Genomic DNA, 113,022 nt, shown 5'->3' with positions numbered 1-113,022 from the left:
CGCGTGCCAGGTCACGGTGTAAAAGTAGATATTGGTGAAGTCCAGCCCCTCCGGGCTGCCGTAGGCAATGCCTTCCCGCGCCAGGTAACCGTGCAGATTCATCTGCCCCAGGCCGATGGCGTGGGAGGCCGCGTTGCCGGCCGCCACGGAAGGGACCGACTGAATGTGGCTCATGTCGGACACGGCGGTCAGGGCGCGCACCGCGGTGGCGATTGTGCGGCCGAAATCCGGCGAGTCCATGGTATGGGCGATATTCAGCGAGCCGAGGTTGCAGGAGATATCTTCCCCGATATGGGCATAGCTGAGGTCTTCATTATAGGCGGACGGCGTACTGACCTGCAGGATCTCGGAACACAGATTGCTCATGGTGACCCGCCCGGCCACTGGACTGGCGCGGTTCACGGTGTCTTCAAACATGATGTACGGGTAGCCGGATTCAAACTGGATCTCCGCCAGGCGCTGGAACAGGTCGCGGGCGCGGATCCAGCGTTTGCCCACCCGCTCGTCGGCCACCAGCTGCGGATAGAGGTCGCCGATGGCGCAGTCGGCGAAGGGTTTGCCGTACAGCCGTTCGACATCATACGGCGAGAACAGCGCCATCTGCGCGTCTTCTTTCGCCAGCTGGAAAGTGATATCAGGGATCACCACCCCCAGCGACAAGGTTTTGATGCGGATTTTCTCATCGGCATTTTCACGCCGGGTATCAAGGAAGCGCAAAATATCCGGATGGTGCGCGTGCAGCCAGACCGCCCCCGCCCCCTGGCGGGCACCGAGCTGGTTGGCATAGGAGAAGGCATCCTCCAGCATCTTCATCACCGGCACCACGCCGGAGGACTGGTTTTCGATGCGCTTGATCGGCGCCCCGGCCTCGCGCAGGTTAGAGAGTAAAAAGGCCACGCCGCCGCCGCGCTTCGACAGCTGCAGCGCCGAGTTCACCGCCCGGCCGATGGACTCCATATTATCCTCAATGCGCAGCAGGAAGCAGGAGATCAGCTCCCCGCGCTGCTGTTTGCCGGCGTTGAGGAAGGTGGGGGTAGCCGGCTGGAAGCGGCCGCTGAGTATCTCCTCCGTCAGCTGCCGCGCCTGCTGTTCATCGCCCCGGGCCAGCGTCAGGGCCACCATTACGCTGCGTTCGGCGAAATCCTCGAGGTAATGTTTGCCATCAAAGCTCTTCAGCGCGTAGCTGGTGTAGAACTTCCAGGCCCCGAGGAAGGTCTGGAAGCGAAACGCGGCGCGCCGGGCATGGTCGAACAACGCCAACACAAACCCGCGGTCATAGCCGGCCAGCACCTGCGGATCGTAATAGCCCTCGCGGACGAGCCAGCTGAGTTTATCCTCCTGGCTGGCAAAGGCGAGGGTGTTGGGCTGAACCTGGGTCGCCATAAAGGCCTCAACCGCCTGGCGATCTTTCTCAAACGGGATGCGGCCCTCGCTGTCGTACAAATTCAGCATCGCATTGAGGGCGTGAAAATCCACGGCGGCGGTTATACGTTCTGCGGTTGTCGTTGCCAAAATTCGCTGACTCCTTTACGCACGTTATCGATATCGTCGGGGGTTCCCATCAGCTCGAAGCGGTAGAGATAGGGCACGGCGCACTTCTGCGCGATGACATCCCCGGCGCGCCCCCAGGCGTCGCCAAAGTTGCGATTGCCGGCGGCAATCACCCCGCGGATCAGTCGACGGTTATGTACGTCGTTTAAAAAGCGGATCGCCTGACGCGGCACGGCGCCGGCGGTGCCGCCGCCGCCATAGCTGGGAACGATGAGAATGTAGGGCTCGTCTACCTGCAGATGTTCACGCTCGTTCAGCGGGATGCGCACCGCCGGCAGCCCCAGGCGCTGCACAAAGCGATGGGTGTTCTCCGAACGGCTGGAGAAGTAGACGATGAGGCTCATGCGCTGGCCGCCGCGACGGAGGGACGCAGGCGATTGATCATATCCGGGCGGAAGCCGCTCCAGCGCAGGTCGCCGGCGATCACCACCGGCAGCTGGCGAAATCCCTGCTCGCGCAGGATGTCGGCGGCATCCGGCTGTTGGTCGACGTTGACCATTTCAAAGGCCAGTCCCCGGCTCTCCATGGCTCGCCGGGTGGCATGGCACTGCACGCAGTCATTTCGAGTGTAAATAATAATGCGCATGATTCGTATTTCCATTTAAGATAACAGCACGGCGCTAAACGTAGCGTCGAACGTTGTGGGCCATTCAATAAGGAAATACTAGATGTAGTTATTTAAAACTTCAACCACTCAATATATAGCGTTTTTAGCAAAGGATTCCCCCTCCGGGATGGCCAGGCGGAGGAGGGGGAAGGTTGCGCGAAACTACAGACGCATGGCGACGGCGAGGCGGTTAAAGGCGTTCATCAGGCTGATAGCGAAGGTGAGATCGCTTATCTGACGCGGGGTAAAATGTTCGCGCAGCGGCAGGTAAACCTCATCTTCCGCATGGCTGGCGGCGATGTCGGTGACCGACTCGGCCCACGCCAGTGCCGCGCGTTCGGCAGGGGTAAAATGGTCGCTCACCCGCCAGCCGGCCAGGGCATCCAGTTTGCTCTGCGCCATGCCGCCCTTGCGCAGCGCCTGGCTGTGCTTCTCAAGGCAGAAGGCGCAGCCGTTGATCTGCGACACGCGTAAATAGACCAGCTCCACCAGGGCGCTGCCCAGTTCGCTTTTCTCCAGCGCGAGGCTGGCCTGCACCAGCCCTTTATAGACTTCCGGGCTTAGTTCACTGAATGGCTGACGTAATTGGCTCATGGTGTTCTCCTCTCTAAGACGGCAGCCAAAATAGCACTATAATGGACTGTAAAAGATAGCCATATTGTGATGAAAAAAGCAGACCATAATGGAAGCCAGCCACCTCCCTCTCTATCAGCGTATTGCCCGCCAGCTGAAATCCGCCATTGAACGGGGCGAACTGGCTCCTGGCAGCCGTCTGCCCGCCAGCCGGGTGTTTGCCCAGGAGCAGGGCGTCTCCCGGGCAACCATCGAAAACGCCTGGGGCGAACTGGTCGCTCAGGGCTGGCTCGAGCGACGCGGGCAGGCGGGAACCTTTGTCAGCGAACGGCTCAGTCCGCGCCAGCTGGCGCCGGTAATGCCAGCGCAACCTGCCGCGCCGGCGGAGCCGTTGCCGTTTCAGATGGGGCTCCCGGCGCTGGATCTCTTTCCGCGCGGGCTGTGGGCGCGGGTGATGGGGCGCCGGCTGCGCACGCAGTCGCGGTTCGATCTGGCGCCCGGCGATCCCGGCGGCGACCCGCTTCTGCGTCAGGCGATCGTCGACTATCTGCGCCTGTCGCGCAGTATCGACTGTCAGCCGGAGCAGGTGCTGATCGCCGGCAACTATGCCACCGCTATGAACCTGATCCTGCGTACTCTGGCACAGCCGGGGCAGCATATGTGGATGGAAGATCCGGGATATCCCTTTATCCGCCCGGTGGTCGAGGCCGGGCAACTGGTGGTGGATGCGATCCCGGTGGACGACGAGGGGATGGATATCGCCTGGGGCCAGCGCCATCATCCGCAGGCGCGGTTTGCCCTGCTCACCCCGGCGCATCAGAGTCCGCTGGGCGTGGCGCTGTCGCTGCCCCGGCGTCGCCAGCTGTTGGCATGGGCCGCGGAGCGTGACGCATGGATCATTGAGGACGATTACGATAGCGAGTTTCGCTATCGCGGCAAACCGTTGCCGCCGCTGAAAAGCCTTGATGCGCCACAGCGGGTCATCTACGCGGGCACCTTCAGCAAGTCGATGTTTCCGGCGCTGCGCACCGCCTGGCTGGTGGTGCCGAGCGCGCTGGCGGCGCGCTTTCAGCAGACCGTGGAGCGCCAGCCCTGTACGGTTCCCACCCTGTGGCAGCAGACGCTGGCGGATTTTATCCAGCAGGGCCATTTCTGGCGTCATCTGAAAAAAATGCGCGCCAGCTACAGCCAGCGCAGGCAGTGGCTGGAGTCTGCTCTGCAGGCGCAGGGCTTTCAGGTTACGCCGCAGCAAGGGGGGATTCAGCTGGTCATGCCGGTTAGCGGCGACGATCGCCTGTTGGCCCAACGGGCGGTGGCGGCCGGGCTGGCGGTACAGGCGTTGAGCGACTGGCGGATGCGCCATACCGGCGAGGGGGGATTACTGATGAGTTTTACCAATCTTCGCTCGCCGGCAATGGCTGGCGCGCTGGCCCGGCGGCTGGGGGAGGCGATCAGCGTCGGCGTCACACCCGATGGTGCGTAAAAAACCCCTGCGGCCAGAGGCGCGCAGGGGCTGACGCGTATTTGTTATCTTCATTGCTTTCCGTGAAGCTGGCGGGCTTCCGCACGCTGATCGCGCGGCGGCAGCAAACGCTATAGCTATTATCGACGTAAATTGAGCAATACGCCAATAAATACCCCGACGGCGGCGGCGGCGCCCACGCTGTGCCACGGTTTATTGCGCACGTAGGTATCGGCGCAGCCCAGCGCATCACATGCTGCCTGGCGCGCATCCAGCGCCGCCTGCTGCACCCGGTTGTGGCCATTAATGCGGGCGCGGGTCTCTTTTAACAGCGACTGCGCTTTGGCACGCGCCGCTTCCGCTTCCTCTTTCGCGTCACTGCCCCACGATTTCAGCACCTCTTCCAGCGTGTCCGCTAATTGGCTGACATCGTTATGAATATCTTCGGCGTTATCGTCAAAATTGTTGCGGTTCACATGGTTAGCCATCGTTATCTCCCTTAATTCCATCGAGTGAGTAAGTGTAGGACAAGATTTTGAATTATGCTTACTGCTGTGGTTTCTGGAATATTCCGAAAGCACTGCCCTTAATGAATAAGGTAAGGTCAATGTGCGGTAAAAGATAACGAGGAATCAGTATGTATTTAAGACCCGATGAGGTGGCGCGTGTTCTTGAAAAAGCCGGCTTCACCATGGATGTTGTGACGCAAAAAGCGTACGGCTATCGCCGCGGCGATAATTATGTTTATGTGAACCGCGAAGCGCGCATGGGGCGAACAGCGTTAGTTATTCATCCGGCGTTAAAAGAGCGCAGCAATATGCTGGCTGAACCGGCTTCAGATATCAAAACCTGCGACCATTATGAACAGTTTCCGCTGTATTTAGCCGGGGATGCGCAGCAGCATTATGGAATTCCGCACGGATTTAGCTCACGCATGGCGCTTGAGCGTTTTCTGAATGGGCTATTTGGCGAAGCTAAGCCGGCCATGTCGACGAATTAATTCGCTGGATAAAGGCCCGGGCGAAATCGGCTGGCGGGAGGAAGCGACTGGCAGAGCCAGTCGCTGTTAACGTGTCGGTCAGGCTTTTGCCTGCTGGTAGGGAGCCACGCGGAACAGGCGGCGGCAATAGTCGAGGAAGTAGCCGTAAGCGGCGCCCATCATCATCGATACCGCCAGGTTCGAGCTCACCGCAGCGACAATCTGGTGCCAGTCCGCACCCACGCTCCACAGAATGGCGACATATACCGGCGACTGAAAGGTCACGTAGGCCAGCACGTCGGCCATATTTTTCATCCAGCCGGCCGGAGTGATGCGCCGGGCCTGACGCATGGCGAAATCGCGATAAATCCCGTAAGGAACAGCAATAATAATGTTGACCGGGATCGCCACCAGACGCGACGATAACGACTGCTCAAACGTCATACCAGAGAGAAAAATTTCGATCATCATGTTGACGACGGTGCAGTAAACCACCATCGCAAAGGTGTCTGCAACCGCGTGCCGCAAGCGGGAGTGCGCAGAGAACATCGGAGTGCTCCTCGAAAATGAAGTCAAGAACGCCGAAAAATGCGCGTTGGTATAGCGTTTTTGGGCTGCCTGTTTTGATGTGCGTAGAGTATATCTCTGCATTAAAAGTGGCAACTAGCTATAAATTTTTATTTATTGCCTTTTTGTCGATAAAATACTCTGCGACGGTTGGTTTTCTGCCCGTTACGCTACTTTTATTGCTTCTTTCATTAAATGTGTTTATTTTCAGGTGGTTATGTGGTGTTTTGCCATGGTGTTTGACCAGGGAGGCGGCGTCTGAGCACTCGCCGTGGCGCAAAATCGCGTTAGCCTGTGATGAGTGTCTCGTTTAGATGTTTTTATGCCATTATGCCGGTTTTTGTGGTGGAAAATTCTAAAGTGCCGAGTGGCGTTTTATTCTGAATGGCCGAGTAACTATTCATTAGGTTGGGCTGAGAGGGCCTGCGCATCCGCCGACGATAAGAGGATAAGCCGCTGACCATAAAGGTAATATCGCCTGCTGAATATATTTTCCTATCTCACTATCCGCCGCTTTTATTTATTCATGGTCTCGTTGGCCCGCGCTGGCGAAAAAGAATCGGGGATTTTCCGATATAGGGCAGGCGGAAGAGATTTAATCTCTGCATAATATATTTATCTGGACAACCGCAGGCTGGAAATAAATAAACGTTTCTATTACACTTGCCGCGTTGTGTCTTTTAATTTGCTATTTGGAATTTTTTAATTTTATGTCTTCAATGTTACACAAACTGAATAATATCCGTTCACTGCGCGCGCTGTCCCGTGAATTCTCCATTGACGTGCTTGAAGAGATGCTGGAAAAGCTCAGGATCGTCACTGAAGAAATACGTACGCAACAGCAGCTGGCGGCACAGCAGCAAGCGGAATATCAGGAAAAAGTGAATACCTGGCTTGAGCTGATGCGCGCCGACGGTATTTCTCCTGACGAGCTGGTGGCCGATATTCAGCCGCCGATGGCGGGCGGTAAAAAGCGGAAACCGCGCCCGGCGAAATATCGTTATACCGATCATACCGGCGCCGAGAAAACCTGGACCGGCCAGGGAAGAATGCCGAAGCCGATTGCCCAGGCGGTCGCCGAGGGGAAATCGCTGGACAGCTTTTTAATTTAAAACCGATTCGGCCAGCGCCACGACGGCGGGGAAGACCCACCGCCCGGCCTGGCCTTATGACCTGCAGCGAGGGAGCTTCAGCAGACGCCGAAGTCTCCCTCTTCCTGATATCGCGTCACCTCGTCTGACTTCAGCGTATACCGTTCTCCCTGCTCCTGAGCGGCCTGAACCACCACCAGATCCTCGCCCTGCACTTCGATCACTTTCAGTTTTGGCCCGCCCGCACGCGGTTGCACCAGATCGCCGACAGAAAACATCATTCACTCCTTACTGTTAATACTACGTATGAACCTAAACCATAGCTCAACGCCCGTTCACTGAACACCGGGTGTGCTGTTTTTTGTTAAAACAATTTGGAGGTATATGTATTAGAGTTGTTAATGTTTTGCTGGCGCCATACCGCTGCTGAGAAGGGGGGACGGCGAGGGTAGGGTTACCACCAATCAGGTCAGGAAAGACACCATGAAGTATATCATTCTGTTGATCATTGTTATTGCTGTACTGTATGTCCATTACCGCGGACGGGTGCGCTATCGTTTCTGGCGACAGCTCTCCGACCATTCCACATTTACCGCGCCGCTGAATGGATTTATGTATTTATTTTCCCGCGTACCGAATACGCCTTATCTGCGCCCGGAGATGTTTCCCGAGCTGGCGATATTGCAGCAGAACTGGCTGGTTATTCGCGAAGAAGGGATCCGCCTCCAGCAACTGGAGCAGATTAAAGCGGCCGATAAATATAATGACGCCGGATTTAACTCATTTTTTAAAACCGGCTGGAAACGCTTTTATCTGAAATGGTATGAGGATGCCCATCCTTCCGCCAGCCAGCTTTGTCCGCAAACTACCGCGCTGCTGCGGGATATCCCGTCGGTAAAAGCGGCCATGTTCGCCACCCTGCCTGACGGCAGCCGTCTGCCGCGCCATCGCGACCCCTACGCCGGTTCCCTGCGCTTTCATCTTGGCCTGGCGACGCCGAACGATGACCGCTGCTTTATCGAGGTGGATGGTCAGCGCTACAGCTGGCGCGACGGGGAAGGCGTGCTGTTTGACGAGACCTATATCCACTATGCAGAAAATACCAGCGGTGAGAATCGACTGATTCTGTTCTGCGATATTGAACGGCCGATGCGCTACCGCTGGGCGCAGAAGGTCAACCACTGGCTGGGGCGCTATCTGATGAGCGCCGCCTCGGCGCCCAACGACGCCAGCGATCGCACCGGCGGAATTAACCGGGCATTTCGCTATATCTACCAGATCCGTATTGTCGGCAAGCGGCTGAAAAAATGGAATAAGACGGTCTATTACATCGTCAAATGGCTGCTTTTCGGCGGCATTGCCTGGCTTATCTGGAGTGCGTTTTAACTCCCCTGGCGCCGGTTCCACGGCATGATCGCCAGCAGGCGCGCCATGCCGCAAAAGCCGGTCACCCCGGCGAAAGTGAGCCCGGCGCCGACCGCGCCGCTGAGCAGGAAAAAGCCGCCGTTCACGGTATAGCCCAGCAGCACCCCCAGTAAAATCAGAACGCCAGCGGCAATTTGCACCTGACGCATCAGCGGCAGCGGTTGCGATTTATCTTCCTCAACCGGGAGCCCCGCGGCTTTCCACGCCTGAATCCCACCCGCCAGCAGGCTGACCTGCGCCGGCGCGGCAGCGGCGGCCAGACGAATGGCGTTATTCTGCGTCCGGGAGCCGGCCTGGCAGTGGAAGATCACGCGCTCGCCGGCCCGGGCGTTTAGGGTCGCGCCGCCGTTCAGGGCGGCGAGCGGCACCAGCTCGGCATCGGGAATATGTTCGCGCGCGTATTCATCCGCATCGCGGATATCTATCAGTCTCGCGCCCTGGGCAATCTGCGCCCGGGCTTCGGCAGGGGTTAAGGTGGCGATGGTCATAGGCTCCTCACGGGCAATAGAGCGTTTTCAGCGTGTTGATCACCTGCTGTACTGCAGGATGGGTGATGAAATAGTGAATACGCTGAGCGTCGCGTTCGCTGTCGATCAGCCCCTCGTCACGCATCCGCGCGAGATGCTGCGAGGTGGCGGAAGGGCTCAGGCCGGTGGCGCGGGCGAGTTCACCGGCGCTGGCCCGCGGCGCGTCGCACAGCATGCACAGGATCAGCAATCGGTGAGGATTGCTCATCGCTTTCATTAGCGCGGCGGCTTCTCCGGCGCGGGCCTGCAGATCTTCAGGTGTGGTCATGTATTTTAGCTTTTTCTAAATTTAGATAACTCTAAAATAAAAAGACCGCCAGCGCCAGCACATTTTCCCGTGACTCAGGCCGGAACGGCGAGATCGGCTATCTGCGCCCGGGCGCTGGCGATCCCGGCGTCGCGACCGTGCGGGCGGTTATCCAGCCCTTCGGCATAGATAAACTCCACCTCATGGATCCCCATCAGCCCCAGCACCGCGCGCAGATAGGGGGTGACGGCGTCGGTGCTTTCGCCCTGGTGAATACCGCCGCGGCTGCTGACGACCACCGCCCGGACGCCCTCGACCAGCCCCTGCGGCCAGCTGTCGGTGTAGCGAAAGGTTTCCCGCGCCCGCGCCACGAGGTCGAACCATTTCTTCAGATCGGTCGGGACGTTGAGGTTATACATCGGGGCGCCGATCACCAGCAGGTCGCTGGCTTTTAACTCGGCGATAAGCTGGTCGGAGAGCGCAACCGCCGCGCGGATGGCCGGCTGCGGATCCGCCGCCCCGCGCAGGGCGGCGAACAGCGCGCCATCCAGCGTCGGCAGCGCCATGGCGCTGAGATCGTGTTCGCGGATCCGATCGGGGTGACCCGCCGCCTGGCGCGCCGCGAGAAATTCGTTAATCAGCTGATTGGTCAGGGACGTTTCGCCATTAATGCTGGATTTTAATACCAGAACGTTAGCCATGATAAGTGCCTCAGGTAAAGGGTAGAGGCAGAGACTAACACTGTCTTTTTTCTCTCTGGAGTGACATTATTTTCCGCTATTGTATCCCATAAGGAACCAATCTGTGCGCGACGATCTGAACGCGATCCCGGTGTTTGTCACGGTGGTCGAGAGCAGTAACTTTGCCAGCGCGGCGACGATCCTCCACGTCACGCGATCGGCGGTGGGGAAAACCATTGCCCGGCTGGAGGCGCGTCTCGGCGTGGCGCTATTCCAGCGCACCACCCGCAGGCAACTGCTGACGGAAGAGGGAGAGCAATTTTATCACCAGTGTCGGGAGGCGCTGGGTCGCATTCGCGAGGCCGAAGAAGCGCTGCAGCGCGGCAAAGGCGAGGTGCAGGGACGGCTGCGGATTTCGCTGCCGGTGCTGTTTGGCCAGCGCTGCGTGGCGCCGCTGCTGTTCCGCCTGAGTCAGCGCTATCCACTGCTGAAGCTCGAGCTCCACTACAGCGACCGGCAGGTCAATTTGCTGGAAGAGGGGTTTGATCTCGCGGTGCGTATCGGGAGCCTGGCCGATACCGGGTCGCTACGGGCGCGGGCGCTGGGGGAGCATGGCATGGTGCTGTGCGCGGCGGCGGAGTACCTGCGCCGCCAGCCGGCGCCGCAGACCATCGCCGGGCTGAGCGAGCACCGCACCCTCGGCTATCTGCATAACGGTCAGCTGCAAAAATGGCAACTTTACGACCCGCAGCAGGGCGAAGTGCGCTTCACCCCGGAGGCGTGGCTGGTGCAGGATGACTTTGCCGCCATCGCCGCCGCGGCGCAGCAGGGGATGGGCATCGCCTGGCTGCCGGACTGGCTGGTGGCGCAGGCGCTCGCCGACGGGACGCTGCAGCAGGTTCTGGCGCCCAGCGACCGTGTGCGTTTCGCTATCCACGCGGTGTGGCCGGAAGGGCCGTGGCTGCCGCAAAAAACGCGGGTGGCGATCGATGCCCTGCGGGAAGGACTGCGCCTTGCTAAAAGCACACCGCCCAGCGGTTAAGGGTATCTTAAGGCATCCGGGCGATAATGACAGAAAGATGACGACTGAGAGCTATCGCCATGAACGCCCTGGAAACCCTGAATCAATCTGTTTTTTTCGCGCTTAACGCGCAGCCTGGCGCCGCGGATGGCCTGCTGTCGCTGGCCAGTTTTTGCGCCAATGGCATTGTGTTTATGATGCCGACGATCGCGCTCGGCCTGTGGTTTCTCGGTGGCCGTGAGGGACATCGTCAGGCGCTGTTTATGACCCTGGCCGTGATCATTTCCCTCGGGCTGGGGATGGTGTGCGGGACGCTCTGGTTCCATCCGCGGCCGTTTATGATCCCCCTCGGCCATACCTGGATAAGCCATCCGGCGGATAACAGCTTTCCCAGCGATCACGGTACGGTAATGTTCAGTGCTGCGTTTGCGCTGCTGTCGCTGCGCCTGCGGGCGCTTGGCCTGCTGATGCTGCTGGCCGCGCTGCCGGTGGCCTGGTCGCGGATCTATCTTGGGGTGCATTTTCCGCTGGATATGGTGGGCGCGGCCCTGGTCGCCGTCGGTGGGGTCATCGTGGCGAAGCGAGTCTGGCAGGCGGTCGGCCCACGACTGGTGCTGCTGTGCGAGGCCGTCAGCCGGCGGATGTTCTCCTGGCTGCCGGCGCGCTTTACGCCATAGTCTCAGCGGCGTGGCCGTCCGGCACGGGCGGCGCGACGGTATAACGTGCTGCGGGCGATGCCCAACATCTGCGCCGCCCGGCTGACGTTGCCGTTGACTCTGGCGAGGGTATCGACAATCAACTGCTCGTCATGGGCCTGCAATCCCCCGCGCGGCAGCGGCGCAGGCGCGGTGCGATATGTCTCCGGCAGCGCATCGGGCGTTAATGTGTCGCCCTCATCGGCGAGGGCCAGCATCACCTTCAGGACGCTCTGCAGCTGGCGTACGTTTCCCGGCCACGGCAGCTGGCTGAGGTGGATCAGCAGCGCGGTGGACAGCGTCACCCGGCGCGAAGCGCCGCCCAGGTCGCGCCACAGGGTGGCGATAAAGGTTTCCAGCGCTGGCCACTCGCGCAGCGGAGGCAGCGCCAGGGCATACTCCCGCAGGCGCCACAGTAGATCTTCGCGGAATTCGCCGGCACTGACCCGCTGGGTCAGGTTGCGGTGCGTGGCGCAGATCAAGGCGAAGTTCACCGGCACGCTGCGGCTGGCGCCCAGCGGCGCCACCTCTTTCTCCTGCAGTACCCGCAGAAGGCGGGTCTGCAGCGCCAGCGGCATATCGCCGATCTCATCAAGAAACAGCACCCCGCCCTCGGCTTCGCGGATTTTGCCGATATAGCCATTTTTACTGGCGCCGGTAAACGCCCCCGGCTGGTAGCCGAAAAGCTCGGACTCGATCAGCGATTCCGGGATGGCGGCGCAGTTAATGGCGACGAATTTACCGCTGCGCCAGCGGCTGTGCTGGTGCAGCGTGCGGCTGACATACTCTTTGCCGCTGCCGGTTTCCCCCTCAATACAGAGCGCGATGCCGGCGTTAAGCAGCCGGAGCAGCTTTTCGCCTTCCCGCGGGCTGGTGAAGGGGAGCTGCATGGCCGGCGGGGCGCTCACCGCCACCCGGCGGCGGGTGGGCTCGCGCAGGCGATAGTGATAGCGACCCTGCGGGGTGGTCAGCGGCAGGGGAACGCTGACCGCCGTTTGCGTCAGCGTCGGAAAAAGCGACGCAAAGGTGAGCTGGCCAAACTGCGCCGCGCTCAGGCCGAACTCGCGCATCGCCAGCCGGTTGCCGGCGGTGAGGACGTTATCGGAAAAGACCAGCAGCAGCTCCTCGACGCTGTCGAGCTTGTCCACCTGCCGGTGCAGGCTCATCAGCCACTGCTCAGGATGCAGGCTCTGCTTCACCCACAGATACTCAATCTGCTTTGCCGCTGCTTTCACCCAGCCAAAGGTATGCTGGTGGGGAAAATCCGCCGGGCCGGAGATATCCAGCACGCCGGCGATACTTCCGTCCGGCCGCTGGAGCGGCATCGCCGCGCAGTACAGATTCTGGTTGCGGGTGAGAAAGTGCTGACGGCCATCGATTTCGCAGCCGTCGTCAATCGCCAGCGCGGTGCCGATGGCGTTGGTCCCACGCCCGCTTTCGCTCCACAGATTGCCGGGCGCCAGCGCCACGCGCTGCGCCTTTTGCATCGCCTGGGTATCGCCGACGGTGTGCAGCACCAGACCGCCGGGGTCGGAGAGGATCACCACCGACTGCAGGTCCGCCACCTGGCGCGACAGGGCTTCCACCACCGGCTGCGCCAACTGCTGCAGGCTGCGGTGGCTGGCGAGTCGATCCGCCAGCTCGCCGGCGTCGAGGCGGGGAAAATCCTCGGTAGCGGGATCCAGACCGTAGCGCTGGCAGCGAGACCATGAATCGCTCAGCAGGGGATTGGCGTTAACCTCTGGTGCGAGAAGAAAGGGATTGCCTGGCACAGGGCACCTCTGGGTCGATGTTGCTGTGTTGCGATATTGTAGCTATTTGGTTTATTTGGTGTTGCGATTTGCAACACATAAGTGGAAACCCGTGCAACAGTGGCTGACCATCTGCCCAGTTAGTGAAGGCAACCTATTAATAAATAAAAAGATTTAAAGTAAATAAAAAACTGGCATAACCCCTGCAAAGTGAGAAGCGTTCGGCGGCAAGTTTAAAAAATCAATATGCCGCTGCGTCTCAACCCTACAGAAGGAGATTTGCGATGCGTTATGCACACCCTGGCCAGCCCGGCGCCCTGGTTTCATTTAAATCCGCTTACGGCAACTTTATTGACGGTAAATTTGTCGAGCCGCTGAGCGGTGAATTCTTTATGAATACCTCCCCGGTAGACGGCAGCAACATTGCGCAGTTTCCCCGGTCGGATGCCAGAGACATTGACTTCGCCCTCGACGCCGCCCACCGTGCGGCGCCGGCGTGGGGCAAAACCTCAGTGCAGCAGCGCTCCCGGCTGCTGCTGCAGGTCGCCGATCGTATTGAACAGCATCTGGAATATCTGGCGGTGGCGGAGAGCTGGGACAACGGGAAACCGATCCGCGAAACGCTGAACGCCGACCTGCCGCTGGCGGTGGATCATTTTCGCTACTTCGCCGGCTGCCTGCGCGCCCAGGAGGGGAGTACCGCCGAGATTGATGAAACCACGGTGGCTTACCATTTCCATGAACCGCTGGGGGTTGTCGGTCAGATTATCCCGTGGAACTTCCCGCTGCTGATGGCCGCGTGGAAGCTGGCCCCGGCCCTGGCGGCGGGTAACTGCGTGGTGCTCAAGCCGGCGGAACAGACGCCGCTGAGTATTACTCTGCTGCTGGAGCTGATCGGCGATCTGTTCCCGGCCGGGGTGCTGAACGTGGTGCAGGGTTTCGGCAAAGAGGCGGGCGAGGCGCTGGCCACCAGCAAACGTATCGCCAAGCTGGCATTTACTGGCTCCACGCCGGTCGGGCGGCATATTCTCGCCTGCGCGGCGGAGAATATTATCCCCTGCACCGTCGAGCTGGGGGGCAAATCGCCCAATATCTACTTCGCCGATGTGATGGAGGGAGAAGAGGAGTTTATTGAGAAGGCGGTGGAGGGGCTGGTGCTCGGCTTCTTCAACCAGGGTGAGGTTTGTACCTGCCCGTCGCGGGCGCTGATCCATGAATCCATCTATGAGCCCTTTATGGCGCGGGTCATGGAGAAGGTGGCGCAGATCCGCCGCGGCGATCCGTTAGATACCGACACCATGATCGGCGCCCAGGCTTCCCGCCAGCAGTTCGACAAGATCCTCTCCTATATTCAGATTGCCCGGGAAGAGGGCGGCCAAATCCTGACAGGCGGCGAGCGGGCGGCTATCGCGCCGGCGCTGGATAATGGTTTTTATATTCAGCCCACGCTAATTAAAGGCCGCAACGATATGCGCTCCTTCCAGGAGGAGATCTTTGGGCCGGTGATCGGGGTGACCACCTTTAAGGACGAAGCGGAAGCGCTGGCTATCGCCAATGAGACCCAGTTTGGCCTCGGCGCTGGGGTGTGGACGCGCGATACCAACCTCGCCTATCGCATGGGCCGCGGCATAAAAGCGGGTCGCGTATGGACCAACTGCTATCATGTCTATCCGGCGCATGCGGCGTTCGGCGGCTATAAACAGTCCGGCGTCGGCCGGGAAACGCACAAGATGGCGCTGGATGCCTACCAGCAAACCAAAAACCTGCTGGTGAGCTACGGCACCGCGCCGCTGGGCCTGTTCTGAAGTCCATCTCATTTCTGATTGATCCCCAGTCCGCAATCCATTCGGGTTGCGGATTTTTTTTACTTCAAAATAACCCCATGCAAACGATGGGTTAGTATCGGCGGCAACGGCGATATATTCACATCACTGATATAACTACTTTCACTTGAAAATAAAAACACTTCCAGAACAAGAAATTATCGGATGGGGCTGACTGTCTTAGCGTCGTTTGTGTAGAAATGATGAATATTAATACCAGGAAAATTCCTAATTTTTTGGTGCTGCCCGGCAAGCGCACAATAAAACAAGACGACTTTTTGAACACTTATCTTTAAATTTGTTAATGGAATTGATCTGTTGTTGTTTAAAGGTATTTTAATTTCTTTTGTATAGATATGTAAATTAACATTGAAAAGCCATTTCAAAAATTAAGTTTATGGCGAATACAGTTGTTAACCTACAATTAACATTTACTCAGGTTGCCTTTTGATACTTCGGGTAATATATTTATTTCGCACATCAAAATAACTCTTTTTTCTTCTGCTTGTCATTCATGGCCATCTGTTGGCGAAATAAAGCAGAGTGGAGAGAACGTGTGCCTACTATCCTGCGGAAGGAACGCAATGAACATTTACAGGGAGGAGCTGACGAGCCGTTTCGCGATAGCTATGGAGCTATTAGCGATGATGGAAAATATATTCGTTAACGATGAGATAAATAATGAAAAAACAACCTCGCTTTATCACCATCCTCATAGGGGCGCTGCTTTCTGGCGTCGCCTTCCAGGCTACTGCGGCCAATACCATTAATCCAAACTCGGGCACCAGTGCGCAAGGCGCCGGCGGGCAGATCACCTTCAATGGGTCGATCACCGACAGCTCTTGCAACGTCGATAGTAATTCTTCCGGCCAGCCTGTGGATCTGGGCAAATGGGCCAGCAACTATTTTACCGGCACCGGCGCCGAAACCACGAAAACTCCTTTCCATATCAAAGTGAAAGATTGCCCGGCCAGCGTGACTACCGTCGCCGTGCTGTTTGACGGCGCGCGTGAACAGACGGATACCTCCCTGCTGGCCATCAACGGCGGCGGCGCCAAAGGCGTAGCCATTAAGCTGTATGAGCACGATCAGACGACGGCGGTCAGCCTCGGTAAAACGACCGCAAAACAAACGGTCACTCCGGGTTCCAGCGGCGGCACCGGCACTGCCGACCTCGAGTTTTACGCCGACTATGTCTCCACCGCGGCGACCGTGACGGCAGGTAAAGCCGACGGTACGGCTAATTTCAATATGATTTATAACTAATTATATTGCACGTTATTCAGAGTCAGTTCATTGCGTCCTGATTAATTGCAGATAGCTAAAGAGATAATTGTCATGAAGTCATGAAATATATTCGTGACGGTATAGTTGTTTTTGCGAATTATCCCGACGGATACTGGCTCTGTTATTTACTGCTTTATTTTATTGTCTGTTCAACCTTTGCCTGATGGTAAGTCATGATGAAGAAAATAATTGCCGTTGCGGCCTTTCTGCTGTGCTCCACGGCAGCGCAGGCCGGTATTGTCATGGGTGGAACCCGTGTGATTTATCAGGAAGGGAAGCGTGAAGCTGCTATTTCAGTCACTAATGCCGATACCCATACGCCCTATCTGGTGCAGTCATGGGTGGAAAATTACGCGGAAAACGATAAGGCCAGGGTGCCCTTCATTGTCACACCGCCCTTGTTCCGTCTCGATCCGGAGCAAAATAACGTCCTGCGCATTAACTTTATTGGCGCCTCGTTGCCCAGCGACCGTGAATCGGTCTACTGGCTGAACGTCAAAAGTATCGCCCCGACGCCCCAGGGCGAGGTGAACAAGCTGCAGGTCAATATTAAGTCGAAATTCAAAATCTTCTATCGCCCCAACGGCCTGGCGGGCGACCCGGCGAAAGCCTGGCAGCAGCTGAAGTTTAGCCAGTCCGGCGGTCATCTGACGGTGGCAAACCCCACTCCCTATTTTGTCTCTTTTTATTCCGTCGCGGTGGGCGGGCAGGCAATCGACGACCCTGGCATGGTGGCCCCCTTCGGTCAGAAAACGTGGTCGGTGAGCGGGCACGGCACCGTCAAATGGCGGGCGATTAACGACTACGGCGGCGTCAGCGATTTCGCCCAGCAGTAATTCCCCTTTGTAATGAGCTTACCGGACGGCGCCAGCATGAAAAGAATAACAACAGCCAGGGTGCGGGAGTATGCCGCGTTGCCCGTCACCGCCGGACGGGCGCTGGCGCTGGCGACGCTGCCGACGATGATCTGTTGTCTCAGCCCGCTGAGCCGGGCGCTGGCTGACGACTATTTTGACCCGGCGGCGCTGGAGTTTGCCGACCCGCAGCAGCAAACCTCCGATCTGCACTACTTCGCCAAACCCGGCGGACAGCAGCCGGGGACTTACCCTGTCACCGTGGTGGTTAACGACCAGGAGCTGGGCCAGGCCGATATTACGTTTGTTGACGATGGCGGGAAGCTGCAGCCGGTGCTGACGCCCGGGCAGCTGGCGGAGTATGGGGTTAACGTTAGCGCGTTTCCGGCTTTTCAAACGCTGCATGAGGGTGAGACCTTCACCCGGATCGGGAAGTTTATTCCCGACGCCAGCAGCCGCTTCACCTTCGCTAACCAGCGCCTGACGCTGAGTATTCCCCAGGCGGCGATGAACGTGCAAAGCCGCGGCTATGTCGATCCCTCGCGTTGGGACGATGGCGTGCCGGCCGCGTTTGTCGATTACTACTTTTCCGGCGCGCAAATCAAGAACGCCGATGACGGGGAGAGCAGCCGCTCAAACTATCTCAATTTACGCAGCGGCGTGAACCTGGGCGCCTGGCGGCTGCGCAACGTCTCCTCAATGCAGTACGACCAGCAGCGCCGACACTGGGATTCACAGAGCACCTGGCTGCAGCGCGACGTCCGCTCGCTGAAGAGTCTGCTGCGGATCGGCGATACTTACACCACCGGCGACGTGTTTGATAGCATCCCGTTTCGCGGCGTACAGCTGATGTCTGACGATGAGATGCTCCCGGACAGCCAGCGTGGCTTTGCCCCCACCATTCACGGCGTGGCGCACAGCAATGCCAAAGTGACCGTCTCCCAGCACGGATATGTGATTTACGAAACCTTTGTGTCGCCGGGGGCGTTCGCCATCAGCGATCTTTATCCCACCTCGCAGAGCGGCGATCTGGAGGTGAAGGTGACCGAGAGCAATGGTTCGGTGCGCACCTTTACCCAACCCTATTCCGCCGTGCCGTATATGCTGCGCGAAGGGCGAGGCAAATTCAGCCTCAGCGCCGGCCGCTACCACTCCGGGGCGGATTCGGTGCGCTCGCCGGAATTCCTGCAGGGCACCCTGTTCTATGGTTTGTCGGCGGGATTTACCCTCTACGGCGGCACGCAGCTGGCCCAGGACTATCAGTCATGGGCGCTGGGCCTGGGCCGCGGCTTCGGCGAATTCGGATCGCTGGGAGGCGACGTCACCCAGGCCGTCACCCGTACCCCGTCGGGTAAGCGCTATGCGGGCCATTCGCTGCGCGCTCAGTATCAGAAAAATTTTGTCAGCTCGGGCACCGCATTCAGCCTCGCCAGCTATCGCTACTCCTCCAGCGGCTATTACGATTTTGCCGAAGCCAGCGCCCTGGAAAGCGCGCAGGGGCAGGTGGACAACCGGCGCCGACGGGAAGAGATCTCGGTGTCACAAAGCCTTGGCGATCTGGGGAGTCTGGCGGTTTCCGCCTGGTCGCAGGAATACTGGCACCGGCAGAGCCGGGATGAGACGGTACATCTCGGGTTCTACAGCGCCTGGAAAGGGATCTCCTGGGGGGTGGGCTATTACTACACCCGCGCCAGCGGTCAGCAAAAAAATGATCGCTCCTGGTCTTTCAATATCAATATTCCGCTGGGTGGTCCGCTGTCCGACAGCGCGGTGAGCTACAACACCACCTCGGACAGCAATGGCTATACCTCGCAGCAGGTGTCGCTGTATGGCGCGGTGCCGTCGCGGCCGAACCTGTTCTACTCGGTTCAGCAGGGCTATGGCAATCAGGGACGAGGCAGCAATAGCAGCGCTGCTCTCGACTACCACGGCGGCTTCGGCAACGCCCAGCTTGGCTATCGCCATGACGCCGCCAGCAACCAGCTGACCTGGGGAGGCGCCGGCTCGGTGGTCGCGCATCCGCACGGGGTCACTTTCGGCCAGACGGTGGGTGAGAGCTTCGCCATCGTCCGCGCGCCGGGGGCCGCCGGGGTGGCGGTACAAAACGGCAACAATGTGCACACCGACTGGCGCGGCTATGCCGTGGTGCCGTCCCTCACCGCCTATCGGAAAAATGTCATTACCCTCGACACGGAGTCGATGGCGGATGATACCGACGTCGACCAGCAGGGGCAGACGGTGATCCCCAGCGGCGGCGCGGTGGTGATGGCCAACTACCGGACCCACATTGGCAACCGGGTGCTGTTTACCCTCCGCAATGCCCAGGGGCCGTTACCGTTTGGCGCCAGCGCGCAATTGGTCACGGCGGAGGAGAGCGGCAATGCGCCGGGCGGCATGGTGGCTGACGGCGGCCAGGTGTACCTCAGCGGCGTACCGCAGGAGGGGACCCTGGCGGTGAGCTGGGTCGTGAACAACCAGTCGCAGAGCTGCAGGCTGCATTTTCATCTTCCGGATAACCCACAGCAGAGTCTGAACACGGTGAAAACCGTCTCCGGACTGTGCCAGACACGCTGAGGCGGCTATGAAATCTGTTTTTCGTCTACTTCCTTTCCTCTTTCTGCTGACGCTGAGCGGTTATCTTCCCGGCGTGCGGGCGGAAACCTGCCGCGCGAATATCGGTCAGACTACGGTCAATATTCCCAATATCAAGTATTTACCCACGCTGCCGATCAATACCCAGATGACCAGCGCGATGGCGGATAACGGCAGTGGGATCCCTTTTTCCTGCGACCTGCAGCTGCCGACGGCGAGCGCCAAACGCATCGTCTATAAGCAGCTGAAAACCGGCGGCGCGCCGGTGGTGATTAACGGACAGCACGTCTACCCCAGCGCCATCGACGGCATCGGGTACTCGCTCAGCTTTCAGTGCGCCGGCGGCCCGATGCGCGCTATCGACGGCAGCCACTCCGCGGGCGGCGAGTCGGTGGTGGTGTGCGACAGCGCGATGCTCCCGGCGCTGATGACGCAGCAGCAAACCACGGTCAGGATCGCGGTGACCTTCTATAAAACCGGGACGGTGCAGCTGGCGGACGGGACGCATACCAACTCGCCGTCGCTGCCGCAGGTGGGGGAGATGACCATTGAGCAGCAGGCCAGCGGCAGCGCCAGCTATGTCGCCAGCGCGCCGGTCAGTATCGATATGGCTGCCCTGAACGTGGACATCGGCAGCAGCGGTAGCTGTCAGGTGACGACGTCGTCGATCCAGGTCACTCTGGGCACGGTAAACCGGGCGGAGTTTCACGGTAAAGGGAGCACCGGCGGCCAGGCGAAGCGCTTTTCGATCCCGGTGTTCTGTCCGACGCCGACCGACGTGCGCATCGGCTTTTTCGGCGTGAGCGTGGAGAGCGATACCCTGGCGCTGAGCCAGGTCAGCAACAGCGCCAGCGGCGTCGGCGTGAAGCTGACCTACGGCAATAACCCCGGCGCGGCGGTGCCCGACGGCACCAGCGTTAAGATCAATGAGGCCAGCAATCTGCCGATCCTGAAAAGGGTAACCGGCGCCAGCGCCGGGACCGCCGAGGCTATCAATTTTAACGCGCAGTATGTGCAAACCGACGCCACCGTGGCGGCGGGCACGGCCAACAGCATGGTGACCTTCGCCCTGGAGTATAACTAGCCTGGCCCCGGGGGCAGACTGCCCTGCAGCGGGATCGGCACTACCGCGCCGTAGTCGTCGATATAGTTCAACTGGTACAGGCGAGCGCTGTCGGTGGTCATTACGGTATGGCTGCTGTAGGGCCGGAGCATCACGTTTCTCATCGGCGAGAGGTGGCCTTTATTATCGATCAGCGCCCCGTTGACCAGGGTGATATGCAGTGGGCCTGAGTTCGTCAAGCGCAGGTTATTGCCGCTCTGCTGCCACTGCAGCTTTTGCACCTCTTTGACGAGGGTGGTGGCGATGGTGGGTGGACGATAAAACAGCTTCAGACGGGTGCGGACGACAAATTGCAGCGTATGATTGCCGCCGGCGGTCGGCGGCGTCTCCTGGATATTGACCCAGAACAGGCTTTCCCGATCGTCGGGCAGCCCGCTGCCGAGATAGATAAAGCGCAGTTGGGCGGATTGCTGCGGCGATAAATAGACCAGCGGCGGCGTCGCCACCATCGGCAGGCCGACGCGCGAGGCATTGAGCCCGGCGTCCAGCCAGATCTGCACTTTATAGGGGGTGCTGCTGCGGTTATTGATATTCAGGCTGGCGACTTTGTCTTTTCCTGAATAGATCACCCGTGAGGCATTAATGGTTATCCCGGCGCAGGCCTGAAAGGCCAATGCGCTGAGCAAAACAGCCACCTGAGTTTTCATGATCGCTTCCTTTACGTCGACGTTTCATCCCTGACCGGAAAGCTATTCCTGCATAATGGTAAACCGGGCCGTCGCGTTGCCGTCGCCAGGATCCATGTGGGCTTTATCCCAGGTGTAGTAGAAAGCTTTGAGCCTGAAGGTGCCGGAGCCGCCGTCCACCGGGATCTCAATGCGGGGATCGTGTTGCGGATCGATGCGTTCATCGAGGCTGAGCGGAGTGCCTGTACGGTCGGTGAGCAGAATTCCTACGTTGCCGGCCGGCTTGCCGCGGCCGTCGAGGGCCAGTACGCGATGTTCAGGCATGCCGGTGGGGGTGGGGCCATCCACCACAATATAGTAGGTGCCTTTCTCGCAATCTTTGACGCGAATATCGACACCTACCGCCGGCCCGGTGCCAGACTGACTGTTTTTCAGCCGCGACAGCGGAATGTCGCCCATGCTGACGTTGATGACCCCGTTGTCGCCCGCTCCCTCAAGCTTGCATGCCCCGTTCACAACCTTACCGATAAAGTTCAGCGTGCCGTCTGCCGCGCCAACCGGGCCGGCAACCAGTCCGGCAACCAATGTCGCCAGACACAGCGAGATTAATTTCATTTTCTTTCCTTCTGTATTGCCGATAAAACAGATCGCCAGAGCATGAATTCTGCCGCGTCAGGGGGGAATTATTTGCACTGGATATGTTTTTAATTAATTTATTTAACTTACCAATTTATTTACGTCTGGAAATAATCTGCGCATGTTATTTATTATCGCTTTACCGGGATATTAGCGTGGGAAAATAGCGGAGTAAATAAGACGGACAATGACCAGAGTGGAAGGGGGAATATCGCGAGATAAAATGTTTTGTTATTTTAATACAATGAGTTAGATTTTTCCTGCTGCTGTTTTTGAACCTAATTTCGACATCACGTCAGGCTGGAAAATACGATCGCTGGCGTAAGGCTACGCCCGGCGGATGAGAAATCATTCACCGGGCGTAGCCCTGTTTCGTTGTCAGATTTGCGATCGGCAACCGCCACGCCGGGTTGTATATCCCGGAATTTAAAAATAGGATGAATTCCCTGTTACGCGCGGCGGAGGGTGCTGACTGAGAAGCGGCCCGCCACCCCGGCGCGCAAACCCGATAACAATAAGGATGGCGAGATGAAACTGACGGTGGGGCTGGCGCTGACGCTGGCGATAATGACCTGCGGCGCCCAGGCGCGCGATATGCAAACCATCGAGCGCAGCGGTGAACTGAAGGTCGGCGTGCCGGGCGACTACGCCCCGCTGGCGTTTCGCAATGCCGCCGGCGAGCTGCAGGGCTATGACGTCGACATGGCCCGCGATCTCGGGCGCACGCTGGGGCTGAAGGTGAGCTTCGTCTACACCAGCTGGCCCGCGCTCGCCGCCGATCTGCAGGCGGACAAATTCGATATTGCGATGGGCGGCGTGACGCAGACGCCGGCGCGGGCGAAGGACTTCGCCCTCAGCCACCCGGTGGTGGCGAACGGTAAAATCGCCTTAGCCAACTGTCAGGCTGCGCCACGGCTTGGATCGCTGGAGAAGATTGACCGTCCGGAGGTGAAGGTGGTCGTCAACCCTGGCGGCACAAACCAGAGCTTTGTCGATGAGCATATTAAGCAGGCGCAGATTATTCGCGTACAGAACAACGTCGATAATCTGGAGGCGCTGCGGCAGAAAACGGCCGATATGATGGTGACCGATCTGATCGAAGGCGACTATTACCAGAGCAAAGAACCCGGTGTGTTCTGCGTCGCCAACGAGACGCCGTTCGCCGGCACCGCCAGCGATAAGGTGTATATGATGAGTAAAGATAATCCGGCGCTGCTGGAGAAAGTGAACCAGTGGCTGGATAGCCAGGACAAAGAGGTTCTCAAACGGAAATGGAAAATTCGCGGTTAACGCGGCGGCGCGTCACCGCCGGCGGGCGCGTCCGGCGGTGGTTATCGGCCGCAGTCAGCCCTGCGGCGACAGCGCCTGTCGCGCCAGACCGCGGAAGTAGCAGGCGTAGCCGAGGGTGGCGGTCAGGCACAGCATATAGCCAAACGACTCGCTGCCTTCCTCCACCGTATTTTTCACCACCCGGGCGAAGTTCTCATTCAGTACGGCGTACCACAGGCCGTGCATGCCGAACAGCCGCGAGAAGACCAGAATCGCCAGCAGGCCGCTGATCATCATGCCGTAATAGGGCGTGCGGGTATAAGCCGCCAGCTGCGACAGGGTCTGACGCAGATGGCGCAGCGGCGCCAGCAGCGACCCCGCGGTGGCCAGCAGGGCAAACCACACCCAGCTGCCATGGGAAAGTAAATCAAACAGGCCATCCAGCTCACGGATCAGCATGGCGAGGAAGAAGCCGCCGATGAGGATATTGCTGTAGCGTAAGTGGGGGTAGTTGCGCGCCAGCAGGAAGTGAACCAGTACGATGACGGCCAGCACGCTCTCCTGCACCACTTCAGTCAGCGACACCTCCGGGATGTCGTTGCCAAATACCCGAATATCCACCCACAGGCAGAGTACCGCGAGAGCGGCTGCGACCGCCGCGCCGAGAAAGAAAAGCAAGCTTCGTAACAGAGACATTAACACCACAACTTATAGTTAAAACAAATATCATAAGTTTTGGGAATACATGTTCCTGTTCACTTTGTGCGACTTTGCGGCTGTTTTTTAACATTTTGCGCTTTTTAGCGCCGGGAAAGGCGACAGGGGAGGGGGACTCCCCTGAATGAGAGGCGTCAGAGAATATCATCCACCACGCCGCCGTCGACGCGCAGCGCGGCGCCGGAGGTGGCCGACGCCTGCGGCGAGCAGACGTAGACCACCATATTGGCGACCTCTTCCACCGAGGCCGCCCGCTGGATCACCGAACTCGGACGGTGGGTCATGACGAACGCTTTCGCCAGTTCCTCCAGCGACTGGCCGGTTCTCGCCACTTCGTCTTTCAGCATTTCGGCAAAGCCGTCAGAAATCGTCGGCCCCGGCAGAACGCTGTTAACGGTCACTCCACTGCCGGCGACATATTTCGCCAGGCCGCGGGCCAGCGACAGTTGGGCGGTCTTGGTGACGCCATAGTGGATCATATCCGCCGGGATATTGCGCGCCGATTCCGAGGAGATAAACACCACCCGTCCCCAGCCTTTGCTGACCATCGCCGGCAGCAGCCCCCGCGACAGGCGTACGCCGGACATGACGTTGGTCTGCCAGTAGTTGTCCCATGTCGCGTCGTCGGTGGCGTAGAAATCCTGCGGGCCATAGATCCCGGCGTTATTGACCAGGATATCGACGCCGGTCACCGCCCGCAGCAGCTGGGCTGCGCCGTCGGCACCGCTGAGGTCGGCGATGGCGGGTCGCACCTTCGCGCCCGACACCTCATTTTGCAGACGAGCGATGGCGGCGTTCACGCTCTGCTCGCTGCGCCCGTTAATGATGATCTCTGCGCCGCTCTCCGCCAGGCCTTTGGCGATAGCAAAGCCAATACCCGCCGTGGAGGCGGTGACCAGCGCGACTTTCCCCGATAAATCAATCTTCATGTTCCTGTCTTCTGGTTGTGAATCACCCATTAAGCGTAGCAGCGACGGTATCGGTGGGGATCAGTAACCGGCGTGCTTATTGACCAGGTTTTTGAGCGGCAGCCCGCGACGCTGGCGCTGAATGTTCTCCAGCAGCTGGCGGGCGATCACCTCGGCAGGGGCAGCAGAGGCCATATGCGGGGTGATCACCACCTGCGGATGGCGCCACAGCGGATCGTCAGCCGGCAGTGGCTCCTGCGGGAAGACGTCGAGCACTGCGCCGGCGAGCTGGCCGCTCTCCAGCGCCGCCAGTACATCCTCATTGACCATATGCTCTCCGCGCCCGCAGTTGATTAATACCGCTCCGGCGGGAAGCCGGCTGAACAGCGGCGCGGCGAGGATACCCCGGGTCTGCGCGGTGAGCGGCAGGAGGTTAATCAGTCCGTCAAGCGACCCGAGGAAGCTGTCGAGCGCCTCCGCGCCGCGATAGCAGGTGACGCCAGCCAGCTGCTTTTCACTGCGCGACCAGCCAGAGACCCGATAGCCAAGGCGGGCCAGCTGGTCGGCGATATAGCCGCCAATTTCGCCGAGCCCCATAATGCCGATATGGAAGTCGGCGGCGGCGCGCTGGGGATAGAGCTTCCAGGTTTGGGTCCGCTGGTGGGCCAGCGCCCGGTCGAAATGGCGCTGAAACCACAGGACGCTCCACAGAGCATATTCGAACATGCCGTGGCGAAAATCTTCATCGATCACCCGGCACAGCGGGATCTCGCTGGCGAACAGCGCGGGCGGCAGATGATCGACCCCGGCGGACGCGGCCTGGATCAGCTTCAGCCCCGGCGAGCGGCTCAGCAGCTGCGGGTCCGGGAACCAGCAGCTGGCGTACTGGGCGTCGCGTGCCGCCTGGTGATGGGGCAGAAGCGCCGTGACGTCGGGAAACTGCTGCAGGGCGGCGCAAATATCGCGGGCGAAATCCGCGTCGTTACAATCCACAACGATAGTGATATCAGACATAGGCGTTAGTCTTTGTAAGAGGTATCGAGACGGTCAAGACGGCGCAGCCACGCCTGCCAGACCTGTTGACGTTCATGCTCCACGCCCATCAGCTGCTCGCAGGCGTGCTGGCTGAGGTGCGGAGCGATGGTGTGGATCGGGCTGAGGGCCGCCAGCTGGGCGGTGGCCATCTGGATCTCGCAGGCGCGGTTGAGGTAGTACATGATGTAAAAGGCGTCAGCCACGGTGCGGCCCACCGACAGCAGGCCGTGGCTCTGCAGGATCATGGCGATATTATTCCCCAGCGAGCGCTGAATGCGCGCCCGTTCGTCAAGGTCAAAGGCCACCCCTTCATAGGGGTGGTAGCCGACGCGCTGGTAAAACTCGGTGCTAATCTGGTTGAGCTGCAGCAGGCCGTCCTCGCAGGCGGCCACCGCCATCCCCGGCAGGGTGTGGGTGTGGATCACGCAGTGGGCGTCTTCCCGAGCCATATGCACCGCGCTGTGGATGGTGAAGCCCGCCGAGTTAGCCGGCGCGTCGCCCTCGACGACCTTGCCCTGCATATCCACTACGATCAGGTTGCTGGCGGTGACCTCGTCAAACATCATGCCGAAGGGATTAATTAAAAAGCGCGGCTCGCCGTCGCCGGGCAGGCGCACGGAGAAGTGGGTGTAGAGGGTATCCTCCCAGCCGAACAGCGCCGCCAGACGGTAGGCGGCGGCCAGCTGCTGGCGCAGGTGTTGCTCAGTTGTCATTTAGCGTACTCCCATAAATTCACGGATTCGTTGCAGAGAAGGGGCCTCCAGCGGGCTGCGGATCACCTGCGGGGCGATGTCGGCCTGCACCACGCCGTTCTCCATCAGCACCACGCGGTCGGAAATCGACAGGGCAAAATCCATCTCGTGGGTGACAATCAGCATGGTCATGCCTTCGCGGGCCAGTGACTGAATGACCTTCAGCACCTCGCCCACCAGCTCGGGATCCAGCGCCGAGGTTGGTTCGTCAAACAGCATGATATCCGGCTTCAGCGCCAGCGCTCGGGCGATCGCCACGCGCTGCTGCTGGCCGCCGGAGAGCTGGCCGGGGTATTTGTGGGCGTGGGCCAGCAGACCGACGCGGTCGAGCAGCGCCAGGGCCTGCTCGCGGGCGACCGGCTGATCCAGCAGCTGGTGGTAGCGCGGAGCCAGCATCACGTTGTCGAGCACCGTGCGGTGGGGGAACAGGTTGAAGCTCTGGAAGACCATGCCGATACGCCGCACCCCGGCGCGCATCTGACGTTTATCGACGATGGCTCCGCCTTTCAGATAGTCCTCGCCGTAGAGAATGATCTCCCCGCCATCAATACTTTCGAGGGCGTTGATGGTGCGGATCAGGGTCGTTTTGCCGGAGCCGGACGGGCCGATGATGCTGATCACCTCCCCATTCTCCACCTGCAGGTCGATGCCTTTCAGCACCTCATGCTGGCCCCAGGATTTGCGGATGCCCCGCAGATCCAGCGCCGGCGGCGCGCCGTTGACGGCCGGAGTTTTGATCTCCTCCGTCAGCGCCGGCAGGCTCTGGCGCAGCGCCTGGCATTCCGCCTCGCTGAGGGTTTGCGGACGCTTGCGCTGAATATCGAGGCTATTTTCCAGCGCCCGGAACAGCCAGGTGAAGACGGTAACCACCATGACGTAGTACACCGCCACCGCCAGCAGCGTCTCCATCACGAGGAAATTTTGCGCGTACAAGCGCTGGCCGGTGAGCAGCAGCTCGGGTAAGGAGACCACCGACAGAATCGAACTCAGCTTAATGATGGTGATGTATTCATTGATCAGCGTCGGCAGCGAGATGCGAAACGCCTGAGGAATAATAATTAGCCGCTGGATGCCGATAAAGCTGAAGCTCAGCGCATGGCCCGCCTCGCTTTGCCCTTTGGCCACCGACAACAGCCCGCCGCGGTGGATCTCCGCCATATAGGCCGCTTCGGTGACGGTCATCGACACCAGCCCGGCGATAAACGGCACCCCGAGCAGCGGCTGGGTCACCGGAAACAGCTGCGGCAGGTTGTAGACAAACACCAGCAGCACCATCAGCGGCACGCTGCGGAAAAACCAAATATAGAGTTCGACGGGGATCTTGATCCAGCGCGGCGCCGAGAGCTTCGCGCAGGCTAGCAGAAAACCGACCACCAGGCCGATCCCCCAGGACAAGGTGCTGACCACGATCACGGTCACGCACGCCTGCCAGAATGCCCCAATGCTAAACAATGAAAAAAAGTATCCCCAATCGAACGCCATACCGACTCCTGTTGCGCAGTGCTTATTGTCTTAATCGATGCTTTCTAAGTTGTATTTTTTGATCAGCGCGGCATATTTGCCGTTGGCTTTCAGCGTGGTGAGGGTGGCCTTAATCGCCTCCGCCAGCTCCGTGTTGCCTTTGGCGACGTAGATCCCCAGCGGCAGCGGATAGACCAGGCGCGTCGAGCTTATCGCCAGGCGACCACGGCTCTTATCGACGATAATCTGCGCCGCCGGGGCTATCTCGAGCTGGGCGTCGATATTCTTCGACAGCAGCGCCTGGGAGGCTTCCGGCGCCGTTGGGAACTCCTGAATGGTGATGGCCGGTTTACCGTTTTTCAGGCACCACTCATCGGAGTGTTTTTTCAGGCTGGTCACCCAGGTGGTGCCTGCCTGCAGACCGACCTTCACGCCGCACAGCTCATCTTCGGTTTTCGGCTGCACCGCGCCGCCCTTCAGGGCGATGATCGACGCGCCGGAGAGGGCGTAAGGGATGGCGTCGGCCTGCTTCTGGCGTTCCGGCGTCACGTACATCCCGGAGATCACCGCGTCATATTTCTTGCCGATGCCGAGGATCAGGCTGGTGAACTTGGTGTCGATCAGCTGCGGTTTGGCCTGCAGATGCTCGGCGATCAGCGTCGCGAACTCCGGGTCGAGACCGACGATGTTGTTATTGCTGTCATAGGACTCAAACGGCGGGTAGGTAACCTCCATCCCCACCTTAAAGACGCCCTCGGTCAGCAGTTCCGCCGCCTGGGTGACAGAGGAGAAACAGGCGCTGACGGCGAGGGTAAGCGCGACGCGGCGCGAGATTTTTTTCAGGGTGCTAGTCATCATGGTTCCTCACGGGGGGTTAGGGGTTTTTTTGCTGTGCCTGTTTTTTCAAATGGCCAAAGGTATTGGTGCCGCGCGCGCGCTCCGGCAGCTGGAGCTCGCCGCGATTGACCTTCTCGCGCAGATAGCGATAGGTTTGCAGCGCCTGGCTCCACATATGCTCTCCGATGCTCAGCTCCTGATATTCGCTGGCTTCGCCGGCGGCCAGAAAGGTCGGTAGCGGGCGGATCAGCGTGTGGTAATCGCAGGCGAAAAACAGCGGGAAGGAGTACCGCTCCTGCGGCACTTTGCGCACCCGGTGGGCTGTAGCAACAAATGTGCCAGCGCTGAGCACTTCCAGCATGTCGCCGATATTGATCACGAACGCCTCTTCTCCGGCGGCGTTCGTGACGGGAGGCGCGTCGATCCACACGCTTTCTTCATTGAGGACTTCAAGCCCGGGCTGGTCGGCGAGCAGCAGGGTGAAGCACTCATAGTCGGTGTGTGCACCAATTCCGGGAACATCTTCGACGCTGGCGTCGAACGGGTAATGGATTAGCCGCAGCTTAGCCGGCGGGCAGGTCACCATCGGTTTGAAATACCCTTCCGGCAGGCCGAGCGCGAGGGCGAAAGCGTCGAACAGGCGGTGGCCGAGGGCGAAGACCGCGTCGTAGTAGGCCAGCACCCGCGCGCGGAAATCCGGCAGATCGGGCCACTCGTTGGCGCCGATCAGCGGCGTACCGGCGAGCACCAGCGGATGGTCGTCCGCCGCCTGGAAGCCGATATCGAACGCCTCTTTATGGTCCGGCTTGCCGGCGCCGTAGATCTCTTCTCCTTCCGGGACGTAGCCCTTATGGCTTTTGGAGCGGCCGATGTAGTAGTTCATCTTCTCCTCCATCGGCAGGGCGAAGATCTGCTTCGCCGCCGCGCGGACGCCGGCGATCAGCGCCGGGTCGATGCCGTGGCCGGTGATGTAGAAAAAGCCCACCTCGCGCGCCGCGCGGCCGATGGCGTCGGCCACCGCCTGGCGCCTGGCGAGATCGTCGCCGGCCAGATCGCGGATATCGATGGTCGGGAGTTCAGTAAAAGCGTGCTTCACGGCGGTCATGGCTGCGGTTCCTGTTCAGTGAGCGTTAAAAACTGCTGAAAGTGGGCCTGCTGGCGCGCGGCCATCCAGGCGTTGAGCGACCAGAGATCGGCCACCGGAACGTTGGTGAACGGCAGGTGGTGCAGATAGCCGTCGGCGCCAAACTCCGGCGTCAGGGTAGTTTGCTGATAGCCGCGCCGGCGCTGTGAATGCCAGATTTGCTCCCAGAAGCGCTCGGCAAAGGCCAGCGCCGGCTGATACTCCGGCGCCGCCGGGTGCGGCACCTGCGGCCCCTGGTCGTAGCCCACCCGGGCCTGCACGTGATGCACGCGGTCGATAAAGGCGCTGAAGTCATCGCAGGGGTCATCCAGCAAGCGCTCGCTGACCACCACCCAGTGGCTGATGTCGGCGGTAAAGCGCAACTGGGGGAGTTGCTGAACAATCTCCAGGGTGAGCCACGGGCTGTACAGCGAGGTGGCGCGATGGGTTTCAAAGCTGCAGGTCAACCCAAACCCGGCGGCCAGCTCGTGCGCCTTGCCGAGAAAATCGACCTGCTGCGCCAGCGGCCAGCGATCATTGCCCGCCAGCAGATTGACAAAGCGCGGGTTGAGGCTGCTGGCCTCGGCGAAGCGGGTCTGCAGGCGCGCCAGATGCTGTTCCGGCGTTTCATGCTGGGCGGGGAGCACTCCGCCGCCGCTGAAAAGAATGGCGATATACTCCAGCCCCGACGCCTGCAGGCGGTCGGCGAGCTGCCGCCGCTCCTCCGCCGTCAACGGGACGCGGGCTTCGATACCGCAGCAGCCGACGCGCTGCAGTTCATCCAGCGTTTGCGGCCAGGGGGTGGTGACTCCCCAGAGGGTGCGAAAGCATTTCAGCTCCATGGCGGCTTCCTCAGGCGTACTTCACGCCGGGCAGGACGCAGAGCATCTCGTACAGCAGGTTGGCCGCCAGCTGGGAGGTATTACCGCTCACGTCGTAGGGGGGCGAGACCTCCACCAGATCGGCGCCAATCAGGTTCAGGCCGCGGCAGCCGCGGACGATCTCCAGCGCCTGAATGGAGGTCAGACCGCCAACTTCCGGCGTCCCGGTTCCCGGAGCCCAGATAGGATCGAGGCTGTCGATATCAAAGCTGAGATATACCGGCCCGTCGCCCATCTGCTGGCGGACTTCGGCCATTAGCGGCGCCAGCGAGGTATGCCAGCACTGCTCCGCCTGCACCAGGCGAAAGCCCTGGTCAACGCCCCACTGGAAGTCGCCGGCGGCGTAGCCCTGGGCGCGCTGGCCAATCTGCACCACCCGTTTGAGGTCGAGCAGTCCCTCCTCAACGGCGCGGCGGAAGGTGGTGCCGTGGGCGATTTTCTCACCGAACATCTCATCATTGGTGTCGGTATGGGCGTCGACATGGATGAGCCCCACCGGCCCATGTTTTTTGGTCAGCGCCCGCAGGATCGGCAGGGTAATGGTATGGTCCCCGCCGAGGGTGAGGGGGATCAGCGGATAACTATTCAAACCGGTGTAGTAATCTTCGATAATTTGCACCGATTTGAGCAAACTGTAGGTATTGATCGGCACATCGCCGATGTCGGCCACCGACAGCGAGTCGAACGGCGCGGCGCCGGTCGCCATATTGTACGGACGGATCATCACCGATTCGGCGCGAATATAGCGTGGTCCGTAGCGCGTACCTGAGCGCTGCGAGGTGCCGATATCCAGCGGAATGCCGACAAACGCCGCATCAAGTCCCTGTAAATCTTCGATAAACGGCAGGCGCATCATCGTGGCGCGGCCGGCGAAGCGTGGCATCTCATTGCCACCCTGCGGTTGGTGAAAGAGGTTATCCATGTCTGCTCCTGAATCTGACGGATGAAACGTAACAGGAGAGATAGTGCGCAACCCGCGCTGGACTTTACATCGTCTGGCGTAAATACTCAGTTCATTTATTGGTGAACTAAATACGATGCATAATGACGCCAGCCTCAATATTCGCCAGCTGCAGGTTTTCGAGGCGGTGGCGCGCCTGGAGAGCTACAGCCGGGCCCAGCAGGAGCTGGGCATTTCGGTCTCCGCCATCAGCAATGCGATGTCGCAACTGGAGGGACAGCTCGGCTTCACCCTCTGTCAGCGCGGGCGCGGCGGCTTTTCCCTGACCGAGAAAGGTCAGCAGTTTTTACAGCAGGCGATCCGCGTGCTGAGCGAACTCAATGAGCTGGAGCGGCAGTCGGCCCTGCTTAAAGGGGAGCACAGCGGCACCCTGTGCATCTCGACGCTCGACTCCATCGAGACCGAAACGGCGCTCTCGCTGCCGGTGGTTCTGCGCAGCTTCAGCGACAAATTTCCCCATGTGCATATCAAACTGATTATTCGCACCCCGGCGGAGCAACTGAACGGGGTGCTGAACAACCATATCGACCTGGCCATCGGCAGCTACAACTCGCAGGTGCATAACATCATCAGCGAGCCGCTGTACCGCGAGCAGCACTGGCTCTACTGCAGCGATCTGCACCCGATGTTCTTCAGCCGCCAGCTCGATAAAGAGCAGATCAGCCAGTGCCCGCTGGTGACCCGCAGCTACTGGAACACCAGCGATCTCCGCCGCCGGGGCTTCAGCAAAGGCAGCGCCACCGTTGAGACCGTCGACGCCCAGCTGCTGCTGATCCTCTCGGGAAAATATATTGGCTATCTGCCGGAGCATTACGCCTGGCCGTGGATCAAAGAGAACCGCCTGCGGGTGCTGCTGCCCAACGAGTTTGGCTTTCAGTCGCCGTTCTCGGCTATCTGTAAGCGCGGGCGCAGCAATGAACCCTATCTGAAAGCGTTCCGCGATCTGCTGAAGAAGAACACGGTGGCGCGGCCGAAGTGGAATTATTAAGCGGGGCGGGCGCTTCCCTCCGCCGTGGCGGCGGTTTTCCTGTTCAAAAAACGAACGGCAGCCGGTAGCCCGCTTGTGCTGGGGCTGCCGGACAACTGCCTCCAGGTTATCCACAGGGTTAGGCGCCGCAGGTGTGGACAGCTCGCCGGGCGGCGCGGTCGTTAGCGATTCGCTTTAATGGTTTTTTCCGCAATCGTGATGGTGGAGAGTTTGTGCAGGCAGATCAGCGCCTGGTGAAAGGGGGATGCGATGGCGATCGTGCCGGCCAATGAACAGGGGAATAATCCGCCAGCGTGGCCGGCGGAGGGCGCCGGGCAGGGCTTATATCGGCTTCGCCGTCAGGGTCATCATATCGCCGATCGCCTGCTGGCGGTCAAAATGGCGATCGCGGTGGATCTCGCTCTCGCCCACCTGCAGCGAGGCGGCCCAGATCTGCTGACAGCGCGGCCGGCGGCGGGCGTCAAAGTGCGCCAGCGCGGCCGCGACGCTGTCGGTCTGCTGCAGCGCTTCGCGCAGCACGATGGCATCCTCAATCGCCATGCCCGCCCCCTGACCGAGATGCGGAGTGGTAGCGTGAACCGCGTCGCCCACCAGCACGATGCGTCCCTGATACCAGGGATCGTCGACGAACAGCTCTTCCAGCGGCTTATAGACGACCTCGTCGTTGTTAACGATATGCTCGTGCAGGCTGCCCGGCAACCCCGCGCCGGGCGGCAGACGGCGGCGCATCTCCGCCGCCAGCTGATCGCGGGCGTAGCGGGGGTTATCCGCTTCGTGGGAGGTGATAAACAGATACATCAGATCGTCCGCCAGCGGCACCAGCCCGCAGTTGCAGCTCTCGCCCATAAAGCACATCAGATGGTCCACCTCCGGCGGTCGCGGAAAGTTGTAGCGCCATACGCCCTGACCGGTAAAGCGGGGGCGATAGCGCTCGCCGTACAGCATGCCGCGCACCCGGGAGTAGATCCCATCGGCGCCCACCAGCAGATCGTAGCGCCCCTGACCGCCACGGCTGAAGCTCACCTCAACCGCATCGTCAACCTGACGGAAGGCGTCAATGCTCTCGCCGGTGGTCAGTCGGACCCCTAACTCCCGGGCGGTGGAACAGAGTACGTTGTGCAGGGCCAGGCGGGAGATGCCGACGTTGGCCGGGAACTGTTCACCGGCCAGCCGCTGGCCGGGAAAGCTGGCTAGCTGCTGGCCGCTCAGGGTGTGCACCGAGACGCTGTCAAACGGCCAGGCGGCGTCCAGATAGCGTTCCAGCACCCCAAGCCGCTGCATTTCGCGCACGACATTGTTCTGCTGAATGATACCGACGCCGTAGACCCGCCACTGCGGCTGGATCTCTACGACATCGACGGCGACGCCGGCCTGGCGGAGGGCGATGGCGGTACACAGACCGCCGATGCCGCCGCCAACGATTAATACGTTATTGATGTTCATCGTAGCTGTTTTCTCCAGGGTACAGAGTAGAGGACGTTAACCAGGCCAGCGGCGCGCTGACTAATCGCGATAAAGAATGATCGCTATCGCAAAAAACGATATCGCCGTGGAAATTGAAAACAAAAAGTTGCAGAAAAGTTAAATTCAGCCACAGGATAAGCACGCCATTTCTCGCCGGGGGACCCATGCGTTACCAACATCTTGATCTGAACTTACTGGTGGCACTGGATGTGTTACTCGATGAACAGAACATCACCCGCGCCGCGGGCCGGTTGCATATGACCCAGTCTGCCACCAGCGGGGTGCTCAACCGGCTACGCACCTACTTTGAGGACGATCTGCTCACCCAGGTGGGCAGAAAGATGCGGCCCACGCCGCTGGCGGAAGAGCTGCGGGAACCGGTCCGCGACGTGCTGATGAAAATTCAGACCTCCATTGCCCGCCGGCCGGTGGATGAGCCGGCAACCAGCAAGCGCCATTTCCGCATTATGGCCTCGGATTACGTGATCAACGTGATGCTGAAGGATGCGCTGCAAACGGTGCACCTGCAGGCGCCGAATATGACCTTTGAGTTTTTCTCGCCGGACGCCCAGTCCACCGGCATGCTCAACCGCGGCGAGCTGGATATCATCGTGGCGCCGGAGCGTTTTATGGCCGCCGACCATCCCGCCGAAGCGCTGTTTGACGAAGAGTTTGTCTGCCTGGCCTGGGCGGACAATCCCCACACCGGCGAGGCGCTGACCCTCGATGCCTGGCAACAGCTGGGGCACGTGTCGGTGGTCTTTGGCCGCGAGCGGCAGCCGGGGCTGGAGGGCAATCTGTTTGCCGAGTCGGGGCTCAGCCGCCGTATCGAGGTGGTGACCCACAGCTACCACTGCGTTCCGCAGCTGCTGATCGGCACCTCGCGGATCGCCACGCTGCACCGGCGGCTGGCGGAGCAGTACGCGGCGATGCTGCCGCTGCGTCTTTTCCCGGTCCCGGTGACGCTGCCGGTGATGCGCGAATTTATCGTCTGGCACCGCTCGCTGGATAACGATCCTATCTTCGGCTGGCTGAAAGCGAAAATCGTCGCCAGCGCACGCTAACCCACTGGTATTGTTCCCGTCGATACCTGACATCCTGAGACATGATTGGTCGCCCGCAGGTGCTTTATGTGACAGTGCCTGCGCTACAGCGATTGCGACTGAATGTTGAAGGATGACCCTATGTTTCGCTATTTCCCTAAAAACTATGTCTGGAACCTGTCGGTGGATCTCTCCATCGAGATGGGCGCCCGCATCGGTGAGATCGAAGAGATGTGCGCGCCGCTATTGGCCGCGTCCGAGCATCCCGACGCCGAAGGCACCCGCGCGTTCCGGGAAACCTGGTCCCGCATGGCCGATAAATTATGCGCGCTGGCGGGCGAAGATGAAGCGCGGGGACGGCAGTTGTCGGCAGGCGAGAAGTATCTTCGGGCGGCCAACTATTACCTGACCTGCGAGCGCCTGCAGGCGCATGGCGCGCCGGACCGCGATGCGCTGTACTGCCGCTTTCTCGATGTCTTTGCCGCCGGGCTGCACCATACCCATGCCAACTGTCAGCGGGTGACTATCCCCTACGAGGGCAAAACCCTGTCGGCGCTTTACGTCCGCGCCGAAGGGGCGACCGGCCGCGCGCCGCTGCTGGTGCAGGTCAACGGTCTCGACTCCACCAAAGAGATGAAATATCTGGTGGGGCTGCCGCAGTGGCTGGCGCGGCGCGGGGTCTCCTCGCTGGTGGTCGACCAGCCGGGAACCGGCGAAGCGCTGCGTCTTCACGGCATGCAAGCCCGCTATGACAGCGAGCACTGGGCCAGCCGGATCGTTGACTGGCTGGAACAGCACCCGGAGGTGGATGCCGGGCGCATCGGCATGGAAGGGGTCTCGCTGGGCGGCTATTACTGCCCGCGGGCGGTGGCGTTTGAGCCGCGCTTCGCCTGCGGCGTGGTGTGGGGCGCCAATCACGACTGGCGGGAGGTACAGCAGCGCCGCCGCGAACGCGAAGGGGATTTTCCGGTACCACACTACTGGCAGCACGTGCGCTGGGTGTGGGGCGGCGAGGATATCGACGCTTTTATGCGCATCGCGGAGAACGTCCATCTCGACGGCATTCTTGACCGTATACGGGTGCCTTTTCTCGTCACCCATGGTGAAAAGGACTCGCAGATCCCGGTGAAATGGGCGCAGCGCACCTACGACCAGCTGGTGAACAGCCCGCGCCGCGAGCTGAAAATTTTCACTGACCGCGAGGGCGGTGTGCAGCACTCCAGCTTCGACAACTCAATTAACGCCGGGCACTACATCGCTGACTGGGTGGCGGAAGCCCTCGGCGGCCGGGTGGCCTGAACACGCATAAGGAACAACCGCGATGAATATTCTTGGTCCGGATTATCTGGTATTTGGCGTCGATGACCTGGCGGGCTGTCGACAGTTTCTTATCGACTACGGTTTACGCGAGCAGGAGAACGGTTTCTTTAGCGCGCTGGATGGCACCGGGGTGCTGCTGCGGGGACGTGACGATCCGTCGCTGCCCGCGGCGCTGCCCAGCGGCAGCCAGCTGCGGGAAACCGTCTATGGCGTGGCGGATAGCGCCACGCTTGAGGCTATTGCCGAGACGCTGCGCCGCGATCGCGAGGTGAAACTTGGCGCCGACGGCGTGCTGCGCTGCGTCGATGATGCCGGCTTTGCCCTCGGGTTTCGCGTCAGCCAGCGCCAGCCGCTGCAGCGGGAAGGGGAGAAAATCAACGCCCCGGGGGATCGCGCCGGGCGGCCGGTCAATCAGACCGGGGCCAGCGCCGACATGGCGGCGGAGCCGCGTTCGCTCTCCCATGTGGTCTATTTTGTGCCGGACGCCGCGCGCGCGGAAGCTTTTTATCAACGGCTGGGCTTTGTCTGTACCGATCGCTTCACCCACGTCGGCCCCTTCCTGCGACCCGCCGGCACCCAGGATCACCATACCCTGTTTCTGATCCAGGCCCCGCCGTTTATGACCGGCATTGAACACTTTACCTTCCACCTCGGCGGGCCCACCGAGTTGATGATGGCCGGCAGCCGCTTTCAGCAGAAGGGGTATCAGACCTTCTGGGGACCGGGGCGCCATCAGCTGGGATCGAACTGGTTCTGGTACTTCAACAGCCCGCTCGGGTGTCATATCGAATACGACGCCGATATGGATCAGCACGATGACCACTGGCAGCCGCGCGAAGCGCTGCCGGGGGCCGATAACTCGCAATATTTCCTGCTGGGGTATCGCGAGAAGTGGGCTCCCGGTCCGGATAACGCCCGCTGATGGTTCGCCTGTGCCGTGCCGACAGCCTGGCTGAGGGCCAGGCGCGGGGATTTGACCCCACGGGCAGCGGGCAGGCGACGGTGATTGCCTGCCGCTATCAGGGAACGCTCTATCTGTGGCGCAACCGCTGTCCGCATCTCGATACCCCGATGAACTGGCGGCAGGACGCTTTTCTCAACGCCCGGGGCGACCGGCTGGTCTGCTTCGCCCACGGGGCGATTTTTATGCCGGACAGCGGCCTCTGCGTGCAGGGCGCCTGCGCTGGCCAACGTCTGAGTCCGCTGGCTGGCGACGTGGACGTCGACGGCTGGCTATGTCTGCTGGAGGAGGCAGGTCATGAAACTGGCAACACGAGATAACGGTGAACGCGACGGCTGCCTGGTGGTGGTCTCAGGCGATTTGACGCTGATGGCCGATGCGGCGGACATCGCTCCGACGCTTCAGCTGGCGCTGGAGCAGGCCGCGCGGGTGTGGCCTGCGCTGCAGGCGCGCTATCAGGCGCTCAATGCGCGCCGCTATCCGGCGGCGCAGCCCTATGATCCCCGGCGCCTGCTGGCGCCGCTGCCCCGGGCGTGGCAGTGGCTGGACGGTTCGGCCTTCCTCAGCCATGGCGAGCGCATGCAGCGGGCCTTTCACCTGCCGCCGATTGCCGGCGCCGACCAGACGCCGCTGATGTATCAGGGCAGCGGGGACGACTTTCTTGCCCCCCACGCCGGGATAGTCTGCCGCCGGGTCGAGGATGGCCTCGACTTTGAGGGCGAGTTCGCGGTAGTCGTCGACGAGGTGCCGCAGGGCTGCTCGCCGCAACAGGCGCTGAGCTGTATCCGCCTGATCGTCTTGCTTAACGATATCAGTCTGCGGGCGCTGGCGCCGCGCGAGATGCAGACCGGGTTTGGTTTTATTCACGCCAAACCCGCCTCGGCCTTTGCACCGGTGGCCCTTACCCCGGATGAACTGGGGCAGGCCTGGCAGCACGGGCGGGCGGCGCTGACGCTGCAGGTGACCCGCAATGGCAAGCCGTTTGGCTGCCAGTCGGGTAGCGAGATGCATTTCCATTTTGGCGAACTGATTGCCCATGCGGCGCAGACCCGCCGTCTGCGCGCCGGGACGGTGGTGGGTTCCGGCACGGTGTCCGGGCCGGACGCCAGCCGCGGCGCCAGCTGTATCGCCGAGGTGCGGGCCATAGAGATGCTGGCCTTCGGCGAGCCGCGCACGCCGTTTTTATCCCCGGGGGAGCGGGTGACGATGGAAGCCCACGCCCCCGATGGCCGGCCGCTGTTTGGCGTACTGGATCAACACGTTGTGATGTTAACGGAGTAAACCATGATCAATCTTTTACAGGGGCGTCGGCTGGTCGACCTCTCCGTCACCCTGGACAACAATCCCTGGACCGATCCGCCGCCGCTGCTGCCGAGCATTGAGTATCAGGATCATCAGCAGGGATGGCCGGAAATGGCGGCGATGTTCCCGGGGCTGGAAAAAGCGCAGATGCCGGGAGAGGAGGCCTGGGCCTCGGAGCGCCTGACCGTGACGCCGCACAATGGCACCCATATGGATGCCCCCTGGCACTACAGCTCGACCACCAACGGCGGCGAACCGGCGTTTGGCATCGATGAGCTGCCGCTGGAGTGGTGCCTGCGCCCCGGCGTCCGGTTGGATTTTCGCCATGTCGCCGACGGGGCGATCCTGCAGCCGGAGGATCTGCAGCGCGAGCTGGCGCGAATAGACTATTGCCTGTCGCCGCTGGATATTGTGTTGATCAATACCGCGGCCGGCGCCCGCTACGGCCAGCCGGATTACCTGCAGCGCGGCTGCGGCATTGGCCGGGCGGCGACGCTGTGGCTGCTGGAGCAGGGGGTACGGGTGGTTGGCACCGACGCCTGGAGCTGGGATGCGCCCTTCCACTTTACCCGCGAACGCTTTCAGGCCAGCGGCGACGCCGGGCTGATCTGGGAGGGGCATAAAGCCGGCAGGGAGATCGCCTATGGGCAAATGGAGAAGCTGAGTAACCTGGAGCAGCTTCCCGACCACGGCTTCTGGGTGAGCTGTTTTCCCTACAAGATCCGCCGCGGCTCGGCCGGGTTTATTCGCGCGGTGGCGATTGTCGACGCCTGAAGGCGTCGATGATTATGTTAATTTAATGTGAATGCATTGTATTAATTGTGATAGCAATCGCAGTCCATGCCACCTGCATCCGGTAGGGTAGAACGGTATATGTGCTGAGTTCGCTGATGCGTTTCCAGCCATTAAGCCGGGGCGTAAAACGCCTTTCTTTACCGATAAAAAATAGAACTGTAATTCATATTCTAAATAAAGAGCAGTGACGGAGAGCGGAAGATGGTGATGCACAAAGTTTCAGCAACCCCGCGCGAGGCGGGGGCCGTACAGGCGATGTTACTGATGTTGGCGGCACTGTTGCCGATCATGGGGACCTTGACCATGCTGCCGGTGATGCCGCTCCTGTTCAGTCATTTTGCCGCGCAGCCGCACGCCCAGCTGCTGGTGCCGATGATCATCACCATACCGGCGGCGAGCATGGCGCTGCTGGCTCCGCTGGCGGGGATGGTAGGCGATCGCCTGAGCCGTCGCCGCCTGCTGATTGCCGCCACCGCTCTGTACGCGGGGTTTGGCCTGCTGCCGGTGATGCTCGACGATCTGTATGCCATTTTGCTGGCGCGGCTGGTGATGGGCATTGCCGACGCCTTTATTCTTACCACCGCCAATGCGCTGATTGGCGACTACTTTACCGGTGAGGCGCGTAGCAAATGGCTGGCGGTGCAGAGCGGCATAGGGTCGATACTGTCGACGCTGATCGTGCTGGGGGCTGGCCTGCTGGGAACCCTGGGCTGGTATGGTCCGATCTACCTGTATGCTCTGGCGATCCCGGTCTTTATCGGCCTGTGTCTGTTCACCGCAGAGCCAGCGACGCGCCGTCGCGTGGACAGTGTCGCTGGCGAGGAGGCTGTCGCTTTTCCACGGCGCAAAATGGCGGCGATCGGCCTGATTACCCTCGCCAGCGCGATCCTCTATTTTCTCGAACCGCTGCAGATAAGCCAGGTGTTCAGTCAGCTCGGGCTGACCTCCAGCAGCCAGATTGGCATCGCTACCGCCGTTGCCGGCATTGGCGTGCCGCTGGGCGCCTGGCTGTATGGCCGCAACGCCAGGCAGCGCGTCGACAGGCAGTTTTTCCTTTTTTACGCCATTTTTGGCCTCGGGCTGCTGTTTATCGCCGTGGCCCACAATCCGCTGGCCGGCGTGGCGGCAGCGTTCGTCGCGCAGGTCGGTAACGGAATGCTGATCCCTCTGATGCTGGCCTGGATGATGAAAGCCCTGCCGGCGCCGCACCGGGCGACGGGGATCGGCATCTGGCACACCTTCTTTTTCCTCGGCATGTTCATCAGCCCGGTTCTGATGACCTTGCTGAATGGCATGACCGGCAGCATGCAGGACAGCCTGCTGCTGTTTGCGCTGCTGACGCTGGCTATCGCCGGCGCGACGGGTATCGCCAGCGCCCGGATGGGGGGCCGCCGCGCGCTGGCTCGTTAATTTCACCTGACGACATCATTACCACACGCCCGCCGGTCTTCCGGCGGGAAGGGGAGGCCATTATTTAGAAAAAGCGTACACCTTATTTAGCGTTAACTTTCAGCCTAATTAATCCCTGTTAATAAACATATTGTGACCAATTTATTTTTCACGATATGGCGCATCTTACCTGCAAAAAATAAAAATGAGGGTTTATTATGAGTCTCTGCTGTACCGACGTAAGTAAGAAAATAGTTTTTCCACTTTCGGCGCTGACGCTGGCGATATTCTCCAGCACCGCGCTGGCCGATACCTGGACCTGTGAGCAACTGGATAAACTGAATACCCGCTCAGCGCAGGTTGTCAGCCCTCCGTCGACCTGCGAATCGCTCATCGGCGATATTGGCGGCTTTCGCAGCGCGCTGGCCGACCGTGGCTGGGGTGTCCAGTTAAGCTGGAACCCGATGGTGATGTACGATCTGAAAGGCCAGTCCGCCGACCCGCAACAATATGCCGGGCAGAATTTTACCTGGTCACAAAATATGTCGCTGAACGTCACCTATGATTTAAGTCGAATTGGTTTTAGCAAAGACGCGCAATTTACTTTTTCTCCCCAGTGGGCGACCTCGAATTATCATGACAGCTATCCGGAACTGCATAATATTGCGGTGCTGGCGGTGAACCAGCCCTTATTAAACGGCCAGCTGGAGCTGCAGTATGGTTTTTATCCGTTAATTCGTCAGTTTTACGGCATGGTGCTGGGGGGCAACTCCTCCTCAGCCGCGCTGGGGCCGACCAGCGTGATACCGGTGCAGGTGGGGATCAGCCTCAATGCGCCGACGCCGACCTTCACCGCCATCGTCCGCGACAGCGATAAGAAATTCTATAACAACTTTGCCGTCAGCCGCAGTATGTCGCCTGCCGGACACCTCGACGACGTGGAGCAGAACCCCTCGGGGCTGAAATGGCACGTCGATGGCGCCAACCCGATCCTGGTAAACGAGTTTGGCTTTAAGCAGGCGGCGGGCGAGTCGCAGCGCTCGCTGTGGTTCCGCGCCGGGGCTATCTATAACACCTCGCACTACCAGTATTTTGACCAGCCCGGCGACAGCAGCAGTAACTATGCGTTCTACGTCGCCAACACCATGCAGCTGACCCAGCCGAAAAAGGGGCTTCCGCTGGGGCTGTATCTCGATGTGAAAGCGGACTATGCTCCGGACGATCGCAATGCTTACACCAGCGACTTCCAGGTGACCTTCTTTGACATCGGCCTGTTTCCCGGCCGAGAGCAGGATATGACCTCGCTGGGCTACACCCGCTCCTTTATCAGTAAGAAGTTCCGCGATTATGTCGGCGAGGCGGGAATGGAGGCGCCGCAGAGCATCAACGCCATCTCCCTGTCGCACGCCCTGCGCGTGACGAAAGGTATTTACTGGATCAACGGTATCACCTGGCAGGATAACCCGACGCTGGTGCCGAAGCATGAGTCGGCGGTCCTCTGGCAGTCCTCGATGTACTGGAACTTCTGACACAGACCGCCCGAGGATTTTAATCCCGCCCGTCGGGACGCTGCCGCCGGGCGGTTTTTTTATCGCGAACCGGCTGGCGCAGGAACAAAAAAAGAGGGCCGGCACGTTGCCGACCCTCTTTGCCATCGGTCCGGGCTTAGCCCCGGTGGCTGATTTTCCCGTCGGGAGTTAGCACGAAGTCAAAGGTTGCCCGGATATCGTCGCTGGCGAAACCCACCGCCAGCTGCCAGGGGCCGCTGGCCAGGCGCCATTCCTGGGCAGGCACCTGCCAGCGCTGCAGCGCGTGACGCGGCAGGACAAGGGTCAGGGCGGCCTCGTCGTGCGCCGGGACGCTGACTGCCGCAAACTCCGCCAGCGCCGACCAGGCCGTCTCCGGCCCTCGCAGGTAGAGCTGGACCACTGCTTTCCCGGCGCGGGCGGCGCGGTTTTCCAACCGGCAGCGCAGCTGCAGAGCGTCCACCTCGTCGCCTGTCAGTGCAGCGGCGATCAGGGTGATATCAGCATACCCCAGACCGTGGCCGAAGGCCCAGGCGGCGGGGCGTTCGCGGGCGTTAAACCAGCGATAGCCTACCTGCTGGCGCTCGTGATACCAGAGATCCCCCGCGGCGTCCGGCGTCAGACTGCGTACCGGATAGTCGTCCAGGCGCTGGGCGAAGGTGACCGGCAGGCGACCGCCAGGCTCACGATCCCCGGCCAGCACCGAGGCCAGCGCCGGGCCAAACTCCTGGCCAGGATACCAGACGACCATCACCGCCGCCGCGTCAGCCAGACACCCGGTATCCACCGGATGGGCGACATTCAGTACCACCACCGTCCGCGGGTTCGCCGCGCAGACGGCGCGGATCAGGGCAACCTGATGCGCCGGCAGCGCGGTAGCGTCCCGGTCGATGCTCTCCAGACCGGCATCGGCCGTTTCGCCTATCACCAGCACCACGCTGTCGGCCGCCCGGGCATGGTCGACCGCCTGCTGCAGCAGGTCGATGGTTTGAGGGGGCTGGCAGCCGAACCAGATGCCGTGGGCGATACTGCTGCCCAGCGCCATCTCGGCCCGGAAGGTCAGGTTTTCCCCCGCCTGCAGCGGAAATTCAAGACGGGTATGCGGGGCTTGCATCAGCTTGCCCATGATATCCCCCTCCAGCGCCTCGCCGTTGAAGGTCGCCACGCGCTCGCCGTTCAGCTGGAGGGCGATCTCCCCGGTGCCGCCGATCCAGAAGCCGTAGCGGCCGCTCACCGGCGCGGTGAACTGGCAGCTTACCGTCACGGTGGCGCGTTCGGTCAGGCGCAGCATGTCGCCGACGCCCGGCATATCGCGGAACCAGATCAGCGAGGAGGCGTCGCGCACCTCCTGATGAACCACGCCCCCGTCAGCGGTGGCGTAGGCAACGTCCAGGCCGCGCTCGCCGGCGGCGGTGCGCAGCGGCAAATGATGCAGAGGTGGGATGCGGTAATCGCTCTCCACCCCCTGGGCATAGCTTATTTCGACCCCGGCGGCGGAAAAGCGCTGGCGAATGGCCTCCAGAGGAGAGATCAGTCCCGGCATCAGCGCCACTCTGGCAAAGGTCCCGCCCTGGAAGCAGGGCGTCGTGGCGTTGGGGCCAATCACCGCCAGCCGCTGTCCCGACTGCGCGGCGAGGGGCAGCAGCCGCTGGCGATTGTGCAGCAGGACAAAGCCCGCCGCCGCCGCCTCTTCGAGGGTGTGACGCCGCTGCGCCTGGGCGGCGGCAGAGCCATCCCAGGGCAGAGGATGGCTGACCCGTTCGGCCAGCCGCGCCAGCCGGGCGGCGGCATCGTCAAGACGCCGGGCGTCGCTGTCGGTATCCATCAGCGCGGGCAGCAGGCGCTCGCCCATATGGCGGGCCGGGCCCGGCATCTCCAGATCCAGCCCGGCGCGGAAGCTGGCCGGGCCGTTCTGGGTGCCGAACCAGTCGGACATCACCAGCCCGTCCCAGCCGAGATCGCGCTTCAGCCACTGGCTGATGGCCTGATGCTGCTCGGCGCAATAGATCCCGTTCACCCGGTTATAGGCGGTCAGCATGCCCCAGACGCCGCGGCTGGCCGCCACTTCGAACGGCCAGAAATAGACTTCGCGCAGGGTGGCTTCATCGACGACCACGTTCATGGTCCGCCGATCGGTTTCTGAATCGTTACAAACCATATGTTTGACGATGCAGCCCACCCCCTGGCGCTGGACGCCATCGATCCACGCCGCGCCCAGCTCGGCGATATGCCGTGGGTCTTCGCCGAAAAGCTCAAACGCGCGGCCGGCAAGGGGGCTGCGCAACAGGTTCAGGTTAGGCGCCAGCAGCGCCTGCGTTCCGGTGCGCAGCGCCTCCTCGCCGATGACGCCGCCAACCCGGCTGACCAGCTGGCGGTCCCAGCTGGCGCCAAGCGCCAGTCCGCAGGGGCTGAGCAGGGCAATATCCCGCTCGTCCACCCGGCCGCCGGTGATCCCCATCGGGCCATCGGACAGGGTGACTGAACCCAGCGTGGAGCGGGGGATAGGGTGGGTGGACCACATCCCCATCCCGGCGGTGAGCCGCGCTTTTTCGGCAACGCTAAGCGACAGACTGAGCGCAGGCATCGGCTTGTCTCCGTAAGGGGGCGGCGGGGGCGAAGGCCAGCGCCTGTTCGGCTACGGTGGCCAGCGCGCGCTGGACCGCGTCGTCAGTGCAGCGGCCCTCACTGTCGAACAGCGACACGCCGGCGGTGTTGAGAGTGACCCCCAGCGGGGTCGGCCAGCCGCGCAGGGCATGAACGATCCCGCGCATGGCGCCGAGGGTGGTGTTGCAACCCTGCCAGCCGGCGGCGGTGACGATGCAGCCCACCGCCCGGCCATCAAGATAGACCCGGCTGTCGCCGCGCAAATCTTCCAGCAGGTCGATGGCGTTCTTCACCAGGCCAGACACCCCGCCGTGGTAGCCCGGCGAGGCCAGCAGAATGCCGTCGGCCTGGCGCACGGCTTCCACAAATGCCGTCTCCTGCGGCGTGCGGGTGGTCACTTCCGGATTAAACGGCGGCAGGGCCGCCAGTTCAGCGCCGCCGAACAGCTGGGTCTGCGCGCCGAGCGTGCGGGCGTGGGCCAGCGCGGCGGCGAGGGCGCGCTCGGTGCTGGAGCCCGGGCGGGTGGTGCCGCCGATGCCGATCAGCAGCGGCGGGCGTGAGAAAGCAGGCTTATTCATAGCAGGATCTCCCGGTTGGATTAGCGAAAGCGCGGCAGGATCTGGTCCGCGAACAACGAGATCGACTGCTGGCTCAGGCGCAGGCGCTCCTCGGTCAGCGGGCCGTTGGTGAAGCCGAGCAGCACGTTGCCGATGCCCAGCCGCTGATGGCGTTCCAGCTCCTCGGCGACGGTCTCCGGGCTGCCGTACAGGCACCAGGTTTTGATCCACTCTTCGCTGAAACAGTCCGGATGGCGGTGCAGCGTAACGCCGCTGAACTCTTCCGCCCGCTTGTTGTACTCATATTCCCGGTCGATGGCCTGCTGGTACCAGCCCATGATCTGCAGCATCTCTTCGCGGGCCTGCTCGTCGGTGGGGGCGATATGGACGCACTGCCAGGTGTGGGTGGTCCACGAGAGGCAGTGGTTCACCACCTCGTCGCTATGGCCGGCGTTGAGCAGGGCATCGCGGTAGCGGGTGAAATAGTGGGTCAGCTGGCCAAACGGATCGTTGCTGGCCGGGATCGGCGGCGTAAACGCGGGAATAAAGGCCGGCCAGCCGTTGTCGGCGGCGCGCTGCATGCTGGTTTCACGCAGCGCCACCGGCATAATGCGGTTGAAGGGTTTTTGCCAGGGGGCAGGAACGATGCGCTGGACCACCGCGCCCTTATAGTGGCCGGTTTCGAAGATGATCGGATCGTCTTCAATATTTTTCTCCCACAGCCGCTGGACCAGATCGAGGTTCTCCTGCAGCAGGCTGGAGGCGTCCTTGTAGTTCACGCCAAAGCCGATCATCTCTTCCGGCGTGGTGCCGCTGCCGATGCCCACCAGCAGGCGGCCTTCGGTGAGTTGATCCAGCAGGTTAACGCGCTCGGCGAAGCGCACCGGGTGGTGCAGCGGGACGGTGGTCACCGACATGCCGAAGTGGATCTTTTTCAGCTGGCCGGCCAGGTAAGCGGCGAAGACAAACGGATCGCTGGACATCGGCGCATAGCCGGTGAAGTGATGGTCTGGCATAAAGACCGCATCGAAGCCGCGATCTTCGGCCTGGCGCGCATGATCGATCAGCGACTGCATGACAAAACGATCCTGCTCGGGGGCGGTGGAACGGCCGACGAGGAAAACAGAGAAACGCATAGCAACTCCTGGGTTGTGTGGTGGTTGTTATTATTAAATAGAACTAGAATTATGATTCTAGTTGTTTATCAAAGAATGAAAATGACCGCCATCACACTTTTGCCACATCGCCGACGGGGGAGTCGGGTGGGCAATTTGCAGCGTGGTCGCTAACTGCAATACACTGCGGGGGTTTTCTATGGATAAAGAGGTGAGAACTGCGATGACCGATCTTCCCGCGATGCGCCAGCCGAAACAGGACCGGAGCCGGGTGGCGCTGGAGCGGCTGATGGCCGCCAGCCGTGAAATCCTGCATGAAGGCACCTTTGAGCTGCTGACCATTGCTGAAATCAGTAAACGCTCGGGCGTTTCTGTCGGCTCGATCTATGCCCGCTTCGGCGGCAAAGAAGATCTGTTTATCGCCGTCATGATGGAGGTGATGCAGGAGCTGGACGCCGAATGGCAGCAGCTGATCCAGCAGCTGCACGCGCGCAATCTGCCGCTGCGCCAGCGGCTTCCGGCGCTGATGGATGTCCAGGCGGAGTATCTGCGTCGCCATGCCGGGATCCTGCGGCCGTTTATGGCGCGGGCGGATGATGAGCGCGTGGCGGGGATTGGTAAAGCCGCTTACCAGAAAAATGAGCAGACCTTCATCGACCAGCTGCTCGACGCCGCGGCGGAGATCCGCCACCCGGAGCCAGAGCAGGCCGCCCGCTTCTGCTTTACGGTTTCGTATGCCGCGCTGGCGCGCTTCCTCGGCCTGGGGTCGGCGGCAGAAGCCGCCGGCGAGGGCGACTGGGAACAGCTCAAACGCCATCTGGGCATGATGTGTCTGAGCTATCTGGTTACCCCCGTCGAGGCCGGCTAAGCCGCGGGATTTTACTTCGCTAACTGCCAGGCGCTGGCCTGCTTGTGCTGACGCAGGCGCTGGCTATGGCGGGAGAAGGTATAAAGAAATATCGCGGCGGCCAGCACCAGCGCCGCGATGCCGAGCGTCAGGAAGGCGCTCAACACATCGTTCCCGGCCCGCAGGCGGATCGCGCCGACGATAATCGGGCTAACGAACATGCCCGCGAAGAAGGCCCCGGACCAGGCGCCCATCGCCCGGCCGCAGTAGGCGGGCGGAATCAACGATCCTACCCAGTAAATCATCGCATTAATCGCCATGCCGGCACCCAGCTGCTGGATGGCGGAGCCGATCCCCATGGCGATCAGCGTCCGCGATTCGCCCACCACCAGCATTCCGATCCCCATCAGGCAGAGCATGATGGCGAGCACGCGCTCCGGCGTATAGCGGCGGGAGACCAGACCGAACAGCAGCGAACCGACCGGCACGGCGAGGCTGACCAGCGACATAATCAGGCCGATACGCTGCGGGCTGGCGTTTTGCAGGGTATGAAAGGCGTTGGCGCCGTTGATGGTGTACACGTAATAAATGATGGCGCAGACAAAGGTCAGCACGCTGAGGGCGATCACTCGCGGCCACGGAAACGGATTATGCTGCGCCGCCTGGGCGGCGTGCTGCGGACGGGCCGCCTGAGCGGGTTCGAACATCCAGAAGTACATCGCCAGAAACAGCAGGATGGCGACAAAGTAGATCATAAAGGCGCCGTTCCAGCGCAGGGCGGTCAGATAGCCGGAGCTGGCCAGCACCAGCACCGCCAGCGCCGGGCCAATCACCCCCTGCACCGTCAGCCAGAAGCGGCGCTGTTTGTCGTCAAAGTAATCGATCAGCATGGTGTTAGCGATGGTCAATACCACCGCCTCCGCCAGCCCGACGCCGAGGCGGCTGCAAAAGATGCCGGTCAGGGAGGTGATGTACAGCGGCATAGTGCCGCAGATGCCATACAACAGCGTGGCGCTGAGCAGCAGTTTACGGCGGCCAAATTTATCCGCCAGCCAGCCGGTGCACGGCCCGGCGATGGCGATCACCAGTCCGGGCGCGGTCAGCATCAGCGGCACCAGGGTTTCGACATAAGGCACCCCGGTAAAGTGCTGGATCAGCGTCGGGACCGCCGGCGCCAGGGAAACGATCGCCAGGATGGGCAGAAAGGCGGTCAGGGCGATGATGATGCCCTGGATCGCGCCGGCTTGTGGCGCGTGGGGCGGATTCAGGCTATGGCTCACGACGTTCTCCTTTTATCGCGCGGGTCGCCTGTCGTTGGCGGCGGCGCGGTTTTTTAGTATGCAGGTCAGGGATACAGGTGGCGGCGGGAATAGCCGCGGATTTAAGAGTAGGAGCAGGAACGGCGCGGGGAAAAATTGTGATTACGTATGTGATCCATCACAAACAAAAATACCATTGGTTTTATGTGGGTTTTGCGGCAATAAAAAGGCGACCGATGTCGCCTTTCGCGAGGAGCCGGGGCCGCTTTTGCCCCGGTAAGCCAGAGGCGCTACAGCAGGCGCGCCACGATATCGTCAGCGGCGAGGATCGCCAGCGCGACGCTGGTCAGCGTCGGGTTGCAGGCGGTTGGGGTGGGGATCACGCCGTTGCCGCCGACGTACAGATTGTGAAAACCCCACACCCGCGAGCGGCGGTCGGCCACGCTGGTGCCGTCGTTCGCTTCTCCCAGGCGACAAGTTCCCTGGTAATGCAGCGAGGTGCCCGCCGGCAGGATAATGGCCTCACCGCCAGGCGCGACGCGGCCCAGCGCGGCGCCGACGCGTTCGGTCACCGCCACCGCCTGCTGTAAACGCCGGCGATCGCCGTCGGTTAACTGATAGTTAAGCTGCATTTTCGGCAGCCCTACGGCGTCGGTGTCATCACTGAAGACGATTCGATCCTCCTCGCGCAGCTCCTTGGCGAGAAACAGCCCCAGGCCCACCACCGGCTTCGTCGGAGTCCCCGGCGGCTGGGTAAAGGCGATCGGCGAAGTATCCATCTGCATCAGCTGACCGTGGAACGGGAAATCAGGCTCATGGAACGGCAGCCAGGTGACGCCGGAGACATTGTCCCGTCCGTCGCGCAGCGGGGAGGTCGGCGCGGCGGCGGCCGGCGGGGCGTCCACTTCAATCAGGGCGATCACCTGCGGCTGGTCGTTGAGCCAGCGCCCCAGCGCCCGCGGGCGGATGCCCGAGGCGTACAGCAGCTGAGGGGTACGCAGCGCATCGGCGGCGACCACTACCGCTTTGGCCGTCACCACGTACTGCTCGCCGGTACGCAGATCGCGCAGCTCCGCCCCGCAGGCGACGCCGTCTTCACTGAGGATCCGGGTGCACAGGGTGGCGGTACGGATCTCCACCCCGCGCTGGCGGCGGGTCTCTTCCTCCGCCAGCTCGCCAAGCACCACGTCGACGCCGGACCAGCGCGGCTTGCCCTCCGGCGTCGCGGCGCAGGCCAGCGGCATAGGCTGCGCCAGCCGCGCCGGCGGACGGTCGCTGGCGAAGTGCTGATTAAGGGCATCGACGATTTGCCGGCCGATGGCGGTGGCCGGAAATCCTTCGCGGGTCACCTGCAGATAATGCTCAGCCGACTCCCAGGCGTCGGCCATCTCCCGCGGATCGAGGAAGGGAATGACTTCGCTGCCGCCCGGTCGCGGACAGGCGCAGGTCCAGTGGACGCCCATGCCGCCGAGGTTAGTGGAGAGCGCGGCGGCCGGCATGCCGCTGTGGGGCGCCGCCGGGTCGAGAAGGTGGGTGCCGGGCCGTGCCTGCAGGGCGTCTGCCGGCAGGTTCTCCGGCAGGGCGGCCAGCGGAAACGCCCGGACGCGGTCGTAGGCCGTTTCCCGCTGCGCTGGCGCCAGGTTGCGGATATTAACCCCGGTCGCGGACGTCAGCGCTTCGCCGGCTTCCACCATCAGGATCCGCGCGGCGCGGCGATCGGCAATCCGCCGCGCGAAAGTGGCGCCCACCGGGCCGCTGCCAATAATCAGTACATCGATGTTTTCATCCATATCAGTCCATGCCTTTGTTGTTCTCCGGGCGCATGCCCGTTGCAGGTGTACAGAAAATAGGTACTACAGCTTTGTGCGTCCTGATAAATGGTTCCTCATGATAGCAGCCATTGCCGGACGCGATAGGTCATGGCTTACCCGCCGGGGGAAGCACTGAGGCGGGCAGCAGGCGGCTGAGGGCGGCAATCGCCAGCAGGATCAGGGCGCCAAGGGTCAGCAGGGTGATAAAGGCCCCGCGCCAGGCATCCGGCGCGGAGGCGCTTTGCGCCAGATAGAATCCGCCGAGGGTCGCCATGCCGAGGGCGGCGCCAAACTGCTGGCCGGTGCGAAATAATCCCGACGCCGCGCCGGCGTGGGCCACCGGGATCGCCGCCATGGCAAAGGCCGGCAGCGGGGCGGAGATAAGCCCCATCCCACAGCCGCACAGGCCGAAGCCTAGACCCAGCGCGGTCAGCGCCAGCGTCCCCGGCGCCGTGGCGATCCCGTAGCCCATCAGCAGCAGGCCGCTCATCTGCACGGCCACCCCGACCAGCGTCACGTTACGCCCAAGACGAGGCGATAGCCGGCGGCCGGCGACGGCGATGGAAAACATCGCCCCAAGGGCGAAGGGGATGTGCAGCAGGGCGGTATGGAACGGGCTGAAGCCCAGTCCGCTCTGCAGCACCAGCGCGGTGGCCAGCAGCAGCGAGGCGGTGGTCAGCTGATAGAGCAGGGTGATGACGATCCCGGCGCGAAAGAAGCGGTCGCGCAGCACCGCGGGGGGCAACAGCAGCGTGCCGCCCCGGCGTTCACGGCCCAGCAGATGACGCCAGAGGAGTGACACCGTGATGAGCGACAGCAGCGGCGGCAGCGCCATCCATAGCGGCCAGCGCAGGGCGGGGCCTTCGATCAAGGTGAGCAGCAGCGCGCCGCCGCCCACCACCGCCAGCAGGGTTCCCAGCGGATCGATACCTTTGGCCTCCGGGCTGCGCACCGCCGGCAGCGCCCGCCAGGCGAGAGCGACGGCGATAACGATCACCGGCACGTTGATCAAAAAGATCGGCCGCCAGCTGAGGCCGAACAGATTGCTTTCGATGATGATCCCGCCGAGCACCGGGCCGAGGATCCCGGCGGCGGCGCCGAGCAGGCCGAAAATACTCATCACCCGGAAACGCTCGTGCGGGCGATACAGCACCTGCATCAGGGAGAGAATTTGCGGGCCCATCATCGCCCCGCTGGCCCCCTGCGCAATACGCATCGCCACCAGCATCTCCGGGCTGGCGGCCAGTCCGCAGCCGGCCGATGCGGCACCAAACGCCAGCAGGCCGCTGATAAACAGCCGCCGGTAGCCATACAGATCGCCGAGCCGACCGCCGGTGAGCAGCAGAATGGAGAAAAAGAACAGGTAGCCGGTGACCACCCATTCAATTTGCCGCGGGCTGGCGAGCAGATCCCGCTGTACCACCGGGATGGCGACATTAATGATCGAGACGTCGATGATCTCCAGCACCAGCGCTATCGAAACCACCAGCGTGGCCAGCGTGCGCTGCCGCTCGCTGGTATAGGGAGGCGCCTGAACCGTGGCCGCCGAAGCGTTATTGAGCATGATGTACCTTCAGATTTGGTTAAAAACTTGTTAAATGATGTTGACAATTTATAGCAACCAGAGATTAGAATTAGAGCACTCATTCTGGTTATGCCGCGTCAGATCCTGCTGTTGACCGCGACGCCAGAAGGGAAGGCGTCACACTGCCGCTCCGAAACAGAATAGGAATTCTTATTCTAATTTTGTTTGTTTTGTTCTGGCAAGTAGAGAAGGGGGTCGGATGTATTTGTCCGCATGTATTGAATGGCTGTTTCGTGAAGAGTATCCCGATTTCAGCGATCGGGTCCGGGCAGCGAAAGCGCAGGGATTCAGCCATGTTGAGTTTCATCTCTGGCGTGATAAACCGCTGGCGGCGCTGGCGCAGGCGCTGGAGGAAACCGGCGTGACGCTGTCGAGCTTCGTGGTGGAGCCCCGGCGCAGCCTGGTGGATCCGGCGGAGCATGAGCAGTTTCTGGCGGCAGTGAGCGACAGCCTGGCGGTCTCGCGCCAGCTGGGGTCGCCGCCGCTGGTGGTGGCCTCCGGCTTCAGCCGCGAAGGGGTGGCTATCGCCGAACAGCAGGCGCAGGCGATCCACATCCTGCGCCAGGCGGCGACGCTGGCGGAAGCCGCCGGGGTCACTCTGCTGCTGGAGCCGCTCAACACCCGCATCGATCATCCGGGGATGTTCTTAAACAACACCCGGCTGGCGCTGGACATTATCGAGGCGGTCGACAGCCCGCGGCTGCAGCTGCTGTTTGACGTCTATCACTCGATGGTGATGGAAGAGGAGATGGAGGAGGTGCTCGGCGGCAGAATGCATCGGGTAGGGCACGTGCAGATAGCGCAGGCGCCGGATCGTAACGAACCGGATCCGCGCAGCGGCGAGTGGCCCGACGTGATCGCCCGGCTGCAACGCCTGGGCTACAACGGGGCCATTGGCCTGGAGTATAAACCGTCGCTGCCCGCAGCGGCCTCGGTGGCCCGCGCCCGCGAAGCGACCGGCTTATCCTGTTAACCAACTTACCTGGTACTTTTATGACTCAGAAAATAAAACGCGGCGTCAGTCTGTACAGTTTTCAGAATGAGACCTATCTCGGCAAGATGTCCCTCGATCAGGCGATCGGTCACTGCGCGGCGTTCGGCGCCCGCGGGATTGAAGTCGTCGGCGAACAGACCTTCGCCGGCTGGCCGGAGCGCGGCATGCCGGAGGCGGCGATCGCCGACTGGCACCGTCTGATGCAGCGCCATGACACGGTGCCGGTGTGCCATGACTTTATGCTCGACTATAAGCGTTATAAAGACCGGCCGATGCCGTTTGACGAGCAGGTGCGCAGCGTGCAAAACGACATCGATTTTGCCGCCCGGCTGGGCATGCGCTTTATCCGCTCTCTGGTTTCCGTGGCGCCGGAGGTGCTGGTGGCGGCGGCGCCGTATGCGGAAGACAAAGGGATCACCATTCTGCTGGAAGTGCACGCCCCGCTGCATTTCGATCATCCGTGGATTATTCGTCATGCCGAAGCCTATGAAAAAGCCAATACCCGGGCGCTGGGCTTCCTGCCGGATATGGGAATGTTTTTAGCCCGCTTCCCGCGGGTGTGGAAAGAGCGCTTTATTCGTAACGGTTGCCCACAGGCGGCAGCGGATTTTATCGAGAAAGCCTATGAGGAGCGGACGCTCAGCGAATACGTGATCCTGGATGTGATGCAAAAATGGGGACCAGGCCCGCAGCTGGCGATGGCGGAAACGCTGCGCCACAACGCGGCGTTCGAGCCGAAGCGGATGCTCGATTTTATGCCGCGGATCCACAACATTCATGCCAAATTCTATGAGATGACCGATGAGATAAGCGAGTGGTCGATTCCCTACGATGAGATCTTCCGCGTGCTGCAGAAGGGCGGCTATGAGGGGTATGTGTGCTCCGAGTATGAAGGCAACCGCTGGGTGGAAGACGCGCAGGAGGTGGACAGCCTGGAGCAGGTCCGCCGCCAGCAGCTGATGTTCTGTCGCCTGTTAGATGAAACCCCACCCCCGGCGCTGCTGGGCCAGTAAGGAGCATTATCATGTTTGATCAGCATATTATCTGCCGCGAAGGTTTCAGTAACGTCACCCGCGACGGAGAAGTTATCGGCGTGCGCTTTTTGGCCCGTCTGCCTTACTACCGCGGTCTGGGTCTGTCGATGGTGGAAGATATCGCCGTGACCCTCAACGGCGAAGCCATCCCGCGGCAGGCGATCCGCCTGGCGCTGCGCGGCCGGGAGTGGACGCTCGACGAGCTGGAGAGCGTCTACGACGACCGGTGGAACTTCGGTGAAAAGGCGACCATCACGGTGCTCAAACCCGGTGGCCTGCCGGCCGGCTGGCATCGCCTGAAGGTGGCCGAGAGGCTGCGGATCTCCTATCTGCCGTTTGTGCCGGTGACCACCTTTGAAACCGAGCTGGAATTAACGGCATAACACCCTGCAGGATCCGCTGCCGTTATGGCAGCGGATTTCTATACCACGGGGCAGCCACCGGGGAGCGCTGAGGAGATTGCCGTCCAGTCAAACCGCTTCGGAAGAGCGCGGTTTCTCAGCCCGCCTGTGCAGACGAAATAGGAAAATTTACTTCGCAGGCTAACCGCAGATTGCTTCAAAAAAATTCCCGTATTTGTTATATTGTTGTTCATTGATTACTCACCTCTGCGGTGCCAAAAAGAACAAGATTCACCGCAACCCAGGACAAAACCATGTTAGATTACCGCTTCCCGACAGCTTTGCAGATGGTTCTCAGCGTAGCAATGGCGGAGCAGATGGGTGAACGTTCAACGAGTGCGATTCTGGCCTACGGCCTGGAAGCCAACCCGAGCTTTATCCGCAAATTAATGGTTCCGCTCACCCGTGACGGCATCATTGTCTCCACGCTTGGCCGCAACGGCTCTATTCATCTTGGCCGCAACGGCTCTATTCATCTTGGCCGCCCGGCGGACAAAATCACTCTGCGTGATATCTACCTTTCCGTTATCGAAGATAAAAAACTGTGGGCGTCGCGTCCTGAGGTCCCGGCCCGCTGCGTGGTCAGCGCCAACGCCTGCTGGTACTTCAAATCGGTCGCTGACGAAGCGGAGCAGGCTTCGCTCAACGTCCTCGCTCGCCATACCGTGGCCAGCGCGCTGGAGGCGCTCAAAAACGCCGATACCAGCGGCTGCGACCCGGTACCGGAAATGATCGCCCGCTTTAAAAAAGCGCATTAATCATTTTCTGGTGACGAAAAAAAACCGCCTTCAAATTGTGAAGGCGGTTTTTTGTTATCTGCTGCAGGCTAGGCGGGCAGATCCTCCTGGACCGGCTTACTACGGGTCACCAGTTTCCGTAGCGTCACGTAAAACACCGGTGTCAGGAACAGACCGAACAGCGTCACCCCCAGCATCCCGGAGAACACCGTGATCCCGGTGACGCCGCGAACTTCCGCTCCTGCGCCGTGGCCGAGGATCAGCGGAATGGTCCCGGCGATAAAGGCGATGGAGGTCATCACAATCGGGCGCAGACGCAGGCGGCACGCCTCCAGCGCGGCCTCCATGATGCCTTTGCCCTGAATCTCCAGCTCGCGGGCAAACTCGACGATCAGAATGGCGTTTTTACAGGCCAGGCCCATCAGGACCACCAGCCCCACCTGCACGAAGACGTTGTTATCGCCCCCGGTCAGCCAGACGCCAAATAGCGCGGAGAGCATCGTCATCGGCACGATAAGGATCACCGCCAGCGGCAGGGTCCAGCTTTCATACAGCGCCGCCAGCACGAGGAACGCCAGCAGCACCGCCACCGGGAAGACGATCAGCGCCGTGTTGCCCTGGGTGGCCTGCTGGAAGCTGAGATCCGTCCATTCAATATTCATCCCATTCGGCAGCACCTGTTTAGACATGGCGTCCAGCAGCGTCATCGCCTGCGAGGAGGAGAGAACGCGCGGATCGGCATCGCCAATCAGGTCCGCCGCCGGATAACCGTTGTAGCGGATCACCGGATCCGGCCCGTAGGTGGTACTGATATTCACCATACTGCCGATCGGCACCATTTCGCCCTGATTATTGCGGGTGCGCAGATTGGCGATATCTTCCACGCTCTCGCGGTATGGTCCGTCAGCCTGGGCCATCACGCGCCAGGTACGCCCGAACTGGTTAAAGTCATTGACATAAGACGAGCCGAGATAGGTCTGCAGCGTGCCGAACAGATCGGTCAGCGATACCCCCTGCGCTTTCGCCTTATCGCGATCGACCTGCACGTCCAGCTGCGGCACGTTAGCCTGGTAGGTCGAGATCGGGAAGTGCATCCCCGGCGTCTGCATAATCGTCCCGGACATCGCATTCACCGCGCTTTGCAGCGCGCCATAGCCCAGCCCACCGCGATCCTGGATGTAAAGGGAGTAGCCGGAGCCCTGACCCAGTCCTAAAATCGGCGGCGGCAGGATGGAGAAGCCAAAGCCCTGCTGGATTTGCGCGATTTTAGCGTTGATTTCCGCATTGATTTCCGCCGCCGAGTGTTTGCGCTGGTCAAACGGTTTCAGGCCAAAAAAGACCGTCCCGGTATTCGGCGTGTTGGTGAACTGCAGCGCATTAAGACCGGGGAAGGCGACCGCATAATCGACCCCTTCGGTATTCATCCCAATCTCGCTCATTTTGCGGATCACCGCATCGGTGCGCGCCAGCGACGAACCTTCCGGCATCTTCACGCCGCCAATCAGGTACAGTTTGTCCTGGGTGGGAATAAATCCGCCGGGAACGACTTTAAACATCACCCCTGCGGCGCAGAGCAGCAGCAGGTACACCACAAACACTGCGCCACGGCGACCGAGGGTTTTACTCACCAGCCCCTGATAGCCGTTCGAGCTGCGCAGGAAAAAGCGGTTAAACGGACGGAAAATCCAGCCAAACAGACGATCGATCAGCCGGGTAGGGAGGTCTTTCTTCGCGCCGTGCGGCTTTAACAGCAGGGCCGCCAGCGCCGGGGAGAGCGTCAGCGAGTTGATGGCCGAGATCACCGTGGAGATGGCGATGGTCACCGCAAACTGCTTGTAGAACTGACCGGTAACGCCTGAGAGAAACGCCATTGGCACGAACACCGCGCACAGCACCAGCGCAATAGCGATAATCGGCCCGGAGACCTCTCGCATCGCCTGATGCGCCGCGGCAAGCGGCGCAAGCCCCTCTTCGATATTGCGCTCGACGTTTTCCACCACCACGATGGCGTCATCCACCACGATACCAATCGCCAGTACCAGCCCGAACAGGCTCAGGGTATTCAGCGAGAAGCCCAGCAGATAGAGAATGCTGAAGGTACCGACCACCGATACCGGCACCGCGATCAGCGGGATAATCGATGCGCGCCAGGTCTGCAGGAACAGGATCACCACCAGCACCACCAGCACGACCGCCTCCAGCAGCGTCTGCACCACCGCGCGGATGGAGTCGCGGACGAAAACCGTCGGGTCGTACGGCGCCGCCCATTTCATATCTTCCGGGAAGCGGGTGGCCAGCTCGGCCATTTTGGCACGCACGGCGTTCGACAAATCGATGGCGTTAGCCCCCGGGGACTGGAAGATACCGATCCCGACCGCATCCTTATTGTTGAGCTGGGAGCGCAGCGCATAGCTACCGGAACCCATCTCGATGCGCGCCACGTCGCGCAGGCGGACCAGCGAGCCGTCCTGCGCCGTTTTCAGAATGATATTGCCAAACTCTTCTTCGGTATGCAGACGGCCCTGGGCGTTAATCGAGATCAGGAAGTCGCTCTCCTGCGGCAGCGGCTCGGCGCCAAGCTGACCGGCGGAGACCTGGACGTTCTGCTCCTGCATCGCCGTCACCACATCCGAGGCCGTCAGACCGCGGGCGGCCACCTTGTTGGGATCCAGCCAGACGCGCATCGCGTATTCGCCGGAGCCAAATATCTGGATCTGGCCGACGCCGGGCAGGCGCGCCAGCTCATCCTTCACCTTCAGCGTGGCGTAGTTGCGCATATACAGCGAGTCGTACTTACCGTTTGGCGAAAACAGATGCACCACCAGGGTCAGCGTCGGGGACTGTTTCTGGGTGGTGATCCCCAGACGGCGCACGTCCTCCGGCAGACGCGCCTCGGCCTGCGCGACCCGGTTCTGCACCTGAACCTGCGCCTGATCCGGGTCGGTACCCGGGCGGAAGGTCACGGTGGTCACCAGCACGCCGTCGGAGCCGGCGACCGATTTCATGTACATCATGTTTTCAACGCCGTTGATCGCTTCCTCCAGCGGCGTCGCCACGGTCTCGGCGATCACTTTCGGGTTGGCGCCGGGATACTCCGCGCGCACCTGCACGCTGGGCGGCACGACGTCAGGATATTCGCTCACCGGCAGCAGCGGGATGGCGATTAACCCGGTGATAAAAATTAAAATCGACAGCACCGCGGCGAAAATGGGCCTGTCGATAAAAAAGCGGGAAAAGTCCATGTCTTGGATTCTCTGATAAGGGATCAGTTGAGGGCGGCGCTGGGGGTCATGGCAACGGTTTTGGCGTTAACCGCCATACCTGGCATAAACACTTTTTGTAAGCCGTCGACGATGACGCTATCCCCAGGCTTCAGACCCTGCTTCACGATGCGTAAACCATCGACCAGCCGCCCCGGCGTGATATCACGTCGCTGCGCTTTGCCATCTTTATCAACGATATAGACATATTTGCGGTCCTGATCGGTGAGCACCGCTTTGTCGTCGATAAGCGTAGCCTGGAACGCCGCGCTGCCCGGCAGACGCACGCGGGCAAACAGCCCCGGCGTGAACAGCCGCTGCGAGTTATCCAGCAGGGCGCGCATGCGGATGGTGCCGGTGCTCGGCGTTAACTGATTATCGAGAAAATCCACTTTGCCCTGATGGGGGTAGCCCTCCTCGCCAACCAGGCCAATCTCCACCGGGAGCGCCTGATTATCGCTGGAGGCGCCTTGCCCGCGGCGGGCGAGATTTTGATAGTGGAGGTAGGTTGACTCGTCGACGTCAAAGTAGACGTACACCGTCTTCTGCGAGACCAGGGTGGTGAGCACGCTGGCGGTGTCGCCCGCCGTGACCAGGTTGCCGCTGGTGATCAGCGCCCGGCTGGCGCGGCCGTCGATAGGGGCAGTCACTTTGGTGAAGTCGAGGTTAAGCTGCGCGGCATCCACCGCCGCCTGCGCGGCGCGAATATCGGCCTGGGCCTGAACCGCGGCTGACCGGCGCTGCTCCCACTCTTCACGGGAGACGAGGTTGGTATGAACTAATTTATCGGTGCGGTTCGCCTCGCTTTGCGCCAGACTGGCCTGCGTTTTGGCTCTCGCCAGCGTCGCCTGCGCCTGCTCCAGCGCGGCGCGATAGGTTCTGTCGTCTATCGTGAACAGCACCTGGCCCTTTTTCACCTCCTGGCCGTCGGTATAATTCACTTTATCAATATATCCCGAGACGCGGGGGCGGAGCTGAACGCTCTCCACCGCTTCAATGCGACCGTTAAAACTATCCCACTGACTGATCGACTTCACCAACACCTTAGCGGCGCTGACGGCAGGCGCGGGCGGCGCGGCGTTTTGCGCGACGCTGTCGTCGCAGCCGACGAGCAGAAAGGAGAGCATCATCGCGCCGAGCGCGCTCAGGTGAATGTTTCCCCAGGTTTTTTGCAGGCTCATTATTTTTATTCCAGTCATTGTAGCCGCCGGGCAAGACGCAGCCTGAGAGGCTGCGCCACTTCCTTTGTCCGGGCTGGCTTAAGGCCATTTGTGTCGATCATCGCCACAAAATTGTAACAATTTCGAATACACTATCGCGGCGATTGTAGGAAGGCGCTTAACTAAGTGCAAGAATAATTGTTGCACTTTATGTGCGATCCTCGCCGGAGAAAAAAGGCGCGATCCTGGCAGGGTTTTAAATGCAACAATAAAACTTGCATTTTGTGTAAAACCAGGCCACCTTTTAATGCAACTGCTAAAGATGCTTTTAACCGGCCGCGAGGGGGAAATATGATGAACACTGGCGCCATCATTCAGGATCTGATCGACTGGATCGACAACCATCTTGATAGCCGTCTGGATATTGATACCGTTGCCCGGCGAGCTGGCTATTCGAAGTGGCACCTGCAGCGGATCTTCAAAGAACATACCGGGCACCCCCTCGGGGAGTATATCCGGGCGCAAAAGCTGCAAAAATCGGTTGAACGCTTAGCCCACAGCAACGAGCCGATCCTCAACGTGGCGATCGCCCTCGGCTTTGACTCCCAGCAGTCCTTCAACCGCAGCTTCAAGCGCCAGTATGGCCAGGCGCCCGGCGTCTGGCGCCGGAGTATCAGCCGCTCTGCCGCGCAGACATCTCGTCAGTGATCTTCATGACCGGGGAGGGTCAGTCCTTACCCGGTCCATGATCGAATTTGCTGCCTTTGCCGATGGCATAGAACTGCCCGCCAGCGACATAGTGAACGGTCCGCAGCTCGTCCGGCGCATCATCAAAAATCCAGTGCCCGTTACGGAATACCCGGTCATCGCTCCAGGCGGCGACGATGTCACCCATAAACAGATTGTGCTGTTGCTGGATGTCCGGGTAAGGCATCACTTTACACACCAGCCAGCCCGCGCAGCCTGCCACAAGGGGGAGATCGAACTCCGGCTGATAAAAGAAGGGGATGGTGTCATTTTTATCCGGCGCATCGGCATAGCTGCGCCCGCCAGCGTAGAGGACGGTTGCCATCTGGCTGACTACGGGGATCTGCACGACGAAATAGCCGCTCTTTTCCACCAGCTGACGAGTGAAGGCCTGGGTGCCGATATAGGCCACCACTTTTCGCTCGCCTGCCAGCCCAACCCAGGCGGCTGACATGACATTTTCGACGCCATCATATTTTGCGGAAATCATGGTGGTGGACCCGACCTGCAATAAACGATAGGCCTTACGTAATTCGACAGCCTGAACGGACATGATTTTTCCTTTATACGTGTTATTTAATTTGTTGATTGTATGGATATTTGTTGAGGCTATGGTCGTTTTCAACCCCTCATTCGTCATCCACCGTGCAACGATACGCCAGGCGATTAAGCGCAAAAAGATGCGTAAATTGTTTTCATTATTCATAATCAACGAATAATTATGCCATCTGTCGGTAAGCTGCTCGCTACAGGAGAGAAAGAAGGTGGATCGTATCCAGGCTATGCAGATGTTTGTGCGCGTCGCGGAGGCAGGGAGCTTCGTGCGTGCCGCGGAAACCCTTTCCCTGCCAGCCTCCACTGTCACCAGTACCATTAAAAACCTTGAGAAATACCTGAAGGTGCGGCTGCTGAACCGGACCACAAGGCGGGTGAGCCTGACTCCGGAAGGGATGCAGTATCTGGCGCAGTGCCGGGAAATTCTCGCCCTCATCGAACATAGCGAATCCAGCCTGAGCGAGTCTGTGGCGCGGCCTCAGGGGCGCCTGCGGGTTGATATGCCCGCGGGCATCGCGCATTTCATCGTCATGCCCCATCTGCAAGACTTTTACCGACGCTACCCTGACATCTACCTGATGATCGGCGTCAGCGATCGGCCGGTCGATCTCATTCAAGAAGGCGTCGACTGCGTGATACGCACGGGAGAGCTGAACAACTCCAGCCTGGTGGCCCGGCCTCTGGGCCGCTTTCGCTGGGTCACCTGCGCGTCACCGGACTATCTTCGGGAATATGGCGTGCCGCCGTCACCGGAGGCGCTCTCTCAGCACCGGGCGGTGCATTACTTCTCCGGCCAGGCGAGGCGGGCCGATGAGTTCCGCTTCCTTCGCCACGGCGAGACTTTTTCTGTACCCATCAGCGGCACCGCCGCGGTGAATGAAACGGGGCTCTATATAAAAATGTGCCTGGCAGGATTTGGACTGGCGCAGCTGGCGGAGAATATCGTTGCTGACCACCTGCGGGAGGGGGGGCTGGTGGAAGTGCTGACGGACTGGCAGCCGCCGCCGGTACCCGTCACATTGCTCTATCCGCACCAGCGCTTTCTCTCTCCCGCCGTGCGGGCGTTTGCTGAGTGGATGCGGGAGGTGGTTTGAGGGGAGTATCGTTTCGGGAGCCCCTCCAGGGAGCGCAGGGTTCCTGCAGAAATATCTGGTCTGCCGATCAATCACTCGATATTCTGTAATGCTTTGTCTTTTTTGTGAACAGGAAAAAGCATGCTGAATACGCTACCCGATTTACACAGAAGTTTTGCAGAGCAACTGAAGCTTAAATTACAGTCTGATTCGCGGATCCACGCCCTTCTCGCCGGCGGCTCGTTTATCCATGGCGGGTTTGATCAATACTCCGATCTGGATTTCGTGGTGGTGGTCGACCCTCTCTATTATGACGAAATTATGGCTCAGCGTATGGCGTTCGCCGGAACCCTCGGCCATCTGCTACATGCTTTCACCGGGGAACACGTCGGTGAGCCTCGCCTGCTGATCTGCCTGTTTGGCCCGCAACTTCTGCATGTCGATCTCAAATTTATCACCCTGGACATGCTCACTCAGCGCGTTGAAGAGCCTGCCGTGCTATTTACCCGTGATAACGATGCGCTCGAGCGCCAGCTGGCAAAATTTAGCGCGCACTGGCCGAACATGACGCCGGAGTGGTTTGAGTCCCGAGCCTGGATCTGGCTGCATTATGCCGTGGTTAAACTGGGCAGGGGCGAACTCTTCGAAGCGCTGGGGATGCTGTCTTTCTTCCGCGAACAGGTGCTGGGACCGATGCTGTTCCGTCGCGCCAATCTACCGCAACGCGGCGTTCGCCGAATAGAAGCCCTCGGCATTGATCCCGATGGCCTGCTGACTTCCACCCTGGCAACGCACGATCGTCACTCTGTCGGGATTGCCATCCGAAGGGCTGCTGACGCTTATGTCACTCTGCGGGCTGATGCGCTGCCTGACAATATCGCAGACGATGCGGCGCGTCGGGCGGTCCTTGCCATGCTGGACGCGTATTCTGCCAAGGGGTAAATCTATCCCTCCGGCCGCGGACGCGGCCGGAGTGTGCAAGGGTTGTGCGAGATGTCGCGAGTGGTCTTATCCTGAGAGGGGGGGCGGGTAATTGGTAGCGCGAAAACAACAGAGCTTTTCGTTGGGCCTATCAATGGGCCTAAGAGGTTCGGATTTAATGAGTTCTCTTCGGACTTCACGGGACAAATTGCAGGCACAAAAAAGCCCGCAGGGCTTGCGCCGTGCGGGCTTTCAGGACTTCATCGGATGACTCTGGTAATCACCGATGGAGAATTTTGGTGGGCTGGCGGAGTCTGAATTGGTTGCGTAACTTGTTGTTTAATAGTTTGTAATCTTTAATTCAATTTTCAATTTGGTCCCATTGTTGGTCCCAAAAGAAAATGTCAGGTTTTTTGCAGGGGAGGGGAGGGGAGGTTACAGTAGAAGTCTCTTCGTCTGTGAGATTAGCATTTTGCTTTCCTTTAGTCTGCTCTGTATTTAAGCGTTTATTTCACATTAGTTTTTAGCAAGCCGGTAGAGCGCCTTGCTTGCAGAATATCCACTATGGAAATATACGGGGTTTGTTCTTGCCACGAAAATCCCTTTCGGTCGATACGGACAAGCCCGTATTTTTCGACAAGAAAGTTCACCGCATCGCTGAGCGATACTCCAGCATCAATATGTTCTCGTATGGTGGTTTCATTACTGAACGGTGTGTCATTCAACGTCAGGCCATAGTGCTGCGATAAAAGATGAGTCAGCAGCCGTTGCCAGGTTTCAACGGGTGACAGATTGGGCTGAGTCGCCCGTGTCGGGTGTGATGATAAGGTTTGCATGATGTTTGCTCTATGAGTTTAAGAGATAAGCTTAGAGTTAATGGGGTTCAGGCTGGCCGGGATAAATAGCGATGTAGACATAGCCACAGGAGCCGAGTGTGTCAGCTTCGCAAGTCAGTCCATTGTGGTATAGCGTGATGCAGTGCTGATGCAGGTGAGAGAGTTCTCCGCTGGTGAGCATCAACTCCAGTTGTTTGAGTATCAACGGAAAGGCCTGGTCGAGGCGTAATGCATCGTTGTCGCTGAAAGTACCGTTGAATCCGGCCCTGTCAGCGAGAAAATGCACCCGGTTGCCTTCCTGCACCAGACGAGCGCCAAAACAGGGTGTGATTGTGCGCTTTAGTCCCCACTGCTGGCAGGCGGGATTCTCCGGCTTGGTACCGGATTTGGAGTGATTGTTCATTATTGTTCCTGATTAAAGGGAAAGATTAATTGAGAGTGACACTTCGAAGAATGACATAGGGACCATTGCGGCCCTGACGGCGTTCAGCAAATACGGCCAGAACGCCGCGTATATCTTCCACCTCGCGGCCAGCATAATGGCAGATACTGCCTGACCATTTATATTTTCCTGTACTGAAGCGAAACAGCCGGGAGCCAGGATGTTGCCGGTATAGGGTCATTGCCTGGCGTTTACTGATGATTTTCATATCCAGTCTCGCTCCGCGAACGACACAATGCCCTCTGAGCCGATGACCAGATGATCGAGCGTGTTCACATCAACCAGTGCTAACGCTTCTTTAAGCCTGCCCGTAATGTTGCGGTCACATTGACTGGGCTCCGGATCACCGGATGGATGGTTATGCGCCAGCAAGGCAGCTGCAGCATTGAAGCGAAGCGCTGACTTCACTACCTCACGGGGATGGACCTGCACATGGTTAACCGAACCGGCAAACAGCGTTTCACTCTCCAGTAAACGATGCTGATTATCGAGATACAGCACCATAAATACTTCCCGTTCTTGCCCTGCCAGCTGTAACCGAAGCCAGTCACGAGCAGCAGTACTTGAGGTAAAGGGTATGCCGGGCTGGCGCAGATATTTATCCAGCAGGTTGATAGCGCGGCGGATGGTCCGTTGGGCATAAGGTGTTAATCCTGATGTAGCAGGAAGCAGGCAACCATGCCGAGGCATAACAGTCAGCGGAAAGAGTTCGCACTGTGAAGACTCCGGGTATAATACGGTATTCATGGCAGGTATTCCTCAGTCGATTAGATACATAATGGCACTGCACTCTGGATGGTTTAGCGCGAAGTCTCGTAAGCGATAATAATGCTCTGTCATCGCGTCACATTCGGTACGGCAGGCATGATGGCTGTATACCATCAGACAGGCGACTATCCCTGCAGCTTCACCAGTAAGTTCCGCGCCGTTACCATTCATACTGTTGAACAATGTCCAAGTCTCATCCTGCTCTGTCTCAGGAGCCATAAATGCGCCGCCGTTGCTGAGCGTCGAAAAGTGCCAGATACCGCCGTGATAATCGGTACACAGGCGGTCCATCCAGGCAAAAATTCTGGGCTCAAGGGTTATCCATTGCGGGATGGAGCCAAAGTGCTGTGGCCAGAAGCCGATGCGTAACTCGTCAGGTACCACTGAGGCAGTAACAGCTGTCTGCTCAGCGAACTGAAGGTTCTGTGTATTCATTAAATTATCTCCTTATGCTGGTACCGTTGTTTAACACCCGAAAAACTCGAGCATATTCTCTGCCATTACCCACAGGGCACGATTGAGCTTCACGTCGCCATCAATACCGGTAACGGCACGGGTGCAACTGCTTTTCCCCTGTGCGGTTCGTCCTGACAATCCCCCTTTCATCAGGTTCTCCTGCACGCGCTGGTAGACGGTCCACAGGTCATCGCTGCAATCCTCCCGGCGACGTGAGGTCAGCAACTGCGATACTGTGACCGGCTGGTGGTCCTCACCAAAGCGATATTTCAGCGCAGCATTTGCCAGCGCGTGACGGGCCGGGGCTGGCAGCGCCAGTGACTGCATTGCATCGCGCTTCTCCTCCACCCGGTCAAACACCCCGAGCACTTCGTAAGCCCCTTCAATCACCTTCTCAACGACATTGCCTTTATGTGGCACCCGTACCTCTCCGAACGACTGACCGCAGACCAGGCCGTTGGTACAGACGCCACGAAACAGCCCCGGCAGCATCTGGTAGCTTGATGAGCCGTCGTGGCTGTTAAGCAGAATGATTTCCGGCACCTGATGCCCTGTCAGTTGACCGGCACGACGCAGGCGAAGCATGTGTTTGGTGTGCTCCCGCTTGCTCTGGTCGCGAACCTTTGTCTGGCAGGCAAAGAACGGCTCAAAGCCCTCACGCTGCAGGCTTTCAAGGATGGTGATGGTCGGGATGTAGGTGTAACGGTCTGAGCGTGATTCATGCTTGTCGCTCCCGAACACGCTGGGAACATGACTCATCAGCTCTTCATGGGTCAGAGGACGGTCACGGCGTATCTGGTTTATACGGCCAAAGCGGCTGGCTAATCTCATGAGTAATTTCTTTAAAAGAGGCAAAAGAAAACGCCCTGCTCGTTTGAGCAGGGCGTTCAGATAGAAAAACAAAGGTGGAAAAGCGCGCGGTGTCAGCTGTCAAAATCAAACTGCCATGCGCCTTCGCTTGTCTGGACCACCACTTCCAGTACATTACAGGGAACCATCAGCCCCTTGCCGGTAAACTCATGTGCTACCGCCCCGCCAAATCCCAGACGTACCGGTTTCCAGGGGCTGGCGAATTCTGCATCCTGGCAGTTTCCCCGGTTGACAATGAGTTGTTTAATCACAATCGAATCGACTTTTGATGTAATCCGAATCAATGAGTAGTGGCTGTAGCTTCCGCGACTAACACTGACGCTGACCGGTGAAGAAGCGGCCAGCGAAGAAAATGACAGCAGAAAGAGTGCTGCGACTGTGATGATTTTCTTCATTAAATTTCCTTTAACCTGTAAGAGTGAGGCAGAACTACAGTGCAAATCCGGGCACGCAGCCGTTGTCACCGAACGCAGGAATAACTGCAGCAGCCCCCGCTAAAGTGAAAGTGACAGGTTTTACCCCGCTACCTGAAACCACAACACGTTTGCCGGTGCGTAATTTGTTCCATGCCCACATGACATTGTCAGATCCCACATGAGACTCGCTTTCGCTGATATTCACTTCTTCAGCGTTATCAATTCTCATGGCAAGTGTCTGGCCGCTGTCCATCCTGACCTGATGGCCGTTCACATCAGTGAAGATAATGGTCGCTGGCTGTGAGCCGGAACTATCGCAGGCCAGATAAAGTTGTGATTGCCCTTTACCGAGGATGGTGTATTCAGACGTTCCCTGCGCATAGCCACTTACCCAGCTATCACGGTTGCCAAACGCATGCGAGACAGAAGGCGTCAGCACTGAAGCCAGTAAAAATGAAATAATCAGTTTATTTTTCATTGGAGTGTCCTGTCAGAAGCCAGCCATATTGCCCAGGGTGGTGATAATGAACAGCAGGCAGGCCATAAAGATAATGAGGGTGATGTACCAGCGGGTGAACTTACCGAACAGACGAAGAAATGTTTTCATGTGCGGTCCTTTGCAACAAGCCAGTACAGCAGCCCCGCCAGTATCGGGTCGATTATCAGACCGAGAATGAACCAGCCCCAGAACGAGCGTCCGTTAGCGGACGCCACGAAACCCAGCAACAAGGCCAGACCGCCCCATAACAGAATTAACGGCATATACTTTCCTTAATGCGTGACAATCCCTGCAATACATCGCATTGATTTTGATGGTTAAAATTAACAAATCACATAATGCCCTGTGGATTATGTGGCTACCGGATTAATCAAGTACAACGATGAATATCGATCGGCTCGATCGACAAAATCGATCGTAATGAAACAAAGAAACTTATCGAAAACGGCAAGGCCGCTTATCGAAAGCGAAGTGACTAGCTGAAGAAAAATCCCCACAGGGAGCGTGCTGCGCGGGCGACAGTGTGTGTTGCAGCCTGCAGTGCAATGCGTGCCACCTGTGGTAGCGGGGCCAGGTCAATAACCTTATCGATAACGTCCACCACGGCATCGCCAAAGCTGCTGCTGGCGGTGCTGATGATACTGGTAGTGCGATACCCGTTCTGCAGGTGCGGCACAAGTGGACTGCGGGCCTGCTTTGGGAGCAGGGTAATCATGGCCTCCACCAGACGCGACAGACGATAGCGCCCCCTGACCGAAACCGGCAGAATATCCTGCTCAGCGATACCTAACTGCCGGGCCACCGCCTGCTGTTTCTGCGCAATACGCTCGGCCTGTAACGCCGAGGGCTGGGCGGACGGCCAGTTCCACTGCTCGGCGGGGTCGGTTTTGTCCACCTGGTTGAGCACCCATAACACCGGCGGCTGCGGTCCGCTGTACTGCGCGAATACGTCCTGATAAAACTGCTCTTCCACCGCATAGGCGCGGTCATCGGCCTTGAGTACCCACAGCACCATATCGAGTTGTGGCATGAGGTCACGATACAGTTCACGGTATTCACCATCACGGGTAACACTCTCGCCCACACCGGGTAAATCAACCAGCGTCAGGAAGTGATTACCGAAACGTAGCCGGACACGCTGTGGCTGACGTGTGCAGGCTTCCACAGCATTGACAGTACAGACTTCGCTCCGGAACAGTGCGTTACACAGCGAGGATTTGCCGACGCCGGTTTTCCCCATGATGCCAATCACCGGTTCATACGTAACGAGTAGGTTGAGCTCCTGCAGCAAATGCTGGCGTAGCGCGTGTGGATAACGCCGCAGATGGCGACGGATAAGGGTATAACCCGAGGGATGTTTCATATCGGCCTCTGAATGAAAAAAGGCCATCCGGTGGGGATGACCTGTTGGATTAAAACGGGTGGGGATTCACTGAGGTGATATATATCTGAGAATTATTTAAATCATATTACCTGGCAGTATATCTCCGTACTGACATTATTCGCCTGTGTTTTTATAAAGAAAGCACAGGCGAATGAAAACACCAGAGGTTGCCACTTAACTAATTTAGTCCAACGCTGTCGGATTGGACTAAATATCAGTTTTTTATATTGACTTGCGATTGGATTTTGCGATTAATTGTCAGCTCCATAAACAACATACTTCGCAGGTATCGTAATGAAAGATTTTCCATTTAATGCTTTTACAGGACTATTGCGTGAAACTATTTTTAATATTGAGGATCACACACAGTCACCACCTGAAATGATTGCATCCGCAGTTTTAAGTGCATTATCCCTGGGGTGCCAGAGCCTGATTAATGTAAAGATCAATGACACTTTAATATCTCCGGTGTCATTGTATTCATTCGTGATAGCAGAGTCTGGCGAGAGAAAAACGACGGTGGATAAACTGGTATTCAAGCCTTTTCATGAGCATGATCTACGTGTATTACTCCAGTATGAAGAACAGCAAAAAGAACATGAGCGCTACTCTAAAATATGGCGCAGAAAAGAAAGTGCACTCTTGAAATGTGTAGATAAAGCCACTATGAAAGGAAAGTGTACAGATGAATTTTCACTGCAGTTAAAGGCGTTATACGCTGAAAAACCAGAACCACCAAAAGCCAGAAGATTTGTTTATAATAATACCACACCGGAAGCCCTGCAGTTTGCAATGTACACTCAGTCGCCGCAAACAGGACTCATAACCGATGAGGGAGCTAATATACTTAACAGAAAGACCATGACTGACTTCGGTTTTATTAACTCAATGTGGGATGGGGGATATTTTCAGGTTGAACGTAAAACAACACCGAGTTTTACGCTCAGGAATGGACGTATTACTTTGTTGGTTATGGTACAAAAAGCTATATTTGATGATTATTTAAAACGTAAGGGCGAAAGTGCACGCGGAAGTGGTTTTTTTGCACGTTGTCTTGTCTTGAATATTGATGAGAATTTATCGACACAAGGCCAGCGTTTGATTCGTCGTCAATCAGGCCCTCAGTCTGGTGACCTAGAGAATCTTAATTCCTTCTACCAACGTATGAATGAACTGGTAGAAAAAAGTGCTTCTCAACACGGAACCGGGCATCAGACATGTTTATCCTTCGAACCTCAAGCTCAGGAAGCATGGGTGAGAATTCACAATAAGATAGAGCGTCGCCTGGGGCCAGAGGGAGACTATGAAAACTCGAAAGATTTTGCATCCAAAATGTCGAATAATACTGCACGCGTAGCCGCCCTGTTGAGTTACTGGAGTGAGGGGGAATGTGCGATAAAAAAAGAATATGTCGAAAATGCATGGTTGCTGTGCGAATGGTATATGCAACAGGCAGTAACACTCTTTGGCAATGAGGAGGGCTATTATGAAGCACTGTTATTGTCGTGGCTACGTCGGCAGTATTCACGCTCATGGAAAGATGTAGTTCGATATAATGATATCCGAAACGGCGGACCTAATGTGTTACGTAAGGGAAAGTTACTGGACAGGGTTATTGACAGACTTGAAAAGGAAGAGGTGATAGATATTGATTATTCAAAATATGGTGCCCGAAAGGTATATAAAGGTCGTCATTTTGATAATAATCCGTTTACAAAACATGCAGCATATCAACACTATTGAGCCCCGGTAGTTGCGATCAGTCGCAACTACCGGGGGAGGAACCTGTAGAAAATGACAAAAACCAGTAAAACTAATATCAGGGTAATATTATTATCATGCTTACTATTTGTATGAGGTTTAATCAAGCTAAAGTGCTTATTGTTATATTATTACTGATGAATTAACTGTCGGTATAGTAATATATGTTTGTTAATAATATATCCACTCTCTATCCAGAGTGTTGGTCATTAACATACTAATACATTATGCCTATACAATCAGTTAATTATAACGCAGCATACATTGATTACGTAACACCATACGGTTAATGATTATTATTCGATTATGTTCATGTACATATCTGCATGTAACATTAACACAATTGTTAATCGCATGGTTAGTTATTCATACTTACCTCAATGTTAATTATTGAGTGAGTTATTTATTCAGGTCTTAATATGCAACTTAATTCCTTGAACGCTGATTACCAGCAGGCATTTTACGATGTTATTCGTAATGCAGTAGATGAGTTTCCGCGTACGTTAGCACTACGTGTTGATTTACGTTTTCCCCGCAACTATCATTATGGTGATTCGAACAAAGAGGTTACTCGTTTTATTGAATCACTGAAAGCTAAGTTACTGGTCGATTGCCAACGTAAGAACCGACGATGGAAACGTAATCGGTCTAATAGGTTACGGTATGTATGGGTACGTGAAGTCGGTGAGCTTAACCGCCGTAAACATTACCATGTATTACTGCTGCTGAATAAAGACTTCTACCATGGTGCCGGGAACTATAACGCCGATGACAGTTTATACGCATTAATCCAGCAGGCATGGTGTAGTGCGTTAGGTCTGGATTCGGAGGAATATTCAGGTTTAACGAATATGACTGAGAACGGGTGTTTTTATTTAAACAGAAATTCCCCTAATTATATGCAACAGATTACCAAATTGCTGAAGCGTATGGAGTATATGGCAAAAGACCACACCAAGAACTATAACGACAGATATCGATCAATCGGAATGAGCCGAGGGTGAAAGAAGTCACAGTATGAACTTTGGATGGGCAAATTGCTTTGACTGTCGTCTCTAAAATTTTTTTGCGCTGTAAACTAACGAAAATTTAGTATGGCAAAAAACATCTAAAGGAACTGTAGGCTTCGGTCTAATGGTGGTTGGCGCAACTTCGTTTGGCCAAGTCCTGTATCAACCTGATGGGCTCCTTTCCCCCGCTCTCTGAGTGGAAGCTTTGGTTACCTATTGGAGCAATCCGGTTGGTAAATGAAGTGAAGAAAAAACCTAATATATTGATAATAATGACTTATTTATTCAACTATCTAAAGCTAAGAACGTGAGCTACATCAACTAAGTTCTCTTGTAATATAAATACAATGTATTCGTACTTATCTGATTGAAAATGTGAGATTTGATTTTCAAGAGGGGAGTGTGATAAGCAAAGTGATTGCTGTGATGCACATTTACCGCACTCAGGGGAAGAGCACATGTTTTTGAATGATCAAGAAACTGCAACAGACCTTTTGTATTACGAAGCTATCGCGAGGACGGTCGTAAAACTGATAGATCATACTCCTGATGCGCCAATAACCATCGGTGTGCATGGTGATTGGGGGGCTGGTAAGTCAAGCGTTTTGAAAATGCTAGAAGCATCATACGAAGGAAAAAATAAGACACTTTGCTTATGGTTTAACGGATGGACATTTGAAGGCTTTGAGGATGCCAAGACGGTCATTATAGAAACCTTGGTCGAAGAATTAATGCAAGCCCGACCGGGGTGTATCAAGGTTGCTGCGGCTGCAAAAAAAGTATTGCGCCGGGTTGACTGGTTGAAAATGGCACGTAAAGCGGGGGGGTTAGCTTTCACCGCATTTACAGGTATTCCTACAATGGAGCAACTCAAAAGTGTCTACGAGCTTGCCTCCGGTATCCTTAGCAATCCCCAAGATAATATATCAGTCGATGATATAAAGAATTTTGCGGACAGAGCCGGTGATTTCATAAAAGAAGCGGATTCCGATGGGGAAACCCTTCCCAAGCATATTCATGCCTTTCGTGAAGAGTTTAAAGACCTTCTCAATGTTGCCGAAGTCGAAAAGCTAGTTGTAATCGTTGATGATCTTGACCGATGTTTGCCAAAAACAGCGATAGAAACACTTGAGGCTATACGTTTATTTCTTTTTGTTGAGAAAACAGCCTTTGTTATCGGTGCGGATGAAGCGATGATCGAATATGCGGTGCGCGAACATTTTCCCGACCTTCCGCAAAGCACTGGTCCTTTGACTTATGCCAGAAACTATTTGGAAAAACTTATACAGGTGCCATTTCGGATACCGGCGCTAGGTAGCGCTGAAACCCGTGTTTATACAACGCTTCTTCTTGCAGAGAATGCCTTAGGCTCGAAAAATAAGCATTTTATGAAATTGCTTGGCAAAGCCCGTGAAGAAATGAAAAGACCATGGATTAGTAGTGGGTTAGATAGGAAAGTAGTACTTGAAGCCTTGGGAGAGCACATACCAGAGGAAATTGAACAGGCTTTAAAGATTAGTGCACACGTAACGCCACTTCTTAGTAAAGGTACTAGGGGAAATCCACGTCAGATAAAACGTTTTCTCAATTCGATGATATTGCGCCAGTCTATTGCAGAAGAACGGGGGTTTGGTGAAGACATTAAGCGTCCTGTATTGGCGAAGATTATGTTGGCTGAACGTTTTTATCCTGCCTTTTATGAGCAAATAGTGAGACAGGCAAGTAGTCATAAAGAGGGGAAACCTGAGGCACTAATTCAATTTGAACAGCTGGTAAGGGGAGCAAAGTCTAAACAGCAGCAGGAATCGAATTCACCTAGCAAAATTACTGTTGCCGAGCATTCTGACATAAATGAATGGCTGAAAAACGACTGGGCAGTTGGATGGGCTGAAATTGAACCTGCATTAGCTAACCAAGACCTACGCCCCTATGTGTTCGTGACCAGGGACAAGCAAAGTACATTTGGAGTCTCCCTAACATCCAGTCATCTTGCCCCGCTTGTTGAAAAACTTCTCGGCTCTAGTATGGCCGTTGCAGGAACAAAAGCAGTACTTGAAAAACTTACAGCCTCAGAAGTGGACGAGGTATTTGAAACACTTAGCGAGCAGATCCTCCAAGAAGATAGTTTCGGTAAAAAACCAGCTGGAATTGACGGAATTCAATTCCTCGTGAAAGTACTGCCTCAGATGCAAAGAAAGCTGCTTGATTTCATCCGCCGAATCCCGGTTCCGAAGACTGGTGGAGTCTGGCTGGGATCAACCTTCATGCAGTGTTTTGTTGACGATACTCATGAAGAGGAATTCCGATCTATCCTTCAGGGATGGGTAGATCAGCCTGATAATTCAAAATTAAGCAGTACAGCTCAAGCGATGCTTGATTTACCAAGGAAGAAAAAGTAAATGGGAACTTCAAAATCTTATGGGGGGCCTACCAGCGGACTGGTACCTGACTTTGTAGACAACCCTCCGGCACCTACATTACCTATATCCCCAACAACTCCGGAAGATGACCAACTTCAGGGTGGGCCTTTAACTCCATCACTAATCCCTCCCGATTCAAATGGTGCAGGGCCGTTAAGTACACCTAAAGGTAACTTTACCCGCTACGTTCGTTCCGGAAGTCGAAGTTCGCTCGGCAAGGCAATTGCCGGTTATGTGCGCAACGGCACAGGGGGGACGAGTAGAGCCAGTCGCCGTATGGGCTCCTCCCGCGTCGTTGCTGGTGGGCTACTTCATATCTTGGGTGATTTCCAGCAGGGAGGTGCAGAACAAGCCCTTCAGCGTTTTAATCTAAGCAATTTGGCTGGAGAGCCTGCACCAACAGTTTTCGTATCGCTTGTCGAATTTTTGTGCCCCCCTGGCGGATCAGTCGATGAAGGGGTCTCCAGACAGGCAATGCTTGATACGATTGCTGACATGTCTGATACCGATGTGGTTAGTTTTGATTCATTAAACACCGAGCAGATGCAAGAAATATTTATCGGTTTCATCGTTCACTCCATTGAAGGGCGAATCATGGCCGATATAGGTAAAAATGGCATCAAGTTACCTGATGATGTCGATGCTATTGGTGACATTCAGGATACACTCCACGATTTTGTTGATGGTGCTACTCGTGTTCAGTTGAGAGACGAGTTGAGAGATGTATCAGGACTATCAGGTCGTGAAATTAACCAAAAGGTCGAACAGATTTATGAACTGGCATTCGAACTGATTGCTAGTGAAGGGGAGAGATCAGAATGAGCCATCACACTATTATTGCGAGACTTGGCGCTAGAGATTCCCAGCAGCCTGTACTAAGCCGATTACAGACCAATATTACCCAAATTAACTTTTTAAAAAATAATGGGCAGTTGGACTTTGGTCTAGGGCAAGCGTTAACAGGATTAAGGGAGCTTGGGCTCACTCCTTCGGAAACCTCAGTTGATCTTGCTCTGTTAGCTGCAACAGTTACTGCTGCAGATACTAGAATTTCACGTAATCGAAATGCCCAAGATCTTTGGACTCGTGAATTATCTTTGCATATTCCTGTATTTGATCCTGTTTTATGGAGTAGTCAGACGGGGCTGCTAAGTAATTTATTGAATTTTTTGACAGGGGATCGTTGGTCATTGCATTTTCATGAACGGCCTGAAATTGAGCGCGGCCTTGTCAGAGAATCAACTAAACCACGAATACTTAATCCCACTTCTGTATGTCTTTTCTCTGGCGGGCTGGACAGTTTTATTGGTGCGATTGATCTTCTTTCTCAGGGAAGAACTCCACTATTTGTCAGCCATTACTGGGATTCTATTACTAGTAAATACCAAAAAAAGTGTTCAGAATTATTGTCTAGCAGATTCACTCAAGAATTTGGCCATGTCCGGGCACACATCGGTTTTAAGAAAGATACCATTGTAGGTGATGAGGGCGAAAATACCTTAAGAGGTAGATCATTTCTCTTTTTTTCCCTTGCAACGTTAGCAGCAGATGCTGCTGGTGGAGCTATGGAGATAAATGTTCCTGAGAATGGTCTCATATCTCTCAACGTCCCTTTAGATCCATTACGTGTGGGCGCACTCAGCACCAGAACGACGCATCCATATTACATGGCTCGCTATAATGAACTGCTACGTAATTTAGGGGTAGACGCTTATTTAAATAATCCTTATGCCTTCATGACAAAAGGCGAAATGGCGCGACAGTGCCATGATCAGACATTTCTTCGCCAACATGCTGAAAATACCATGTCATGTTCATCCCCACAAAGTACCCGGTGGAATCCCGATTTAAATGAAGAACAGTCTATACACTGCGGTCGGTGCGTACCTTGTTTGATAAGACGCGCATCGTTATTTGCGGCTTTTGGTTCAGACGGAACTGCTTATCGAATCCCGGATCTTCGAGCACGAGTACTCGATTGTAGTAAAGCTGAAGGGGAGCATGTGCGAGCCTTTCAGTTCTCACTGGAGCGGCTAGCACGTTTCCCCGGCCATGCGAAATTTGATATCCATAAACCTGGACCACTAAGTGATCACCCAGATAATTATGATGACTATGCAGGCGTATATATAAGGGGCATGGAGGAAGTTAGCCGCCTGCTAACTGGGGTGAGAACGAGACCATTATCATGAATACAACCAAGCATCAACTTTCTCCGCACTGGGTAGATTTTCACTGCCACCTTGATCTATATCCGGATCATAAGGCTGTCATTGCGGAATGCGAGCTGGCACGTGTGGCTACACTTGCGGTAACTACAACCCCTAAAGCATGGCAAAGAAATTGTGAATTGGCTTTAGATTCATCATTCGTTCGTGTCGGATTGGGTCTACATCCACAACTGGTCTCAGAACGTGAAGATGAAGTGGTACTGCTAGAACGCTACTTGTCTTCAGCACGCTATGTGGGAGAAATTGGTCTAGATGCCGGTCCCCGTTTTTACCAAAGCTTTGAAGCTCAGGAGCGTGTGTTTTCGCGTATTCTTCAAGCCTGTGCAGAACAGGGGAACAAAATACTTAGTATCCATAGTGTACGTACAGCAGCAAAAGTTTTAGATCATCTTGAGAAAAGCAAAATTCTTGAAAATTGCCAAGCTATTCTTCATTGGTTTACAGGGTCATCTGCAGAGGCTCGACGTGCTGTTGAACTCGGATGCTACTTTTCAGTTAATGAGGAGATGCTACGTTCAGTCAAACACAGGAAACTTATTGCTAGTATTCCTCTAAACAGACTGCTGACAGAAACAGATGGCCCTTTTGTAAAGAACGAGGGAAGGGCTATATGTCCTCGAGATGTTTATCGCGCTGTGCATGAAATAGCCCTGCTTCATGGTATTTCTGAAGATGCTACTAGATTCGTAGTTTTGAGTAATCTTAAAAAAATTGTGACAATGGACTGTCTTAAATAGTTGTCAAACATATGTATATTCCTTTTAAAACAAAATGAAAAAAGATAAAACATTGTCTTTAGGGACAAGAGCAGAATTGAATTTTGCTGCGATAATGACCTTACACCAACCTTATAAAAAGATGGGGAGGTAATGATGCCTCTAACGCTGACTGAAATAGTACACGACTCTCTTTGCCATGGTTCAAGATGGATCATTGCTGATGAAAATGATCTCGCTAGTAAGGTTGCTTCTCTCGCTCTGGGCCAAGCACGGCATATATCCATAATCCTTGCTGGAATTGATAAAAAACCACCATCCACCCGCCCTGATACTGCTAAGGAAGCAATCAAACTTCTCACCGTGCCCGCTGGAAAGGATCCTTATCATCGAGACGGTTGGATTTTCCAAGCGATTTCATGGATTGCAGCCCATAGAGCAAATAAAGGAAATATTGTTCGTGCGCCACATGCTATCTTGGCGCATAAAGGGTTTGATGGTATGCAACTTCAACTAGACCAAACCAATGAAAATGTTATTGCTGTTGTTATATTCGAAGATAAGGCCACTATAAATCCCCGATCAACAATTACTGGTGATGTTTGGAAGGGAATACGCTCATTAGAGTGCGGTGAACGAATGCCTGAATTAATACAAGAGACAGGCGCACTGTTAGAAGCTCATCAGATTAAATTCCCAGAGATGGATATTGATGCTGCGGTCGAAAAGATTATTTGGGAAGAGGCTAGACATTATCGTGTTGCGGTAACGATAGATACTAAAGATGACGATGATAGTAGCCGTAAAGCTCTATTTAAGGGCTTTGATGAAGTTGCTCCTGGTAAGCATGAACGTCGACAAGGCGAAACTATGTGCATAAAAGATCTACGTAACTGGATGGAGCAGTTTTCGTCAAAGGCAATAAAATATATTGAGGCTTGGATAGACAATGTTTGACCCTGTAACTATAGATCTAATTAGCTCAGCTCCTCAGCTTGACTCTCTCGAATTAGAGGAACTACCTCAGCGTTTCACTAATGCTTATGCAGAAATCGTTGCTGCACGTGTCAGGTACCATGGTGCCATCGATACAAAAGAGAAAAACGAAAAATTGGAAGAATTGCTAGAAGAGATGCGACGTTTAGCGGCTACACAGGAGCTATTAGTCACATCTTCGCCTGAGAGAGTTGATCGAGCTGCTGCTGCATTTGTTGCAGGAACTGCACATCAACTTTGCATGATGGCTGAGGTTATTAAAGGAGGAGAGCGTGAAGCCTTTATCGATATAGTTCGTGTCGCGCCGGAAATTTGTAGCACCTTACTCTTTTTGATTGCTGACTTTCAAAGTGATGCAGCAGAAATGGCAAAGCATTTGAATCAACGGGATGATTCAAATTCTTCCGAATCAATTTTGATAAAAGATATTGGAGCTCTTGCAACAGGACGGCTTGGTGAAATTCTGGATATAGAATCACGGGAAAAGGATTTGGGTAATGAAACTACTGGCCCCGAAGTTGCTGTTGACGCATTACTAAGGCATCTTCATGCTGGTTTGGTAGAGCTTGCTCAAGAATTATTATCAGAGCCAAATGAAGTCGCTGAGATTCCTCGCTCTCAGATGATATTTAAAGAGGTTATATCGTTATGTATTTCTCGTATCGATGGGGTTTTTGATGATGAAGGGCCTGTTGCTGTTAATATCTTTCCCGGTCCACTTCATTTAGCAAAATTACTACTAGCGGTTTCTATTAACCTTGCCGATACCTCATTATGCCGAATTGAGGCACCTGCCGGTATAAATGTAAAACAATGGTGGCGTATTGTGCGTCAGGCGGCTAATAAACGTCCCTACCTTTGGCGTAATCACCGCACTGCGCTTGAAAGAGGTTATCTTACCAAAGGCGTTTCTGCTGCAATAAGTTTTCCGACTGGCGGGGGGAAATCAACACTTGCGGAGCTGAAAATAGCTGTTTCATTACTGAGCGGCAGTAAGGCTATTGTTCTTGCTCCTACGTTGGCTCTAGTAGATCAGACTGCTTTTACACTTAAAAATGCTTTCAAAGACTTTAGTGTTTATGGCGATCTTGACGAAGATATTGTGTTTACAGATATTGTTGAATTGCCAGAAATAATCGTGACAACTCCCGAAAGATGCTTAATGCTGCAATCTCTGCAGCCAGAAGCATTTAACGATATCGGTTTGATAGTGTTCGATGAATGTCATCTTTTGCATCCAAGAGATGCTGATCGAAGTCGTCGCAGCATTGATGCAATGTTATGTATTTTAAATCTTACTCAACTGGCACCTGAAGCAGATTTTTTGATGATTTCAGCAATGATGCAAAACGCTGCCGAAATTGCTGGTTGGATTTCCGAACTTACTGGCCGTCCTTGTCTTGAGTTAGATTTAGCATGGAAACCTACCCGACAAGCCCGTGGTTGCGTAGCTTACAGTTCAGATCGAATTTCAAAGTTAGAAGAAATACTTCGAAAAGCCCAAGCCAAAGCAACAACTAAAGGTGTACCAGCAAAAGTTAAATCACAGCTTAATGCTCAACCGTCTGCTTTCTTCTGTCTTAGACAGACTTGGGCGACGCGTAAGCGTAAAGATTATGCGTTGATGACATTATTAAATAAATCGGTGTCATTTTCTACAGGTATAAATAAATATAAAGGTAACTGGTACTTAACCCCAAACGGAAATAAAGTTGCAGGGGAGATTGCTGCTGCTGCTGCACAAGATAAGCTTAAGACACTTATATTTGTTCAAAGTACTATTGCTGCGGAATCTACTGTTAAATACTTTCGTGAACTATTACCGAAACACGGAGTTACTCTTACGGAAGACGAGAAAGTATTACGAAAAATAGTTGAGGAGGAACTTGGTGGATCTCAACATTGTTATCTTAAAATTGACGATAATTATAGAGTTGTAGGTGGTGCTATAAGTCATCATGCTCAATTGATAAAACAAGAACGTCTCTTGCATGAATCGCTTTTTAAACGGTCTGATGGTCTAAGTGCTATGTTTGCGACTTCAACTCTTGCTCAAGGAATGAATCTTCCTAGTGATATCGTCTTGATTGCGGGAGATAGCCGCTGGGATGTTGAGGGAGACAAAATGAAGCAGTTAGATGCTCATGAATTGCTTAATGCTGCAGGCAGAGCTGGACGAGCAGGGGAAGGAGGGCAAGGGTTTGTTTTAGTCATTCCCAGTAAAATAATCAATATTGATGAAGATAAAAGTAACATAAATAGTCATTGGATGACTTTACAAGGAATATTTTCTCAGTCAGACCAGTGCCTCAGGATAGACGATCCGCTCACAGGTCTACTTGACCGTATCCACTCAGGAGCTCTTGATGATAATGAGGCATATTTCCTCGCCAGATTACCAAAGGGTGATGGCGATGCTCCTGATGAATTAGCGAAATATATGATCAATAGATCATTCGCTGCTTACCGCATGCGTCAGGAGGGCAATAATGATTGGATCGAGACTCGGATATCTTCAGCTATACTTGAGCGCTCTAGACTTTCTCCGAAGCAAGAGTTAACTTGGTTAGAAAGAGTTGCGGCGTCTTGCGGACTGCCTTATGTAGTTATTGAGAGTATGACTCAGTTGGTAAGTAGTGGGGCATTTCTTGGGAGCACCCGCGATTGTATCCAAGATCTTTTTGAATGGCTTGAAAAGCATCCTGGTTGGTTGTTCCAGCTAATTAGACCCAACGATATTGCCGGTCTATTTGGTACAAATTATCGTTCTTTAAGCGATGAAAATAAAACAAAATTAGCTATCCCTTTGTTGAAAAAACTTTTAGTCGCGTGGATGGATGGTAAACCTCTCAGCGATCTTGAACGCGCGATTGGAACAGCAGAGAAGGATATCAAGACATGTGAAATAGCGCGACATTTTGCGGTTCGTTTAACTGCAGATCTTGCTTTTGTCGCGGGTCTTCCAGCCCGTATATATACCGCCCAAGCTATCGCTAATGGTAATGAACCCATTGTTCCTGTCAGTATACTGACTTTAAGTGGGGCGGTAAGGAAAGGGTGCTCTAGCCCAGAACTTCTTGCAAATGCAATCTATCTCAATGGTTCTTCGCGTCCTGCCGCTCGCGCTGAATTTACAAAGATTTTACCATATCTGCAGTCAGGATTAGCGTCTGAAAGTTTTGAGGATGTGCGTGATAGGGTACGTGAAGCACATATATCAGCATTACTGGATGAATTTTAATCTTCACTGGAATGTTTGATGCTAATGATTGCTGAGTGACTTAACCGGAGATTACATTCTCCGGTTTACTTAGCTAAGTAATTTTATTGGGAGGAAATTTCGCGTTGTAAGATCCACTGATCTACTTCGGATTCTAGCCAACCGACAGACTGGTTCCCAAGGCGGCGCTGCTTTGGAAATGTCCTGTCATAGCGTATCGATTTAGGATTGATCCAGTCGTAAATCGTCGAGCGGGCGATGCCCAGTTTTTGGGTAAGTGCATTGATACGAAGGATTTTTACGGTAGATGATGACATAGTGTTGTTTCCTCTAATCTGGTTTGCTTTGGATGAGAGGAAGGTTATTCATTGACGCGGGTATAAGGTATACGGCTGCGTTACCTCATTTTTTACACGAGTTAGGTTATTGATTTATGGATGATTTTAATCTCTGTTTTTTTGTCGATACGATAAAGGAATCATTCAACTTAAAGAAAAGTAGACTGGTGCTCGCTCTACGTGCGGTTGGATGGAAAAGCTGTATAACCTGTTTAAATGATGGCGATACTCATATTAACAAAATAGTCAATGATATTATGCTGGATACAGCGAAGCGTCGTGAATTGGAAAATCAGTCGTACCATATTTTGTATGAAGAGGCTGACACTATCCAGGAATCAATAGATGAGTGGATCTTTTTGGCTGCAGTATACTGGTGCCTAGGGATACATCTCGTGGCTTCAGATTGGCGTGATGGTGTCACGTTGTTGCTCAAATCGACAGAACTTCTCGACATGTGCCATGGAATTGTTCACCATGAAATATGGCAAAACACTGAGGCGAAAAAAAAAGAACAGGCCACTAATGGGGGTAAAGCAAAAGCATCGCTTTACGCTCCTCTAAAAGCTGAAATTATCCGTTTGTTGTATTGCAACAAGCCTGCGGATGGCTGGAGAAACAGGAGAGAGGCTACAGAGTTGATTGATGAGGATGTAAGCATATTTATTCAAGAGCATGGCTATCCTGGTTCCCCTGAAGAAAAACAGGAAGACTTAGCTGTATTATTTTCAAGAATTCCCCGGCTGATTGAAGATTGGTCTAGAAATGACGCCGTAGTTAAGGCTGCCTTTAACGCAACGCTAAAGAAAAAAAGCGCCAATAAAGGCGCAGAACAGAAACCTTGGACATCAGACATCTAAGTACATAAGTACATAATTAGATCATCTAGAAATTTTGAGTAATTCACCCAATTTCTTTTTTCTATCATGGCTACTCCCAAGCCCCATTGGGGCAAAAATAATACCAGCACCACTTACGATTGATTTTTTATTCAAACTATCTATTATTTTTTTAAGATAACTTTTGTTTATGTAAGTACTATAACCTGATTCTATTTTCGCCAACATTCTACTGGCATTCAATCTGTCATCTGGACTTTCTGAATCAATTACTCGCATGTTCATTTTTAGTAATAAACTGCTTATTAGATTAGCAGAGTGTTCAGGTATTTCTCTTACTAATATATTTTTTTCTTTATGATAAGTATCATTAGACTGAAACTCATCTAGGAATGCATTTAAAACGAATTCCTTCTCGTTAAGATTAAACTCGAAAATATTTCCTTCATGCTTCTGTGATACGGTAATTTGATGTAAATACCCCTTATCCTCATATCTGGCCTGGGATACTAAAGGGTGTTCGCTAAAATGAATTGTCACTGTTAAAGCATTAATTGAGGAAATAAACCAATCATCCAAAAGAATACATCCACTATTATTTGTTATATTACTCACATCTACTTTTCGACCAGAGTTTATAAACTCGCTCTCGCTTTGCAATATCCAGAAAAGAAGATTGTTTTGATGTATGCGTGATGCTATAAATAAAGGGTGTCGGAATCTATGACAAAACTCACTGTACTTATTCAAGAAAGACCCTGATATTTTTTTAGTTTCTAGAGCATTGCTCGTCTTCACCTCAATAAAACATTTTAATTCCTTCCCTTTTGGCATATTAAAACTAGCCAGATAATCTGGCACCTTAATGCCAGTGTTATTTACTGGTGATTGACCTAAAGAGGTTAGACTTGTACATACTTCCATGAAAAAGCACAGCAAAGCGAATTCATCCTCTAAAAACAAACCGTTAATTCGCCTTTTTATTTCATTTTTATTTTCATCATTCCCTACAGAGGTAAGGAAAGCCTCAAATTCTTCTTCTGAACTCATTCCAATTCGAATGTTTTTGAAAAGCTTTAATTTTTCAATTTCTGAAAGGTAATTTAAACCTTGCATGTTATTTCCTCGTCCATTAATGTTTTAATATTACGAATTGCAATTTATTCTATACCATCAGAATAGTTGTGCCGATCATAGCAGTTATATTTAATCAAGAAAAATACGTGAGTGATACACTAGGGGGCGGACCGATATGCCATGAGCTGGAATCGCCCCCATAGACTTAGTATCTGTGTCATCGGAACAAGCACATAGGAGCAGTCTTCGTGGGCCGGCGGAGGTTCCATCGTCTATGGAGGCAAAGTTCATACCAGATGTTCGATAGTAGGTTGAGCGGTCCCGTGGCTGAGTTTACAGGTTCAACATTCTCCCGGAAACTTGGAGCGGTTCAAAGCAACCTCGGAGGCGTCAGTCCGGAGGCTTAAGAACCGGTTTCGTCGTGAGGACAGAATATGCCTACTGAGGTAGGGTTAGTCCAGTTAAGGACGGTCAGATCCAGTAAGTATTTGATTCAAAAATAAAGTATTAACCTATCTATAGGGAAAATCTGAGCTGGACTTAACCCATTCTTATCATCCCACTAACCGCATCCCTTTTATCCCATCTGCAATCACGCTTCCGCGATCCGCTGCCATCACGAAATCAGCCCACCATTGCATCATAGGGCGACGTTGCTCAAGGTAATCACTGCGGTTATAAGCGCGACGTACCTCATTTTTGTCTACATGAGCCAGTGCTGCTTCAATGACATCAGGCGGAAATCCTTCCTCATTGAGTGCCGTACTAGCGATAGAACGTAGACCGTGTGATACGAGTACGCCTCCTAAGCCAGCACGCTTGAGTGCTGCATTCACTGTCTGGCTGTTCATTGGCTGGGTTGGTTTGATGCGACTGGGAAAGATAAACTCTCGTCCACCACTGAGTGACTTCATCATTTCCAGAATAGAAAGAGCCTCATCGGATAGTGGAACCGTATGGTCCCGGTTCATCTTCATTCGAGCTGCAGGAATTTTCCATTCGCTAGCATTGAAATCGATCTCACCCCATCGAGCCTCAGCGGCCTCGGCAGGGCGGGTGATGGTGAGAAGTTGCCACATGAAAAGGCATCTTGTGGACAAGCTGATACTTGCCGTACGCATAGTCTGCATTAGCTGCGGAAGTTGATCCGGGCAGATGCTTGGCATGTTTTTCTTTTGCGGTTTCTCAAATGCTTTTCCGATATTTACACTGGGAACTGCATCAATCAAGCCTGTGTTCTGCGCATAAATCATGACTTCGTTAATACGCTGACAAAGGCGGCGAACAGTCTCTAATGCACCTCTGGCCTGAACCGGCTGAACAGCTTTAACCAGAGTATGAGCCTTAATCTCAGTGACACTGATATCGCCGATTGCTGGGAAAACATCTCTCTCAAGCGAGCGCCAGATATCGTCGGCATAGTCCTCTGTTACGCTGGCTTTCTTCACATTCCACCAACGCTCGGCAACTAACAGGAAAGTGTTGGTTTTAGCCTCTTGAGAATTTCTTACCTGTTCTTTCTGATGTTCCTGAGGATCAATATCTTTCGCCAACAAGACTCGAGATTCAGCTCTGAGTTTACGCGCATCAGAAAGGGAGACAGCAGGGTAGGCACCGAAGCTCTGTTTGGTTCGCTGTTTTGTCAGCGGTCGATAGTAACGGAACTGCCAGAGCTTACTACCACTGGACTTGATTAATAGAGTAAGCCCGTCACCATCATACAGCTGGTAATCGGCATCTTTAGGTTTGGCGGCTTTGATTTCCGTATCGGTTAACGGCTTGGTTTTTCTTGCCATGGGGAATCTCCATGCGTTTAGGCCCAACAAAAACAATAGAGCTTTTCGTTGGGCCTATCAATGGGCCTAAAAGGTTCGGATTTAATTAGTTCTCTTCGGACTTCGCGGGACAAATTGAGGGCACAAAAAAGCCCGCAGGGCTTGCGCCGTGCGGGCTCTTAGGACTTCATCGGATGACTCTGGTAATCACCGATGGAGAATTTTGGTGGAGCTGGCGGGAGTTGAACCCGCGTCCGAAATTCCTACATCCTCGGCACTACATGCTTAGTCAGTCTTTACATTCGCTTGCCAGCTGCGGACAGACACGCCACTAACAAACTAGCCTGATTAGATTTAACGCTTCAACCCCAGGCAGGGCATCCACGCGATCTCTTTTGGGTTTGACCTCTCTTTGATCCCCGTCTTAAGAGCGGAAGCTAGGGAGAGAGGGCTCAGAGCAGGTTATTAAGCTGCTAAAGCGTAGTTTTCGTCGTTTGCGACTATTTTTTGCGGCTTTTTACGAGGCCAACCGCCCCTCGGCATGCACCTTGGGTTTCGCAAATCCCGTCGAATCCAGAATCAGCCCCAATGTGTAGGTCAAGTATAACAGATTTGTGAATGTCGTTACCAGCCCCATCACGCAGGATTATTTCAGCAGGGTGGACGAAAAATCAGCATCAACAAGGATATAGCGTAAGGGCCAGCGAGAGCTGGCCCTCGGGGAGGGGAAATTAACGTCCGGCGTGCTTCATAATACGCGCCTTATCCAGCGCCCATTCACGATCTTTCAGGTCGGTACGCTTGTCGTGCTGTTTCTTACCTTTGGCGACGCCGATTTTCACTTTGCACCAGGCGTTCTTCCAGTACAGCGACAGGGCGACGACGGTGTAACCTTCGCGGTTAATGCGGCCGTACAGCGTGTCCAGCTCACGCTGGTTGAGCAGCAGCTTACGGGTGCGCGTCGGGTCGCAGACATAGTGGGTGGAAGCCACGGCCATAGGCGTAAAGTTGGCGCCGAACAGGAAGGCTTCGCCATCCTTCAGGATGACATAGCTATCGCCGATGTTGGCTTTGCCTGCACGCAGGGATTTGACTTCCCAGCCCTGCAGGGCGAGACCAGCCTCGTATTCATCTTCGATAAAGTATTCGTGACGGGCGCGTTTATTCAGCGCAATGGTGGCTGATCCAGGTTTGTGGGCTTTTTTCTTAGTCATAATGTCCTGAAGTCATCGTCTTATACACAGTTACCTCGATCGCATCCTGCGAGGTGTACTGCGCATCTTAGCACGAGTTGCGGCACAGCGTTTTTTTTAGCAGCAGATAAATGATATTATTTGCACTGTGTTTAAATGTGGAACCTGCTATGCCTCAGATTAGCCGTACTGCGCTGGTGCCTTTCAGCGCGGAACAGATGTATCAACTGGTAAACGATGTGAAGTCCTATCCTGATTTTCTGCCAGGCTGCACCGGTAGCCGCGTGCTGGAATTCGGGCCGACGCAAATGACGGCGGCGGTTGATGTGTCCAAAGCCGGCATCAGTAAGACCTTCACAACCCGCAATACACTGACCAGCAACCAGAGCATTTTGATGAGCCTGGTGGATGGCCCGTTCAAGAAGTTGATTGGCGGCTGGAAGTTTATTCCGCTGAGCCCGGAGGCGTGCAAAATCGAGTTCCATCTCGATTTTGAGTTTACCAATAAGCTGATTGAGATGGCCTTTGGCCGGGTCTTCAAGGAACTGGCCGCCAACATGGTGCAGGCGTTCACTTCGCGCGCCAAAGAGGTTTACAGTGCCGGCTAATATTCGTGTTGAAGTCGCCTACGCGCTGCCTGAAAAGCAGTATCTGCAGCGGGTCACCCTGGACGAGGGGGCGACGGTCGAGCAGGCGATTATCGCCAGCGGTCTGCTGGCGCTGCGTGATGACATTGATCTGGCGAAAAACAAGCTGGGTATCTACAGTCGTCCGGTAAAGCTGCATGACGAAGTTCACGACGGCGACCGGGTCGAAATCTATCGACCGCTGATCGCAGACCCGAAAGAGCTGCGTCGCCAGCGGGCAGAGAAAAGCGCCGCAAAGTAACCTGCAGCAGACCGGCTATCAGCCATAAAAAAAGCGCTCACCGAGCGCTTTTTGCTTTTCCGGGCCTTACTGACTGGTCAGCGCAGGCTTGTTATCAATGTTAGTCAACACACCGCCGCTGTTGAAGGTCAGGGTCAGGGTCTGCTGAGTCACTTTCTGGTGGCCCGGCTCCTGACGGAAGACATAGAACCAGGTATTGGTGCCGAACGGATCCGTCATCATTGGCGTCCCCAGAGCATAAGCTACCTGCTGTTGCGTCATACCGACACGAATTTTTGCTACATCGTTTGGTGCCAGATAGTTACCCTGGTTGATGTCAGGACGGTAAACCACTCGTTCCAGAGTGGAACAGCCTGCGGTCAACATAAGAAGAACCGCTGCGGCAGCAGTCAGCGTTTTACAGCGCATAGTGATTTGATTCCTTTTTGGGCCCGAGCAGTACGTGGCTCATCTGTAATATGCCGATAATAATAGACCTTCGCGCCGTTGGAAACCTCCGGCTGCAGGTCAGCAGGCAATTTGCTGTTCACTATGACCCTGTGAAAATCAAAAAGTTTACGCCGCAAGCAACTCTTTCGCGTTCGCCAGGGTGTTGCGCGTGACTTCGCTGCCGCCCAGCAGACGGGCCAGCTCCTGCAAGCGAGCCCGTTTATCCAGCGGCTGCATATGGGTTTCGGTCATCTCGCCATCGGTCTCTTTGCAGACAAAGAAATGATGGTGGCCGCAGCCTGCGACCTGCGGCAGGTGGGTCACGCACATCACCTGCGTGGACTCGCCCAGCTGGCGCAGCAGCTTGCCGACCACGGCGGCGGTCGGGCCGCTGATACCGACGTCCACTTCGTCGAAAATCAGCGCTGGGGTTTCCATTTTACGCGCGGTGATCACCTGAATCGCCAGCGCAATGCGCGACAGTTCGCCGCCGGAGGCCACTTTGGCGATTGGCTGCAGCGGCTGACCGGGGTTAGTGGTGACGCGGAACTCAATATGGTCGGCGCCGTCGGCGGTGAGATGGCGTTCATCGAACGCGACCTCAATCGCGAAGACCCCGTGCGGCATCGAAAGTGAGTGCATACTTTCGGTGATAAGCTGGGTCAGCTCGTCGGCGCTGGCCTGGCGCAGGGCATGCAGCTGGCGCGCGGTCTCCAGCGCCAGCTGATGATGTTCGACCACCTGCTGGCTGAGGGATTCCAGCGAGCCGGCGCTGTCGTCCAGCAGGCGCTGCTCTTCGAGCATCGCCTGATAAACTGCCGGCAGCTCTTCCGGCATCACCTGGTGTTTACGCGCCAGCGCGATTTGCCGGGAAATCCGCTGCTCAAGTTCGAACAGACGGTTAGGATCGAGGTCCAGACGGTCATGGTAGTGGCGCAGCTCGTCGCTGGCCTCGCTGAGCTGAATGGCCGCCTCTTCCAGCATATCCAGCACGCCGGAAAGCTTGCTGTCCATACCCACCAGCTCGCTGACCAGCTGCTTCGCGGTATAAAGCTGGCTCTGCAGATTGGCCTCTTCGCCGTCCGCCAGTACCGTCAGGGCATGCTGGCAGGTGCTGAGCAGCTGCCCGCTGTTGGCCAGGCGCTTGTACTCTTCGTCAATCTGCTCAAACTCTCCCGCCAGCGGGTTAAATTCGTTCAGCTCTTTAAGCTGGTACTGCAGCAGATCGGCGCGGGCGGCGCGCTCCTGGCTCTGCTGCTGATGCTGGGCCAGCTCGCGGCAGCTCTGGTGCCACTGGCGATAGTGCTCGGCCATACGCTGAGTGAGCGCATACTCACCGGTATAGCCGTCGAGCAGCGTTTTCTGGTGTTCGGGTTTGGTCAACAGCTGGTGCGCATGCTGGCCATGGATCTGGATCAGCAGCTGGCCCAGCTCGCGCAGCTGCGAGAGCGGGACGGCGGTGCCGTTGATGAAGCCGCGCGAGCGGCCGTCGGCGCTGATCACCCGGCGAAGTAAACACTCACGCCCGCTCTCCAGCTGGTTCTCTTCCAGCCAGCGCTGGGCGGCCGGGGTATCTTTCAGCGCGAAGCGCGCGCACAGGTCGGCACGGGTAGCGCCGCGACGCACCATGTCGGCTTCCGCTCTGCCGCCGAGGCACAGCCCCAGCGCGTCGATGGCAATGGATTTCCCGGCGCCGGTTTCCCCGGTGATGGCGGTCATACCGCTGTGGAAATCAATTTCCAGTTCACGAACGATAGCAAAATTACTGATGGTGAGTTGCGCCAACATAGCTGCCTTCCTGTATGAAAAACCAATACTGTGTTTTCGTACAGTATAGACTGGTTTTTTATCCAGTAAAGAGGCAGCGATGTAAATCAGAACAATTTTTTCGACCAGCCGAGCTTGGTGCTTAATGTATTGAAATAGCTGTAGTCTTTGGGATGAATCAGATTGAGGTGGTAATCGCAGCGGCGGATGAGGACATCTTCGCCATCCTGGATCGGCAGGGCAATCTGACTATCGCAGCTGATCTCCAGATCGCTGCAGCGGTGAGAGAAGCGCAGGCGGATGGTGCTGTCGCCGTTGATCACCAGCGGTCGCGCCGAGAGGGTGTGCGGGAACATCGGCACCAGGGTGATGGCGTCCAGCGACGGGGTGAGGATCGGGCCGCCGGCCGACAGCGAATAGGCTGTGGAGCCGGTCGGGGTGGAGATTATCAGGCCATCGGAGCGCTGGGAGAAGGCGAAGACTTCATCGATATAGACTTCGAACTCAATCATATGCGCCACTTTGCCGGGGTGCAGCACCACTTCGTTGATGGCGGTGCTGATGCGTTTCTGGCAATCCTGCTGGCACACCTGGGCCTCCAGCAGAAAGCGTTTCTCGGCGATGTAGTGGCCTTCCAGCACGTCGGCGAGCTGCTGCAGGGCGTTGTCCGGGTCCAGGTCGGTGAGAAAGCCGAGGTTGCCGCGGTTAATGCCGATGACGTTAATGTCATAACGGGCCAGAGTCCGCGCCGCGCCGAGCATATTGCCGTCTCCGCCCACGACCACCGCGAGGTCGGCCTGTTGGCCAATCTCCGCCAGCGTGCCGGTTTTCACGTTGCTGAGCTGGAGTTCATGGGCGATCTGCTGTTCAACCAGCACTTCATACCCTTTGCTGCACAGCCAGCGCCAGAGCATTTCATGTGTGGTCAGGGCGGTGGGGTGACGAGGATGTCCCACAATGCCGATACACTTGAAATGGTTCTTCATGATCTGGATGTCCTTGCGTTAAATGAAATAGTGACAATCTGTCCGCTTCCCTTGAAACCCGGAAACTGATCCCCATAATAAGCGAAGTTAGCGAGATGAATGCGAAAAAAACGCGGAGAAATTCATGAGTAGTAAAGAACAGAAAACGCCTGAGGGGCAAGCCCCGGAAGAAATTATCACGGAGCAGCACGACGACGTTGAGGCGGTAGAGCCTGAAGTTTCGGCTGAGCAGGTGGATCCGCGCGATGAAAAAATTGCGAATCTGGAAGCCCAGCTTGCTGAAGCGCAGAAACGTGAACGTGAAGTGATGTTGCGTGCCAAAGCCGACGAAGATAACCTGCGTCGTCGTACCGAGCAGGATATCGAGAAAGCGCACAAATTCGCGCTGGAAAAATTCGTCAATGAACTGCTGCCGGTGATCGACAGCCTGGACCGCGCGCTGGAAGTGGCCGACAAGGCTAACCCGGAGCTGGCGCCGATGGTGGAAGGGATCGAACTGACCCTGAAATCTATGCTGGACGTAGTGCGTAAGTTCGGCGTGGAAGTGATCGCCGACACCAACGTTCCGCTGGATCCGAACGTCCACCAGGCCATTGCGATGGTCGAGTCTGAAGACGTGGCGGCGGGCAACGTGCTGGCCGTAATGCAGAAAGGTTACACCCTGAACGGCCGCACCATTCGCGCCGCGATGGTGACGGTAGCAAAAGCGAAATAACGTTTGCTGCCTTGCTCAACGGCTGCCCGCGGGCGGCCGTTTTTTATGTCATCGCTCCCCGGCGCGAGATAAAAAAACGGCGGGCCGCAGCCCACCGTGAGGTTAATTCCTTCGCTCGCGCTACTCCGCAACGCTCTCGCGTAATGATTTCACCGGCATCACTTTCACCTGTTTGATCATGTTGTCCTGCACGTCGAGGATATCAATATCATACTGCTCAATGCGCACGCGGGTGCCCGGGACCGGGATCTCTTCCAGCGCTTCAAGGATGATACCGTTGATGGTGCGCGCTTCATCTTCCGGCAGGTGCCAGTTGAACGCTTTGTTGATTTCGCGAACGTTGGCGCTGCCGTCGATTATCACGGTGCCGTCGTTGAGCGGGGTCACTTCCTCCGCCAGGGTGGGTGACATGGAGGTGGTGAAGTCGCCGACAATCTCTTCAAGAATATCTTCTACGGTGACCAGCCCCTGAATATCGCCGTATTCATCGACAACCAGACCGACTTTCTTTTTATTACGCTGGAATTTCACCAGCTGGGTGCTGAGCGGCGTCCCTTCAGGAACAAAGTAGATCTCATCTGCCGCCCGCAGCATGATCTCTTTTGTGAACTCTTTCTTCTCCGTCATCAGCCGGTAGGCTTCGCGGACGCGCAGCATGCTGATGGCATCGTCCAGCGAATCGCGGTAGAGCACAATGCGGCCGTGTGGGGAGTGGGTCAGCTGGCGGACGATAGATTTCCAGTCGTCATTGATGTCGATGCCGACAATCTCATTGCGCGGCACCATAATGTCGTTAACGCTGACCTTCTCAAGGTCCAGCACCGACAGCAGCATATCCTGATTGCGTCGTGAGATTTGTGAACGGGATTCATTCACAATCGTGCGCAGTTCATCTTTGCTCAGGGCGCTGCTGATGACGGTATCGGTGCGGATGCCCATCATGCGCATCAGTATGCGGGTGATGGTATTCAGCAGCCACACCAGCGGCATCATCAGCACCTGCAGGGGCGCCAACAGGAAGCTGCTGGGGTAGGCAACTTTTTCCGGGTAGAGGGCGGCGATGGTTTTCGGCAGGACTTCGGCAAATACCAGCACCACAAAGGTGAGTACGCCGGTGGCGATCGCGACGCCGGCATCGCCGTACAGGCGCATGCCGACGATGGTGCCCAGCGCCGAGGCGAGAATGTTGACGAGGTTATTACCGATGAGCACAAGGCTAATCAGGCGGTCCGGCTTGCGCAGCAGCTTCTCCACGCGCTTGGCGGGGCGGTTGCCTTGTTTCGCCATATGACGCAGCCGGTAGCGGTTCAGCGTCATCATGCCGGTTTCGGAGCCGGAGAAATAGGCAGAGATAATCACCATGACGATCAGCGTTATGATCAGCGTGGTGGTGGAGATATGTTCCACGTAGGATTCCTTAAAAGACTTAGCTCACGAACTGTTGCAGCACGCGGCTACCAAAATAGGCCAGCGTCAGCAGACCGGCGCCAGCGACGCTGAACCAGACCACGCGACGTCCGCGCCACCCTTCATGATAGTGGCCCCACAGCAGGACGATATAGACGAACCACGCAATAATCGACAGCACCGCTTTATCAATGTTTTCGCTGCTGAACAGATTGTGCATATAGAACAGGCCGCTGCACAGCGTCAGAGTCAGCAGCACTACGCCGACCTGAGTGATGTGGAACATTTTGCGCTCAATGCTCATCAGCGGTGGCATTTCGCTGCTGAAGGCCAGCTTTTTGTTCTTTAACTGGTAGTCGATCCACGCCAGCTGTAGCGCATACAGCGCGGCAATGATCAGCGTGGCGTACGAGAAGAGCGACAGGCCGATATGCACCAGCATCCCCGGAGTGGTTTCCAGGTGGGTGATATATTCGTTAGGCACGAAGGTGGCGAAGGCCAGGTTGATCAGCGCGAAGGCATAGACGATAGGCAGCAGCAGCCAGCCGCGATTGCGCGAGGCCACGATAGTCATCACCGTACAGATCATCAGGCTCACCAGCGACCCGACGTTCAGTAAGCTGAGGTTTTGCCCGCTCTCGCCGCCGGGGAATATCCGTGCTTCCAGCGCAAAAGCATGGCAAATCAACGCGATAGTCGCAGATAAAATCGCCATTCGCCGCCAGCTGCTGTTTTTTTGCAGCAAGCCGGGGATAATCAGCGCGAGGCTGACGGAGTAGGCGACAAGGGCGAGTAGAGCAAAAACAGGCATAGGTGTCGGCTGTTGGCTAAATAAGAAAGAGAAGCAGTATAACGTCAGCAGGCCTCTGCTCCAACCGTTGCAGCACATTCAGATTGATGTCGTGTTATACTCCGCCACATTCGTTTTGTGTGTCGCTGCGGCGACCGACCGTTTCCACCTCAGGCGAGAGACAATGTTTGATAATTTAACCGATCGTTTGTCGCGTACGCTGCGCAACATTAGCGGCCGCGGACGCCTTACAGAAGACAATATTAAAGACACCCTGCGCGAAGTGCGCATGGCGCTGCTGGAAGCGGACGTTGCGCTTCCGGTGGTACGTGATTTTATCAGCCGCGTCAAAGAGAGCGCGGTCGGCCATGAAGTCAATAAAAGCCTGACCCCGGGTCAGGAGTTCGTCAAAATCGTCCGCAACGAGCTGGTGGCGGCGATGGGCGAAGAGAACCAGACCCTCGACCTGGCGGCGCAGCCGCCGGCGGTGGTGCTGATGGCGGGCCTGCAGGGGGCTGGTAAAACCACCAGCGTCGGTAAGCTGGGGAAATTCCTGCGCGAGAAGCACAAGAAGAAAGTGCTGGTGGTCTCCGCGGACGTTTACCGCCCGGCGGCGATCAAACAGCTGGAGACCCTGGCCGAGCAGGTCGGCGTCGACTTCTTCCCGTCCGACGTCGGGCAGAAGCCGGTTGATATCGTCAACGCGGCGCTGAAAGAAGCGAAGCTCAAATTCTACGACGTGCTGCTGGTGGATACCGCCGGTCGTCTGCACGTTGACGAAGCGATGATGGACGAAATTAAGCACGTCCACGCCGCCATTAATCCGGTTGAAACCCTGTTCGTCGTCGATGCGATGACCGGCCAGGATGCGGCGAATACCGCTAAAGCCTTTAACGAAGCGCTGCCGCTGACCGGCGTGGTGCTGACCAAAGTGGACGGTGACGCCCGCGGCGGCGCGGCGCTGTCGATTCGCCATATTACCGGTAAGCCGATTAAATTCCTCGGCGTCGGCGAGAAAACCGAAGCGCTGGAACCGTTCCATCCGGACCGCGTCGCCTCCCGCATCCTCGGCATGGGCGACGTGCTGTCGCTGATCGAAGATATCGAGAGTAAAGTCGACCGCGCACAGGCCGAGAAGCTGGCCTCCAAGCTGAAGAAAGGCGACGGCTTCGACCTCACCGACTTCCTGGAGCAGCTGCGCCAGATGAAAAACATGGGCGGCATGGCCAGCCTGATGGGCAAGCTGCCGGGTATGGGCCAGATCCCGGACAACGTCAAAGCGCAGATGGACGACAAAGTGCTGGTGCGTATGGAAGCGATCATCAACTCGATGACCCTGAAAGAGCGCGCTAAGCCGGAAATCATCAAAGGTTCACGTAAGCGCCGTATCGCCGCCGGCTGCGGGATGCAGGTGCAGGATGTGAACCGTCTGCTCAAGCAGTTCGACGACATGCAGCGCATGATGAAGAAGATGAAGTCGAAAGGCGGCATGATGAAGATGATGCGCGGGATGAAAGGGATGATGCCTCCAGGTTTCCCGGGCCGTTAATACGCGTCATAATTCAAGCCGCAGATGCGTTGGCTGCGTTCGTTCACCCCGGTCACGTACTTGTGTACGCTCCCGGGGATTTACTCACTTGCCGCGTGATTCGGCCATTCGGCCTCACCCCTTCGGGGCCAGCGCAAGCGCTGTTCAAAACGCTTTCGCGTTTTGTCCTGCAACTCGAATTATTTAGCGTATGTAGTTTTGAATTGATTTTTGCACAGAAATCAGTAAAATTTTCGGGCTTTTAATATGACACCGGGCTCCGTTCCTCGATGGGGCCCGGTTGTTTTATTCACACAAGAGGATGTTATGGTAACTATTCGTTTAGCACGTCACGGCGCTAAAAAGCGTCCGTTCTACCAGGTTGTTGTCACCGACAGCCGTAATGCACGCAACGGTCGCTTCATCGAGCGCGTTGGTTTCTTCAACCCGATCGCTAACGGTGCGGAAGAAGAAACTCGCCTGGATCTGGATCGTATCGCTCACTGGGTTGGCCAGGGCGCTACTGTTTCCGATCGCGTTGCCGCGCTGATCAAAGCCGCTAACAAAGCAGCTTAATCTGTCACGGTGGTCATGATGAGCAAGCAACACACCGCACAAGCACCTGTTGATCCGATCGTATTGGGGAAAATGGGTTCTTCCTACGGTATCCGTGGTTGGCTCAGAGTGTTTTCCTCCACCGAAGACGCCGAAAGCATTTTTGACTATCAGCCCTGGTTAATCCAGAAGGCGGGTCAGTGGCAGGTTGTTGAGCTGGAAAGCTGGCGCCACCACAATCAGGACATCATCATCAAGCTGAAAGGCGTTGACGATCGTGATGCCGCGAATCTACTGACTAATTGCGAAATTATCGTGGATTCATCGCAGTTGCCGGAGCTGGAAGAGGGTGACTACTACTGGAAAGACCTGATGGGCTGCCAGGTAGTGACGACGGAAGGCTATAGCCTCGGTAAAGTCATCGATATGATGGAAACCGGGTCTAATGACGTGCTCGTCATCAAGGCAAACCTGAAAGATGCATTTGGTATCAAGGAGCGGTTGGTTCCGTTCCTCGATGGGCAGGTTATCAAGAAAGTCGATCTCACTACGCGTACTATCGAAGTAGATTGGGATCCTGGTTTTTAAATTCTCCGGATAAACGGTAAAAGACGGCGCTATGTGGATTGGCATAATTAGCCTGTTTCCTGAAATGTTCCGCGCAATTACCGATTACGGGGTAACTGGCCGGGCAGTAAAAAATGGCCTGCTGAGCATCGAAAGCTGGAGTCCTCGCGACTTCACGCATGACCGGCACCGTACCGTGGACGATCGTCCTTACGGCGGCGGACCGGGGATGCTAATGATGGTGCAACCCTTACGGGATGCCATTCATGCAGCAAAAGCCGCGGCAGGTGAAGGCGCGAAGGTGATTTATCTGTCACCTCAGGGACGCAAGCTTGATCAAGCGGGCGTCAGCGAACTGGCAACGAATCAGAAACTGATTCTGGTGTGCGGTCGTTACGAAGGGATAGACGAGCGCGTAATCCAAACCGAAATTGACGAAGAATGGTCAATCGGCGATTACGTTCTCAGCGGTGGTGAGTTACCGGCAATGACGCTGATTGACTCCGTTTCCCGGTTCATTCCGGGAGTACTGGGCCATGAAGCATCGGCAACGGAAGATTCCTTTGCTGATGGGTTGCTGGATTGCCCCCACTATACCCGTCCTGAAGTGTTAGAAGAGATGGAAGTACCGCCAGTATTGCTGTCGGGAAACCATGCTGAGATACGTCGCTGGCGTCTGAAGCAGTCGCTGGGCCGCACCTGGCTTAGAAGACCTGAACTTCTGGAAAACCTGGCTCTGACTGAAGAGCAAGCAAAGCTGCTGGCGGAGTTCAAAACTGAACACGCGCAACAGCAGCATAAACATGATGGGCAGGCGTGAGCCCCCAATATCAGTTTACCCAGGATAAGAGATTAAATTATGAGCAACATTATTAAGCAACTTGAACAAGAACAGATGAAGCAGGACGTACCTTCCTTCCGTCCGGGTGATACCGTGGAAGTGAAAGTATGGGTTGTTGAAGGTTCCAAAAAACGTCTGCAGGCATTCGAGGGCGTGGTTATCGCTATTCGTAACCGCGGTCTGCACTCTGCATTCACTGTTCGCAAAATTTCCAACGGCGAAGGCGTTGAGCGTGTCTTCCAGACTCACTCTCCGGTAGTTGACAGCATTGCTGTTAAACGTCGTGGTGCTGTACGTAAAGCTAAACTGTACTACCTGCGTGAGCGCACTGGTAAGTCTGCTCGTATCAAAGAGCGTCTTAACTAAGATTCGCTTTCGCGACATCCTGACAAAAAGGGCTGGCCTCAGGGCCGGCCCTTTTTTTATCTTTGTTGTAACCATCGTGATTTAAATCATTTACAATACGCCCTCTATTCGGAGGGGCGGTGGTCAGTAACAGTTTTCAGCAAACGACACCTAAACGGCGAGCCGCCTGGCTGGCGCTGTTGGCGATCCTGCTGATCGTGGTGGCCCCCCTGATCTCCGTCTCCCTGCAAAAAGACCCTATGAGCGCCATGCCCGGCATGCACCACGCCATGATGATGGACAGCTCGCCAGCGAGTATGGCGCAGATGCCCGGCCACGATATGGCGATGATGCACAGCACAGACGGCGCTACGCCTACCGGACACGAACTGCCGCTGGACCATGCCGAAGCCTGTGGCTATTGCGTGCTGTTAGCCCATGTCCCAGGGCTGATTTTCGCGCTGGCGCTGTTCGTCGCCATGCTCCTGCGGCGCATTCGCCTGCCGGCTTCTCGCCCGGTATTAAAACACTGGCGCTACTTTCCCTGGCTCTACCCCGAAACCCGCGCCCCGCCGCGGCTGTCTGCTTTTTCCCTTTCATAAAAATCAATCTGCGCACCGCGCAACGACCTCTTTTGCTTTAAAAAAAGGAAAAGTATGACAACCTGCACCTCGCGCGCGGCATGGCTGAACCTGCTGCGTCGCCTCCATTTCTATATCGGGCTATTTATCGGACCGTTTATCTTTGTCGCAGCCCTGACCGGTACGCTTTATGTGGCGACGCCGCAACTGGAAAACTGGCTCTATCACGATGCGCTGTATGGCCTTCCCGAAGGCACCCCGCAACCGCTCAGCGCCCAGATTGCGCTGGCCGAGGAAGCGACCCAGGGTAATCTGCGGCTGCTGGCGGTGCGTCCGGCCCCCGCGGTGAGCGAGACCACCCGCATTATGTTTGCCGATCCGCGTCTCGGGGAGTCGGAATCCCGGGCCATTTTTGTCGATCCGATCGCGCTGCGGGTGAAGGGCGATATGACGGTCTACGGCACCAGCGGCATCCTGCCGCTGCGTCAGTGGATTGACTATGCGCATCGTTCGCTGCTGTTGGGCGACAGCGGGCGGCTCTACAGCGAACTGGCTGCCTCATGGATGTGGGTGGCCGCGCTGGGGGGCATTGCCCTGTGGGCGATGACGCGTCCAAAACGGCGGATCAATAACGCCCTGCAGAATCATCGTCGGCTGCACGTGACGCTGGGCTGGAGTTTACTGCTGGGCATGCTGCTCTTCTCCGCCACCGGCCTGACCTGGTCGCAATGGGCCGGCGGCAATGTGGATAAAATGCGGGCGGCTTTCGGCTGGTGGACGCCGCAGGTCAATACCCTGCTGCACGGTGAGGCACCGATGGCACACGATCCCCATGCCGGGCATCACAGGGAGGCGATGGCCATGACCCAGCATCAGCCCGCGCAGTTTGACCGGGCACTGGCGGTGGCCCGTCAGGCGGGGCTGAACGCCAGCCGGCTGGAGATCCGTCCCCCGGTATCAGACGGACGCGCCTGGACGGTGAATGAGATCGACCGCCGCTGGCCGACGCAGGTGGATGCGGTAGCGATCGATGGCGCCACGATGGAGGTGGTGGATCGCACCCATTTTGCCGACTTTCCTCTGATGGCGAAACTTACCCGCTGGGGCGTCGATTTCCATATGGGGATCCTCTTCGGTCTGGCGAATCAACTGCTGCTGGTGGGGTTTGGCTGTGCGCTGTGCGTAACCATCGCCGTGGGGTACCGGCTGTGGTGGATGCGCCGTCCGCCTCAGGCCGTCTGGGATCCGGCGCATTCGCTGCTGCGGGCGTGGCTGTCGCTCGCCTGGCCTGCCCGTGGGCTGGTGCTGGGGATAGCGTTAGCCCTGGGTCTGGCCATGCCGTTGATGGGCATCAGCCTGGTGTTGTTCATTGCCGTTGACTACCTGCGCTGGCGCGCGGCAACGGCAATGAGGATGGCGAAGTCCAGCGATTAAGCGGACGTTTACGGCGTGCTGATGACCACCGTAACCCGGCGGTTTTCAGCGCGCCCGGCCGCGGTGTCGTTGCTGGCGATCGGGTATTTTTTGCCAAGGCCGCGGGTGACTAAATTACTGCGCGGGATATGGGCGCCTTCCGCCCAGGCATCGGCTACGCTGTTGGCCCGCTTAAGCGACAGGGCTTCGTTATAGCTATCCTCACCATAATTATCGGTGTGGCCTTCAAGGCGGCTATGCGTTATCCCGGTTGTCGCCAGCCGCGAGGCCATTTGGGTGATCTGCTGGCGGCTGTCGGGACGTAGTCGGTAGTCATTCTTGTCAAACAGGATGCTATCGGATAAGCCCAGGGACCAATCGCCGTTGCTTTCAGTGAAGCCGTAAGATTTCATCGCCGCCACCTGCTCGGGGGTAAATTTTCCCTGAGGAGCCTGGCAACCTGTCAAAAGCGCCGCCGCCATCAGGGCGGGGGCGAAATATTTCGTGATCATAATGCGTCCTTTATTATTTCAGCGTCTGCTGGATACGTTGGTTTTTCATCCGATACATATTCTGATCGGCAAGTTCTTGCAGTGATTCCGCAGTGGCGTGCTCCCACGCCAGGGCATAACCGACGCTCAGCGAGAGCGTGGCGCTATGGCCATTGTGCAGATTGAATGGCGGAAGAAATTGTTCCGACAGCGCCTGGCACAGGGCCTGGACTTCTGCTTCCGAGCGCACCTCGCGCAGCAGAACGGCAAACTCATCGCCGCCGAGACGCCACGCCAGATGGCGTTTACCGGCGAAAGTCATCAGGCGGCTGGCGACTTCCATCAGCACTTTATCGCCCGCCGCATGTCCCCAGTTGTCATTGATCAATTTGAAGTTATCGCCATCGAGAAACAGTAACGCTGAGGTCTGGTGATCCACTTCATTTTTCATCAGCTCGGCAAGCGCGTTGCGAAAGGCGGCGCGGTTAGCCAGGCCGGTCAACGGATCGTGTAACGAGCTGCGCAACAGCTGAGCATTTTTGGCCTGCAGCTGGCGCTGCCAGTCCTCCATCTCCCCCAGCAGACTGTTAAAGTCCTGGGCAAACAGATGGAACTCCTCGATACGCTCCTCCGGCACCCGCCGGGAGAAGTGGCGGTTTTCGCGAATATCATGCACGACCTCGGTGATGCTCTGCAGGGCGGCGACGATCCCCCGGTGCAGGGAGTGGGTCAGCAGCAGGCCGATAAACGAGGCGAGCAGAATGCTGCCTGTCAGTACCAGAATCGAGATGCCGAGAAAGTGGCTAATCAGTTCATCAAGCGCGGTTAGTCGCAGCTCGCCGATTTGTTTACCCTGGTGCCAGATGGGCTGCACCGTGGGCTCCGGAAACAGCCATTTACTGATAAGGCCGCTCACTTGTTCTTTGTTGGCCAGCGGTTCGTGGCGCCATGCGGCGAAGGGCTGCTTCTGGCCGTTGAGCACGATTGCCTGGGAAATCTGCCCTTGCTTCCCCAGCGAAGCGAGGGTCTCCTCTGCTGCCGCGCTGTCGCCAAACACCAGGGCGGCTTCGAGACTGCGGCCCATGGTCGCGGCAGTGAGCTCAAGGTTTTTCTGCGCGTACTGCTTGAGCGTGAAAATAGAGGCCGTGCTCAGCAGCAGCCAGACCAGCGTCATGGAAATCACCACGCTTATCACGCTAATGCGACGCAACGCGCGTTTGAACGTCGGGCGCGATGTCTGTGAAAAGTCCTTATTCATGTGGTTTCTTCCGGGCAAGCATCAGGACGTCCGGGTTAACCCGAACCCCGCTGTGCGTCAGAACGTCCAGATTAACGGAGAAGCGGACCCTGTCGTCGTTGATGATCAGGCAAAACGCGCTACCAATTGAGCAATCCGTATTTTGTTCTGCGATGAGTAACAGCGGCCTCGAGCCATAGCGGCGAGTTAATTCCGACTGTTGGGTCGGCGATTCGCTGCCAAAATAAAAACCATCGCAGGTTGTTTTTAACGCTTCTTCACTATTACGTACTATCACCGGTTGATAGGGCAATGCATCCGGATCTTCATGAGCCAGGCTATGGGTGAAGCGTGATGAGGCAAAAATGCACAGCTTCGGCGCCCCTGTTAATGACGGCCAACGGGTATAGGTCACGATCCCGGAAACAATCGCGCGAACATGTTCTGAAGGTCCGGCAGCAAAAACAGGAGATACCGCGATGAGAAAAAATACAGTCAATAAAAGACGGTGTAATACTGTCATTAACGCTTCCGTCAAATTCGCCCTGGCGCGGGAAAAGCCGCTGCCGATGCCCGGCGAAGAATATCACTGATAGCAAAACCCGTCATTAGATGCGCCCTTTGCTTTGGGACAAATCTCACCAGGATTTTTCGTAATGCCGATGGCTCTGATGAGCCATTTTGGCGCGATTTCGCTATGTGTAAATATTTTTGTACGTTTAATGCCGTGGTAAGTGCCAATTAATTTATTGGTGTAAAGTAAAATTTACGGAATATGGATTGAATTCTTTACTTTGTATGGTATCGTTACGTCATGCCCGCTGAGGCAACCCCTATCGCAAACGAGCTACACAGGATCGCAATCATGCAAAAAGACGCGCTGAATAACGTACATATTACCGACGAACATGTGTTAATGACCCCGGAGCAACTGAAGGCGGAATTCCCCCTGAGCGTTGAACAGGAAGCGCAGATCGCGCACGCCCGTGAAACCATCTCCGATATCATCGCCGGCCGCGATCCGCGCCTGCTGGTGGTCTGCGGTCCTTGCTCCATTCACGATCCGGAAGCTGCGATCGAATATGCTCGTCGGTTTAAAGCCCTTGCCGAAGAGGTCAGCGATAGCCTCTACCTGGTGATGCGCGTCTATTTTGAAAAACCCCGTACTACCGTCGGCTGGAAGGGGCTGATTAACGATCCGCATATGGATGGTTCGTTTGATGTTGAAGGCGGCCTGAAGATTGCGCGTCGTCTGCTGGTCGAGCTCGTGAATATGGGACTGCCGCTGGCGACGGAAGCGCTGGATCCCAACAGCCCGCAGTACCTTGGGGATCTGTTCAGCTGGTCCGCCATCGGCGCGCGAACCACGGAATCTCAGACGCACCGCGAAATGGCCTCTGGTCTTTCCATGCCGGTAGGCTTTAAAAATGGCACCGACGGCAGCCTGGCCACGGCCATCAACGCCATGCGCGCCGCGGCGATGCCGCACCGTTTCGTCGGTATCAACCAGGCCGGGCAGGTCTGCCTGCTGCAAACGCAGGGTAACCCGAACGGCCATGTGATCCTCCGCGGCGGTAAGGCGCCAAACTACGGTCCGGACGATGTGGCGAAATGCGAAAAAGAGATGGCGCAGGCGGGACTGAAGCCGTCGCTGATGGTAGATTGCAGTCATGGGAACTCCAATAAAGATTTCCGCCGCCAGCCGGCCGTGGCTGAATCCGTTGTCGCGCAGATTAAAGATGGCAATCGCTCCATTATCGGCCTGATGATCGAGAGTAATATCCACGAGGGCAATCAGTCCTCTGAACAGCCGCGTGAGGCGATGAAATACGGCGTTTCGGTAACGGATGCCTGCATCAGCTGGGAAACCACCGATGCGCTACTGCGTGAACTGGATAAGGATCTCCGCGGCCACCTGGCGGCCCGTTTGGTGTAAGAGGAAAGTATGGTTGCTGAACTGACCGCGTTACGCGATCAAATTGATGAAGTAGATAAAGCGTTGCTTAGCCTGCTGGCTAAGCGCCTGGAACTGGTGGCCGAAGTCGGCGAGGTGAAGAGCCAGTATGGCCTGCCGATTTACGTCCCGGAACGCGAGGCGGCGATGCTCGCCTCCCGGCGTGAAGAGGCGGCTGCGCTCGGCGTTCCACCGGATCTGATCGAGGACATTCTGCGTCGCGTGATGCGCGAATCCTATTCCAGCGAAAACGACAAAGGCTTCAAAACCCTTTACCCGAATCTGCGGCCGGTAGTGATCGTCGGCGGCGGCGGGCAGATGGGGCGTCTGTTTGAGAAGATGTTAACGCTGTCCGGCTACCAGGTGCGCATTCTGGAAAAAGAGGACTGGGCGCGGGCGACGGATATCGTCGCCGATGCCGGCATGGTCATTGTCAGCGTGCCGATTCACACCACCGTGGAGACGATCGCCAGGCTGCCGCCGCTGCCGGCGGATTGCATTCTGGTCGACCTTGCCTCGGTTAAAGCAGAGCCGCTGCAGGCGATGCTGGCGGCGCATCAGGGCCCGGTACTCGGCCTGCACCCGATGTTTGGTCCGGACAGCGGCAGCCTTGCCAAGCAGGTGGTGGTCTACTGCGATGGCCGCCAGCCAGAGGCCTATCAGTGGTTCCTCGAGCAAATTCAGGTCTGGGGCGCGCGCCTGCATCGCATCAGCGCGGTGGAGCACGATCAGAACATGGCCTTTATTCAGGCGTTGCGCCACTTTGCCACCTTCGCCTATGGGCTGCATCTGGCGGAAGAGAATGTGCGCCTTGAGCAGTTGCTGGCGCTCTCGTCACCCATTTACCGGCTGGAGCTGGCGATGGTGGGCCGTCTGTTTGCCCAGGATCCGCAGCTCTACGCCGACATTATTATGTCTTCGGAAAACAACCTGGCGCTGATTAAGCGCTACTACCAGCGGTTTGGCGAGGCGATCGGTCTGCTGGAGCAGGGCGATAAGCAGGCGTTTATCGATAGCTTCCGTAAAGTCGAACACTGGTTTGGCGATTACGCGCAGCGTTTCCAGAGCGAGAGCCGCACGCTGCTGCGTCAGGCGAACGATAATCGGCAGTAAAGCGAAAAAGGTGTATACAATAAAGCCAGCGACCGCTGGCTTTTTTTATAGGGATGACAACGATGGCTGAACCACAACCGCTGTTTGACTACACCGGATACCTGCCGGAATGCCCGACCTGGAGCGAGGCAGAGCAGGCCCTCTACTGGGCTGATATTATGGAATGTGAAATTCACCGCTACGATACCCGCAGCGGCGAACACCAGGTGCTGCAATTTCCGGAGGAGGTCGGCTGTTTTTCCTTGCGCGAGAAGGGTGGGTTTATCGTTGCATTGCGCAGCGGTATCTGGCTGACCGACGCCCACGGTCTGCTACGGCGTAAAGTCTGCGATAACCCGAGCAATCCGGAACTGGCGCGGTTTAACGATGGTGGGACCGATCGCGATGGGCGCTTTTATGCCGGCACCTTCTGGGGCCCGGGGGATTATAACGGCGCGCTGCTGATGCGGGTCGATAACGACCTGAAGCCGACGGTGATCCAGTGTAACATCCATGGCGCCAACGGTCTGGCGTTTAGCGCCGACCGGCGCTGGATGTATACCTCCGATACGCCGAACGCCGTGATCTACCGTACGCCGCTGGATGAGCAGGGTGAGCCTGGCCGGCGCGAAGTCTTTCGCCGTTTTCAGCCTGGCGAAGGGATACCGGACGGGGCGGCGATTGACGTGGAGGGGTGTTACTGGAGCGCAATGTTTGACGGCTGGCGGATCGCCCGTTTCTCTCCGCAGGGTGAGGAGCTGGAGTCCTACCCGATGCCGGTACGTTGCCCGACGATGGTCTGCTTTGGCGGGGCGGATATGCAAACGCTCTATATCACCACCACCCGGGAAAACATGGAGGACGATGAGCTGGCGCAGTATCCGCTGTCCGGCGCCATCTTCACCCTGCCGGTGGCGGTGGCAGGGATGAAGAAATTACCGTTCCGCGAACGTTAAACCGGATCCACCGGCACGACGTTTTCGCTGGGGTAGCAACCGAGAACCTTCATGGAGCGGGTGATCTCCGCCAGCTCCTTCAGCGCCTTGCGCATGGGCAGCGAGTCCAGGTTTGCCTGAATATCGAGATAAAACATCTCTTCCCACGGATTGCCATGGATGGGGCGAGATTCAAGTTTGGTCATGATCAGATTGTGATTGCGCAGCACCAGTAAGGCTTCCACCAGGGCACCCGCCTGCTGACCGGTCGCCATTAACAGCGTGGTCTTCGCCGGAACCTGATCGGAGACGTTTACCGATTTGCGCGCCAGAACGAGGAAGCGCGTAATATTCTGCGTCTGGTTGGCCTGGCAGTGCTCCAGCACCTGCAGGCCGTACAGAGCGCCGCCCGCTTCGCTGCCCAGCGCCGCGACGGTCGGGGCGTTCGCCTGCGCGACTTTTTCCATCGCCGCTGAGGTGCTCTCGGTATATTCAATCTTCCAGTGCGGGTAGCGACTCAGATACTGGCTACACTGCTGGAACGGTTGCGGATGGCTGTAGACGGTCTGAATTTTATCGGCATCCGTCGAGGTGCTGACCAGTACGCAATGATCGATAGGGATCGTCAGCTCGCCTACGATCGACAGGCTGGTGTGCTGCAGCAGATCGTAGACATCGTTGATCCCGCCGGAGCTGGTGTTTTCAATCGGCACTACGGCGTAATCGGCCTGGCCGGTTTCCACCTGATTAAAAATATCGGCGAACTTCGCGCAGCCGCTTTCAATAAACTGCTCAAAGTGGCGAGCGGCGTACTGACGCGCCGCCAGATGCGAATAAGAGCCTTTGGGACCGAGGAACGCCACGCGAGCCGAATGCGGGTTAATTTTATTCAAATGCTGCTGCAGCAGGGTTTGCTGGGTCAGTACAGAGTCTTCGATAATCAGCTGGAACAGGCGGGTGATGTAATGAGCGTCCAGATTATGGCGCTTGCCGAGGGTCATCAGACGCTCCAGCAGATCGCGTTCGCGGTCAATATCACGCACCGGGCGATGGGAGGCCAGTTTGGCTTTACCAACCTCAACAGCCAGCCCGCGACGCTCCGCCAGCAGAGCAAGCAGTTTCTCATCCAGCGCGCTTATCTTGTCGCGCAGCGCCAGTAATGGGTTTTCCTCGGTCATAGATGTTGCCTTTGTTGTTATCCAATAAAAAAGGCCTCCCGGGTGGGAGGCCTTATTGTTCGTCTTCGCATTCTTTCTTATACGACGAATTGCCTCCCGGTCAGGGGAAGGTAAAAAAGAATGCGAAGAAGAACGGGACGAGTTTCATGATGAATTCCTTTAAGTAGTGGGGATTACAGTACCTGTACTGTTTTCACTCTGTCAATAAAAAACGCGCCCGAAGGCGCGTGGCATGACACAACTTAAGTTAAGGATTACTCTTCTTCTTCCACAAAGCCTGCCTCTTTCACCGACGTCGCGGCGCGGCGGGCTTCCCCTTTGTGTTGCACTTTATTGAGCTGCCGTTCCAGCTTGTTGATCAATTCGTTAATGGCGGCGTACATATCTTCATGACGCGCACTGGCAACCAGATGGCCGTTTGGCGTGTTGATGGTTGCATCAGCGATAAAACCCTGCGGCTCCTTAGACAGAATGATGTGCGGGTTAATTAAATGAGTTTGCCACTTATCCAGTTTGGCGAGACGGTCTGCGACATGCTGGCGGATTGCCGGAGTAATTTCCATTTGTTTACTGGTAATGTTCATTGTCATAAATTTTACCTCTTGTCTTTCCCGTCTTGGTGAATCCAGCATACCTTTCCTAATGTCAAAATGTGTGATCTAAATCACGTTTTATTGTCACTTTTTGTCAACGAATTCATTTTGTGAGACAGGGCAGGAAGAAGTGAGATTTTACTTGTAGAACCTGCCAAAGCAGGCCATATTTGATGAGTTAACTCGACGCTAAACCGCTTCAGCTAACCAGGATAACGAATAAAAAAACGGCAGCCAGTGGCTGCCGTTTGCGATCCATGAGTCAGGCTCAGGTGTTCTTACTGTTCGCGGCGATAATCTTCGCGACTTTGTCCGCCTGAGCATTCATCTGCATTTGACGATAGGCATTTTCCATCTTCGGCAGGGCATCGCGGGTGGCCTGGGTATCCGGATAGTTACGCATCATACCTTCCACGCGGTTAACGACGGCAACCCATGCGCCGCGGTCGGTGTAGTAATCCACCACCGACAGCTCATACTTCGCCAGGCGATCTTTCAGGAATACCATGCGCTTATAGGCGTCCGTGGCATACTGGCTGTTCGGGTAGCCACGTACCAGTTTGGAGAAGTCATTGAAGGCATCGCGCGCGTGCTGCGGATCGCGGTCGGAACGATCGACGCCGAAGAAGCCCTGCAGGGCGCTGTCATCCAGAGCCATGTTGGTCAGGCCGCGCATATAGATGACGTAGTCGATGTTCGGATGGGTGGGATTCAAGCGCATGAAGCGATCGATGGCCGCTTGAGCCAGCGGCAGATCGGCGTTTTTGTAATACGCATAAATCAGATCCAGCTGTACCTGTTGGGAATAAGGGCCGAATGGATAACGGTTATCCAACGCTTCCAGTTGCGTTATCGCCTGTTTCCAGTTACCGTCCTGCAGTTTTTGCTGGGCGGTCGCGTAGATTTCATTCGGCGGATTATCAGGCACCTCTTCCTTAGAGCCGGAGCAACCCACCAAAGCCAGGCTCAGTGTGGCGGCTGCCACCAGGTATTTCATGCGCGTCATGACGTTTTGACTTCCTCAAAATGTTTATGCGGGAGAATCTCTGTTCCTGCTCCCGATTAAGACCAGCTACAATAGCACACTATATTAAACGGCAAAGCCGTAAAACCCAACGTTAAACGAAGAAGCTGTATATGGCACAACGAGTACAACTCACCGCAACGGTGACCGAAAATCAACTCGGTCAACGCTTAGATCAGGCTTTGGCCGAATTGTTCCCTGATTATTCGCGATCGCGGATAAAAGAATGGATCCTCGACCAACGCGTATTAGTCAATGGCACCATTGGCGATAAACCGAAAGAAAAAGTGCTGGGGGGAGAACGCATCGCTATCGATGTGGAAATCGAAGAAGAGGCGCGCTTCCAGCCGCAGGATATTCCGCTCAATATCGTTTACGAAGATGATGACATCATCGTGATCAACAAACCGCGCGATCTGGTTGTACATCCTGGCGCGGGCAACCCTGACGGTACTGTGCTGAATGCGCTGCTGCACTACTATCCGCCTATTGCCGATGTGCCGCGTGCGGGGATCGTCCACCGTCTGGATAAAGACACCACCGGTCTGATGGTGGTGGCGAAAACCATTCCAGCGCAAACCCGGCTGGTGGAGTCGCTGCAGCTGCGCGAGATCACCCGTGAATACGAAGCGGTGGCGATCGGTCATATGACCGCTGGCGGTACGGTTGAAGAACCGATCAGCCGTCATCCGACCAAGCGTACCCATATGGCGGTGCACCCGATGGGCAAACCGGCGGTGACCCACTACCGCATTATGGAACATTTCCGCATCCATACCCGCCTGCGCCTGCGTCTGGAAACCGGTCGTACGCATCAGATCCGCGTGCATATGTCGCATATCACCCATCCGCTGGTAGGCGACCAGGTGTATGGCGGCCGCCCGCGTCCGCCGAAGGGCGCGTCGGAGGAGTTCATCACCGCGCTGCGTAAATTCGACCGCCAGGCGCTGCACGCCACCATGCTACGTCTGTACCACCCGATTACCGGCATTGAAATGGAGTGGCACGCGCCCATCCCACAAGATATGGTCGAGCTCATCGAGGCGATGCGCGCCGATTTTGAAGCCCATAAGGACGATATTGACTGGTTATGACTAAACTGATTGTACCGCAGTGGCCAATGCCCGGCAGCGTGGCGGCCTGTAGTTCTACCCGCATCGGCGGCGTGAGTCTGCCGCCCTATGACTCGCTCAACCTGGGCGCCCATTGCGGCGACAATCTGCAGCATGTCGAAGAAAACCGGCGGAGGATGTTTGCCGCCGGCGGCTTACCGTCTTACCCGGTTTGGCTGGAGCAGGTTCATGGTACCGATGTGCTCACGCTGGACGGCGGACCCTATCCGTCGAAACGCGCGGATGCCTCTTATAGCCGTACGCCAGGGACTGTCTGCGCGGTGATGACCGCTGACTGCCTGCCGGTCCTGTTCTGTAACCGCGCCGGTACCGAAGTCGCCGCGGCGCATGCGGGATGGCGCGGCTTATGCGAAGGGGTTCTGGAAGAGACGGTCGCCCGTTTCGCCGATAAAGCCGAAAACATTATGGCGTGGCTGGGACCCGCCATCGGTCCGCAGGCGTTTGAGGTGGGCCCAGAAGTTCGCGACGCTTTTATGGCTAAGGATGAGAATGCGCATCAGGCTTTTCGTCCGGCAGGCGAAAAATATTTTGCTGATATCTATCAGCTGGCTCGGCAGCGCCTGGCAAACGTCGGCGTTGAGCAGATTTTCGGCGGCGATCGCTGCACGCTAAGCGAAAAGGATGATTTTTTCTCTTACCGGCGCGACAAGACCACCGGTCGTATGGCAAGTTTCATTTGGCTGATATAACCTAGAGAATCAAGACGATCCAGAAGGCAAACTTATTTTTCGCATAGTTCAGGTCTTTAACCTTGAATAATTGAGGGATGACCTCATTTAATCTCCAGTAGCAAATTTGACCTGTTATGGGAGGAGTTATGCGTCTGGATCGTCTTACCAATAAATTCCAGCTTGCTCTTGCCGATGCCCAGTCGCTTGCACTCGGGCACGACAACCAATTCATCGAACCTCTTCATTTAATGAGCGCCTTGCTGAATCAGGAAGGGGGATCGGTACGTCCTTTATTAACCTCGGCGGGCGTGAATGCCGGGAAACTGCGCACTGACATCGAACAGGCTCTGAGCCGTTTACCGCAGGTGGAAGGCACCGGCGGCGATGTGCAACCTTCTCAGGATTTAGTGCGGATCCTGAACCTTTGCGACAAGCTGGCGCAAAAGAAAAAGGACAACTTTATATCGTCAGAACTGTTTGTTCTGGCGGCGCTTGAATCACGCGGTACGCTGACCGACCTTTTAAAATCCGCCGGAGCAACAACCGCCAACGTGACTCAGGCGATTGAACAAATGCGAGGAGGTGAAAGCGTGAACGATCAGGGTGCCGAAGACCAACGTCAGGCATTGAAGAAATTTACCGTCGATCTCACCGAGCGTGCCGAACAGGGCAAGCTGGACCCGGTTATCGGCCGTGATGAAGAGATCCGCCGTACCATTCAGGTACTGCAGCGCCGTACCAAAAACAATCCGGTGCTGATTGGTGAACCCGGGGTGGGTAAAACCGCTATCGTCGAAGGCCTGGCGCAGCGTATCGTCAACGGCGAAGTGCCGGAAGGGCTGAAAGGCCGCCGGGTGCTGGCGCTGGATATGGGCGCGCTGGTGGCCGGGGCGAAATACCGCGGTGAGTTTGAAGAGCGTCTGAAAGGCGTGCTGACCGACCTGTCGAAACAGGAAGGCAACGTCATTCTGTTTATCGACGAACTGCATACCATGGTTGGCGCTGGTAAAGCCGACGGCGCGATGGACGCGGGCAACATGCTGAAGCCGGCGCTGGCGCGTGGTGAACTGCACTGCGTCGGGGCGACGACGCTCGACGAATACCGTCAGTACATTGAAAAAGACGCTGCGCTGGAGCGCCGCTTCCAGAAGGTGTTCGTCGCCGAGCCGTCGGTAGAAGATACCATCGCTATTCTGCGCGGTCTGAAAGAACGTTATGAACTGCACCACCATGTGCAGATCACCGACCCGGCTATCGTGGCGGCGGCGACCTTGTCGCATCGCTACATTGCCGACCGTCAGTTGCCGGATAAAGCCATCGACCTTATCGATGAGGCGGCGTCCAGCATCCGTATGCAGATCGACTCGAAGCCGGAAGAGCTGGACCGTCTCGATCGCCGCATCATCCAGTTGAAACTGGAGCAGCAGGCGCTGAAGAAAGAGTCTGATGAGGCGAGTCTGAAGCGTCTTGATATGCTCAACGAGGAGCTGGCGGATAAAGAACGGCAGTACTCGGTGCTGGAAGAAGAGTGGAAAGCGGAAAAAGCGTCCCTCTCCGGCACCCAGACCATCAAAGCCGAGCTGGAGCAGGCGAAAATCGCCATCGAACAGGCGCGTCGCGTCGGTGACCTGGCGCGGATGTCCGAGCTGCAGTACGGCAAAATTCCGGAACTGGAGAAACAGCTGGCGGCAGCCACTCAGTCCGAAGGAAAAACCATGCGTCTGCTGCGTAATAAAGTGACGGATGCTGAAATCGCCGAAGTGCTGGCCCGCTGGACCGGTATCCCGGTCTCCCGCATGATGGAAAGCGAGCGTGACAAACTGCTGCGTATGGAGCAGGAACTGCATCATCGGGTGATTGGTCAGGATGAGGCGGTTGAAGCAGTATCTAACGCTATTCGCCGTAGCCGTGCCGGGCTGTCCGATCCGAACCGGCCGATTGGTTCATTCCTGTTCCTCGGTCCGACCGGGGTCGGTAAAACCGAGCTGTGTAAAACGCTGGCTAACTTTATGTTCGACAGCGACGACGCAATGGTGCGTATCGATATGTCCGAGTTTATGGAGAAACACTCCGTCTCGCGTCTGGTCGGTGCGCCTCCGGGATACGTCGGTTATGAAGAGGGCGGTTACCTGACCGAGGCGGTGCGCCGTCGTCCTTATTCCGTCATCCTGCTGGATGAAGTGGAAAAAGCGCACCCGGATGTGTTCAACATTCTGCTGCAGGTACTCGACGACGGGCGCCTCACCGATGGCCAGGGGAGAACGGTCGACTTCCGTAACACGGTGGTCATCATGACCTCGAACCTCGGTTCCGATTTGATTCAGGAACGGTTCGGCGAGCTGGATTACGGACATATGAAGGACCTGGTGCTGGGGGTTGTCAGCCAGAACTTCCGTCCGGAGTTCATCAACCGTATCGATGAAGTGGTGGTCTTCCATCCGCTGGGTGAGAAACACATTGCTTCTATTGCCCAGATCCAGCTGCAGCGTCTGTATAAACGTCTGGAAGAGCGCGGATATGAAGTGCGGATGTCCGATGAGGCGTTGAAGTTACTAAGCGCCAACGGATACGATCCGGTATACGGCGCGCGGCCACTGAAACGCGCTATTCAGCAGCAGATTGAGAACCCGTTGGCCCAGCAGATACTTTCCGGTGAGCTGATTCCGGGTAAAACCGTCGAGCTGGTAGTGAAAGGCGACCGTATCGTGGCAGTGCAGTAAGTCACAAAACGACAAAAACGGGCCCAGCGGGCTCGTTTTTGTTTAAAAACCAGGCAAGAATTAAAGCTCAACACCTGATTTGGTTGAAAAGTGAGCGATTGAATTCTTTTTTTGAATTTATCCTTGTCACTTCAGAATTACCCCCTATAATGCGCCTCCACTGACACGGAACAACGGCAAGCAAGCCGCCGGGGCAGCAGGATTCAACGGCGAAAGATAACGTTGAAGCCGACAGAGAAAAGCAAAATAAGCGCTTGACTCTGAATGAGGAAAACGTATTATACGGGACCTCGCGACAGAGCGCTAAAGCGCGTCGCAACTGCTCTTTAACAATTTATCAGACAATCTGTGTGGGCACTCAAAGTGACATGGATTCTTAATGTCTTCGGACAATAAATGAATACCAAGTCTCAAGAGTGAACACGT

The 113,022-nt window shown here is 56.6% G+C and carries 111 protein-coding genes, 1 other RNA gene, 1 pseudogene and 1 other annotated feature (1 of these 114 only partly in view); of the genes and pseudogenes, 54 read left to right on the top strand and 59 right to left on the bottom strand.

Going from position 1 to position 113,022, the window contains the following annotated elements:
- The 4 genes from nrdE to ACQUTI_RS13970 form a co-directional block, all read right to left on the bottom strand.
- Positions 1-1,512, bottom strand: partial view of a class 1b ribonucleoside-diphosphate reductase subunit alpha gene (gene nrdE / locus ACQUTI_RS13985; protein ID WP_017900618.1) — the 5' portion only. It extends 630 nt beyond the left edge of the window; 1,512 of the gene's 2,142 nt are visible here — the first part of the coding sequence; it begins with the start codon at positions 1,510-1,512; its stop codon lies off the left edge, out of view.
- Entirely contained in the window at positions 1,485-1,895 is a 411-nt protein-coding gene (gene nrdI / locus ACQUTI_RS13980) for a class Ib ribonucleoside-diphosphate reductase assembly flavoprotein NrdI (protein ID WP_004205706.1), read from the bottom strand. The genes nrdE and nrdI overlap by 28 nt, the downstream gene beginning before the upstream one ends.
- Positions 1,892-2,137 carry a glutaredoxin-like protein NrdH gene (nrdH, locus tag ACQUTI_RS13975; protein WP_004205709.1) on the bottom strand — a complete coding sequence of 82 codons (246 nt, stop codon included), beginning with the start codon at positions 2,135-2,137 and terminating at the stop codon, positions 1,892-1,894. Before nrdH ends, nrdI begins: the two co-directional genes overlap by 4 nt.
- Positions 2,138-2,320: 183 nt before the next feature.
- A complete protein-coding gene (locus ACQUTI_RS13970; RefSeq protein ID WP_004205714.1) occupies positions 2,321-2,752 on the bottom strand; it encodes a carboxymuconolactone decarboxylase family protein in 432 nt (143 codons plus the stop codon).
- Positions 2,753-2,840: 88 nt separating this feature from the next.
- Here ACQUTI_RS13970 and ACQUTI_RS13965 point away from each other — a divergent pair, with 88 nt between their 5' ends.
- Positions 2,841-4,214: a PLP-dependent aminotransferase family protein gene (locus tag ACQUTI_RS13965; RefSeq protein ID WP_180405535.1), complete on the top strand. Its 1,374-nt coding sequence runs from the start codon at positions 2,841-2,843 to the stop codon at positions 4,212-4,214.
- A 119-nt stretch (positions 4,215-4,333) separates the two neighbouring features.
- Here ACQUTI_RS13965 and ACQUTI_RS13960 read toward each other — a convergent pair whose 3' ends face one another.
- Complete coding sequence (locus tag ACQUTI_RS13960) at positions 4,334-4,681, bottom strand: DUF883 family protein (protein ID WP_004205716.1); 348 nt, start codon at positions 4,679-4,681, stop codon at positions 4,334-4,336.
- A 149-nt stretch (positions 4,682-4,830) separates the two neighbouring features.
- Between ACQUTI_RS13960 and ACQUTI_RS13955 the strand changes: the two genes are divergently transcribed.
- The gene (locus ACQUTI_RS13955) at positions 4,831-5,193 is read left to right on the top strand and encodes a DUF2002 family protein (RefSeq protein ID WP_004205718.1); all 363 of its coding nucleotides are present in this window, start codon (positions 4,831-4,833) and stop codon (positions 5,191-5,193) included.
- 78 nt (positions 5,194-5,271) lie between these two features.
- Here ACQUTI_RS13955 and alaE read toward each other — a convergent pair whose 3' ends face one another.
- The gene (gene alaE, locus ACQUTI_RS13950) at positions 5,272-5,721 is read right to left on the bottom strand and encodes an L-alanine exporter AlaE (RefSeq protein WP_004205719.1); all 450 of its coding nucleotides are present in this window, start codon (positions 5,719-5,721) and stop codon (positions 5,272-5,274) included.
- Between the two features lie 728 nt (positions 5,722-6,449).
- On the opposite strand from alaE, the gene stpA reads away from it, so the two are divergent.
- Positions 6,450-6,851: a DNA-binding protein StpA gene (stpA, locus tag ACQUTI_RS13945; protein ID WP_023290746.1), complete on the top strand. Its 402-nt coding sequence runs from the start codon at positions 6,450-6,452 to the stop codon at positions 6,849-6,851.
- 77 nt (positions 6,852-6,928) lie between these two features.
- Here stpA and ACQUTI_RS13940 read toward each other — a convergent pair whose 3' ends face one another.
- A complete protein-coding gene (locus ACQUTI_RS13940; protein WP_004205721.1) occupies positions 6,929-7,108 on the bottom strand; it encodes a hypothetical protein in 180 nt (59 codons plus the stop codon).
- 205 nt (positions 7,109-7,313) lie between these two features.
- Here ACQUTI_RS13940 and lpxO point away from each other — a divergent pair, with 205 nt between their 5' ends.
- Positions 7,314-8,216 (top strand): lipid A hydroxylase LpxO, encoded by a 903-nt coding sequence (gene lpxO / locus ACQUTI_RS13935; RefSeq protein ID WP_004205722.1) that lies wholly within the window; start codon positions 7,314-7,316, stop codon positions 8,214-8,216.
- Here the strand turns inward: lpxO and ACQUTI_RS13930 are convergent.
- From ACQUTI_RS13930 to ACQUTI_RS13920, 3 genes and pseudogenes are all read right to left on the bottom strand, one after another.
- A pseudogene (locus ACQUTI_RS13930) lies at positions 8,197-8,743 on the bottom strand (rhodanese family protein). The gene lpxO and the pseudogene ACQUTI_RS13930 overlap by 20 nt on opposite strands.
- Before the next feature lie 7 nt (positions 8,744-8,750).
- Positions 8,751-9,050 (bottom strand): ArsR/SmtB family transcription factor, encoded by a 300-nt coding sequence (locus tag ACQUTI_RS13925; protein WP_002914277.1) that lies wholly within the window; start codon positions 9,048-9,050, stop codon positions 8,751-8,753.
- 74 nt (positions 9,051-9,124) lie between these two features.
- Positions 9,125-9,730 (bottom strand): FMN-dependent NADH-azoreductase, encoded by a 606-nt coding sequence (locus ACQUTI_RS13920; protein ID WP_004205724.1) that lies wholly within the window; start codon positions 9,728-9,730, stop codon positions 9,125-9,127.
- Between the two features lie 103 nt (positions 9,731-9,833).
- Here ACQUTI_RS13920 and ACQUTI_RS13915 point away from each other — a divergent pair, with 103 nt between their 5' ends.
- The gene (locus tag ACQUTI_RS13915; protein WP_428923289.1) at positions 9,834-10,751 is read left to right on the top strand and encodes a LysR substrate-binding domain-containing protein; all 918 of its coding nucleotides are present in this window, start codon (positions 9,834-9,836) and stop codon (positions 10,749-10,751) included.
- 59 nt (positions 10,752-10,810) lie between these two features.
- Positions 10,811-11,407: an undecaprenyl-diphosphatase gene (locus ACQUTI_RS13910; protein ID WP_004205726.1), complete on the top strand. Its 597-nt coding sequence runs from the start codon at positions 10,811-10,813 to the stop codon at positions 11,405-11,407.
- Between the two features lie 2 nt (positions 11,408-11,409).
- Here ACQUTI_RS13910 and ACQUTI_RS13905 read toward each other — a convergent pair whose 3' ends face one another.
- Positions 11,410-13,197, bottom strand: a complete 1,788-nt coding sequence (locus tag ACQUTI_RS13905) for a sigma-54-dependent Fis family transcriptional regulator (protein WP_017900623.1) — start codon at positions 13,195-13,197, stop codon at positions 11,410-11,412.
- Positions 13,198-13,460: 263 nt separating this feature from the next.
- Here ACQUTI_RS13905 and exaC point away from each other — a divergent pair, with 263 nt between their 5' ends.
- The 5 genes from exaC to ACQUTI_RS13880 all read left to right on the top strand — a co-directional run bounded on the left by exaC (position 13,461) and on the right by ACQUTI_RS13880 (position 20,816).
- Positions 13,461-14,981, top strand: coding sequence for an acetaldehyde dehydrogenase ExaC (exaC, locus tag ACQUTI_RS13900; RefSeq protein WP_004205728.1), 1,521 nt, complete (start codon positions 13,461-13,463; stop codon positions 14,979-14,981).
- Positions 14,982-15,680: 699 nt separating this feature from the next.
- Positions 15,681-16,265 (top strand): fimbrial protein, encoded by a 585-nt coding sequence (locus ACQUTI_RS13895; protein WP_004205729.1) that lies wholly within the window; start codon positions 15,681-15,683, stop codon positions 16,263-16,265.
- Between the two features lie 194 nt (positions 16,266-16,459).
- The gene (locus tag ACQUTI_RS13890; RefSeq protein ID WP_032426129.1) at positions 16,460-17,122 is read left to right on the top strand and encodes a fimbrial biogenesis chaperone; all 663 of its coding nucleotides are present in this window, start codon (positions 16,460-16,462) and stop codon (positions 17,120-17,122) included.
- Between the two features lie 36 nt (positions 17,123-17,158).
- A complete protein-coding gene (locus ACQUTI_RS13885) occupies positions 17,159-19,714 on the top strand; it encodes a fimbria/pilus outer membrane usher protein (protein ID WP_428923288.1) in 2,556 nt (851 codons plus the stop codon).
- Positions 19,715-19,721: 7 nt separating this feature from the next.
- Complete coding sequence (locus ACQUTI_RS13880; RefSeq protein ID WP_032456492.1) at positions 19,722-20,816, top strand: fimbrial protein; 1,095 nt, start codon at positions 19,722-19,724, stop codon at positions 20,814-20,816.
- On the opposite strand, the gene ACQUTI_RS13875 is transcribed toward ACQUTI_RS13880, so the two are convergent.
- On the bottom strand, positions 20,813-21,502 hold the full coding sequence (locus ACQUTI_RS13875; protein WP_043521338.1) for a fimbrial biogenesis chaperone: 690 nt from the start codon (positions 21,500-21,502) through the stop codon (positions 20,813-20,815). The two genes, ACQUTI_RS13880 and ACQUTI_RS13875, sit on opposite strands and share 4 nt — an antisense overlap.
- A 42-nt stretch (positions 21,503-21,544) precedes the next feature.
- Positions 21,545-22,096, bottom strand: a complete 552-nt coding sequence (locus ACQUTI_RS13870) for a fimbrial protein (protein ID WP_048295413.1) — start codon at positions 22,094-22,096, stop codon at positions 21,545-21,547.
- Positions 22,097-22,645: 549 nt separating this feature from the next.
- Between ACQUTI_RS13870 and ACQUTI_RS13865 the strand changes: the two genes are divergently transcribed.
- Positions 22,646-23,407, top strand: coding sequence for a transporter substrate-binding domain-containing protein (locus ACQUTI_RS13865; RefSeq protein ID WP_032426131.1), 762 nt, complete (start codon positions 22,646-22,648; stop codon positions 23,405-23,407).
- Between the two features lie 54 nt (positions 23,408-23,461).
- Here ACQUTI_RS13865 and ACQUTI_RS13860 read toward each other — a convergent pair whose 3' ends face one another.
- From ACQUTI_RS13860 to speB, 9 genes are all read right to left on the bottom strand, one after another.
- The gene (locus ACQUTI_RS13860; RefSeq protein WP_004205741.1) at positions 23,462-24,082 is read right to left on the bottom strand and encodes a hypothetical protein; all 621 of its coding nucleotides are present in this window, start codon (positions 24,080-24,082) and stop codon (positions 23,462-23,464) included.
- 155 nt (positions 24,083-24,237) lie between these two features.
- Positions 24,238-25,032, bottom strand: coding sequence for an SDR family NAD(P)-dependent oxidoreductase (locus ACQUTI_RS13855; RefSeq protein WP_043521343.1), 795 nt, complete (start codon positions 25,030-25,032; stop codon positions 24,238-24,240).
- A gap of 60 nt (positions 25,033-25,092) precedes the next feature.
- The gene (locus tag ACQUTI_RS13850) at positions 25,093-26,025 is read right to left on the bottom strand and encodes a 2-hydroxyacid dehydrogenase (RefSeq protein ID WP_064795142.1); all 933 of its coding nucleotides are present in this window, start codon (positions 26,023-26,025) and stop codon (positions 25,093-25,095) included.
- A gap of 5 nt (positions 26,026-26,030) precedes the next feature.
- Entirely contained in the window at positions 26,031-26,759 is a 729-nt protein-coding gene (locus ACQUTI_RS13845) for a class II aldolase/adducin family protein (RefSeq protein WP_062913725.1), read from the bottom strand.
- Positions 26,760-28,280 (bottom strand): amino acid ABC transporter permease/ATP-binding protein, encoded by a 1,521-nt coding sequence (locus ACQUTI_RS13840; RefSeq protein ID WP_049093577.1) that lies wholly within the window; start codon positions 28,278-28,280, stop codon positions 26,760-26,762.
- Between the two features lie 30 nt (positions 28,281-28,310).
- A complete protein-coding gene (locus tag ACQUTI_RS13835) occupies positions 28,311-29,114 on the bottom strand; it encodes an ABC transporter substrate-binding protein (protein ID WP_060656652.1) in 804 nt (267 codons plus the stop codon).
- A 19-nt stretch (positions 29,115-29,133) separates the two neighbouring features.
- Positions 29,134-30,201 carry an isopenicillin N synthase family dioxygenase gene (locus ACQUTI_RS13830; protein ID WP_023318953.1) on the bottom strand — a complete coding sequence of 356 codons (1,068 nt, stop codon included), beginning with the start codon at positions 30,199-30,201 and terminating at the stop codon, positions 29,134-29,136.
- Positions 30,198-31,061: a sugar phosphate isomerase/epimerase family protein gene (locus ACQUTI_RS13825; RefSeq protein WP_049093575.1), complete on the bottom strand. Its 864-nt coding sequence runs from the start codon at positions 31,059-31,061 to the stop codon at positions 30,198-30,200. The genes ACQUTI_RS13830 and ACQUTI_RS13825 overlap by 4 nt, the downstream gene beginning before the upstream one ends.
- Before the next feature lie 10 nt (positions 31,062-31,071).
- Complete coding sequence (gene speB, locus ACQUTI_RS13820) at positions 31,072-32,022, bottom strand: agmatinase (RefSeq protein WP_004145693.1); 951 nt, start codon at positions 32,020-32,022, stop codon at positions 31,072-31,074.
- 115 nt (positions 32,023-32,137) lie between these two features.
- On the opposite strand from speB, the gene ACQUTI_RS13815 reads away from it, so the two are divergent.
- On the top strand, positions 32,138-33,049 hold the full coding sequence (locus tag ACQUTI_RS13815; protein WP_004205760.1) for a LysR family transcriptional regulator: 912 nt from the start codon (positions 32,138-32,140) through the stop codon (positions 33,047-33,049).
- A gap of 321 nt (positions 33,050-33,370) precedes the next feature.
- On the opposite strand, the gene ACQUTI_RS13810 is transcribed toward ACQUTI_RS13815, so the two are convergent.
- The gene (locus tag ACQUTI_RS13810; RefSeq protein WP_065802692.1) at positions 33,371-34,492 is read right to left on the bottom strand and encodes an FAD-dependent oxidoreductase; all 1,122 of its coding nucleotides are present in this window, start codon (positions 34,490-34,492) and stop codon (positions 33,371-33,373) included.
- Positions 34,493-34,677: 185 nt separating this feature from the next.
- Here ACQUTI_RS13810 and ACQUTI_RS13805 point away from each other — a divergent pair, with 185 nt between their 5' ends.
- The 8 genes from ACQUTI_RS13805 (at position 34,678) to ACQUTI_RS13770 (ending at position 42,852) form a co-directional block, all read left to right on the top strand.
- A complete protein-coding gene (locus ACQUTI_RS13805; RefSeq protein WP_428923287.1) occupies positions 34,678-35,577 on the top strand; it encodes a LysR family transcriptional regulator in 900 nt (299 codons plus the stop codon).
- 120 nt (positions 35,578-35,697) lie between these two features.
- Positions 35,698-36,855, top strand: coding sequence for an alpha/beta hydrolase family protein (locus ACQUTI_RS13800; protein WP_264974501.1), 1,158 nt, complete (start codon positions 35,698-35,700; stop codon positions 36,853-36,855).
- 22 nt (positions 36,856-36,877) lie between these two features.
- Complete coding sequence (locus ACQUTI_RS13795; protein WP_043521370.1) at positions 36,878-37,798, top strand: VOC family protein; 921 nt, start codon at positions 36,878-36,880, stop codon at positions 37,796-37,798.
- On the top strand, positions 37,798-38,157 hold the full coding sequence (locus ACQUTI_RS13790; RefSeq protein ID WP_048295391.1) for a Rieske (2Fe-2S) protein: 360 nt from the start codon (positions 37,798-37,800) through the stop codon (positions 38,155-38,157). Before ACQUTI_RS13795 ends, ACQUTI_RS13790 begins: the two co-directional genes overlap by 1 nt.
- On the top strand, positions 38,135-39,118 hold the full coding sequence (locus tag ACQUTI_RS13785) for a fumarylacetoacetate hydrolase family protein (protein ID WP_048325418.1): 984 nt from the start codon (positions 38,135-38,137) through the stop codon (positions 39,116-39,118). The genes ACQUTI_RS13790 and ACQUTI_RS13785 overlap by 23 nt, the downstream gene beginning before the upstream one ends.
- 3 nt (positions 39,119-39,121) lie before the next feature.
- Complete coding sequence (locus tag ACQUTI_RS13780; RefSeq protein ID WP_043521374.1) at positions 39,122-39,913, top strand: cyclase family protein; 792 nt, start codon at positions 39,122-39,124, stop codon at positions 39,911-39,913.
- A gap of 228 nt (positions 39,914-40,141) precedes the next feature.
- Positions 40,142-41,344, top strand: a complete 1,203-nt coding sequence (locus ACQUTI_RS13775; protein WP_224051453.1) for an MFS transporter — start codon at positions 40,142-40,144, stop codon at positions 41,342-41,344.
- Positions 41,345-41,541: 197 nt separating this feature from the next.
- On the top strand, positions 41,542-42,852 hold the full coding sequence (locus ACQUTI_RS13770) for a carbohydrate porin (RefSeq protein ID WP_043521376.1): 1,311 nt from the start codon (positions 41,542-41,544) through the stop codon (positions 42,850-42,852).
- Between the two features lie 136 nt (positions 42,853-42,988).
- On the opposite strand, the gene ACQUTI_RS13765 is transcribed toward ACQUTI_RS13770, so the two are convergent.
- The 3 genes from ACQUTI_RS13765 to ACQUTI_RS13755 are packed head-to-tail and all read right to left on the bottom strand — an operon-like array spanning position 42,989 to position 47,146.
- Positions 42,989-45,433, bottom strand: coding sequence for a glycoside hydrolase family 3 protein (locus tag ACQUTI_RS13765; protein WP_264974502.1), 2,445 nt, complete (start codon positions 45,431-45,433; stop codon positions 42,989-42,991).
- Entirely contained in the window at positions 45,408-46,031 is a 624-nt protein-coding gene (locus ACQUTI_RS13760) for an NADPH-dependent FMN reductase (protein WP_043521378.1), read from the bottom strand. The genes ACQUTI_RS13765 and ACQUTI_RS13760 overlap by 26 nt, the downstream gene beginning before the upstream one ends.
- Before the next feature lie 20 nt (positions 46,032-46,051).
- Positions 46,052-47,146, bottom strand: a complete 1,095-nt coding sequence (locus ACQUTI_RS13755; protein ID WP_043521379.1) for an LLM class flavin-dependent oxidoreductase — start codon at positions 47,144-47,146, stop codon at positions 46,052-46,054.
- Between the two features lie 202 nt (positions 47,147-47,348).
- On the opposite strand from ACQUTI_RS13755, the gene ACQUTI_RS13750 reads away from it, so the two are divergent.
- The gene (locus tag ACQUTI_RS13750) at positions 47,349-47,993 is read left to right on the top strand and encodes a TetR/AcrR family transcriptional regulator (RefSeq protein ID WP_012967405.1); all 645 of its coding nucleotides are present in this window, start codon (positions 47,349-47,351) and stop codon (positions 47,991-47,993) included.
- Between the two features lie 11 nt (positions 47,994-48,004).
- On the opposite strand, the gene ACQUTI_RS13745 is transcribed toward ACQUTI_RS13750, so the two are convergent.
- From ACQUTI_RS13745 to ACQUTI_RS13735, 3 genes are all read right to left on the bottom strand, one after another.
- Positions 48,005-49,252 carry an MFS transporter gene (locus tag ACQUTI_RS13745; protein WP_264974504.1) on the bottom strand — a complete coding sequence of 416 codons (1,248 nt, stop codon included), beginning with the start codon at positions 49,250-49,252 and terminating at the stop codon, positions 48,005-48,007.
- A 269-nt stretch (positions 49,253-49,521) separates the two neighbouring features.
- Entirely contained in the window at positions 49,522-51,021 is a 1,500-nt protein-coding gene (locus tag ACQUTI_RS13740; protein WP_064178277.1) for a GMC oxidoreductase, read from the bottom strand.
- Between the two features lie 127 nt (positions 51,022-51,148).
- On the bottom strand, positions 51,149-52,606 hold the full coding sequence (locus ACQUTI_RS13735) for an MFS transporter (protein WP_428923286.1): 1,458 nt from the start codon (positions 52,604-52,606) through the stop codon (positions 51,149-51,151).
- Positions 52,607-52,826: 220 nt separating this feature from the next.
- Here ACQUTI_RS13735 and ACQUTI_RS13730 point away from each other — a divergent pair, with 220 nt between their 5' ends.
- From ACQUTI_RS13730 to ACQUTI_RS13715, 4 genes are all read left to right on the top strand, one after another.
- On the top strand, positions 52,827-53,600 hold the full coding sequence (locus ACQUTI_RS13730) for a TIM barrel protein (protein ID WP_053810053.1): 774 nt from the start codon (positions 52,827-52,829) through the stop codon (positions 53,598-53,600).
- Positions 53,601-53,620: 20 nt separating this feature from the next.
- Positions 53,621-54,634 (top strand): sugar phosphate isomerase/epimerase family protein, encoded by a 1,014-nt coding sequence (locus ACQUTI_RS13725; RefSeq protein WP_053810054.1) that lies wholly within the window; start codon positions 53,621-53,623, stop codon positions 54,632-54,634.
- 11 nt (positions 54,635-54,645) lie between these two features.
- Entirely contained in the window at positions 54,646-55,038 is a 393-nt protein-coding gene (locus ACQUTI_RS13720) for a C-glycoside deglycosidase beta subunit domain-containing protein (RefSeq protein WP_048325404.1), read from the top strand.
- A 272-nt stretch (positions 55,039-55,310) separates the two neighbouring features.
- Positions 55,311-55,814, top strand: coding sequence for an RrF2 family transcriptional regulator (locus ACQUTI_RS13715; protein WP_064150724.1), 504 nt, complete (start codon positions 55,311-55,313; stop codon positions 55,812-55,814).
- Between the two features lie 68 nt (positions 55,815-55,882).
- Here ACQUTI_RS13715 and oqxB read toward each other — a convergent pair whose 3' ends face one another.
- Both oqxB and oqxA read right to left on the bottom strand, forming a co-directional pair.
- The gene (gene oqxB, locus ACQUTI_RS13710; protein ID WP_004205762.1) at positions 55,883-59,035 is read right to left on the bottom strand and encodes a multidrug efflux RND transporter permease subunit OqxB; all 3,153 of its coding nucleotides are present in this window, start codon (positions 59,033-59,035) and stop codon (positions 55,883-55,885) included.
- 23 nt (positions 59,036-59,058) lie between these two features.
- A complete protein-coding gene (oqxA, locus tag ACQUTI_RS13705; protein WP_048295372.1) occupies positions 59,059-60,234 on the bottom strand; it encodes a multidrug efflux RND transporter periplasmic adaptor subunit OqxA in 1,176 nt (391 codons plus the stop codon).
- A 333-nt stretch (positions 60,235-60,567) separates the two neighbouring features.
- Here oqxA and ACQUTI_RS13700 point away from each other — a divergent pair, with 333 nt between their 5' ends.
- Positions 60,568-60,921, top strand: a complete 354-nt coding sequence (locus tag ACQUTI_RS13700) for a helix-turn-helix domain-containing protein (protein ID WP_004205765.1) — start codon at positions 60,568-60,570, stop codon at positions 60,919-60,921.
- 19 nt (positions 60,922-60,940) lie between these two features.
- On the opposite strand, the gene ACQUTI_RS13695 is transcribed toward ACQUTI_RS13700, so the two are convergent.
- Entirely contained in the window at positions 60,941-61,513 is a 573-nt protein-coding gene (locus tag ACQUTI_RS13695) for a flavin reductase family protein (RefSeq protein ID WP_048295370.1), read from the bottom strand.
- A 211-nt stretch (positions 61,514-61,724) separates the two neighbouring features.
- Between ACQUTI_RS13695 and ACQUTI_RS13690 the strand changes: the two genes are divergently transcribed.
- On the top strand, positions 61,725-62,609 hold the full coding sequence (locus ACQUTI_RS13690; RefSeq protein WP_186602071.1) for a LysR family transcriptional regulator: 885 nt from the start codon (positions 61,725-61,727) through the stop codon (positions 62,607-62,609).
- A gap of 120 nt (positions 62,610-62,729) precedes the next feature.
- Entirely contained in the window at positions 62,730-63,530 is an 801-nt protein-coding gene (locus ACQUTI_RS13685) for a hypothetical protein (RefSeq protein WP_080841350.1), read from the top strand.
- 485 nt (positions 63,531-64,015) lie between these two features.
- On the opposite strand, the gene ACQUTI_RS13680 is transcribed toward ACQUTI_RS13685, so the two are convergent.
- From ACQUTI_RS13680 to ACQUTI_RS13635, 10 genes are all read right to left on the bottom strand, one after another.
- On the bottom strand, positions 64,016-64,345 hold the full coding sequence (locus ACQUTI_RS13680) for a TA system toxin CbtA family protein (protein WP_105455435.1): 330 nt from the start codon (positions 64,343-64,345) through the stop codon (positions 64,016-64,018).
- 37 nt (positions 64,346-64,382) lie between these two features.
- Positions 64,383-64,748, bottom strand: coding sequence for a type IV toxin-antitoxin system YeeU family antitoxin (locus ACQUTI_RS13675; RefSeq protein ID WP_114316984.1), 366 nt, complete (start codon positions 64,746-64,748; stop codon positions 64,383-64,385).
- Between the two features lie 25 nt (positions 64,749-64,773).
- The gene (locus ACQUTI_RS13670) at positions 64,774-64,995 is read right to left on the bottom strand and encodes a DUF987 family protein (protein WP_072050100.1); all 222 of its coding nucleotides are present in this window, start codon (positions 64,993-64,995) and stop codon (positions 64,774-64,776) included.
- Positions 64,992-65,534 (bottom strand): RadC family protein, encoded by a 543-nt coding sequence (radC, locus tag ACQUTI_RS13665; RefSeq protein ID WP_428923285.1) that lies wholly within the window; start codon positions 65,532-65,534, stop codon positions 64,992-64,994. Before radC ends, ACQUTI_RS13670 begins: the two co-directional genes overlap by 4 nt.
- Before the next feature lie 12 nt (positions 65,535-65,546).
- Positions 65,547-65,990: an antirestriction protein gene (locus ACQUTI_RS13660; RefSeq protein WP_255988574.1), complete on the bottom strand. Its 444-nt coding sequence runs from the start codon at positions 65,988-65,990 to the stop codon at positions 65,547-65,549.
- A 30-nt stretch (positions 65,991-66,020) separates the two neighbouring features.
- Complete coding sequence (locus ACQUTI_RS13655; RefSeq protein ID WP_213388486.1) at positions 66,021-66,842, bottom strand: DUF932 domain-containing protein; 822 nt, start codon at positions 66,840-66,842, stop codon at positions 66,021-66,023.
- A 92-nt stretch (positions 66,843-66,934) separates the two neighbouring features.
- Positions 66,935-67,276, bottom strand: a complete 342-nt coding sequence (locus tag ACQUTI_RS13650; protein ID WP_213388488.1) for a hypothetical protein — start codon at positions 67,274-67,276, stop codon at positions 66,935-66,937.
- Between the two features lie 34 nt (positions 67,277-67,310).
- Positions 67,311-67,775, bottom strand: coding sequence for a hypothetical protein (locus ACQUTI_RS13645; protein WP_047052155.1), 465 nt, complete (start codon positions 67,773-67,775; stop codon positions 67,311-67,313).
- A gap of 125 nt (positions 67,776-67,900) precedes the next feature.
- On the bottom strand, positions 67,901-68,059 hold the full coding sequence (locus ACQUTI_RS13640; protein WP_213388489.1) for a hypothetical protein: 159 nt from the start codon (positions 68,057-68,059) through the stop codon (positions 67,901-67,903).
- Positions 68,060-68,271: 212 nt separating this feature from the next.
- Entirely contained in the window at positions 68,272-69,159 is an 888-nt protein-coding gene (locus tag ACQUTI_RS13635; protein WP_165798572.1) for a GTPase family protein, read from the bottom strand.
- Between the two features lie 315 nt (positions 69,160-69,474).
- Here ACQUTI_RS13635 and ACQUTI_RS13630 point away from each other — a divergent pair, with 315 nt between their 5' ends.
- From ACQUTI_RS13630 to ACQUTI_RS13595, 8 genes are all read left to right on the top strand, one after another.
- Positions 69,475-70,923 (top strand): YfjI family protein, encoded by a 1,449-nt coding sequence (locus tag ACQUTI_RS13630; protein WP_260766420.1) that lies wholly within the window; start codon positions 69,475-69,477, stop codon positions 70,921-70,923.
- Positions 70,924-71,360: 437 nt separating this feature from the next.
- On the top strand, positions 71,361-71,945 hold the full coding sequence (locus ACQUTI_RS13625; RefSeq protein WP_094487669.1) for an inovirus Gp2 family protein: 585 nt from the start codon (positions 71,361-71,363) through the stop codon (positions 71,943-71,945).
- 464 nt (positions 71,946-72,409) lie between these two features.
- Positions 72,410-74,350: a Qat anti-phage system ATPase QatA gene (gene qatA / locus ACQUTI_RS13620; protein ID WP_213388493.1), complete on the top strand. Its 1,941-nt coding sequence runs from the start codon at positions 72,410-72,412 to the stop codon at positions 74,348-74,350.
- The gene (qatB, locus tag ACQUTI_RS13615) at positions 74,351-75,193 is read left to right on the top strand and encodes a Qat anti-phage system associated protein QatB (protein WP_139282295.1); all 843 of its coding nucleotides are present in this window, start codon (positions 74,351-74,353) and stop codon (positions 75,191-75,193) included.
- Positions 75,190-76,563 carry a Qat anti-phage system QueC-like protein QatC gene (gene qatC, locus ACQUTI_RS13610; protein WP_094487670.1) on the top strand — a complete coding sequence of 458 codons (1,374 nt, stop codon included), beginning with the start codon at positions 75,190-75,192 and terminating at the stop codon, positions 76,561-76,563. The genes qatB and qatC overlap by 4 nt, the downstream gene beginning before the upstream one ends.
- A complete protein-coding gene (gene qatD, locus ACQUTI_RS13605) occupies positions 76,560-77,339 on the top strand; it encodes a Qat anti-phage system TatD family nuclease QatD (protein WP_094487671.1) in 780 nt (259 codons plus the stop codon). Before qatC ends, qatD begins: the two co-directional genes overlap by 4 nt.
- A 132-nt stretch (positions 77,340-77,471) precedes the next feature.
- Complete coding sequence (locus ACQUTI_RS13600; protein WP_213388495.1) at positions 77,472-78,275, top strand: hypothetical protein; 804 nt, start codon at positions 77,472-77,474, stop codon at positions 78,273-78,275.
- Positions 78,268-81,555: a DEAD/DEAH box helicase gene (locus ACQUTI_RS13595; protein ID WP_213388497.1), complete on the top strand. Its 3,288-nt coding sequence runs from the start codon at positions 78,268-78,270 to the stop codon at positions 81,553-81,555. Before ACQUTI_RS13600 ends, ACQUTI_RS13595 begins: the two co-directional genes overlap by 8 nt.
- A gap of 83 nt (positions 81,556-81,638) precedes the next feature.
- Here ACQUTI_RS13595 and ACQUTI_RS13590 read toward each other — a convergent pair whose 3' ends face one another.
- A complete protein-coding gene (locus tag ACQUTI_RS13590) occupies positions 81,639-81,851 on the bottom strand; it encodes a helix-turn-helix transcriptional regulator (protein ID WP_094487673.1) in 213 nt (70 codons plus the stop codon).
- A 116-nt stretch (positions 81,852-81,967) separates the two neighbouring features.
- On the opposite strand from ACQUTI_RS13590, the gene ACQUTI_RS13585 reads away from it, so the two are divergent.
- The gene (locus tag ACQUTI_RS13585; protein WP_428923284.1) at positions 81,968-82,732 is read left to right on the top strand and encodes a hypothetical protein; all 765 of its coding nucleotides are present in this window, start codon (positions 81,968-81,970) and stop codon (positions 82,730-82,732) included.
- Positions 82,733-82,753: 21 nt separating this feature from the next.
- Here ACQUTI_RS13585 and ACQUTI_RS13580 read toward each other — a convergent pair whose 3' ends face one another.
- The 4 genes from ACQUTI_RS13580 to smpB form a co-directional block, all read right to left on the bottom strand.
- Positions 82,754-83,827, bottom strand: coding sequence for a hypothetical protein (locus tag ACQUTI_RS13580; protein WP_213388501.1), 1,074 nt, complete (start codon positions 83,825-83,827; stop codon positions 82,754-82,756).
- A 515-nt stretch (positions 83,828-84,342) separates the two neighbouring features.
- Positions 84,343-85,584 carry an integrase gene (locus ACQUTI_RS13575; RefSeq protein ID WP_094487676.1) on the bottom strand — a complete coding sequence of 414 codons (1,242 nt, stop codon included), beginning with the start codon at positions 85,582-85,584 and terminating at the stop codon, positions 84,343-84,345.
- Between the two features lie 203 nt (positions 85,585-85,787).
- Positions 85,788-86,150: a transfer-messenger RNA gene (gene ssrA / locus ACQUTI_RS13570) on the bottom strand.
- 144 nt (positions 86,151-86,294) lie between these two features.
- Positions 86,295-86,777: an SsrA-binding protein SmpB gene (gene smpB / locus ACQUTI_RS13565; RefSeq protein ID WP_002914164.1), complete on the bottom strand. Its 483-nt coding sequence runs from the start codon at positions 86,775-86,777 to the stop codon at positions 86,295-86,297.
- Between the two features lie 149 nt (positions 86,778-86,926).
- On the opposite strand from smpB, the gene ACQUTI_RS13560 reads away from it, so the two are divergent.
- Both ACQUTI_RS13560 and ACQUTI_RS13555 read left to right on the top strand, forming a co-directional pair.
- Entirely contained in the window at positions 86,927-87,364 is a 438-nt protein-coding gene (locus ACQUTI_RS13560; protein ID WP_064179482.1) for a type II toxin-antitoxin system RatA family toxin, read from the top strand.
- Entirely contained in the window at positions 87,354-87,644 is a 291-nt protein-coding gene (locus ACQUTI_RS13555) for an RnfH family protein (protein WP_004145682.1), read from the top strand. The genes ACQUTI_RS13560 and ACQUTI_RS13555 overlap by 11 nt, the downstream gene beginning before the upstream one ends.
- A 66-nt stretch (positions 87,645-87,710) precedes the next feature.
- Here the strand turns inward: ACQUTI_RS13555 and bamE are convergent, their stop codons facing one another.
- From bamE to nadK, 3 genes are all read right to left on the bottom strand, one after another.
- Positions 87,711-88,052 (bottom strand): outer membrane protein assembly factor BamE, encoded by a 342-nt coding sequence (bamE, locus tag ACQUTI_RS13550; protein WP_002914160.1) that lies wholly within the window; start codon positions 88,050-88,052, stop codon positions 87,711-87,713.
- A 147-nt stretch (positions 88,053-88,199) separates the two neighbouring features.
- The gene (gene recN / locus ACQUTI_RS13545; protein ID WP_004206849.1) at positions 88,200-89,861 is read right to left on the bottom strand and encodes a DNA repair protein RecN; all 1,662 of its coding nucleotides are present in this window, start codon (positions 89,859-89,861) and stop codon (positions 88,200-88,202) included.
- An 86-nt stretch (positions 89,862-89,947) separates the two neighbouring features.
- On the bottom strand, positions 89,948-90,826 hold the full coding sequence (gene nadK / locus ACQUTI_RS13540) for an NAD(+) kinase (RefSeq protein ID WP_002914158.1): 879 nt from the start codon (positions 90,824-90,826) through the stop codon (positions 89,948-89,950).
- Positions 90,827-90,950: 124 nt separating this feature from the next.
- On the opposite strand from nadK, the gene grpE reads away from it, so the two are divergent.
- Positions 90,951-91,541: a nucleotide exchange factor GrpE gene (gene grpE, locus ACQUTI_RS13535; RefSeq protein WP_004174800.1), complete on the top strand. Its 591-nt coding sequence runs from the start codon at positions 90,951-90,953 to the stop codon at positions 91,539-91,541.
- A gap of 120 nt (positions 91,542-91,661) precedes the next feature.
- On the opposite strand, the gene ACQUTI_RS13530 is transcribed toward grpE, so the two are convergent.
- Positions 91,662-92,948: an HlyC/CorC family transporter gene (locus tag ACQUTI_RS13530; RefSeq protein WP_023318900.1), complete on the bottom strand. Its 1,287-nt coding sequence runs from the start codon at positions 92,946-92,948 to the stop codon at positions 91,662-91,664.
- Between the two features lie 19 nt (positions 92,949-92,967).
- The gene (locus tag ACQUTI_RS13525) at positions 92,968-93,759 is read right to left on the bottom strand and encodes a cytochrome C assembly family protein (RefSeq protein ID WP_002914153.1); all 792 of its coding nucleotides are present in this window, start codon (positions 93,757-93,759) and stop codon (positions 92,968-92,970) included.
- Positions 93,760-93,922: 163 nt separating this feature from the next.
- On the opposite strand from ACQUTI_RS13525, the gene ffh reads away from it, so the two are divergent.
- From ffh to ACQUTI_RS13490, 7 genes are all read left to right on the top strand, one after another.
- On the top strand, positions 93,923-95,287 hold the full coding sequence (gene ffh, locus ACQUTI_RS13520; RefSeq protein WP_002914152.1) for a signal recognition particle protein: 1,365 nt from the start codon (positions 93,923-93,925) through the stop codon (positions 95,285-95,287).
- A gap of 306 nt (positions 95,288-95,593) precedes the next feature.
- Positions 95,594-95,842, top strand: coding sequence for a 30S ribosomal protein S16 (gene rpsP, locus ACQUTI_RS13515; protein WP_002914149.1), 249 nt, complete (start codon positions 95,594-95,596; stop codon positions 95,840-95,842).
- 18 nt (positions 95,843-95,860) lie between these two features.
- Positions 95,861-96,409, top strand: coding sequence for a ribosome maturation factor RimM (gene rimM, locus ACQUTI_RS13510; RefSeq protein WP_004150977.1), 549 nt, complete (start codon positions 95,861-95,863; stop codon positions 96,407-96,409).
- 31 nt (positions 96,410-96,440) lie between these two features.
- Positions 96,441-97,208 carry a tRNA (guanosine(37)-N1)-methyltransferase TrmD gene (gene trmD, locus ACQUTI_RS13505; protein WP_002914147.1) on the top strand — a complete coding sequence of 256 codons (768 nt, stop codon included), beginning with the start codon at positions 96,441-96,443 and terminating at the stop codon, positions 97,206-97,208.
- Positions 97,209-97,247: 39 nt separating this feature from the next.
- On the top strand, positions 97,248-97,595 hold the full coding sequence (rplS, locus tag ACQUTI_RS13500) for a 50S ribosomal protein L19 (protein WP_002914145.1): 348 nt from the start codon (positions 97,248-97,250) through the stop codon (positions 97,593-97,595).
- 119 nt (positions 97,596-97,714) lie between these two features.
- Entirely contained in the window at positions 97,715-98,176 is a 462-nt protein-coding gene (locus ACQUTI_RS13495) for a DUF2946 domain-containing protein (protein ID WP_004206848.1), read from the top strand.
- 54 nt (positions 98,177-98,230) lie between these two features.
- Positions 98,231-99,589 (top strand): PepSY-associated TM helix domain-containing protein, encoded by a 1,359-nt coding sequence (locus ACQUTI_RS13490; protein ID WP_428923283.1) that lies wholly within the window; start codon positions 98,231-98,233, stop codon positions 99,587-99,589.
- Between the two features lie 8 nt (positions 99,590-99,597).
- On the opposite strand, the gene ACQUTI_RS13485 is transcribed toward ACQUTI_RS13490, so the two are convergent.
- From ACQUTI_RS13485 to ACQUTI_RS13475, 3 genes are read right to left on the bottom strand one after another with little or no spacing between them, the layout of a single operon-like run.
- Entirely contained in the window at positions 99,598-100,080 is a 483-nt protein-coding gene (locus ACQUTI_RS13485) for an OmpA family protein (RefSeq protein WP_017900643.1), read from the bottom strand.
- Between the two features lie 13 nt (positions 100,081-100,093).
- A complete protein-coding gene (gene dgcN, locus ACQUTI_RS13480) occupies positions 100,094-101,317 on the bottom strand; it encodes a diguanylate cyclase DgcN (RefSeq protein ID WP_004206845.1) in 1,224 nt (407 codons plus the stop codon).
- Complete coding sequence (locus ACQUTI_RS13475) at positions 101,310-101,819, bottom strand: YfiR family protein (RefSeq protein WP_017900644.1); 510 nt, start codon at positions 101,817-101,819, stop codon at positions 101,310-101,312. Before ACQUTI_RS13475 ends, dgcN begins: the two co-directional genes overlap by 8 nt.
- A gap of 342 nt (positions 101,820-102,161) precedes the next feature.
- Here ACQUTI_RS13475 and aroF point away from each other — a divergent pair, with 342 nt between their 5' ends.
- The 3 genes from aroF to ACQUTI_RS13460 all read left to right on the top strand — a co-directional run bounded on the left by aroF (position 102,162) and on the right by ACQUTI_RS13460 (position 105,298).
- Positions 102,162-103,232 (top strand): 3-deoxy-7-phosphoheptulonate synthase AroF, encoded by a 1,071-nt coding sequence (gene aroF / locus ACQUTI_RS13470; protein WP_060656637.1) that lies wholly within the window; start codon positions 102,162-102,164, stop codon positions 103,230-103,232.
- Positions 103,233-103,241: 9 nt separating this feature from the next.
- Positions 103,242-104,363 (top strand): bifunctional chorismate mutase/prephenate dehydrogenase, encoded by a 1,122-nt coding sequence (gene tyrA / locus ACQUTI_RS13465; protein WP_049003974.1) that lies wholly within the window; start codon positions 103,242-103,244, stop codon positions 104,361-104,363.
- Positions 104,364-104,425: 62 nt separating this feature from the next.
- Complete coding sequence (locus ACQUTI_RS13460; RefSeq protein WP_114505791.1) at positions 104,426-105,298, top strand: SMP-30/gluconolactonase/LRE family protein; 873 nt, start codon at positions 104,426-104,428, stop codon at positions 105,296-105,298.
- On the opposite strand, the gene pheA is transcribed toward ACQUTI_RS13460, so the two are convergent.
- From pheA to bamD, 4 genes are all read right to left on the bottom strand, one after another.
- Entirely contained in the window at positions 105,295-106,455 is a 1,161-nt protein-coding gene (gene pheA, locus ACQUTI_RS13455) for a bifunctional chorismate mutase/prephenate dehydratase (RefSeq protein WP_049092790.1), read from the bottom strand. The two genes, ACQUTI_RS13460 and pheA, sit on opposite strands and share 4 nt — an antisense overlap.
- 24 nt (positions 106,456-106,479) lie before the next feature.
- Positions 106,480-106,604 (bottom strand) — a sequence feature (Phe leader region).
- A complete protein-coding gene (gene pheL, locus ACQUTI_RS13450; protein WP_100250063.1) occupies positions 106,556-106,603 on the bottom strand; it encodes a pheA operon leader peptide PheL in 48 nt (15 codons plus the stop codon). (Overlaps the previous feature by 48 nt.)
- A 105-nt stretch (positions 106,605-106,709) precedes the next feature.
- Positions 106,710-107,045, bottom strand: coding sequence for a ribosome-associated translation inhibitor RaiA (gene raiA / locus ACQUTI_RS13445; RefSeq protein ID WP_002914111.1), 336 nt, complete (start codon positions 107,043-107,045; stop codon positions 106,710-106,712).
- 271 nt (positions 107,046-107,316) lie between these two features.
- On the bottom strand, positions 107,317-108,054 hold the full coding sequence (bamD, locus tag ACQUTI_RS13440; protein WP_004145664.1) for an outer membrane protein assembly factor BamD: 738 nt from the start codon (positions 108,052-108,054) through the stop codon (positions 107,317-107,319).
- 131 nt (positions 108,055-108,185) lie between these two features.
- Here bamD and rluD point away from each other — a divergent pair, with 131 nt between their 5' ends.
- The 3 genes from rluD (at position 108,186) to clpB (ending at position 112,596) form a co-directional block, all read left to right on the top strand.
- Positions 108,186-109,166 (top strand): 23S rRNA pseudouridine(1911/1915/1917) synthase RluD, encoded by a 981-nt coding sequence (gene rluD, locus ACQUTI_RS13435; RefSeq protein WP_004206840.1) that lies wholly within the window; start codon positions 108,186-108,188, stop codon positions 109,164-109,166.
- A complete protein-coding gene (gene yfiH, locus ACQUTI_RS13430) occupies positions 109,163-109,894 on the top strand; it encodes a purine nucleoside phosphorylase YfiH (RefSeq protein WP_023318894.1) in 732 nt (243 codons plus the stop codon). The genes rluD and yfiH overlap by 4 nt, the downstream gene beginning before the upstream one ends.
- Before the next feature lie 128 nt (positions 109,895-110,022).
- Complete coding sequence (gene clpB, locus ACQUTI_RS13425) at positions 110,023-112,596, top strand: ATP-dependent chaperone ClpB (RefSeq protein ID WP_043521397.1); 2,574 nt, start codon at positions 110,023-110,025, stop codon at positions 112,594-112,596.
- Positions 112,597-113,022: the final 426 nt, after the last annotated feature.

The organism is Klebsiella sp. 7-CIP_Kleb., from assembly GCF_050378655.1.
GTDB lineage: Bacteria > Pseudomonadota > Gammaproteobacteria > Enterobacterales > Enterobacteriaceae > Klebsiella > Klebsiella quasipneumoniae.
The sequence above is the reverse complement of the archived record's forward strand: the minus strand, read 5'-3'. Positions and strand labels throughout refer to the sequence as shown.

Bases quoted from the DNA above. Each gene is read 5' to 3' on its own strand.
- aroF (WP_060656637.1), top strand. From the start codon at position 102,162: ATGCAAAAAGACGCGCTGAATAACGTACATATTACCGACGAACATGTG.
- ACQUTI_RS13825 (WP_049093575.1), bottom strand. From the start codon at position 31,061: ATGGAGCTGAAATGCTTTCGCACCCTCTGGGGAGTCACCACCCCCTGG.
- ACQUTI_RS13720 (WP_048325404.1), top strand. From the start codon at position 54,646: ATGTTTGATCAGCATATTATCTGCCGCGAAGGTTTCAGTAACGTCACC.
- qatA (WP_213388493.1), top strand. From the start codon at position 72,410: ATGTTTTTGAATGATCAAGAAACTGCAACAGACCTTTTGTATTACGAA.
- ACQUTI_RS13805 (WP_428923287.1), top strand. From the start codon at position 34,678: ATGCGTTACCAACATCTTGATCTGAACTTACTGGTGGCACTGGATGTG.
- ACQUTI_RS13630 (WP_260766420.1), top strand. From the start codon at position 69,475: ATGAAAGATTTTCCATTTAATGCTTTTACAGGACTATTGCGTGAAACT.
- ACQUTI_RS13485 (WP_017900643.1), bottom strand. From the start codon at position 100,080: ATGATCACGAAATATTTCGCCCCCGCCCTGATGGCGGCGGCGCTTTTG.
- ACQUTI_RS13890 (WP_032426129.1), top strand. From the start codon at position 16,460: ATGATGAAGAAAATAATTGCCGTTGCGGCCTTTCTGCTGTGCTCCACG.
- ACQUTI_RS13850 (WP_064795142.1), bottom strand. From the start codon at position 26,025: ATGTCTGATATCACTATCGTTGTGGATTGTAACGACGCGGATTTCGCC.
- ACQUTI_RS13685 (WP_080841350.1), top strand. From the start codon at position 62,730: ATGCTGAATACGCTACCCGATTTACACAGAAGTTTTGCAGAGCAACTG.
- ACQUTI_RS13810 (WP_065802692.1), bottom strand. From the start codon at position 34,492: ATGAACATCAATAACGTATTAATCGTTGGCGGCGGCATCGGCGGTCTG.
- nrdH (WP_004205709.1), bottom strand. From the start codon at position 2,137: ATGCGCATTATTATTTACACTCGAAATGACTGCGTGCAGTGCCATGCC.
- ACQUTI_RS13865 (WP_032426131.1), top strand. From the start codon at position 22,646: ATGAAACTGACGGTGGGGCTGGCGCTGACGCTGGCGATAATGACCTGC.
- tyrA (WP_049003974.1), top strand. From the start codon at position 103,242: ATGGTTGCTGAACTGACCGCGTTACGCGATCAAATTGATGAAGTAGAT.
- ACQUTI_RS13645 (WP_047052155.1), bottom strand. From the start codon at position 67,775: ATGAAAAATAAACTGATTATTTCATTTTTACTGGCTTCAGTGCTGACG.
- rimM (WP_004150977.1), top strand. From the start codon at position 95,861: ATGAGCAAGCAACACACCGCACAAGCACCTGTTGATCCGATCGTATTG.
- ACQUTI_RS13700 (WP_004205765.1), top strand. From the start codon at position 60,568: ATGAACACTGGCGCCATCATTCAGGATCTGATCGACTGGATCGACAAC.
- alaE (WP_004205719.1), bottom strand. From the start codon at position 5,721: ATGTTCTCTGCGCACTCCCGCTTGCGGCACGCGGTTGCAGACACCTTT.
- ACQUTI_RS13595 (WP_213388497.1), top strand. From the start codon at position 78,268: ATGTTTGACCCTGTAACTATAGATCTAATTAGCTCAGCTCCTCAGCTT.
- ACQUTI_RS13870 (WP_048295413.1), bottom strand. From the start codon at position 22,096: ATGAAATTAATCTCGCTGTGTCTGGCGACATTGGTTGCCGGACTGGTT.
- rluD (WP_004206840.1), top strand. From the start codon at position 108,186: ATGGCACAACGAGTACAACTCACCGCAACGGTGACCGAAAATCAACTC.
- ACQUTI_RS13475 (WP_017900644.1), bottom strand. From the start codon at position 101,819: ATGACAGTATTACACCGTCTTTTATTGACTGTATTTTTTCTCATCGCG.
- raiA (WP_002914111.1), bottom strand. From the start codon at position 107,045: ATGACAATGAACATTACCAGTAAACAAATGGAAATTACTCCGGCAATC.
- radC (WP_428923285.1), bottom strand. From the start codon at position 65,534: ATGAATACCGTATTATACCCGGAGTCTTCACAGTGCGAACTCTTTCCG.
- ACQUTI_RS13600 (WP_213388495.1), top strand. From the start codon at position 77,472: ATGATGCCTCTAACGCTGACTGAAATAGTACACGACTCTCTTTGCCAT.
- ACQUTI_RS13970 (WP_004205714.1), bottom strand. From the start codon at position 2,752: ATGAGCCAATTACGTCAGCCATTCAGTGAACTAAGCCCGGAAGTCTAT.
- ACQUTI_RS13835 (WP_060656652.1), bottom strand. From the start codon at position 29,114: ATGACTAGCACCCTGAAAAAAATCTCGCGCCGCGTCGCGCTTACCCTC.
- dgcN (WP_004206845.1), bottom strand. From the start codon at position 101,317: ATGAATAAGGACTTTTCACAGACATCGCGCCCGACGTTCAAACGCGCG.
- oqxB (WP_004205762.1), bottom strand. From the start codon at position 59,035: ATGGACTTTTCCCGCTTTTTTATCGACAGGCCCATTTTCGCCGCGGTG.
- nadK (WP_002914158.1), bottom strand. From the start codon at position 90,826: ATGAAGAACCATTTCAAGTGTATCGGCATTGTGGGACATCCTCGTCAC.
- ACQUTI_RS13840 (WP_049093577.1), bottom strand. From the start codon at position 28,280: ATGGCGTTCGATTGGGGATACTTTTTTTCATTGTTTAGCATTGGGGCA.
- oqxA (WP_048295372.1), bottom strand. From the start codon at position 60,234: ATGAGCCTGCAAAAAACCTGGGGAAACATTCACCTGAGCGCGCTCGGC.
- stpA (WP_023290746.1), top strand. From the start codon at position 6,450: ATGTCTTCAATGTTACACAAACTGAATAATATCCGTTCACTGCGCGCG.
- ACQUTI_RS13525 (WP_002914153.1), bottom strand. From the start codon at position 93,759: ATGCCTGTTTTTGCTCTACTCGCCCTTGTCGCCTACTCCGTCAGCCTC.
- ACQUTI_RS13925 (WP_002914277.1), bottom strand. From the start codon at position 9,050: ATGACCACACCTGAAGATCTGCAGGCCCGCGCCGGAGAAGCCGCCGCG.
- rpsP (WP_002914149.1), top strand. From the start codon at position 95,594: ATGGTAACTATTCGTTTAGCACGTCACGGCGCTAAAAAGCGTCCGTTC.
- smpB (WP_002914164.1), bottom strand. From the start codon at position 86,777: ATGACTAAGAAAAAAGCCCACAAACCTGGATCAGCCACCATTGCGCTG.
- ACQUTI_RS13650 (WP_213388488.1), bottom strand. From the start codon at position 67,276: ATGAAGAAAATCATCACAGTCGCAGCACTCTTTCTGCTGTCATTTTCT.
- ACQUTI_RS13730 (WP_053810053.1), top strand. From the start codon at position 52,827: ATGTATTTGTCCGCATGTATTGAATGGCTGTTTCGTGAAGAGTATCCC.
- ACQUTI_RS13680 (WP_105455435.1), bottom strand. From the start codon at position 64,345: ATGCAAACCTTATCATCACACCCGACACGGGCGACTCAGCCCAATCTG.
- lpxO (WP_004205722.1), top strand. From the start codon at position 7,314: ATGAAGTATATCATTCTGTTGATCATTGTTATTGCTGTACTGTATGTC.
- ACQUTI_RS13670 (WP_072050100.1), bottom strand. From the start codon at position 64,995: ATGAAAATCATCAGTAAACGCCAGGCAATGACCCTATACCGGCAACAT.
- ACQUTI_RS13575 (WP_094487676.1), bottom strand. From the start codon at position 85,584: ATGGCAAGAAAAACCAAGCCGTTAACCGATACGGAAATCAAAGCCGCC.
- ffh (WP_002914152.1), top strand. From the start codon at position 93,923: ATGTTTGATAATTTAACCGATCGTTTGTCGCGTACGCTGCGCAACATT.
- ACQUTI_RS13640 (WP_213388489.1), bottom strand. From the start codon at position 68,059: ATGCCGTTAATTCTGTTATGGGGCGGTCTGGCCTTGTTGCTGGGTTTC.
- ACQUTI_RS13955 (WP_004205718.1), top strand. From the start codon at position 4,831: ATGTATTTAAGACCCGATGAGGTGGCGCGTGTTCTTGAAAAAGCCGGC.
- ACQUTI_RS13750 (WP_012967405.1), top strand. From the start codon at position 47,349: ATGACCGATCTTCCCGCGATGCGCCAGCCGAAACAGGACCGGAGCCGG.
- ACQUTI_RS13920 (WP_004205724.1), bottom strand. From the start codon at position 9,730: ATGGCTAACGTTCTGGTATTAAAATCCAGCATTAATGGCGAAACGTCC.
- ACQUTI_RS13725 (WP_053810054.1), top strand. From the start codon at position 53,621: ATGACTCAGAAAATAAAACGCGGCGTCAGTCTGTACAGTTTTCAGAAT.
- rplS (WP_002914145.1), top strand. From the start codon at position 97,248: ATGAGCAACATTATTAAGCAACTTGAACAAGAACAGATGAAGCAGGAC.
- ACQUTI_RS13560 (WP_064179482.1), top strand. From the start codon at position 86,927: ATGCCTCAGATTAGCCGTACTGCGCTGGTGCCTTTCAGCGCGGAACAG.
- ACQUTI_RS13940 (WP_004205721.1), bottom strand. From the start codon at position 7,108: ATGTTTTCTGTCGGCGATCTGGTGCAACCGCGTGCGGGCGGGCCAAAA.
- ACQUTI_RS13845 (WP_062913725.1), bottom strand. From the start codon at position 26,759: ATGACAACTGAGCAACACCTGCGCCAGCAGCTGGCCGCCGCCTACCGT.
- ACQUTI_RS13860 (WP_004205741.1), bottom strand. From the start codon at position 24,082: ATGTCTCTGTTACGAAGCTTGCTTTTCTTTCTCGGCGCGGCGGTCGCA.
- ACQUTI_RS13760 (WP_043521378.1), bottom strand. From the start codon at position 46,031: ATGAATAAGCCTGCTTTCTCACGCCCGCCGCTGCTGATCGGCATCGGC.
- ACQUTI_RS13675 (WP_114316984.1), bottom strand. From the start codon at position 64,748: ATGAACAATCACTCCAAATCCGGTACCAAGCCGGAGAATCCCGCCTGC.
- grpE (WP_004174800.1), top strand. From the start codon at position 90,951: ATGAGTAGTAAAGAACAGAAAACGCCTGAGGGGCAAGCCCCGGAAGAA.
- ACQUTI_RS13765 (WP_264974502.1), bottom strand. From the start codon at position 45,433: ATGCCTGCGCTCAGTCTGTCGCTTAGCGTTGCCGAAAAAGCGCGGCTC.
- nrdI (WP_004205706.1), bottom strand. From the start codon at position 1,895: ATGAGCCTCATCGTCTACTTCTCCAGCCGTTCGGAGAACACCCATCGC.
- ACQUTI_RS13735 (WP_428923286.1), bottom strand. From the start codon at position 52,606: ATGCTCAATAACGCTTCGGCGGCCACGGTTCAGGCGCCTCCCTATACC.
- yfiH (WP_023318894.1), top strand. From the start codon at position 109,163: ATGACTAAACTGATTGTACCGCAGTGGCCAATGCCCGGCAGCGTGGCG.
- trmD (WP_002914147.1), top strand. From the start codon at position 96,441: ATGTGGATTGGCATAATTAGCCTGTTTCCTGAAATGTTCCGCGCAATT.
- qatC (WP_094487670.1), top strand. From the start codon at position 75,190: ATGAGCCATCACACTATTATTGCGAGACTTGGCGCTAGAGATTCCCAG.
- ACQUTI_RS13715 (WP_064150724.1), top strand. From the start codon at position 55,311: ATGTTAGATTACCGCTTCCCGACAGCTTTGCAGATGGTTCTCAGCGTA.
- ACQUTI_RS13895 (WP_004205729.1), top strand. From the start codon at position 15,681: ATGAAAAAACAACCTCGCTTTATCACCATCCTCATAGGGGCGCTGCTT.
- ACQUTI_RS13775 (WP_224051453.1), top strand. From the start codon at position 40,142: ATGCACAAAGTTTCAGCAACCCCGCGCGAGGCGGGGGCCGTACAGGCG.
- qatD (WP_094487671.1), top strand. From the start codon at position 76,560: ATGAATACAACCAAGCATCAACTTTCTCCGCACTGGGTAGATTTTCAC.
- ACQUTI_RS13875 (WP_043521338.1), bottom strand. From the start codon at position 21,502: ATGAAAACTCAGGTGGCTGTTTTGCTCAGCGCATTGGCCTTTCAGGCC.
- ACQUTI_RS13660 (WP_255988574.1), bottom strand. From the start codon at position 65,990: ATGAATACACAGAACCTTCAGTTCGCTGAGCAGACAGCTGTTACTGCC.
- exaC (WP_004205728.1), top strand. From the start codon at position 13,461: ATGCGTTATGCACACCCTGGCCAGCCCGGCGCCCTGGTTTCATTTAAA.
- speB (WP_004145693.1), bottom strand. From the start codon at position 32,022: ATGGATAACCTCTTTCACCAACCGCAGGGTGGCAATGAGATGCCACGC.
- bamE (WP_002914160.1), bottom strand. From the start codon at position 88,052: ATGCGCTGTAAAACGCTGACTGCTGCCGCAGCGGTTCTTCTTATGTTG.
- clpB (WP_043521397.1), top strand. From the start codon at position 110,023: ATGCGTCTGGATCGTCTTACCAATAAATTCCAGCTTGCTCTTGCCGAT.
- ACQUTI_RS13960 (WP_004205716.1), bottom strand. From the start codon at position 4,681: ATGGCTAACCATGTGAACCGCAACAATTTTGACGATAACGCCGAAGAT.
- ACQUTI_RS13800 (WP_264974501.1), top strand. From the start codon at position 35,698: ATGTTTCGCTATTTCCCTAAAAACTATGTCTGGAACCTGTCGGTGGAT.
- ACQUTI_RS13490 (WP_428923283.1), top strand. From the start codon at position 98,231: ATGACAACCTGCACCTCGCGCGCGGCATGGCTGAACCTGCTGCGTCGC.
- ACQUTI_RS13580 (WP_213388501.1), bottom strand. From the start codon at position 83,827: ATGCAAGGTTTAAATTACCTTTCAGAAATTGAAAAATTAAAGCTTTTC.
- ACQUTI_RS13880 (WP_032456492.1), top strand. From the start codon at position 19,722: ATGAAATCTGTTTTTCGTCTACTTCCTTTCCTCTTTCTGCTGACGCTG.
- ACQUTI_RS13815 (WP_004205760.1), top strand. From the start codon at position 32,138: ATGCATAATGACGCCAGCCTCAATATTCGCCAGCTGCAGGTTTTCGAG.
- ACQUTI_RS13785 (WP_048325418.1), top strand. From the start codon at position 38,135: ATGAAACTGGCAACACGAGATAACGGTGAACGCGACGGCTGCCTGGTG.
- ACQUTI_RS13965 (WP_180405535.1), top strand. From the start codon at position 2,841: ATGGAAGCCAGCCACCTCCCTCTCTATCAGCGTATTGCCCGCCAGCTG.
- ACQUTI_RS13770 (WP_043521376.1), top strand. From the start codon at position 41,542: ATGAGTCTCTGCTGTACCGACGTAAGTAAGAAAATAGTTTTTCCACTT.
- bamD (WP_004145664.1), bottom strand. From the start codon at position 108,054: ATGACGCGCATGAAATACCTGGTGGCAGCCGCCACACTGAGCCTGGCT.
- recN (WP_004206849.1), bottom strand. From the start codon at position 89,861: ATGTTGGCGCAACTCACCATCAGTAATTTTGCTATCGTTCGTGAACTG.
- qatB (WP_139282295.1), top strand. From the start codon at position 74,351: ATGGGAACTTCAAAATCTTATGGGGGGCCTACCAGCGGACTGGTACCT.
- ACQUTI_RS13585 (WP_428923284.1), top strand. From the start codon at position 81,968: ATGGATGATTTTAATCTCTGTTTTTTTGTCGATACGATAAAGGAATCA.
- ACQUTI_RS13740 (WP_064178277.1), bottom strand. From the start codon at position 51,021: ATGGATGAAAACATCGATGTACTGATTATTGGCAGCGGCCCGGTGGGC.
- ACQUTI_RS13755 (WP_043521379.1), bottom strand. From the start codon at position 47,146: ATGCGTTTCTCTGTTTTCCTCGTCGGCCGTTCCACCGCCCCCGAGCAG.
- ACQUTI_RS13655 (WP_213388486.1), bottom strand. From the start codon at position 66,842: ATGAGATTAGCCAGCCGCTTTGGCCGTATAAACCAGATACGCCGTGAC.
- ACQUTI_RS13460 (WP_114505791.1), top strand. From the start codon at position 104,426: ATGGCTGAACCACAACCGCTGTTTGACTACACCGGATACCTGCCGGAA.
- ACQUTI_RS13635 (WP_165798572.1), bottom strand. From the start codon at position 69,159: ATGAAACATCCCTCGGGTTATACCCTTATCCGTCGCCATCTGCGGCGT.
- ACQUTI_RS13625 (WP_094487669.1), top strand. From the start codon at position 71,361: ATGCAACTTAATTCCTTGAACGCTGATTACCAGCAGGCATTTTACGAT.
- ACQUTI_RS13695 (WP_048295370.1), bottom strand. From the start codon at position 61,513: ATGTCCGTTCAGGCTGTCGAATTACGTAAGGCCTATCGTTTATTGCAG.
- pheA (WP_049092790.1), bottom strand. From the start codon at position 106,455: ATGACCGAGGAAAACCCATTACTGGCGCTGCGCGACAAGATAAGCGCG.
- ACQUTI_RS13910 (WP_004205726.1), top strand. From the start codon at position 10,811: ATGAACGCCCTGGAAACCCTGAATCAATCTGTTTTTTTCGCGCTTAAC.
- ACQUTI_RS13795 (WP_043521370.1), top strand. From the start codon at position 36,878: ATGAATATTCTTGGTCCGGATTATCTGGTATTTGGCGTCGATGACCTG.
- ACQUTI_RS13885 (WP_428923288.1), top strand. From the start codon at position 17,159: ATGAAAAGAATAACAACAGCCAGGGTGCGGGAGTATGCCGCGTTGCCC.
- ACQUTI_RS13830 (WP_023318953.1), bottom strand. From the start codon at position 30,201: ATGACCGCCGTGAAGCACGCTTTTACTGAACTCCCGACCATCGATATC.
- ACQUTI_RS13855 (WP_043521343.1), bottom strand. From the start codon at position 25,032: ATGAAGATTGATTTATCGGGGAAAGTCGCGCTGGTCACCGCCTCCACG.
- ACQUTI_RS13790 (WP_048295391.1), top strand. From the start codon at position 37,798: ATGGTTCGCCTGTGCCGTGCCGACAGCCTGGCTGAGGGCCAGGCGCGG.
- ACQUTI_RS13780 (WP_043521374.1), top strand. From the start codon at position 39,122: ATGATCAATCTTTTACAGGGGCGTCGGCTGGTCGACCTCTCCGTCACC.
- ACQUTI_RS13590 (WP_094487673.1), bottom strand. From the start codon at position 81,851: ATGTCATCATCTACCGTAAAAATCCTTCGTATCAATGCACTTACCCAA.